The organism is Paenibacillus sp. FSL H3-0286 (assembly GCF_045040705.1).
GTDB lineage: Bacteria > Bacillota > Bacilli > Paenibacillales > Paenibacillaceae > Paenibacillus_AQ > Paenibacillus_AQ odorifer.
The window spans coordinates 6,448,728-6,564,070 of sequence record NZ_CP150285.1 but is presented as its reverse complement, the minus strand read 5'-3'; the positions used below and the strand labels follow the sequence as shown (position 1 = coordinate 6,564,070).

The following is a 115,343-nucleotide window of genomic DNA, read 5'->3' as shown; positions in this document are numbered from 1 at the left end:
GCGGGAAAAATGAGCGCGCCAGCATCGGCAACTCCTCACTAATGAAGGTCCAATAACGGCCTCCCATCGCCATATCTGTGTAGAAACTGCGGTGCACATTCGGCATTACCACAGCTATCCCCATCTCCGCTACATACCTTTCTATAGAAGTCCGGCGCAGCCAGATCGAATCATCGTCAGACAAGCCATGCAGTAAATACAAAGTAGGGTGAAGATCACCTCTTGTTACATTACTCATCCCGATTTGTGTAGTTGTTTTTTGCGGCAAAATTACAGTCATTGAGGTATTCAAACCTAGTACTTCAGAATAAAATTTGCACTCTATTAAAGCCATTTCATTCATCTCCTCTCTTTCCAAATCATAGCATAGACCTAAAGTGAGAGATATTGTAGAAATATCTGAATTATAAGGGTTTTGAGGATTGCTGTAGCTGGATATGAGAGAATATAATGGAAGTAGAAAATTTAGGAAAAACGTGCAAATACGAAAAGTATTTTCATAGGCGAGAGGCGGAAAGTAGGATGAAACCGGGCCTAAAGCAGGAAAAAGGATTTACGTTAATCGAAGTGCTGGCAGCTATTGTAATTTTATCGATAGTTTCACTGGTGCTTACGTCTTACTTTACTAACGCCATGAGTTACTCTAAATCGAACCAGAACAAAACGATTATGGTCAATCTGGCGCGAAACGCGCTGTTTTATGTGGAGAAGCAGGATTTTGAGGCGATGAAGGAATTTTTTATAAAGCAGAATCATGATGCGATAGAGGCGGCGAAATGCCAAAAGGATACGGATGATTCTCTGAAATGTGAGGATTACAAGGGGCTTGTTCAGGATACAGAAATCTTAAACCAGGTTTTGAATCCTGCAATAAATGGTGTGAACTATCAAATAGATATTAAATATCAGCGTGATCTACATAACCAAAGCTTGGAATCTAGTGATCCGGAGAAACAAAATATGGCAGTATATTTGTTACCTGTGTTGGTCAAAGTCAGCAGAGCGAATTCTTCTGGCGGACCTGAAAGTGAACCTGTTGTGGAGGGATATATTACCGATGAGAAAATTCGTTAATCTTCTTCGCAGAGAAGGCGGCTTTACCTTAGTGGAGCTAATTGTGGCACTATCGTTGTTTACAGTTGCAGCGGGAATTATTTCGGGGATAACAATGCTGGGCTTACGAAGCTATCATAAAATATCGATTGAAAACTCATTACGAGACGAAGGTGATTTGTTAATGTCGGCGATTATAACGGAGTTGTATACATTTGCTCCTGAGAAGGTCACTCCAACTATTCTCAAAAATGATGCAGGGACTATTATTGATAGCTACATTACGTTAGAACGTCAGGATGGAACTAAGTCTCAGATTCGTATTGTTAATGGTGCTCTTACAATAGCAAATCCTGATGTAGTCGATCCACCAGTAGATGCAAGAACTGAGACGATATCTAAATTAGAACAGGGTTCTGCTATAACTTTAGAGTGTCAGAATAGCATCCCTTGTGATAGCGGCTTGATATCTATAGATTTATCGCTAGTTCAGAGCTACGACGGAAGGGATTACCCATTGGAGTTGAAAAGTAAATTCGGATTCTAGGAGGAGCAGGAGGGATGAAGAATAATGAAAGAGGCTCAGCTCTAGTATTAGTTATGTTTGTTGCTCTTCTACTTACTATACTCGGAGTAGCTGTACTCGGGGCAACGATGGGTGGCGCACAACGAACGGAGACAAGGGAAAACGACGTGCAGAGCCTGCATCTGGCTCAAAAGGGGCTCGATGAAGCAGCGGCATACATACAGACGAAGTTGGACGGGCGTACGGATATTGACCCTGATCATATGGAAGATGAGATTAAAAGTATTGTTAGTGAGGTGACCACCAAAGTTGTCGGCGTTAACAATGGCGTAAGTACGGGATTATCTGGAGCTGGCGGTACGATCAAAAGTATCACTTATGAGAAGCAGGATAAGCAAAAATATTATGTAGATATTGAAGCACAAGCCACAGTTAATGGCGTCATCAGACAGCTGAGACAAAAGATTGTCATTGATACCTATCCTGATTTTCTTAAATATGCTTTTGGATCGGAAAAAGTATTAACATTAAACGGAGCACCTGGTCTCCATGGCAATATATATGCGGGTGAAGAACTAAACATCAGCGATACGGCTGTTTATACGTATAAGAAAGTGAAAGATCTTAAAGAAAAGACTCAATATCCTAAAGTAGAATTACTAAAAGACTCTGCCAGTCCAGCATCTACGGAACCTCTTCCTGAGGTGCATGTGCAATCACTTGAAAGTATTAAATATTCCGGAAATGGAATTATTAACGCAGCAGTAAATAAAAACAATGCCTCAATTATTCTTCCTAACATACTGGGAGTTAATAAAGAGCAGGTGTTTATCAAACCGCAAAAAAAGTTCGTGCAGATTAATGTGCTGGAATCGTTTCTTGATAAAGTGGAGGAAGCGACAGGGTTGACCGGGAAAAGGTCTGAACTTGAGCAAGCTATTGTGGAAGGAAGATTGGGTAATTACTTAAGTGCAACAGCATTGGATAGATTACCCGATGAGAATCCACCCTACACTGAGCCAGTACTTGAAGATAATCCGACAAAAGAAGAAAAGGATAAGTACGAACTAGAGTACAGCCAATACTTAGAACAATTGAGCATATATCAGAATTCCTTGTTGGATAAGGATTTGAATAATTCTACTGTTTATAACAGTAATCTGCTTATCGATGGAATTGATTACAAACAGTTAAAGTTTAGTGATGAAGCCAAAACAGGTAATCCTTCTAATAAGCCCAAATGGTTTATTGTTAATGGTGATCTGGAGGTAAATAACTATAGTCCAGATATAACTAAATTTTTGGAGATTCAAGCTAATATTCTAGTTACAGGTAATGTTACTATTAAAGGACAGGTGAAATTCAACTCTACTATGTTTGTTTTAGGAGAAACGAAAGTCGAGGACGCCGTGATCCAAGGTTTAAGTAGTAAGGAGTTAGTCCTCATATCTCAAGGAGATGTGCTCATTAACCGAATTGATACTTTTACTAATCCACCTAAGAAAAAAGTTGAGCAGGATTCATTTTATATGAAAGCTTTTTTTTACACGGATAGTGACGCTGATTTGTACGGAGTGGGGTCAATCTTTTGGTTAAATGGTGGCTTCTTTGCCAAAGGGAATCTTACAGTAAACGCAGTACTAGGAGGAGTAACTGAGCCCTTAGATCCGGCTCTCGGCTTTAATTTTGAAAATCAGGATGCGGATCGATATAATTTGGGTCACCGTTTTCAGATTCAATATAATCAGGATGTTTTTACTCATCAGCAGTCTAGCCTCCCGCGTGTGCAGCAGGTGAATGTAACTGTAGGCCCTCTGGAGCTTGTGAGTCATTGAGACCAATTGAAAAAGGGTATCCTTAAGCGAGTGCTTAGGGATACCCTTTTTTTCGTTGGAAGTTTCTTATTTTTAAATGTAAAGATTAGTAACGATCGTCATTCTGAGGTGCTACAACCTTAACTGTAATATCTGCTTCTGCTGTTGTGCCTGTGCTTCCGGTATAAGTAACTGTAATGGTGGTTGATCCCTTTTTGACACCTGTAACAATTCCTCTGCTATCAATATTGGTTCCATTATCGACACTGGCGATTCCAGAATTGTCGCTTACCCAACTCAAGTTACCTTTGATTTGCTCGATCGAGATGGAGGTAGGGAATGCCCATAAAATATTGGTTAACGGGAAAGTATGGCCCACTTCAATAGTAATGGACTGTTCTTTAAATCTTAACCCTTTCAAAGCATCAACGATGTTAACCTCGTGTGTTGAAGTCATATCTTTGAATGAAACCTCAATCAGCAGTCCTTCTTTAGCGGTATCACCAGCCGTCAATTTAGCGGTTGAGCCATCACTAGAAGGCGTAAGAGTAGCAATATGATCATTCGTAATAGTGTCATCCGTAATATTTTTATCCGTTGATTTCACGAATCTCCATCTTAGCGTTGCTGGATCAGCATCCGTAGGATTTCTACTTGCGCTTAGGTCGATTTGTCCTCCTATCAATACCGTTGTTGGACCTGTAATCGACAATGAGGTTAGTGGGTTAGTAACTGTTATGGTTTTCTCTTGGGTAATTGGAACCGGGTTACTTGAATTTACAGTAAGACTTACTAGGTAAGTTCCTGACTGCGTCGCACTGAAAATCTTTTCGGTATCATCACCGGGATACTCTGGATTGGTATTAATTACAGCAGTGCTTGCCCCAGAGGTAATGTTTTTAACGGACCAGATATAGGTTATGTTGGTCTCAGGTTCTTTACTGTCTTGGACGTACGAGGCACTTAACGTAATGGATTCATAGATTCTCGCTGTTTCATATCCTTTAATTGATAGAGAACGAGAATTACGTTCTTCTACAGTTATGAATGCAGTACCAGTAACTTCGCTACCATCAAGAGCCTTAACAGTGACTTGTGCTGTTCCTTTGGCCAACCCGATAATATCGCCACTGCTGGAGTCTATTTGTACAACTGAAGCATTACTAGTTGTCCAGAGGAATGCAGAATTACTTAAATCAGAAGGCGTAACTATTGGAATTAGTCGAATCTTATCTCCTACATAAATAGCTTTGTCATCCAATTGCAGGGTTTTAATTTTATATTCGGCTGTAAAAGTTAAAGTCTCAAACGAAACCGTAGTCCGCGCTAAATTAGTCGATGAAGGATCTGTTGGGATTGGAACAGGTAGCGGATAGATTTCCGCTGGTAGGCTACCGGTAAAAGGGAAATGGTATAAAGTGGCACTACTCATATTCATTGAAGCTCCAATGATTGTTCCATACACCTGTCCTCCATCAAAGTTTATAGTAGATCGTGGTGCCAGAATGGTTCCGTATACGTTGGCTTGGGAAATTAGCAAAGGCTTGGCGTTAGGGAAGTTGTATAGCACACGGCTACCGTCGCTCCCCAGTGGGAAATGTAAGAATGGTTCACTGTTACTGTCTTGTTGTACATTAACAATTACCGTTGATCCTTGCGGAACCTTAAGCTCGGAACTGTTAAGCGTATTTAACGCTGAACTAGAAATATTAACAATATTGATATCTGAGTTACCTGTGACCGTAAGTTTTCCGTATTCATGAGTCGCCGTGGCATTGGAAGGCAACTTGGCAATAGCATCAGAGAGTCCAAGGAGATAACTCTCTTGCTTGTTGAAATCGAGAAGTTCTCCGTAATTGATGGTACCATTTTGGATAGAACCAGGACGTTGGTCTTTAACGGTGCCTTTAACCATTAGGTTTCCGTAAACTGTTCCTTCAGGAAGGGAAACATCTCCGCCCGTGACAATACCATATGGCACTTGGTCTTTAAATTGTTCATTTACTGTAATACCCGCGTTGTTGAAGTTGACTGTTCCCCCAGAAGCCAGTGGTCCCTTGATAGTGCCTCCACGAAGTGAAGTGGTATGAAGGATAAATGCGTTGTATTTACCTAAGATTCCTAGAGGTGGCAATGTGGCATGAATATCGACATAACTAAGTTTGGAATCATTTAAAATATAGGTTTGGGTCTCGGTCGGTTTAACTGTGATTTGGAACGTTATAGGCTGTTCAGAGTCTGGTTTATAGATTTGGGCGCCGTTCACCGTTTTCAGTGAATAGGTTATGTTATTTAGATTGCGTGTCAATCTAAACCCACTGGTTGCATTTCCAGTGACTATCGTACCGGCTGGTAATTCTCCTAAAATCTCCAGGTTAGGTGGGAGATTCTCGGTAAATACAATATCCGATATTAATTGTGTGTTAGAGGTCTGGTTGACCGTGCCGACTTTATCAAACGGTACAGATTTTGGGGTGATGGAATAACTAAGAGTGACCGGTTCTCCCTTTTCTATTTTGCCGTTCACAACATTCTGAGAGAGAGATCGTGTTACACTCAAATTGGTGTTCGACGGCAGGACATTTACTCTGAGCGTTTTAATTGAGAGCGCCCCATTTTGATCCCAAGCTTTAATTTCGATGTCGAGTAGACCTCCGTTAGGAAGCGGATTGTCAACTGTTCTATATATATTTTGACCGGACTTGATGTCCATCTTGCTTATTTCATTCATAGGAAAGTATGTGTTCCCTGATTTGAAACGGACTTCAGTTGTTAGATCACGATCGTTAAAGTCCAGATCAGTTACTGTATAGTCGACAAGGAGTGTTTTTTGATAAGACGGAATCGATGAATCATTAGCCGGCGTATGCACGGTAATCTCTGGAGCATGATTGGCACCAATAAAAGCACGATACATAGTATTAACGAACAATTGTTGTTCCCAGACAGGGAATTTCTTTAGATTGGCTGGAATATCACTTACTCCAAAAAAGTGACCTGTACCTGAGTAGGTAATATTTCCTTTGGAATATGTGTAATATTGATTCCAGCTATCCTCGGTATCACGTTGGTATTGATTATATTCTCCATTTGGTTTTATCCTCGTACCTGATGCTTCACTTTGAATGTTATACCAAGATACTACTTCGGGATCTTCCAGATTAAGTGTGAAGTACTGGTTATGTGTTGGTGCAATTTGTGGTGTGGAAATATCGATTTGCTGGTTGCTGTCGTCCCTCTTGCTTAGATAAAAAGGATATTCCATCAAAAGCCCGTCATTCACCGGCTTAACCTTGGTGGAAAGATTGATGGCATTATGGCCTAAGTTGGTCTCAGGATTCACCTGACCAGTAATCCCCATGAAATTATTGATCCAGTTCTTTTTATTTGCATCTAAATTAATGATGGTATCGTGAGTGAACAAGGCGCTTTGCTTGAAAGTACCAGTAAATTGTGTAATAGCGTTAATCGCATTAGTGTTTAAATTAGATTTTTTGTAGTATTCGTCTACAAATCCAAAGATGAGCATGTCATAGGTGCCATTTAATCCGTAACTATGTGTTGCAGCATAGCTGTCATCAACATATTTTTTAAATTCAGTCATCGTTTTGATTTTTATATCGAGCTTATAGTCAGATGTATCGAGAAAATTTGGATTCATATTACTAGTGTCTAGGAGGCTGCTTTCCGTTAGAGTGTCAGGCATAATCTGAAGAATATTTACTATGGTTTTCTCGCCACGGTAACGAATTACACCGCTGTCGAAGTCTTTTAATTGTCTACTGTGATAATCATTAACTTCTAGCTTCCAGTAGAGCAACCCAGAGTATGTTTTTGGCAGAGTGTATTCAATAGTTCCGCTGGACGTACTAATCTCAGTTTCAGCAACGACCTGTTCTTCTCCCATTTTGATGGATTTATCAAGACCAACGTACAGTTTGACTGAGAGTGGAGCACTATTTTGTGTAGAGGGTGTGGTGACATTGAAATTAAAAGAAAGCTTCTCCCCAGGAACATAGATTTTGCTGTTAGTTGCATTAGGGTCATAGTTGGGAATTCTATTCGTAATTTGTAGACGAGGGCGTTTCTTCAAGTCGCTTATGTATTTGGAGTCTTGTTTTTTTAAATCGGCAAAAATATCCGCCAGTTCACTGTCATCTACAAACTTAACATTTGGGTTGGAGGTGGAAAGACGATAACTGTTAAAAGAGCTGTACAGTATACCTTGCTCAGTTTGAGGTTTTGCATCTTTGTCTTTAAAGGGCTGGCTATGAAAAAAAACATATAATCCCTTGTTGATAAATTCCTTCGTAATTTGATCAGCCTTCAGATGAGTAATGTCATTCTTCATACTTTTGGTATTAAGGGCCTTAGCTCTATTTTCCTCCGAGGCGGGTTGTTGATTACTTACCTGTGCAGGATTGTAAGTCCCCTTCCCGATATATACCGCATCATATCTCCCGTCCAGATCATCCCGCAGCGCCACAAAGCGCTTCATACTCATCGTGTCGATGGTAAGGTTAGATATTCCCGTTTTTAGAGACGCAAGCTCACTAACCCCACTCTCTGTAACCTCCAGCATACGAATTTGGTATTCATTAGAACTGGCATCGACATTCATAAAGTGATTTTTGATTGGCAGAACAAGCAGAAGGAGAAGTAGGGTAGTTACTGTAAAAATAAAAACTTTTTTGTTACTGGCAAGTTTCATTGTCATCTCTCCCTGATTGTTAACTATTGGCAGATATGGTCGTATTCCGTCTCGTATATGCTAGATTCCGACAGCCTTTTTCATTCCGTGTCGTTGTAAAATTATCCAATCTATGTTATATACATTCTAGGACATTCAGCATTGATAGACAACATAAATCTATTGAAATATACCTATTAAATTATAACTAAAGTCCTAGTTAGATTGAAAAATACTCAAAATTGACAAATTTATGGAAGGTATATTTATGGTAATTATATCTTTCGTTTTTGAGTGAATTTTGCTGGGAGTTTGATTTCTATTTCTATAAAAAATATCCATTATTTCAGCCGGCATAAATAACGGCATACGGAGATGAATAGATTTGGCTATCGCGAAAAAGAGACTGGGAGACTTGCTGGTAGAAAATAATATTATTTCGCAGGACCAGTTGCTTGAGGCTCTCGCGGAACAGCGTAAGAGTAAACGTAAGCTCGGCGATCTGCTAATCTCTCAAGGCTATATCACGGAGCAGCAGCTGATTGAAGTGCTTGAATTTCAACTCGGCATCCCGCATGTCAGTTTATTTAAATACCAGATAGATCCCGCAATCACGCAGATTATCCCTGAAAGTATGGCTAAGCGATATCAGGTGCTTCCATTCTTAAAAGAGGGCGGCAAGCTGATGGTTGCGATGGCGGACCCGCTGGATTATTTTGCGATAGAAGATTTACGAATGAGTACTGGTTTTCGGATCGAACCCGCTATTTCTACGAGAGATGAGCTGCAGCGGGCGATTGCGCGTCACTATGGCATGCGCGATTCTATGAATCAGATGCTGGTAGAACTTCCGACACAGGAAGAAATAGAGGAGACCGAGATTACAGATGAGGACTCTCCAATCGTACGTTTGGTCAACCAGATGATTCAGCAGGCAGTTGCCCTGCGGGCGTCTGATATACATATGGATCCAGGTGAAAATAATTTAACCATCCGCTACCGCATTGACGGAACCTTACGGACAGAGCGGATTATTCCTAAGCAGATGCAGGGCTTTATCACCGCCCGTCTGAAAATAATGGCCCGCCTGAATATCGCAGAACGGCGTTTGCCGCAGGACGGGCGGATCAAAATGCAGTTCGATTACAAAATGGTAGATATTCGTGTGTCTTCATTACCAACGATGCACGGAGAGAAGATTGTGCTGCGGCTGCTAGATTTAAGCACAGGGGTCAAATCCGTAGATGCTTTGGGATTCAGTGAGGGGAATGCAGAAGTTTTTAAGGAGATGATAGCTCGTCCTTATGGGATTTTGCTGATCACGGGACCTACAGGCAGCGGAAAAACAACAACTTTATATTCAGCGTTAAATCAACTTAATGTAGAAAGCGCAAATATTATCACAGTCGAAGATCCAGTGGAATACCAGCTTGAAGGAGTAAATCAAGTACACGTAAACTCGGCTATTGGACTAACCTTTGCAGCTGGGCTGCGTTCGATTCTTCGACAAGATCCGAATATCGTAATGGTCGGTGAGATACGGGATGCGGAAACTGCTGAAATTGCTGTTCGCGCCTCATTAACGGGTCATCTAGTGTTGTCTACTTTACATACAAACGATGCGATTAGCTCCGTCTCCCGATTGCGGGATATGGGGGTAGAACCTTATTTGATCGCTTCTTCGCTGATTGGTGTGGTAGCACAGCGGCTGGTGCGCAAAATCTGCACTGACTGCAAAGAAACCTACAAACCATCTGAACAGGAAGCAATTATGCTACGTAGCTTAGGACTACCTGCGGAAGCATTACAGCGTGGACGCGGCTGTGGTAGCTGTAACAATTCTGGCTACCGTGGACGAATAGCGATTCATGAAGTACTCAGTATTGATGATCACTTACGGCAGCTCATTACAAATACTGCCTCAGTAGAAGAACTGCGTGCAGCAGGTAAAGCGCGAGGGCTTGTTCAACTGATGGATGACGGACTACTCAAGGTCAGTCAAGGAATTACAACGCTTCAAGAAGTCATGCGCGAGACGGTCTCACATTAGAGGTTAACAGGGATTTAGCATTCTAACTTAGGGGGAGCGGCTAATGCCAACGTATACGCGGGATATTAGACAACTATTACAAACGGCTTACTCCTCCAAAGCTTCTGACTTACATATTTCTGTAGGATCACCGCCGGTTATTCGGATGGATGGAAAGCTGCACTCGCTTGAGGGTGAATCCGTGGTTGCTGAAGAAGCGGCAGATATGGCCAAAACGCTACTTGGTAATGAACGAATTGAAGCATTTCGGAATGCGGGCGAGTTGGATTTTTCATATCCGCTTGATGGTGGGGTAAGATTCCGGGTGAACGTTTATCGTCAGCGGGGCGAGGTTAGTATCGCCGCCCGGGCCATTCCTGCAGAGATTCCGAGTCTGGAACAGCTGTCGATGCCTTCGATTTTAACTACTTTGTCGCTTAAGCCACAAGGTCTAATTTTGGTTACAGGACCCACAGGCAGCGGCAAATCTTCTACGCTTGCAGCTATGCTGAATTATATTAACCAGACGGAGAGCAAGCATATAGTGACGTTGGAAGATCCGATAGAATTTCTACATAACCATGGAACCTGTCTAGTAGATCAACGTGAAGTGGGAAGTGATACGGCTAGTTTTGCTAATGGATTGCGTGCTGCCTTACGTCAGGATCCGGATGTCATTCTCGTTGGTGAGATGCGGGATTTGGAGACCATTTCAGCAGCGGTTACGGCCGCAGAGACAGGTCATCTTGTGATGGCAACTTTACACACAACAGACGCACCACAGACGATTGACCGAATTATCGACGCTTTTCCGGGCCATCAGCAGGGACAGATTCGTTCACAACTAGCATCAGTGCTGCTGGCAGTAGTCAGTCAGCGGTTGTTCCCAAGGGCTGGAGGTCGGGGGCGTTTATGCGCTACGGAAATTTTGATCAATACACCAGCCGTAGCCAATCTTATTCGTACCGAAAAAACACATCAGATCAAAAATGTGATGCAAACGGGACGCTCACAAGGCATGCACACCTTGGACATGAGCATCCGTGACTATTTATCGCAGGGGCTTATTGATCCAACAGCAGCTAAGGCGTTTATGGCGGAGGTGAGCAGCTGATGCCTCTTTTTGAATATCAGGTGAAGACATCCGCAGGCAAATCTATCAAAGGGAAACTAACGGCAACCGATAAACCTACGGCGATGGAGGAGCTACGCAAGCGGGGACTTACGGTATTTTCACTGATTGAACGCAAAACCACAATTTTATCGATGGACATTTATATTGGTAATCCCGTTAAGCCGCTTCATTTCATCATTTATTGCAGGCAGTTTGCCACGCTTATGCGGGCGGGGGTATCGATTGTGGATGCAACGCGTATTTTGGCAGAGCAGACCGAGAGTAAGCCACTGCGCAAAGCGTTAGTAGATGTTAATTCCAGCCTGATGCGCGGGATATCGTTCTCACAAGCCGTTCAGGATCATAAAAAAATCTTCCCGCAGCTATTTGTCAGTATGATCCGTGCCGGTGAGGAATCCGGTGATATTGAGGGGACGTTGGACAGGTTGGCTATGTTTTTTGAGAAACAGCACACCACGACAGAGAAGATAAAATCAGCGCTTACGTACCCCATTACCGTAGGGGTTATGGCGATTGCCGCGGTTATCTATCTACTTTGGGCGATTGTGCCGCAGTTTGTAACGATGTTTGAATCGATGGATGCCGAGCTTCCGGCAATTACACAGATGGTCTTGGCACTTAGCAAAAGCATTCAAGGTCAATGGTATTTCTGGATACTCGGAGTACTTCTCCTAGTGATAGCTTTTCAGATTACAAAACGTACGGAAAAGGGTGCTTACGCTCTGGATTATGCCAAGCTTAAGATACCTGTGTTCGGTAAGCTGAATCAAAAAGGCTCGATTGCTCAGTTTACGCGCACATTTTCTTCTCTTTATGCCAGCTCTGTACCGATTCTACAGTCCTTGGTGATTGTTGAGGAGGTAGCAGGAAATAAGGTCATCGGGAAATTCATCCGTAGTGCAGGCGATTCGCTAAGACAAGGAAATCCACTATCTGAGCCGCTAAAAAAAGCTTGGGTCTTTCCGCCACTAGTTACTCAGATGATAGCGATTGGCGAAGAGACAGGGGCGCTCGACACGATGTTGTCTAAGGTAGCTGATTTTTATGAGATGGACGTGGAGAATACCGTCGACCGTTTGAAGTCGCTGCTTGAACCATTATTGATTGCTTTTCTAGCCGCTGTTGTAGGTGTTATTGTGGCCGCCATTATGCTGCCAATGTTTAGTCTGTACGGTAATATGTGAACCTCTTGGTTCCTTATATATATTGAGAGGGGTGACGCCGGGGAGGCGGGGCAAGATCCACGAACTTACGCTGGCGATTAGACGACGATGGACGAGCTGTTTCCGTAAGCACAAGAAAGCTGATGGTGGATTCACTGAAATGAAGGATATAGGCTTTATCACTCACACACCACTTAGAGGGGGAAATTAAATGTTAGCACAAGCGATTAAGAAAAGATTGAGCAAAGAGGAAAATCAAAAGGGGTTTACGCTGATTGAGTTGCTGGCGGTTATTGTTATTTTGGGGATTATTGCGGTTATTGCAATACCGATGATTGGTGGAATTATTAATAAATCAAAAACAGATGCAGATTTAGCAACTGCTCGACAGCTTTATGATGCTTCCAGGATGTACATTATGGGTGAAAAAAATGGAGAATTTAAAAATGCATCAGTGACACTTCAAGAACTTAAGTTAAAAAATTACATTGATAAGACACTAGTTTTACCTAGTACCAAGAAAACGATTGTTGAAGCTTCTACAATAATTAATTACGGCGCTGATGGAGCACTTCAAAAAGTAACAATAGATCCTGCTCCTGAGGGAAGTGTTAGTGGTGAATATTCAGCTGATAAGGTGCTTAGTGCAGAGCCAGCAGCGTCACCAACGCCAACACCAGTGCCTGGTGGCTAACAGGAGTATCTAATTAATCTCTATAAATTCAAACTTACAATCTATCCTAAGGAATCGGACTTCCCGATTCCTTTTTTAAAATCCAGAAGCTAACAGAGGACAGCCATGACGATATTTATCGCAAGTTACATCACATTACTGGGCCTGGTTCTAGGCTCCTTCTATAACGTAGTAGCGCTGCGGGTGCCGGCCAAGGAATCCTTGCTTAATCCGCCGTCACATTGTCCGAACTGCAATACGCGGCTGAAAGTGCGGGATTTGTTTCCGGTGGTAAGCTACCTGCTGTCAGGAGGCAAGTGCCGATACTGCGGCACAAGGGTATCGCCATTATACCCGCTTGGAGAAGCGGCAACGGGTTTGCTTTTTTTATGGGTGTATTTGCAATTTGGTCTGACGGGTAAGGGAATCATCGGGTTCATTCTTGTGAGTTTAGCGGTTATCGTGACGGTTGCGGATTTGAAGTACATGCTGATTCCCAACAAGGTATTGTTGTTTTTTTTACCGCTGCTGCTGATTTTTGTACTGCTATTTCCAGAAGGACCGATATGGCATCATCTGCTAGGAGCTGTGCTTGGGGGAGGGGGCCTTATCCCTTTTGTTCTATTAGGTGGCATGGGGGCTGGAGATGTGAAGTTATTTGCGCTGCTGGGCTTGGTGATTGGCTTTCCGAATGTGATTTTGGCCTTTTTTGTGGCTTGTCTGCTTGGGAGCGTGGTGGGCGGACTGCTGATGCTGCTCGGTGTAATCAAACGTAAACAGCCGGTACCCTTCGGCCCATGGTTAGCTATAGGAGCTTTAATTAGTTTTGGATATGGTTCACACATCATCGGCGCGTATCTCTCGCTCATCGGATAGGAGGACATCGATCACATGCTTGGATTAGGCCCCAAAGTGGCCGGACTTTCAATTGAGGCTGCCGGAATCCGTTACATTAGTTTTAAGAATAAACAGTCATGGGAAGTCCGTAAAAAACGGTTTCTCCCGCTCTTTCCAGGCATGATCATTGAGAATCAGGTGGCGGATAGCGAGGCGCTTTATGATCGGGTAAGGCAGTGGGTGAAGAAGGAAGGGTTAAGGGGAAGTAATGTTTCTTTGTCCATTCCACCTTCGCAGATCATTATCCGTAAAATGAGTATTCCTAGTACCAATGACAAACAGGTAGAACAACTCGTGAAGCTGGAAGTGGAGACGGGATTGCATTTACCTTTTGAAAATCCTGTCTACGACTATGTAACGCTCGAAGTGGATGAGGAGCAAAGTCACCTGCTCGTATTTGCTGCTCCGCGAAAATCGATTCAGGATTACGTAGAAATTCTGGAGCGGGCGGGTCTTCGGATAAGTAGTGTCGAAATTTCGGCAACCGCCTTAGCGCGTGCTATAACCACTGGGCACGGGGAGAGCTTTGCGGAGACGATGCTGATTAATATGGAGCCATCGGTAATGGACATTTATATGTTCAGAAACGGGAATCCGGTCTTCATTCGTACGATAAACTTACTTGATCTACATAAAGGAAGAAATTTAGCGGGAATGGATCTTTTGACAGACAGTGAAACCTTGGCAGAAACAGCTGTCGCTGTGGAAGAACATTTATCACCCGAGCAAATGGTGGAAATCACTGCGGAAATCTCCCGTATGCTCAGCTTTTATCAATACAGCTTGCATGACGGTTCCACTCGTATCAACAATTTAGTGATTACGGGCACTTCCTCGATTCGTAAACAACTGGACCTAGAACTCCAGCAGTCCCTAGCTGAACTTGAAATAACACCAATAAGTCTGGAACAGATGGCTAGTGCTGCTGTTTCTGACCCTGAACTAAATGATTACCGTGTAGCTGCCGGGACCGCTCTAAAAAATAGCATCAACACGGATACGATTGATCTATTGCCGAGAGAAGATCGGGAGACATTGCTATTTCCTTATGTCACGATGGGGCTTGTAGCGATTTGGCTGCTGGGGATGATCGGAACGGGGATTTATTTTTCTGCCAATAAGGGTCAAATCTCTAACGGTAAAGAACAGCTGCAAGGCCTGCAGGATCGCAGTTTAATGCTCCAAGTGGAGCTCGCGAAGCTTAAGAACAGCGGACCTGGACAACTGGATCGGAAAGCAGCCATCACAGTGCTTCAGGACAATAAGGTGATTGCTGTCCCTATCTTGGACGAATTAGTGGAAGGATTGCCTAAGGGGGCACTAATCCGTGATATTAACTATACCTACCGGACATCTATAGATCTGACTGTAAATGTATCCACTATGGAGGATGCGTCCAACTATTTAAGACAACTTCGCCAAATGTCTTTTACGGCCGATGCCTCTGTTCAAAAGCTTACTGAAGGAGCCGCCGATGCCATTTCATACAATACGTATACGGCTATTTATAACGTGAACTTAGCAGCGGCTAAGCAGCAAAACAGTGAAACGGATGCCAGCCAAGGGGAGGTGAGCAGCGATGGAACAGATCAATAAATATCGCTCTCCCATCGTACTAGGGGTGTTAATTCTATTCCTGATATTGTTTGCATTCTATATGCTGGGTGTTCAGCCGACTAATAAGGAAATTTCCGCACAGAGCAGCGAGATCAGTCAGTTGGAAAAGGAAGCAGAAGTCCTCCAAACCAAAATCAATGAGCTGAAGGGCAGCGGCAATGAGGGAGATCTAGAACAGAAGGAATTACTGGGGGAACTCCCAAAGGGCGATGACAGCGAAGGTCTGATTGTTGATTTGCGGGAGGTTAGCACGTCCTCACAAGCGCGGCTAAAGGATCTTAGTTTTGTTTTGGATGAGGCTAATCCGATTCAGCAAATGACAGGTTCAGCTGAGGTGTCATTCCCGACGGTCAAACAGATCAAAATGACTGCAGTGGTGGAGGGCACATATTCGGGGATACGGCAATGGATGGATGAAATACAAGCCTTACCTCGTATTGTGAATGTGGACTCTTTCAATTTTCAGCAGTCCTACGAGGATCGTACTAAGAACAATACGGAGAGTATTTTGACTGCTAACGTAGCTTTTACAGCGTATTTTGAGGCCACCGCAGCAGCATCCAATTAGGGTTCTTGTGCTACTTTATTTAACTATATTACTCCGCTTTTCCTGTGAATCAGGAGGGTGGAGTTTTTTTATATTTTCAAAAGAGTTGTAATACGTTTTCATTCCTCTGTTTATTGGGTATTTTAGCTTGCGGGGTGCATAAGCTGAAACAGTGGCGATCGCCTGTATTTTTTAGATGAAAGAGGAGGAACTTCAGATGAACAAAAAATGGATGCTTGGTTCGTTGGCCCTTTCCTTAGGCCTTTTATCAGCAGGTAGCGGAGTTATGGCAGCTTCATCATCAGTGGGAAGCTCGGCAATAAAAAATGTGGCTGTGATTGGAACAGGAAAAGAAGGTCCAGCTACCATAAACAATTTGACGGTAAAAAGTGTTGTACCGCTTGTTGTACATGCCAGAGCAATCTATTTCTATACTAGCCGCGGGGGCAACTTTTTCCCGATGGAAACCTTCATGTATAAAGCGCAAGAGTACCGTTACCTTTCCAATGATATTGGGACAAAGGCGAAGCTGATGAATTACATAAAAAAAGCCTACACGCATAATGCAGCAGCTTATTATGTGCAGACTCAATTTTTGGAGCATGAAGGTAGAATGTCACAGGTGAATGCGGATCTTGGAAACTCATTAATGTTTGAAAAAGCCACCGCCCGAATGCTCTCCAAAACTGCAACAACCGCTGAATTTGACTTAACAGTTCCTTATTCGAGCGGGCAGGAAGGCAGTGAGTCGGTGTATGTGAAGCTGAAAAAGGTGAATGGATACTGGAGAATTGATACGTCACCGGATATTCTTTTTTGAGGAAGGTTTAGGGTAGAAGAGGAAAGGTAATGAGGTTCTACGCTTGGGCGCGGATAAGGTCAGAGGTATATGCAACACCAGCGAATTTACCTTTGCGAGTGATAATGACACAATCATTTTTCATAGGATCTGGGCGGTTCATAGCGAGGCTCAATACCATATCGAGTGGAGTGGAAATGTCAAGAATGAGCGGGGTTTTGTTCATAAGCTTCATGGCAGGTTCTCTGTAGAACAGGTCTACTCCCGATCTTCCTGTAGCTTTCAAAAAGAAACGTTCGCTCATCAACAATCCGAGGGGTTCATTCATAGCATTGCAGACGACGATACATTTGGATTCTGGATGCTGAAACATGACGCGAAGGGCTTCTCTGCAAGTGCGTGAGGCAAAAATAGCAGGAGCACTGCGGACAATACCAGTAAGATCATTTACAAGAGCTGTTGTCATAGGATGTTCATCCTTTCTGATTATGGGTCTACTTCTAATGTACCCCTGAATCGTAAATTTCAAAGCCGGGTAACGTAAGCTACAGGTAAAATAGATGGCTGGAAAAAATAACCGATCAGACCTTAGGGGCTCTGACCGGTTATTTGTTGTTAGCTATTCACTGCGGACGCCGTCCTCCACCAGCTGCTTTCGGGGGACATCCGGGATTATGGATTTGCTCACGCCTCCACGATTAATGGCGATTAATCGTTTTTGTGCGTAATATACGTCGCGGGACAGTTTATTCACCTCAGTGGATTTACCGTCAACATACTTTGTAATGTAGGTTTCAACAATATATCCGGTTTTCCCATTTTGAATAACGCGTGAGCTGCCACGAGGCAGTGAAGAATCGTTTACGTATTTATCGACTGGTGGGAGTACCTCTACTGTTTTTGAATGAACTTTGTAAGTGACATTTTGCGGAAACGTGCCGAACAGCTTTATGGTCAGTGATTTACCCTGCACAGCTGCTTTAATTATGAGATATTTGCCAGTCGTATTGCGAAAACGAAAGTTGATATAACCTTCAGCGAATGTTGCGTCCTGACCTTTGGGCAAGTAGTTGACGGGCAAGGAATGATTACGGCGTTCCACAATTTCTAGCCCTATACGCAGTGCGGCATTGTAAAGAGTGCTCGACACTTGGCAGATCCCTCCACCAACACCTGCTTGCAGTTTGCCGTTCACAATCACCGGCGCTTCACGGAAGCCGTAATTCACCTTTGCTTTTTCTATAGCTTTTCCATAATCAAAGACGGCTCCAGGCGGGAGAATGGTTCCATCCACAGCTTTGGCAGCAGCTTCCACGTTGTAGCTTCGTCCAGGTCCACTTGCACCTAGAGAGGTGCTGAACTGCATTACTTTTCGCTCGATACCTTGTTCCTTTAATTTCTTTAAAGTTATGTCAGGCTGCAGGATTAACAAAGGGACCTCCATCGTGATTCCCTTCTCCAGCAGGGCATTCAGATGATTAAAGTTGGTGGGGGCAGCTGCTCCTAAGGAAGTCTCCAGAGCTGTCCAATCAACCTCCAGGGAAGTTTGCTCAGAAGTATATACGATTCGGTCATCGCCTGTAATTCGTCGTGTAGCGTCCACTGGTTCACCAAAGGACTCCTTCTCCCAAGTGGGACTTAGAATCTTTTGAAATTGTGCGATTTCAAGATGGGTTTCAAGCCTCCACAGCTGAGGAAAGTTATAGCGTGCCTTTACCCGCTCCCAAAGCGTTCCTTCGGCAAGCTCTTTTAAGCCCTGCTGAAAAGCAGAGGCTTCATAGCTCAATCCAGTCTTACTAAGAGTTAGGGGTAAATCTGCATTGCCTTCCACTTTTAGTACTAGAGGGACGGATTCGAGGGCATGCAGCCGTTTATCCAGCTGGGAGCGGACCTCGGTGAGGGTCATGCCTCCGACCTGCCAGCCGGCAAGGGTTGTACCCTTTGGAAGCGTGGTTTTGCTGCCATATAGATGAAGCCCTCCGTAAATACAGGAGCCGATAAGGACGAGTGCGATGACCACTATGAGGGCAGCATGGATTTTTTTCATGATTAATCTCCTTTTGGGGATTTGGATTGCGCTAAGCAGGCGCGGCCCTGTAACAGAACTTAAAGAACACTTCGTGGGATACCGATAATAAATTAGTAAGAAATAAGTAGTCTCTAATAAAGGGAGTTACGACATCTGATAACAGGCACCGCTAGGTGCTTTTTTATATGTATATGTCCAGTCACTACAAAACTTTCGAATAGTCGTGCAGTTACGGGGTACTCAATCAGTTACAGATTTGTTACAATAGATACATTGCGGAAATATTGAAGTTTATGGAAACTTGAGGTGGACAATGTCGATTCGCACAAGTGGAAAATGTCATAATTGGGAAGTGAGAAAATGATTGAAATGCAAGATGTATGGAAAACGTACCCTAACGGAACTCACGCACTGCAAGGAGTTTCAGTGAAAATCGACCGCAATGAATTCGTGTACGTTGTCGGCCCTTCCGGCGCGGGTAAATCTACTTTTATGAAATTGATTTATAGAGAAGAAGTGCCTACCAAAGGACAGATTTCGGTGGGAGGTTTCAATATAGGAAAGCTAAAACCACGCAAAATTCCTTATGTCCGCCGTAATATCGGCGTTGTATTTCAAGATTTTCGGCTTTTGCCCAGAATGACGGCATACGAGAATGTAGCTTTTGCTATGGAAGTTATTGAAGCGCCGAAAAAAGTCATCAAGAAACGTGTGAATGAGGTTCTTGATTTGGTTGGGCTGAGAAGTAAAGCGAATCGTGAGCCCTCACAGCTTTCTGGTGGTGAGCAGCAACGGATCGCTATTGCACGGGCTATCGTCAACAATCCTTCTGTTATTATTGCGGACGAGCCTACAGGTAACTTAGACCCCGAGACTTCATGGGGCATTATGCAGCTGCTTGACGAGATTAATTTTCGTGGAACAACGATTGTAATGGCTACCCATAACAGAGATATTGTGAACAAAATGCGCAAACGGGTGCTTGCGATTGAGAATGGAAACATTGTCAGAGACCAAGCGAGAGGGGAATATGGTTATGAGTTTTAAAACCTTCTTGCGACATGTGCGGGAAGGCTTCAAAAGCGTATTCCGTAATGGCTGGATGTCGATCGCCTCAATCACTTCGATTGTTGTTTCTCTTTTTGTTCTAGGTGTATTTATTCTTCTTGTTCTTAACGTAAATTCTGTAGCTGATGAGGCAGACAGTCAGGTACAGATCAAAGTGCATCTAGCTTTGAATACAGATCAGAAGATGCGTGAGACCCTGCAGACTGAAATTGGCAATATGCCGGAGATCAGCAAGATTACGTTCATCTCCAAGGAACAGGGACTTAAAGATCTCCGCGCAGATATGGGCGAGGAGGCAGCAGAGCTTCTGGAAGGGTTCGATGAAGACAATAACCCGCTTCCAGATACCCTTCAGGTAGAAGTTATTGAACCTACTACCGTTGCTTTTGTGGCTGAGAAGATTCAAGCCCTTAACAAGACACATACCGAACAGCCTATCTACAAAGTGAAATATGGCAAAGGCTCGATAGAAACATTGTTTAAAATCACGCGTGCCGTACGCAACATTGGCTTTATTTTTGTAGCGGGGCTGGCACTTATGTCTATGTTCCTCATCTCCAATACTATTCGGGTAACGATTCTTGCCCGGCGTAAAGAGATTGGGATTATGAAGCTGGTAGGCGCGACAAATTATTTTATTCGTTGGCCTTTCTTTATAGAAGGGGCATTAATTGGACTCATTGGATCATTGATTACTTCGGGTGTTTTATATGCCGGCTACAAGGGTTTGGAATCTTCGATACAGGGAGATCCAATGCTCGGATTGCAGCTGATCCCTTTCAGTGATATTTGGCTGCTGCTCGTAGGTCTGTTAGTTGGACTAGGTGTGTTGATCGGCGTCTGGGGAAGTACGGTTTCTATTCGTAAGTTTTTGAAAGTTTAATTTAAGAGTGAAGGATGGGGAGTGCGAGTTGAAGAAGATTGCCGCCGGACTAGCCGTAATGTTACTAGCTGTCACTATATTCCAACCCTCTGATGGATATGCCAAAAAAACAAGTGTTGCCGAAATCGATAAGCAATTAAAGCAGCTGCAACAAGAGGTGCAGGAAGCTAAGGCGCAGCAAGAGAAAGCGGAGTCCCAAACGCAGGAAGCGCAGCACTATAAGAATAAGACAAATATCAATTTACAATATGTATTGCAGCAAGTGGATCAAGTTAAAGGCAAAATGACCGAAATCTCTAACAAAATTTCCGACACAGAAGAATCTCTTAATGTTACAGCAACGGAATTGGATGAAGCAGAGGCACGAGTGGCCTCAAGAGAAGAACTCTTAGGATCCCGTGTCCGGTTGATGTACACCGATGGAGCGGTATCTTACCTAGATGTTTTGCTCTCATCGACAAGCTTCTCTGATTTTCTGGGCCGCACCGATTCGCTTAAGATGATTGTGGATCAGGATCAGGAGCTGTTAGTCCAACACAAGCTGGACAAGCAGACAGTTGTAGAGAAAAAGCAGGAGCTTGAGGGGCAATATGCTCAAGCCAAGCAGTTATACACCTCCTTGGAAAATCAGAGAAGCCTGCTGAAAGAGAAGGAAGCGGAGAAGCAGGAGCTTATCGCATTTTATGATAAGCAGATTCAAGAAAGCGATGATCTAAGTGAAGAGCAGAACGAGAAGCTGGTTAAGCTGGCAAGCGAACGTTCTGCTTTGGAAACCCAAAAGGATAAGATTAAAGCTGAGGAAGCAGCGCGCAAAGCAGCAGCCGCCAAAGCAGAAGCGGCACGCCGGGCAGCAGCAGCTGCCAAGAAAGCCGCAGCCAGCAAGGCAAGCAGCAGTTCAAGCTCCAGCTCCTCAACCGCGTATGCTGGTGGAGATGGACCCTTCCTGCTCCCTGTAGGCTCGGCAAGAATCTCCTCCTCCTACGGACCACGGACACACCCTATTACGGGGGAGAAGGGGAAAGTACACACCGGGGTAGACTTTGCAGTTCCACAAGGAACCAATATTCATGCGGCTGATTCGGGAACGGTAATCGTAGCTGAATGGTATAGCGGCTATGGATATTGTGTAATTATTGATCATGGCGGCGGAGTTTGGACCCTCTACGGACATATCCGTAAAGGTGGTATCAAGGTTAGTCCTGGGGATAGAGTCAATCGTGGGGATGTGATTGCTGAATCCGGTTCTACAGGTAATTCGACGGGCCCCCATCTCCATTTTGAAGTTCGGATCGACGGCAAGACAGTAAATCCGATGCCTTATCTCTAATTTTTAAGAACTTATAACTCATATTATTTGAGCGTACGGCATATACTGGAAGAGATACCGTACCTTTCAGGACGGACTTATGGAGTTGTTTGCGAGATGGACAAGAAGGGACGGTGGGAACATCATGTTAAAAAAAAGCACAGCGGCGTTTATGATTATCGCCGCCCTGCTATGCGGTAGTCTGGTGACCTTGGGCGTGACGGGTTATAGTCATGTTATCGGACAAGCTGCAGGAGAAGGACTGGCCTCAGCATTGCAGGTTACTGGCCTTCAGCAGAAGGAATCCCAGAAGCTTGGAACTGCTCTCAGTCTGATTGAGAGCAATTACTACGAGACAGTAGATCGGGAGAAGCTGATAGACGGTGCTGTCAACGGTATGATGGAAGCGCTGGGCGATCCTTATTCCAACTATATGGGCAAAGAAACAGCTGAGAAATTCGAAGAAAGCATTGAGGGTTCCTTTTCAGGTATCGGTGCGGAGGTCTCTTCGGATAATGGCAAGGTAGTCGTGGTCTCTCCGATCAAGGGCTCACCTGCTGAGAAAGCTGGGATTCAGGCCAAAGATGTTATTCTGTCCGTTAACGGTGAATCGCTGGAAGGCATGGAGCTGAATGCAGCTGTTGCCAAGATTCGCGGTCCTAAGGGCAGTGAGGCCACTTTGAAAATACAACGTTCCGGCTCTGTAGAGCCACTCGAATTTGTTCTTACCCGGGATGATGTGAAGCTCGAAACAGTCTACGCTACCATGGAAAAAGACAATGTGGGTGTAATCGAGGTTACGCAGTTCTCCCTGAATACCGCAGAACGATTCAAGGAAGAGCTGGAGAAGCTGGAGAAGCAAGGCATGAAGGGACTTGTTATTGACGTCCGTAATGATCCAGGTGGTGTTCTTCCGATTGTTATTGAAATGGCAGAGCAATTCGTTCCAGCTGGAAAATCTATAGTGCAAATAGAATATAAAGACAAAAAACGCGAAGTTAGTACCTCAAAAGGATCGAGTAAAGCTTATCCAGTGGTCGTGCTGATGAATAAAGGTAGCGCAAGTGCTTCGGAAATATTGGCGGGTGCTTTGCAGCAGTCGGCAGGAGCTAAGCTAATCGGTGACAATTCTTTCGGTAAAGGTACCGTGCAGACGAGCTTTGACAAACAGCTTGGAGACGGCAGCTTGCTGAAAGTTACCATTGCCAAATGGCTTACGCCAGACGGCACATGGATCCACGGTAAGGGCATTAAACCTGATATCGCGGTAGCGCAGCCGGATTACTTCTCGGTGGCTCCGATTAACAAGAGCGTGGCGCTGCAATATAATATGAACAACGCTGATGTGAAGAGTGCACAGACGATGCTGGACGGTTTGGGTTACAAGCCTGGACGTAAAGATGGCTATTTCGATGCTGGCACTAAGGACGCAGTGAAGAAGTTCCAAAGTACAGCAAAGCTCCAAGTCACAGGCATAATTGACGCCAAGACAGCCGAGGCGCTGGAAGCAGCGCTGATCAAGGTCATTCAAGACCCTGCTCACGACAACCAACGGAATAAAGGGATTGCTGAGATTCAGAAGGAAATTAAGGCGGCAGCGTCGAAAAAGTAAGAAGGCTGAATTCAGCCTTCTTTTTTTCTTTTAGATATGAAAATGCCAACCGACGTAGAGGAATTAGAATATATACAAATCAGTCATCGGACGAAAAGGAGTGTGACGAACAGTTTGAATGTGATTCAGGAACTGTTAGGAAGCTTGGGCACTGCGTTCTTACACTTATTGATCCAGCCGTATTACTACATTGCTATTATATTTATTGCGTTATATTACCGTAGGCAGGTGGCATTAGAACGAAAGCTGATACATGTGAAATTACATAGCTGGGGTCAGGAAACGTGGCGGACGGTATGGAGTGGTCTAGTCATGGGTTTGGTCGTCTCTATAGCAGCCGTTCTGCTAGGAATATCATTATCAGGTACGGCTGTAGCCTGCATTTGGGTAGTTAGTCTCGTGTTGTCGCTATTGCGTGTACGGTATTTGTGCTTCGCGTATTCTATAGGCTTGTTAGGTATCATTCAATTTGTAATTTCTTTCTTTCCAGATGCTTTAGATAGTGGAACGGTAGGGAATATTAACATCGCCATACGGGAGATGGATATTCCTGCTTTGCTAGTGTTAGCTGCGCTGCTGCACATGGCGGAGGCACTGCTGGCCCGCAGACAAGGGGCCAAGCTTGCGACGCCGCTCTTCCTGAAGGGGAAGCGCGGCATGGTCGTCGGCGGCTATCAGCTGCAGGCCTTCTGGCCGCTGCCGCTGTTCCTGCTGCTCCCATCGGGAGCAGGAACGGATTTGCCATGGCACTCGCTGCTCGGCGGCAGCCTTGGCATCGTCTCTTTGCCCGTCATCATCGGCTTCAGCGAGATGACACAGGGCATGCTGCCCGGGCGCAAGGCGGCCCGCACTGCAGGACGGCTGCTGATCTACAGCATCGTCCTGCTCGGCTTAAGCCTGCTTGCCGCTTGGTGGAGCCCGCTGACTCTGGTCGCGGCGCTCGCAGCTATTGTGCTGCACGAAGGGTTAAGCTGGTACAGCGCTCTGGAAGAGCGCAGCATCAGCCCCATCTTCGTGCATCCACCGCGCGGCCGCAAAGTGCTGGCCGTGCTGCCGGGCAGTCCCGGTCAGGAGCTGGGCATCCTGCCCGGCGAGATCTTACTGAAGGTCAACGGGGTCCTGTTGACCGATGCGGCGCAGCTACATGAGGCGCTGCGCATGAATCCAGCGTTCTGCAAGCTGGAGGTGCTGAACCGTGAAGGGGAGAGCAAATACCTTCAAAGCCCGATCTATGATGGGGATCACCATCAGCTCGGTATTATTTTGGTGCCGGAGACAGATGGGATGATTACCGCTGAGGCGAAGCCTTCCAGCATCTACAGCATCATCGGGATGAAGACAGGCATACGCAGTCGGAACCTTCCGGACGGCCAACTTAAACGAAAAAAAACCACTGAAGCCAAGCAGGAATCAGCGGAAGGATAACTAGAAGATGCCCCATAAGCCATGAAATGGTGAATGGGGCATCTTTGTTTTTGATTAGATGGTAATTTCGCGTGCGAGAAGTTGCTATCGGACCCAGTTGCCCCTAATCACAGCATTTTCGCTTTTTTAGAATGGTAACGGACCCAAAAGGCGCTATTGGCATCAAAAACACCCCAAATGAGCCTCTTTCTGAGGAATAACGTCGCTGGGGTCCGAAACTCTGCTCAAACGCCGATAAAATTGTAAATAGCGTCGCTGGAGTCCGAACCCGCGTCCAAGGAGTAATGTCACTGGAGTCCGAACCGGCGCCCAAGGAGTAACGTCACTGGAGTCCGAACCCGAGCCCGTGCCCAAGGAGTAACGGTACTGGAGTCCGAACTCGCGCCCAAGGAGCAGCGTCGCTGGAGTCCGAACCCGCGTCCAAGGAGCAGCGCGTCACTGGAGTCCGTAAGAAAAACTAACTTTGGCAGTGGACTATTCATATGCTATATGTTACTAGTTCAACCTTGCCTATTCTTCAAATAAAAAATTGCAATTTGCGTACGATCGCGGAGCTCTAATTTGCTTAATATATCCGTTATGTAATTTTTGACGGTGCCCTCGCTTAAAAAAAGCTGTCCGGCGATTTCTTTGTTGCTATGCCCCTCAGCGATAGAAGCCACTACAGCCAGCTCTGTTTTGGTCAATCCGAAGGATTCCAGTGGCTGTAACTGTGGCAATTCTTGCCGTGCCGTAGGCTGCAGAAAGGTTGCCAGCTTGCGGGCGATATCAGGGTGGATAAGCATGTTCCCTTCAAAAACCGTTTTAATGCCTTGGATGATCCGGTCTGGCGGTATGTTTTTGAGCAAATATCCACTAGCTCCGTTACGTAGTGCCTCAATGATATATTCATCGTCGTCGAAGGTGGTCAGCATCAATATCGCAATTTGCGGAAAAGCCTGCTTAATCTTCTCCGTTCCTTCAACGCCACCGCAGCCGGGCATGCGGATATCCATCAGAGCCAAATCGGCCATTAATCCTTCTTGAAGTAATTCCAAGGCTTCGTTACCTTCACAAGCTGCTCCAACAACTTCAATATCTGGGTCCATCCCTAGCAATACTTGCAGACTTTGGCGAATAAAGGGGTCGTCATCAACAATTAACACTTTAATCATTAGCATGGCTCCTTTCGTTATACAATCTCATCTTGCTTATAAATGGGCAGCCGCGTAATGACTGTAAAATGTGGCTCCTGCCTTAGTTCGAGTGTTCCACCGATCAGATGAGTGCGCTCGTACATGCCTTTCATCCCGTCCCCACCACTCCCCAATAATTTGCGGAGCTTCTCTTCTTCTGGAAGTGATCCATTGTTGCTAACCTCCATAGTGATTCCTGCTTGCGCGTAGTCAATTTTGATCCGGATGGACGTTGCTTTTCCATGCCGCAAGGCGTTGGTTATAGCCTCACGGGCGTTTTTGTACAGGATCACTTGGATACTAGGATAGAGCGGATAAGGTATGCCCTGAACTTGGTATGAGGTCTCGATCCCCGTCTCACGCCCAATCTCTTCGAGCAGCCGGTCTAACGCATAAGCTCCCTCAAGCTTCGGGGTGTAGTTGATACGTTTAACTGCGGACCGCATATCGTCCATGCTGGCCGACAGCTGGTCACGAATCAGTTCCATCATTTGCATTCCACTCTCGGGAGAGGTGGGCAAGGTCTGGAGGGCGGCCTCCATCATCATTTTAATCCGGATTAGCCGGTGGCCGATATCGTCATGGAGCTGGCGTGAGATTCGGACGCGCTCTTTGGACTGGGCAGACTCTTCTACTTGCGCGCTGAACTCCAGCAGGCGGTTGCGAGCTTCATCAAGCTCGAAATGCTTTTTGCGCAACTCATCATATAGAAGAAGAGTGTCTTCGCGCCGCTGGCCAGCTTTCAATAATAGCTTATTTAGGTAGGCAGTGAGCAGAAATGAAAGGTTAATGTAAGTCACTACGAGCGATGGAGAATTCTGGAGTGCAACGTTCAAAGCTATCAGATGTACACCTGTGAACACGTAAGGCACTGCTTTAGGCTGGAGTCTGGAATAATAAAGCAGTGCTGATATAGCGGGGAAAATCATCATGCTGCCATATTGATAACATAACCAGGCCGTGAACAAGATTTCAATGATACTAATCAAAGCATGAATGGATCGAGGGAGCTTTGGCACCATGACCACAAGGAATAGAAGCATCAGGATATGCAGCGTGAAGATTCCATAATCGTTATATTGATAGACATAAATGGTAATAAACGCAGGGATTAAGATGAGTCCGTAACGCAATAAGTTTAGCTCTCTGGGCACGCCTTAGTCATCCTTTATGTTTTTTAATAATCTTAGCATATTATCCCACTACTTCAGGAGATGACTTTAGTCACCTTCAAAAAATGACCTTTCGTACATCCGCAAAAATTCAACCTAGAATAAAATTGAAAATATAGAAGCACACACGACAGGGGAGATAAGAGATGGCAATCGCGGTGTTGACCGATGTGGTGAAACGGTATGAGAACAAATTAACGGTAGATCATGTGAATGTTACGATTCAAGCAGGAGAGATCTTTGGCCTGCTAGGCCCGAACGGGGCAGGTAAAAGTACAACTATAAGTATGATTTGCGGCCTGCTAAAGATTGATAGTGGAGACATTGTTATTGATGGGTTATCAGTCTCTTCGAATGCACTGGAGGTTAAGAAAAAGATCGGCTTAGTTCCGCAGGATTTGGCTTTGTACAATACAATGACAGCAGCTGAAAATGTAACTTTTTTCGGAAGATTGTATGGCTTGCGGGGAAAATTGCTGAAAGAGCGGGTGGCGGAAGCTCTTGCTTTCACAGGACTTAGTGACCGGGCCAAAGAAAAACCAGCCACCTTCTCCGGAGGGATGAAAAGACGTTTGAATATCGCTTGTGCCATCATGCATCATCCAAAGCTGATTATTATGGATGAGCCGACCGTAGGGATTGATCCGCAGTCTCGTAATCATATCCTTGAGTCGGTCAAAGAGCTGAATCGGCTTGGCTCAACCGTCATCTACACTAGTCATTATATGGAAGAGGTTGCAGCCATTTGTGATCGGGTAGCGATTATGGATAAGGGGCATATCATTGCTTGTGGCACGGAAAAGGAGCTGCGGGAACGGGTTTCTCAGGAAGAAAAAATAGTGGTCAAAGCAACGAACATCACCCCGGAGCTAATCAATGAGCTTAGTCTACACCCGCGGATCACGAGAGTGGAAAGTAAAGAGGGAACGGTAGAAATGTATCTCCCCTCCTCACAGGATGAGCTGCAGGATATCTTATTTATTTTTGCTAAACATGAAGGCATTATTGGTTCTTTAAATATTGAGGAGCCGGATCTGGAGACATTATTCCTTAGTTTGACAGGACGGACATTGCGCGATTAAAGGAGGGCGAGAACGTTTTGAGAAATATTTGGACAATTATGATTTATGAGCTTCGCAGGCTGTTTATTTCACGCTCAATCATCATTAATATGTTTCTGCTACCGCTGCTTTTGATCTTTCTGCTGGGTGCTTCCCTCTCCAGTGTAATCGGTGATAAGGCAGCGTCTAAGATTGACCCTGTACGTGTTGGTGTAGTTAATCTTTCTGGAGAAGGGTATGAAAGCTCGGCGATGATAGACAGCTTTTTGAAGACGCGGGAGCTTAAGGATATCATTATTCCGGTCAAAGTAGGGAGCCGAGAGACAGCGGAAAGTGGCCTGCGCGCCGGGAAATATGGTTATGCGGTTATTGTTCCCCTAGGCTTCGATAAGAAAGTACAAAGCGGCGAAACTGCACAGTTAGAGTTTGTTCTGGGCAAAGATCGGACAGATAACATGGTTGCGGGGACGGTATTCGATAACTTTTTGAACAATATTAACTATAAGCAATCCGTAGCTATGACGTTGGGTCCAGAAGCTTTGACTGCTACTGCATCAAGTTTGGGAGAGCAGCCTTCTGTTAAGGTTGGGGCGCTCAGTGAAGGTGGCCGATCCTATACAGCCTCCCAATTCTATGCGGTATCCATGATGCTGATGTTTCTGCTATATAGCGGTTTGACCGTCAGCAGCTCTCTTTTTAATGAAAAAGAAAATCACACCCTCTTCCGAATAACCTCAATGCCGGTAAAAGGTTCTGAGCTGTTTATTGGTAAAATGCTAGGCGTAGGGGTTGTAAGTGTAGTGCAGTGCGCAGCGATTATTATCCTGACTCATTTGTTGTTTGGCGTAAATTGGGGCAATCGTCCGGGCTTGCTGCTGCTCTTCTGTCTTTTAATGATCATAGCTTCCATGACATTATCGATTGTTATTTCAATGTTTAGCAAAACTAAAGCAAGTGCAGGAAGTATTGTTAATGTTATCACTGTGGTCATGACCTTCATTAGTGGAGGGATGGCTCCACTTCCGGAATCATGGGTGAACTCGGTCGGGGCATTTACCCTGAATCACTGGGTACTACAAGCTGTTCTAAAAATGATGCTGCATGCAGAGGTCTCAGAGATTTTGCCGAATCTGCTGGTCTTGTCGATCATCTGTCTGGTTCTATTCAGTGCAGCGGTTATCTCGTACCGGAAGGTAGGTTACCATGGATAAGATCTTAACGATTGCTTGGAATATGGTGAAAAGAACGATTGGTTCTCGGAATGGGCTGCTTTCGTATATTCTTCTGCCATGTCTTGTCGTGGCCGGGGTAGTAGCAATTAGTGGAAGTATGGGTGAGAGACCGGCTACTATTTTATATTCGAATATGGACGATGGTGCAGCGGGCAAACATTTGCTTACCGAGCTGGAGAATACCGGTGATTATAAGCTGGTAGAGAAGACAGATGAGGCTGATTTGAGGGAGAGTATTATCGATCAGAACGGAGAAGCCGGTATTTTGATACCGCAAAACTTCACCTCCGCACTGCTTGCTGGAGAAGAGCCGCAAATTAGTGTGTATGAGCTTAAGGCTACCGAAACATCCATTATGGTAAAAATGAAAATCAGTGTAATTGCTGATGAAATGCGAAACACTGCTGGACTAATTGGAGCAGCTCGGGCTGAGGCTACGGACTCGGACTCACAGTTTGCTGCCGTAATGCAGAGAGCAGAGCAACATAGTGTAGGCAGTATAAGAACAGATTATGATTTATATCCAAAAGAGGGCTTAAGCATCGTCACAGGATTTACTTTGATGTTTTTAATGGGGCTGGTTACAAGTTCAGTGTCGCTTATTATGGATGATCGAAGAGAAAGAACGATGAAACGTATGTTCAGTGCCCCGGTTCGTTCGTATGAGATTGCCCTCGGTAATTTTCTGGGAAGCTTCATTGTTGGGTTAATTCAAATTGTTGTAGTACTTGCTTTGGGCCGTTATGTACTGCAGTTTGACTTTGGATTACCGCTCTACTTGTATTTTTTGGTTCTTGCAGCATTTATGCTCGTTTCCATGGGCTTAGCCAGTACGGTAGCAGGTCTGATTCGCAATCCCAATAATACTGGCATGCTTAATTCGCTGATCCTGACCCCGACCTGTATGCTTGGAGGCTGTTTCTGGCCGTTATCCATTATGCCGGATTATATGCAGAAGGCAGCTAATTTTGTACCGCAAAAATGGGCGATCCAAGCGATCGATATCGCTGCTACAGGTGGAGGCTGGAATGAATTATGGCTGCCTTTTGCCATCTTGGGTCTTATGGCCGCGGTGCTGCTGGCGATTGGTTCTGCTATTCTACGTCCGAGTGAAGCCGGAATTAACGCTTAAAAAATTTACAGATCATATAGATATGCATAGCTTGGACTACTCTATTCAGGTACAATAATAGGTATCAAATGTCCCTAGTTCTTAATATGTGTAAAAGAGGGGATTTCTAGGAGGATGAGCAGATGAGCAGCAATAAATTGGCTTGGACATGGCGGGTGAAGGAAGAATGTTTAGAGGAGTATGTAGCTATGCATTTAAATCCTTGGCCAGAAATTTTGGAGGAGCACAGTAAGGCTGGTATTTCTAACTATTCCATCTTTCAGAATGGCAATCAATTTTTTTACTGTTATGAGTGTGAGGATAGTAAGGCGGCTTTTGATTACATTGCCAAAAGTGATGCTTGCAACCGCTGGAATGCGATTACCTCTAAGATGGTTGAAGGTTCATTTGATTTCAATGATGAGGTGCCTATGCAGCCCTTACGTGAAGTGTTCTATCTGAAATAAGCAATTCAATTCTAGAACAAATCAAATGTGCATAATTTATATTATCGGCGCATCTGGTTTACAGTTATTTTAAATATAGGTATAATATAATTTATAAAGTTAAATTGAATAATTATTTGTTTTTTGGAGGAGCCTGTCAACAAGGGCTCCTCTTTGTCTTTTTTTGGCTTGGAGAAGCTCCTGGTTGGCAGTTCTTATATACAACAAGGGAGTGGATTGAAAGATGGAGTTTATTTTATATCTTATGCTGATCATATTGTTCACCAAAGTAGCTGGTGATCTATCTGTGCGGCTTGGGCAACCAGCTGTGCTAGGTAAGCTTATTGTGGGAATCATACTGGGGCCTGCGGTACTGGGCTGGGTTCAGGATGGAGAGTTTATTCATTATATCTCTGAGATCGGTGTTCTACTGTTAATGTTCATAGCGGGGCTTGAGACGGATCTGGATCAATTGCGCAAGAACTGGAAATCAGCTTTTGCAGTAGCCGTCGGTGGAATTATATTACCCTTTTTGGGTGGGTTCGCCTTAGGAGAAATGTTTGGTTTTGCTTATCATAATGCTTTGTTTATGGGCGTTATTCTTAGTGCAACATCGGTCAGCATATCGGTGCAGGTGTTAAAAGATATGAATAAGCTGAACACACGTGAAGGCTCTACAATTCTGGGGGCTGCCGTAGTAGATGATATTCTAGTTGTTATTTTGCTCGCTGTTCTGATGAGCTTTTTCGGTACAGGGGCAGACGTTTCTATTGGTCTTTTAATTGGGAAAAAGGTGTTGTTCTTTGCCGTAGCGATTATTGCCGGCTGGTTCATTGTTCCTCGGGTCATGAAATGGATGGCTCCGTTGAAGGTGACAGAGGCGATTATTTCAGCAGCGTTAATGATTTGTTTCGCATTCGCCTATTTTGCTGAAATCATGGGGATGGCAGGAATCATTGGTGCCTTTGCGGCTGGGATTGCTATCTCGCAAACTTCCTTTAAGCACACGGTAGAATCCAAGCTCGAGCCGATTGCTTATTCGATTTTTGTGCCGGTCTTTTTTGTAAGTATCGGACTTAGTGTTTCCTTTGAAGGAGTAGGCAGTCAAATAGGCTTCGTGATCTTGCTTACGGTTGTTGCCATTCTGACCAAGCTGTTTGGTGGCGGTCTGGGTGCGCGTCTTACAGGCTTTGATAACCGCTCGTCTGCCATTATTGGGTCTGGGATGATTTCACGGGGGGAAGTTGCGTTGATCATTGCCGCCACAGGGCTGCAAAGCGGCTTGTTACAGCAACAGTATTTTACTTCGGTCATTATTGTTGTCATTGTAACTACACTTGTAACGCCGCCACTATTGAAATTTATGTTCCGTGATCCAGTACGTGCGGAAGGGAAATAAACCATAACAAAAGGGAGTCCTGTTGGTCATTTATATGGCTAACGGGGCTCTTTTTTTATGCTCACGTTCCAGTTGCCATCATGAAGAAAAAGGACGGGGATCTGTCTACAGAAGGGGAAAGTTCCCCGTCTTAAGACTGAGTACGAAACCAGCCGTAGGGCTGTTTTGAGTTCAGCCAAAAATGACTAAACTAAATCTCGGGATGGAAATTAATACATAATCAAACAGACATAAGGGGAGTGCCAGAAATCATGTGGAGTGGAAGGGGAAAAAGAAAATGAAATGGTTAACAAAATGGTCGTTCGGTAACAAGGCTGCGGTGGGGCTTTTAGTAGTCATGGCTCTTGTGGTGGGAGGGATGAGCTACACTTCGCTACCGATGGAATTTATGCCAGAGGCGGATAATCCTCAAGTGACTGTAACTGTGCTGGGTCCTGGCCAGGATACACATGCTATGGAGACTAATGTAACGAAGCCGATAGAAGCTGGAGCAGCTTTTGTGAAAGGGAAGAAGGAAATACTGTCCACTTCCGGAGACGGATATGCGCAGGTAAATATTTTTTATGATTCGAAAACGAATATGAAGGATGCTGCGCAGGAGGTTCAGAAGGTCGTCGATTCATTGAAGTTCCCGGAAGGGGTAATGGCTCCTTTTGTACTTCAGTTGAATACCTCCATGATTCCTGTATCACAGGTTACTCTTGCTTTTGACGACGGCCTGACTAAAGAGAATCTTAAGCTTGCGGAAGAAACTATCATTCCAGAGATGCAAAAAGCTGAAGGGGTGGCGAACGTTGCTTTATATGGTAAGGTAACTCCGCAGGTCAGCGTTAAGCTGGACCCGAAATTAATGGCTGAGAAGGGAGTCACGACTCCACAAGTATTAGGTTTACTTCAAGGACGTAATGTATCGGCATCCCTTGGGGAGCAAACGATTGGTGGGCAGACCGGCAATGTTAACGTAGTTTCTACGATAGATAGTATGGATACTTTGAAAAAGCTTCCTGTATCTGCGGGCGTTAAGCTACAGGATATCGCTGCTGTCGAATTGAAGCAGGATCAGGAAAGTGTCAGCCGTTCGAACGGGAAAGACGTTCTATTCGCCATAGTGACCAAAGAGGCTAATGCGAATGCAGTCAGTGTCGGAGATAACATTCAGGCTGCCGTAAATCATATTAATACAACCATTCCTAATGCAGAAGCAGCAGTGGTATTCAGTACATCGGATATGGTAGTTAGCTCGGTGAACAGTATGATGCGTGAGGTATTGCTAGGTGCATTATTTGCGACGATTGTGATTCTGTTGTTCCTGCGTAACCTGCGGGCTACTCTGATTACGGCAGTATCCATCCCACTTTCGTTAGCAGTCACCTTATATCTGCTGAATATTTCCGGCATAAGCTTGAATATCATTACACTCGGGGGAGTCGCGGTTGCGGTAGGCCGTTTGGTCGATGATAGTATCGTGGTGATTGAGAACATTTACCGTAGGCTGCAAAAAGAACCCTTTTCCCGAGAAATGATTATTAGTGCAACTGGGGAAGTGGCTAGAGCGATTACCTCATCAACCATTGCTACCGTAGCAGTATTTTTGCCGATGGGTCTCTTGCGTGGTAGTTTGCAAGCTTTCCTACTGCCGTTTGCTTTAACAGTGACCTATTCATTGCTTACTTCACTCGTAGTAGCTTTGACGGTTGTTCCTCTTTTAAGCTCATGGCTGCTGAGAAGAACATCAATGAAAGAACACGAACCTTCTAAATGGTTTATCCGCTTTCTGGACTGGAATCTTCGCCGTAAATGGGTTAGCTTATCGTTGGGTCTCCTGCTTCTGATTGGCTCCATTGCTGCTTATGTGACTATGCCCAAAGGGGCGCTCGATGCTTCGGATGCCAGCTATGTTTCTGTTCAGATGAATTATCCGAAGGATGTTCCTGTCAAAGATATTTTGGAAAAGGGAAAGCAGTTAGAACAAGATTTGATGAAGCAGCCACAAGCAGAAACGGTAATCATGCAATCAGGGAATAGTGCGGACGCCGCTAAGTGGGGGAGTGTTACCTCTGAAACCTTAGTGGACTATACCGTTGTTATGAAAAAAGGTGCAGATGCTCAGGCTTTTATTGATCATGTTCGTGAGGTAAAAGATTCATACACTGGAGCAACACTTGTTGCTAACCAAATGAGTATGATGGGATCCAGCTCTACCAGTGAATATATTGATATTGTCGGAGATAATCTTACAGATATTACTACTGTAGCAACAGAAGTCACCGCTAAGCTGAAGACCGTAGAGGGAATTCAAAAAGTCAGCAGCAATATGGAGGACACGAAACCTGTATTTTCCTTTAAGGTAGATCCGGCGCAAAGTAATGCGCAAGAGATTTCAATGCAGCTGTCAGCGATGCTTAATCCGATTCCAATGGGGCAAATTGAGCTCGATGGTGACGCAGCAGGTGTAGTGTTAGATCCTATGGTTCAGCCGCAAACGGAGCAGGATTTAAAAGCGCTGACGCTCATGACGGCTGAGGGGCCGAAGCCACTGTCTCAGCTCGCAACTTACGAGGTTCGGAATGAACCGGCAATGTTGTTCCATAAAGATGGGAAGCCGTATGTACGAATTACAGCAGAGGTTGATCCGAAGAAGGTATCTGAGATCGGTGCGAATATTAAAAAAGAAACCGATAGTCTTACACTTCCGAAAGGCGTGACCTTATTTGCAGGCGGAGCGTCAGTTGATCAGTCAGAGGATTTCAACGACTTGGGCATGACGGCATTGATCTCCATCGGGTTGGTCTATCTGATTATGGTACTCACCTTTAAAACCCTTCGGGCTCCACTGGCGATTATGTTCTCCTTACCGCTCGCGGCGATTGGTGCGATTGTTGGACTTATCGTGTCCGGTGTAACGCCTGACTTCACAGCTCTGTTCGGGGCGTTGATGTTAATAGGTATTGTTGTTACGAATGCCATTGTGCTCATTGACCGGATTAAGCAAAATGAAGCCAATATGAGTATCCACGAGGCTATTCTAGAAGCTGCCGGAACACGGATGCGTCCGATTCTCATGACGGCGATCGCCACCATCTGCGCCATGACACCGCTGCTGTTCGGCCATGCCGAGATGGGCAGCATCGTCTCGCAAAGCTTGGCGATTGTAGTCATTGGCGGTTTAACCGCAGCAACACTGCTTACGCTGATTGTAGTGCCGGCGATTTACGAGTTGTTCTACTTCCGTAAATCGGCAAAAGAGCGTAAAGGAGCAGAAAAAACTAATGCTCCGGCGCTTTAAATAAGCAAACGGCAAGCCTCCGGGTTAATGGGGCTTGCCGTTTTTTTGTTTTGTTACAAATCCTTATAATTATGGAATCAGCTTGTCTAAACTAATAGCCAAAACTTTGTTTAGGAAAGGCTGAAAGGCGCTTTGCCAGATTGCAATATCCCCCCCTGAAATAAATATTTATTTTTTAATTTTAAATATTGCTATTTTCACAACAATGTACAGAGCATTTAACATAATTATTAAGAAAGATATTATTGGAAATATTCTATTTACCGCAGAAAATGCCAATATAAATAATGAAAACAAAAGTAAAAATGGAATAGACTTTGTATACTTTCTACTGAAAATCCCTACTAAACTCTTGATGGAATTCATTCCTTTCAGGGTAGCAGATATAAATATGTTGAGCATGATTTCTCGCTAGTCTAAGATTCCATTGTGAAATTTTTTTCTAATCAACGAATATCCTTATTTTCATAGAAAAAATGGATTTCGTATATATTCTAGGTAGGATATAGACAAGTGGTAATTGTTATGCTCTATTCTTTTTTTACGAAATTCCAAGAATACAGGACAGGTGAAAAGTTCTTATCAAATAATCGGCCATAGAAAAATAACCCAAACAATGTTATTTCAATTCTTACTAATCTCCCATAACCCTAACTAATTATGTCATTGTTTTCCTTTGGATGGAGTGCTATGCTCTGTTTAATAAATACCATTAGTTAGGAGAATCGACTGTTTGAATATTCTTGAATGCGAACGAGCTTGGTTTACAGTAGATGATGTAGATAAAAAATCTAATAATTCCTTGTGTGAATTTTACCAACCCTGGAGTAACCTCAAAACAGAAAAATCCTTTTCTATAGAAGAGCTGGTTCCCTACGAGATTTTAGTTGAAGTATTACATTCAGAATTGGCGAAAGTAATGGAATTTCTCTTATTGCCCTTTGTCTTTTTCTTAACAGATCAAGCCGGCAATATTATTAATATTGTCAGTCCATTCGAAACGTTTCAGGAGAAAGTAGATCATTATGGAATTAGGAGTGGAACTAATCTTTCGAAGCAAATCTCTGGAGTGAATGCAGTTTCTTTAGCGATGGAGGTTGAGTCAATTGCAGTAGTGCGTGGAGAAGAGCATAGTATGCCAATGTTTAAAGAGTGGAATTGTGTATGCGCTCCTATAATGATAAATGATTGTATATGTGGATATATAGACATCTCATTTGAAGCCGAGAGGCAACTTGGTTTTTCGATTCTCTTTATTAAACAATTATCCGAAAAGATTGTGTTGAAGTTGAAGGAACGAAGCCCGAAGTTAATTGAGTACATATTTCAGGAGAAGTGTGATTTGTATCGATTATCCCCTAGAGAGAGAGAGGTAGCGTATCACTGGGCACTAAGAAAAGGGGCGCTGCAAATTTCCAACGACCTTAATGTGAAAGAGGGAACTGTGCGGAATATCGTTAAGAGTATTTACAGTAAGATGAATATCAGCGAGAGATGGGAATTGATTGAAAGATTGGCCATTGTGGTCCCAACTATTTAGGAACTGTTCTATATCCGTATCAGCCAGAGAACGTAGGGGAAGCGGGTAAGATTGAGCTCCGGCGCTTTAGATAAGCAAACGGCAAGCCTCCGGGTTAATGGGGCTTGCCGTTTTTTTGTTTTGTTACAAATCCTTATAATTATGGAGTTAACTTGTCTACACTAATCGGATAGGTCTGATCCAGCATCCATTTGCCTGCTTTGGATTTCTTCAGCGTTGTGACAGAGGTGGAGCGGTTATCCTGAAACTCAGGACCCTTAAGCTTGATGCTCGTCTGAACCATATATACGGCTGCGGTATCCTGGGTATAATGAATGATTTTGGCAGATTCCAGAGTGAACTTTAGATCATAGACTGTGAAAATTTGGCTGAAGAGCTGTTTGGTTTGTTCGAGAGCAGGGGACTCAGGATCAATAGTAGATAGCACACCTTGAATATTCTCTGCATTGGTATAGTCCAAGTTGCTCTTAAGCACAGCTAATATATCCGTTTCATCCGACTTCGTCACAGCTGGCTTAGCGTTCAGCAGTTTATCTGGGAGTATATATTGTACGCCTTTAATCTGCAGGTTGTTGATTTTCCAGTCTTCAGTGCTGGCAGTACGCGTTAAGCTATAAATATATTCAGAGGTATTGTCTAAGGTGAATGGACCGCTGAGGTGTGTAGTCGTTTCAACGGTGTGAACCGTAGCCTCTGTGGGTTGAAGGCTGATAACCTCTAATTGATCAAGTGAAGTGGTCAGATCGTATTGTTCCATTTGGCTCTTAATCTGTGGCCCGATGACCACAAGAGGAGACTTGCTATCGATTAGGCTCATGAACCCTTCATAATTCTCATTGTTGGTATAGGTTACGTATTTTTCAAAAAAAGCATTGATTTCCTGCGGGTTTATCTGGTTAGTCTTGCCTGTAATGGTTACTGTCTTCGAGTGTGCATTCCAGGAGACTTCATTACCTGTAGCCTCCCCAACGAAGCGCAGCGGAATGTAAGTGGAATTATTGATGAGCTTAGGGGCAACAGAAAGTTGGGTTATTACACCATTGACGCTGGCCTGCTTGCTGCCTAGTTGCAGTGTAATCGTAAGCCCTTCCTTAGTACCCGTTATGGTACCTGTGGTTTGATTCCAATCGATTGAAAGTCCTAGTTTTTCAAAAACCGGGCGAAAAGGAACGACAATTGTACCATTATCATTGAAGGGAGCCTGTCCCTTCAGTGCGAGCTGTTGCTGATTGATCTGAATGGAGATTGGCTTCTCTGCGGCATGGACAGGCCAGGCGATAGCGGTAGAAAGAAGAGTTGCTGCGATTAGGCTAGATATGGTTTTCATCTTGTGATATCTCCTTTGGGTTATGAATGATAAATTAATGGTTATTAGAGGATAACTCCACTAAGAGCCAAAGTAACTTTTGCTTGGAATAAACCGTACTTTACTTTTTGCTTATCGAATTGCCGATTTAAGTTTAGTAAATCCAGCTTGTCCTGATCTGCCTGAGCCGCTGAGATTAACCCGCTATTTAGGAGAGTATCATTATCCTGGGAGACGCGTACGAGTTCCAATTGCTGCTCTTTTAGTTCTGAATATTCAAAATCAATTTCATTTGCTTCCGGCTTATAACTAGCCAGTTTTTCTTCGAGTTGTTGTTGTACTATATTTTTGTGTGCAATCTGGCTAGACCATAGGACTGAATAATAAGTGATGAGTTCAGCATCGGAAGCTTTAGCTGCATCAAGATTATCTTTGGCGAGTGTGATACGTGCATCTTCTTCGCGTAAATCATAATTACTAGAGAGGCTAATTACTGTATTACAATTCACAGGCTCTGGTGTACTGGAAATGACATCATCTAGAAGGACTTCTGAATAGGATGATAATCCTAACTCAAGCTTAAATTGTTCTAACTGAGCTTCATAACTTCGAAGGTTACGTTCAAAAATAGATTTTCGTACTATGTTTTTACGATTAAAATCGTCCAAACTTCTCTTAGACAGAAGACCATGCTCATAGGACCGCAAGGTATCCTCAGACTGTTGAAACCAATATTGGCTTTCTTGTTTGTCATATTCAATCGTTTTTTTTAGAGAAGAGAGTTGATAATATTTCTGCACAGCATAGTAGCGGATGAGGGCTTCTGTTTTTTGAAGTCGTAACTGATTAATTACTTTATCTGTTTCTAATGTGCGTAACTGGTCACGAAATTCCTTAAGCTGCGCTGTTTTAGTCTCTTGATTGTAACTGTTTTGGCTTTCATTCTGAGCGCTAACCCATTGATTCAGAGATGTGTTAATCATAATTTGAATGAGAATGGATTGATTGACCCCTGCCTGTTCTTCTTCACTTAAATCAGCGTAACCAGGAATACTATTGATAAAAATATCAGGATTTACTGGCAGCAGCCCGCTGGTTGTGACTACATTTTTTTGCTCCAACTTTTTCTCTTCAGATGATACATATGAAAATTTGGAATCCGTTTCTGCAATATTCCATTGTGAGAGCTTGATATCTACATAGTTAGTTAATGCTAGCTGGATTGCTTCTTCCATGGAAAGCGATTTTATTGCGCTAGATACCTGCGTATCAGCATAAACTGTAATGGAATGCGGCAATAGGAGTAATAAGAAGGCGAGTATCAAGAGAGCTGATTTCTTTAACATTTAGCTAGCAACCTCACTATTCCTTTAAGTTGATTTTTTCAAGAACAAAATCAATGATCTTCTTGGAGTCGGTAATAACAGAGGCTTGCGCTATCATCCCTACACGAAGCTCTCCACGTTCACCTCTGCGATTAACAAGGGGGTCATTGGATATCGTTGCCTCCACCAGATAGTAGCTTAGACCGTCTTGCTGAATAATTGAATCTGTGCTGATAGATGTAATCGTACCTTTTTGGGAACCAAAATTTTGTTTAGGAAAGGCTGAAAAGCTGAAATCAACTTTATTGCCAATCGCTATTTTTCCTGCTTCAGCATTAGGTACAGCGATGCTCATTTTATATTTTGACTCGTTGCTAGGTATAATGGAGATCAAGGCTTCGCCGGATTGTACCATGTCCCCGATGCTGGTTTCTTTTAAAATATTAATGGTCCCGGAAATTGGTGCTATGAGCAGTCTTTTGTCTCGTTCAAGCTCAAGTCCCTTAACAGCCTCTTGCAGCGTAATTAAGGTTCTTTTATTTTCTTCTATTGCTGAATGAATCTGTACAATACGGTCAAGTTTCAGTTTTTTCAATGAGGTTGCTTCAGATGAACGGTTAAGTTTCTCTTGATTCAGTAGATCATTTTGCTGCTCAGCCAGCTGTTTCTTTTGCATTTCTAAAGTTTTTCGTTCTGAAACTGATGGATCGTGCCCATTTTTTAGCAAATCGAGGCTGACCTCTATCTCAACCAATTGCTGATTGTAATTGGTGATATTGCTTTCTGAGCTGAGCACGGCTTCGGTTTGGAATTGGTTGATTTGCAAATATGAACTTTCATATTGATGCTGTTCATCTGTAATCTGGGATTGAGGCACAAGGCGGTCCCCCAAGCTGAGCGAACGATTATAGATTTCTTTTTTCTCAGCAGATTGTTTAGACAGTTGGACATATTTAATTTGGTATGTATTATATTGTTCCGTCCGTTTGGTATCTTCAATTGGAAGAAGATTTTGATTCTCTTTGATGGATTGCACAAGCAATTTCTCGTTTGCAATTTCAACATTTAGCAGTTTCTTTTTTCGTTCCAATTCAATTTTATTCTGAAGAGATTTATCCGAACTAGATTCGGCACTAAAGGTAGCAGAATCTTGCAAGCCTATATTCTCGTGAATGGCAGCTGTAAGCTGATCCTGGGTTCCTTGAAAGGTCTGCTGCTGCTGGCTGTATTCAAGGAGAAATTGTTCTACCATGTCATAATAGTAACCCTCATCTGCACGTTCAGAAGAAAACTGATTATCTAAATTGCTAATGCTTTGTTTATACAGCCCGAGATAGTGCAGTTTCTTAGTGAGCTTATTGATTTCTGAATTACGATTTGATAATTCTATATCAAGTTCTTTATGCTCAAAGGAAATTAACTGCTCGCCCTGCTTAATTTGCATCCCTTCATGGACATATACCTGTTCCACTTTTCCCATAGATGAAGTCTGAATGGTACTGACTTTTTCATTGGGTCTAACTACAGCAGAGGCTTTGGCAACTTCATCGATCTGGCCAAAATAGGACCAGACTAACGCAGCCCCCAATAGAATGAATAAGATAAGTATGAAAATGGAAATCACAGGACTGGTCTTGGATTCCATGATTTCTCTGCTATCTGTCATTTCTGATAAGTTATGTATTTGTGCGCTCATACAAGAGACACCTCGCCTACTCCTGCGGCATATTGATGGTTATGTTCTTGTTTTTGTTCAACTCCAGGGAGTTGATCTTTCCACAATTCATAGTACTTTTCACGGTAATCCAGAAGCTCCTGATGAGTTCCATGCTCAATAATCCGTCCTTGATCCATGACATAAATCCGATCACAACGCATGATTGTACTCAACCGGTGAGCGATAATAATCGTAGTCATGTCTTCAAAAGCATTAATCGTCTCCGATACAGCCTTCTCCGTTGTAGAATCCAGATTACTAGTGGCTTCATCCATTATAAGAATATCGGGCTGTTTAAGAACTGCCCTGGCGATAGCTAGTCGCTGCTTCTGTCCCCCGGAAAGGTTAGTAGCATTTTCTTCTAACAAAGTGTTGTAGCGGAGTGGAAGCTGATTAATGAATTCGTGTGCCTGTGCGGTCTGGCAGGCCGAAACAATTTGTTCCAGATCCGTATCCTGATTGACACCCAGACATAAATTTTCCCGGATTGTTCCGCTAAAAAAGAAAGTATCCTGTGATATATATGCGATTCGCTGTCTCAAGCTATCTAAATGAATATCTTTAATATTGTAGTTGTTAATTAAGATATCGCCTTTTTCATGTTGGTAAAATTGCATGATCAATTTGATCAGGGTGGTTTTACCCGAGCCGCTCTCACCGACAAAGGCGACTTTCTCGCCCTGTCTAAGTCTCAAATCAATATCATGAAGTACAAGGGAACGTGTACCATATCTGAAGCTGACACGATCAAATCTAATATCACCTTTTAATGAAGCGGGTTGAATCTTCTTGTCCTCATCCTCAAGCTTCTCCGCTTCTAAGTCGAGTATTTCCCCCAATCGGTCCGCCGCTACAACAGCTGTTTGCAGGGTAGGCTGGAGATTGATGAGATTTTGAATAGGTTCAAGGAAGTAAGCAAGTAATGAGTTATAAGTGATAAGTTGACCCATGGTCATATTTCCTTTTATTACTTGATTACCACCTACCCAGAGGATGGCTACACCTCCAAGCAACTGAACCACACCTTTTAGCGAGCCTTGTATATTATTGAAAATACCAAAGCTGAACACGGATTTCAGAAACGTGATGAATTTCTGTTCCGTCTCAAAGCCAACTTTAGACTCCGCATGGTAGGCTTTGACCGTCTCGATACCGTCTATGGATTCAACGATGTAGGAGGTAAGTTGGGCGTTTTTCTCCATTTGTTCACGGTTTAACCGGTCGAATGGCTTGTGGAATCCCCACACTAATGCTAGATATAAAGGAACCAGCAGCACAGTTACACCAAATAAAAGGGCACTTTGCGAATAAAGAATGATCCCCCCAGCAATAACCATGATAATATCGATCATGATGGTTAGGGTTGCGCTGGAGATGGCATCCCGTACCTTAGAGGCATCCATAAGTCTTGAGATGATTTCCCCCGTCTTGCGAGTACCAAAAAAGTTCATGGGTAGCTTTAACACATGATGGTAATAGCCGAGAATTAGCGAAATATCAAGCTTTTGGCTCAATGTTAGTAGAATGTGACTACGAAAAGCGTTCAATAAAACTTTGAATAGATATAGAATGATTACTCCAATGGATACTATATTCAGAGTCTTCTTTAAGCCAAAAGGAAGAATCTCATCTAGCAGAAATTGAAAATAAAAGGCTGATAATATACCTAATATTGTATAGAGCATGGATGTCAAAAAAATTCCTAGTAGCATTCTTCTCTGAGGAATAAGTAAACCAAAAAAACGAGTGAATAAACCCTTGGACTCACCGCCCTTTTTGAACTGAGGGGTAGGAACCATTAATATGAGAACACCGGTCCAGATTTTAAAGAAGTCTTCTGGTGTATATTTAACAATGCCCTTCGCAGGATCCGAAACGACAACTGTTTTTTTTGTGATTTTATGAATAACAACGTAATGCAATAAAGTTTGGTCTATGACCACATGAGCAATAGCCGGAAGGGGGAAATCTTCGAAGAATGCCTCGTGAGTCCCTTTTACAGCCTTGGCAGTGAATCCTAATTTTTCAGCAGCTTTAACAAGGCCATAGGCGCTGGTACCCATTTTATCGGTTCCCGACATCTCGCGAATTTTAGTTATAGGATAGTTGAGACCATAGTTTTTACTTATAGTGGCGAGACAGGCAGCCCCGCAGTCTTTAATATCTTGTTGTTTGACACATTGGTATTTAGTGAATGCCATATAATCCTCCGAAAAGCAATTATTAAATGATGATTTTATATTGTGACCTGTGCTATACAACGAATCATTTATCTTTGTTGCTCATGTAAAATGCAATGAAAAATCCGATCAGGCCTAACGCCACTAATCCTACGCTTAATAAAATATCTCCAGATCTATTGTCACTTCGAATAATACCTTTTGAAGTTAACATATCTAATATGACTAAAGAAAAATAGATGAAAGCATAAATAAAAACTGCTATAAATGTCTTGTTTTTATTTTTCTTATATATATATATACCTGTTAGAAAAATTAAGAAATTCATTATAAACCATTGGGATGGGAGGATTATATTAGGTCTTACAATTAATAAGAATGATATTACTAGCCCTAAAGTAATGTCTATTCTAATTAGATACGATATTAATTTATCTATTTTCAAAAAAATCACTCGCAATCTATTTATGATTATTCTCTTCTTTTATAGAAGAAAAGATGGAGACATATCCATCTGAAGATGAATGTCTCCATCAAAATTTAGAATGAAGTACCCACTAAATATCCGGCAGCCACTGTACCACTTATGTAGACAACTGCGGCTGTGGCTGTTACTGGTGCGGCAGCAACAGCAGACATGATTGTAACCATACCTAACACTCCTGCACCTACCTTGGCCCAATCAACGCCACCATCAATATTGATACTATCTTCAAGTGTAAGTTCTGAAAAACTAGGGGCATATGAAAGCATTTAATTCCTCACTCCTTATAACAGATATTTAATGTTTTAGTCCGCTACCAGTAAGATATCCAGATACTATTGATCCACCCACTGCCATAATCGCAGTAGGAATCGTTACTGGTGCTGTGGTAACAGCGGCTACCACGGTTACCATTCCCAAGACTCCATAAGCAACATTATCCCAATTTATACCTCCGGAAATCTCCATCGTTTCAATGTTGGACAATGTTGAAAATTGACTGTTAAGACTCAGTTCCATTCTATTCACCTCCTTTCGAGATAGACGAGTTTTGACTAGTTAAAGAAGACTAGGATTGATGCCAATACAAATATCTATTTTTATATTTTCACTAGTACCTTCAGATAAGTTTATATTATATGCGGATGTTATTTGATGTAGATTGTTTTGAGAGATATATTTGACTAAAAATTCATAAGCAGAATTGATGCCATTCATTTTACCTTCATACATCAAGCAAATTGCATTTATTAACTTGAATTCTTGCTTATATATAAAAGGGGGATTTTTTTTAATTTCTCCTTTTACTGGTACCATAATCTCAAAATCCACCATCTCTATGCCATTATTTCGGGATACAGAATGAGTAGAAGTGATTAAAGGACCATTCTTTTGGAGGTTATAGTTGTTTAGTGAAAGGATAAATTCGTTTAGTTTATGATGTAAACAACTGGAAGGAATAGTGTTGCGATATGAGACTAAATTAAAATACTGGAATGTTTGTTTTTCATTAATTTTATACAATTCCACTGTGTTATCTCCTTAGAGGTTTCTTTTTTCTATGACTTAAGGCACATTGAATAGAAGAGAGTGTAAGGATAATTATTAATAATAAATGGGGCATCTAGCGGTTATTTAAGTTCTACAAATGTAATTATGGTCTTTATAACAAAGTTTGAAAATATCCCCCATTGGATATTTACTAATATGAATAAATATGTTAATAGTTGGTTGAATCTTCAATATTTAAATATATAATGGTATCATTTTACATTATAAATGATGGAAATCAGGAGGAGTTGGAATTGACAGTAACATACGATCAGACAAAACTTTGGTGTTCAGCTGAAGATCTAAAAAAGGAACAAATGGATTCTATCTCTTCATTGGGTAAAGTCAAAAGTTCAAAGGCCCCACAAAGAACGAGTGCGCACTCGTTTGAGGAGATTGGCCAGGAATCTATTTATCACGAGGCAATGATTCTTTCCCTACATAACGAGATGATTAAAATTAGTAAGTTTATATCGGTAGATTTTGCGGCTTTTCTAACAGATGATATGGGGGGAATTCTCGATCTGTATTTCTCTTCAGTACATATAAAAGAAGAATTTGATAAGGCAGGAATAAGAGTTGGGAAGAGTTTTGCCAAACAGGATTTCGGGCTAAATGGTGTTTCACTTTCTATGGAAATGAATTCTATTGGAGTAGTTAAAGGGAGCGAACATACGAATTCTATATTTTCTAATTGGAACTGTGTATGTTCTCCTCTCTACTCAGATGGTGTTATAAGAGGCTATGTAGATATTTCTTTCTACAAAGGACTGCAAATCGAATTTGCTATTCCATTTATGCAACAGATAGCTGAAAACGTTACCGAGAAATGGATGTGGAGTAACCCTGAGATGCAGTTACTTAGACTAGAGTTTAGTTTTGAACAATTCAACTTGACTGCCCGAGAAAAAGAGGTGGCTCAAATGTGGTTATGTGAAAAAAGTGCATTGTGTATTTCTAACGAGTTGGGAATTAGTGAAGGTACAGTTAGAAATGTAGTGAAGAGCATATATAACAAAATGAATGTAACTGACCGTTGGCAGTTCACTAAGAAACTTTCATTTAATCCCGTACATAATCCAGAACTTCTGTATGTAAAATAGCATTTTTTAATATGAGAAAAGGAGACCACGTGTTAAGTGGTCTCCTTTATTTAGTGCGCCCAGCCGATAGTTATGGATTTCGTCCGAAAAGACAAGGGCATGATGCGGTAAGGAAAGCCAGAGCATTCATGAAAGAGGGATATCGATTCGTAGTCGATCTAGACTTGGAGAAATTCTTTGATCGCGTCAACCATGACCGACTGATGATGAAGATTTCGGCTAAAGTGAAGGACAAGAAAGTTCTCCTGCTGATTCGTAAATATCCTCAGTCAGGTGTGATGGAGAACGGGCTAGTAAATACGACAACAGAAGGGACACCGCAAGGTGGTCCACTCAGTCCGTTGTTATCTAACATCGTTTTGGACGAGCTCGACAAGGAACTCGAGAAAAGTGGACACCGCTTCGTCCGTTATGCGGACGACTGTAACATCTATGTGAAAACACTAAGAGCAGGAGAGCGAGTGAAGGCATCCGTCACCAGATTCATTGAGACAAGACTAAAACTAAAGGTGAACCAAGCGAAGAGTGCGGTGGACCGCCCATGGAGACGGAAATTTCTTGGGTTTTGCTTTAGTAGCGATAAAGAGCCCAAGGTGAGGATAGCAAAACAGTCCTTGCAGAAAGCGAAGGCTCGAATTCGGGAGATAACGTCCCGGAAGAAAGCGATGCGAACGGAAGAGCGAATCCAGGAGCTCAATCGATACTTGATGGGATGGCACGGATATTTCTCGCTGGCGGATACGCCAAGTGCCTTTAAAGCGATGGATATGTGGATTCGAAGGAGATTGCGAATGTGTCTCTGGAAGCAATGGAAGAGCCCGAGAACCAAAGTCAAAAGGCTTATATCCTTAGGCGTGCCTAAGGATATAAGCCTTTTGAGTGGGGAAATACTCGGAAAGGGTATTGGCGAATTGCAGGGAGTCCAATTCTGCAACGTGCATTGAATAACCAATATTGGGAATCCAATGGATTAAAGAGTGTATTGGACAGATACAACTCCTTACGGAAAACCGCCGTATACCGAACGGTACGTACGGTGGTGTGAGAGGCCGGGGGCTCGCCGCCCCCTCCTACTCGATTTATTATTGAAATATTAACCGCAAGAACAATTCAAAACCGGCTTACGCGCAGCCTGTGTCTCATCCAAACGGCTAATCTCTGTGGTATGCGGTGCGTTGATTACGATTTCGGGTGTCTCCTGCGCTTCTTTAACGATCTGAATCATCGTATCGATGAAGCCGTCTAGCGTTTCTTTACTTTCGGTTTCCGTCGGCTCGATCATCATGCATTCCTCAACGGTCAGAGGGAAGTACACGGTTGGCGGGTGGTAGCCGAAGTCGAGTAATCGTTTAGCAACGTCTAAGGTGCGCACACCATACTGCTTGAGGTTTTTGCCGGACATTACGAATTCATGCTTACATACACCCGGATATGGGATTTCAAAATACGGCGCCAGACGGTGCATCATATAGTTCGCATTCAGCACGGCATTTTCGGATACCTCACGTAGTCCGTCTGGACCATAGGTGCGAATGTAGGCATAGGCACGAACCAGAATACCAAAGTTTCCGTAAAAAGCTTTCACGCGTCCAATGGATTCGTGTCCGCCGAAGTCGAGTGAGAAGCTGCTATCTTCATTCTTCACCACAGTAGGTTGAGGCAAGAATGGAATGAGGATAGATTTTACGCCGACTGGTCCGGCCCCAGGGCCGCCACCGCCATGTGGGGTACTCATCGTTTTGTGCAAGTTCAGATGCACAACGTCAAAGCCCATGTCGCCAGGTCGGGTAATGCCCATAATGGCATTGGAGTTGGCTCCATCGTAATAGAGTAGGCCGCCTGCTTCATGCACGATCTCAGCAATCTCGACGATTTGGGTTTCGAACAAGCCGAGTGTGCTTGGGTTAGTTAGCATTAGTGCGGCTGTGTCACTACCGACGGCTGCTTTCAGTGCTTCAAGATCGACCATTCCTTTATCTGTGGAAGGGATCGTGATCGTTTCAAGTCCTGCTGCTGAGGCACTAGCAGGATTGGTTCCGTGCGAGGAATCCGGCACGATAACCTTAGTACGCGTCTCGCCGCGACTTTCATGGTAGGCGCGGATCATCATGAGGCCGGTCCATTCACCATGAGCACCTGCGGCAGGCTGTAAGGATACAGCATCCATGCCCGTCAGCGCGGACAGATCATTTTGCAGGGTATACATTAATTCCAGTGCGCCTTGAATACTTTCTTCCGGTTGGTAGGGATGAATTTTGGCGAAGCCGGAGAAGCGGGCAACATCTTCGTTAATCTTCGGATTGTATTTCATCGTGCATGAACCGAGTGGATAGAAGCCATTGTCTACACCAAAGTTACGACGTGAAAGAGAAGTGTAGTGGCGAATGACATCCACTTCCGATACTTCTGGAAGTACGACGGGTTCGCTACGGAGTAAACCTGATGGAATCAGGGACTCCAAGGTTTCTTCCTGTGGTACATCGCATAGTGGCAAGGAGTAGGCCGAGCGGCCCGGACGGCTTAATTCAAAAATTAGACTTTGCTCCGGTTTCATAAACAGCCCTCCAGTGCGCTAGCGAATTGGTCGATTTCGGTTTTGCTTCTTTTTTCCGTTACGGCAACCAGCATATGTCCAGCAAGTTCAGGATAATCACGACCCAGATCATAACCGCCGAGATAACCGTCCTTCAGCAGCTTAGAATTAATAGCGGTCACGCTGCTGCCTTCAGGAAGCTTCACAACAAATTCGTTAAAGAATGGGGAGGAGAAGGCAAGTTCAGCACCTGTTAGTCCGCTAAGTTTATTAGCAGCGTAATGGCTTTTGCGAATATTTAGTTCGCCTACTTCACGCATGCCTTCTTTGCCCATAACGGACAAGTAGACGGATGCGCAGAGAGCCAGCAGTGCCTGATTGGAGCAGATATTCGATGTCGCTTTTTCACGACGAATATGCTGTTCACGCGCTTGAAGTGTAAGAACGAAGCCACGTTTACCATTACGGTCTACCGTTTGGCCAACGATCCGGCCTGGCATGCGGCGCATCAGGTGATCAGCTACGGCAAAGAATCCGCAAGTTGGACCCCCGAGAGAAGCTGGAATACCGAGTGGCTGAGCATCACCGACTACGATGTCGGCTCCAAGTTTGCCCGGAGCTTCAAGTACACCAAGAGCTATTGGGTTCGCGCTGACTACAAGAAGACCTTTAACCGCATGGATCAGCAGCTCAACCGAGCGAAGATCCTCAATGCTACCGAAGAAGTTAGGCGATTGCATCAGTACTGCGGCAGTATCACCATCGATAGCTTCAGCAAGCTTAGCTTGATCGGTAACACCGTCTTTATAGTCAATCTCCACCACCTCCAGACCCCAAGCATTAGCCGAAGTACGTAGCACTTGGCGAGCCTCAGGATGAACGGTACGGGAGACGATTAATTTTTTGCGTTTGGTAGCACCAGCCGCGAGAACCGCTGCTTCGGATAAAGCTGTAGCGCCATCATACATACTGGCATTGGCAACTTTCATACCGGTTAGTTCGCAAATGTAGGATTGGAATTCGAAGATCGCTTGCAGCTCACCTTGGCTGATCTCCGGTTGGTAAGGAGTGTAGGCAGTGTAGAATTCAGAACGGGAAATGACATGATTTATGACCACAGGGATGTGATGATCGTATAATCCGGCACCGAGGAAGCTGGCGTGAGAATCAAAGTCGGCATTTTGGTCAGCCAAACCTTTCATGTGGCGCAGCAGGGCGTATTCATCGAGTGGTTCAGACATCGGCATAGTGCCTTGGTAACGTACCGCTTCAGGAATATCGGAGAACAGCTCATCTATAGACTCAATCCCGACGGCCTCCATCATCTCTACGCGGTCCTGTTCTGTCATGGGCAGATAACGGTGCTTCATTAAGGTTTCACTCCTTGGCTTTTTTAAAATATAAGAAAGTACAATTTTCACGCTATACTTTATTCTTCTATTTCTCGCTTAAAAGCTCACCGTCCTTATATGGACGCTAAAGGCGTTTATACTTGTAAAAAGGGGCCTTAATCACTACAGCCTTAAGCTGCTTACCGCGTATCTCTACGTAAACCTCTGTGCCTATTTCACTGTAAGCAGCATCAATCAAAGCCAACCCCAGGTTACGTTTCAGCGTAGGGGACTGTGTTCCGGTTGTGACCTCACCAATCTTAACCCCATCTGCCCAAACAGGATAATGGGAGCGTGGAATGCCTCGATCAATCATTTCTAGGCCGACAAGGCGACGGGGAATCCCAGTTTCTTTTTGCTGTATTAGTGCATCGCGTCCGATAAAGTCTATTTTGTCCAGCTTCACGAAGAACTGTACTCCTGCTTCAAGCGGGGTGATGTCAGCGGATAGCTCCTGACCGTACAGTGGTAATTTTGCCTCAAAACGCAGGGTATCCCGTGCACCCAGTCCAGCAGGTGTTAATCCGTGGGGCGCGCCTGCTGCAAGCAGTCCGTTCCATAACGTTTCTGCACCTTCCAGCGGAGCGTAGATCTCGAAGCCATCTTCACCGGTATAACCCGTACGGGAGATAAGTACCTCTACACCGCAAACGGTAGCGCGTTCGATGAAATGGAAAGGCTTGAGTGCTGAAATAGGAGCATCAGTAACTTCCGCGAGAATGGTCTCTGCCAGAGGACCCTGCAAGGCGAGCAAAAGCGTCTCGTCAGAGACATTAGTGAGCGTGACTTCATCGAATTCAGAGGTCAAATGCTCTTGCAGCCACTGCAAGTCCTTGTCGATGTTGGAGGCATTAACGACGAGCATATAACGCCCTTCGCTTAGGCGATACACGAGTAGGTCGTCGACAACTCCGCCATTTGGATAACAGAGCAGTGTATATTGTGCCGCACCATCCGTGAGGCGGCTGACATCATTGGTTGTCATTTTTTGCAAAAAGGCTTCTGCACCGTTTCCAATCACCATGAATTCACCCATATGCGAGACATCGAACAGCCCAGCCTGCTGGCGAACGGCTTCGTGCTCTTTCACGATACCTGTAAACTGTACTGGCAGCTCCCAGCCACCGAAGTCAATGCACCTGGACTCCGCATAAGCGGAATAGAGATCATAAAAAGGTGTTCTTCTCAAAGCATCCATGTCGTCACTCCCCTTGATCTGATTACATACGAAAAAAGGACAGGCAGAAGCAATCATGCATAAATGCACAAATCGCTTTCTGCTCTGTCCTTTGTACCTGAGAGTTACCCTGCCGTAACTAGCTTGCAGGTTTCCCCGTTGGTGATCTGACGCATCTAGCCTTGCGTCTGATGCTCTCCAGAGATACGTCCGACAAAGGTCCTTTTGCCTGAGAGATTCACCCCTGTTAGGGCTTACTCCTTCGGCGCCGTCTTCAAGTGAGACAGTCTCTCCCTATGCCATCATCCGCAATTATATTTCTTCGAGAAACGGTTATTGTCTATAAAAAGACGACAACGTCATTTCTTCTTGTATGTCTCCATTAAACGGGTATAGTCGGGCGCTGTCAACAAGAAAACGTCGAAAAAATGACAAATTTAAATTTCCTGTTAGTAATATTGACATTGTGAGCCGGGATAACTTAGGCTATAACTAAATTTAGAACTCCAAATTGGAAATGAGGCGGCTTGAAATGAGTGAAGTATTAGACAACCTTCTTTACAGCGAAGAGCATGAATGGGCACAGCAAGTAGAAGGGCGAGTAGTACGTGTTGGGATTACGGACCATGCTCAGCATTTATTAGGCGACATCGTATTTGTTGAGTTTCCTGAGGTAGGATCGACCATTTCAGCCGGTGACAGCGTAGGCAGTATCGAATCCGTTAAGACGGTATCGGAGTTGTATTCGCCCGTCTCTGGGACGGTTACCAAGGTGAATGATGGATTAGAAGCTAGTCCGGAGCTTATCAATGATCAGCCGTATGGCGGGGGTTGGATTTTTGAGATTGAAGTTGATGGAGAGTATGCTGATGCTGTAAAAGGTCTGTTAGATGCAGCTGGTTATAGCGCGTTAGTTGCTGAATAATTGGAAATCGGGGACGGAAAATAGTCTGATCAAGTGTGATATTTTTAGCAGCAAGTTTCTGTGATTCGGGGACTTGCTGTTTGTGTTTCTTATGTGGATTGTGCGAGTATTCGTAAACCCAATCGAGTGGTTTGAGGGTCTAGTGGAGTATGGAATTAGGGAAAACCTCCCTCATTTTAGACGATTATAGCGTGAGAGTTAGGGTTTTAGGAAATTCCTCCCTAATCATCTCGGTAAAACCACTATTTCAGACTAAAAAGAGTAATAATCAGGGAGAAATTCCCTCATTCCGCGATTGGATACGATAATAGGTGAATAATCAGGGAGGTTTTCCCTAATTAAATTGGATGAAGCCCCTTGTAAGCTCAATGTGGTAATTGCAAAGGCCCCTGCCGCCGAACTTAGCTCTGAGCGCAAGCAACTATATTTTATTCCACCTCTTGAAGCTGTCGAAGTACAATGATCTCTACGCGTCGATTTTTCTGTTTGCCTGCTACCGTAGTATTATCTGCTGTTGGTCGGGTATCGGCATAACCTGCATATTGAAAAGTGTCCGGGTTCAGTCCTTCATTATCTAAGAAAAAGCGCAGCACAGAAAGCGCACGAGCACCCGATAGCTCCCAATTGTCGTTATAACGTGAAGCTGATGACACTGGTGTATTATCCGTATGTCCTTCAATGCTGATCGTTGCTCCGATATCTTTGAATAAGCCAGACAACTGCTGAAGAGCAGGAAGGGCTGGTGACTTCACATCTGCTTTACCCACATCAAAAAGAAAACGGTCGCTGAGCGTGATTTCTATGCCCTGCGGTTTGTCGGCTACAAATATTTGTTCACCGAGATTATTCTCCTCCACATAGTGGGTGATCACACCCATTAACTCAGCAAGCTTCGCCTCTTGTTCTCGAAAAGCCAACTCCCGTGCTGAAGGTGTTTCATTCTCCGTTTGTTCATCAGAACCGTCATTTGGTTTTGCAGTTGCGTTCGCATTCCCATCTGTACTCTCTGGTTTGTTGTCAGGGGTCTTTCCAGCATCTAAAATACCATCCCCGCCTTCAAGAACAGTGCTGTTCGACTTGAAAGTCTGGGATAAAGAGCCGGTCACGATATTATATTTGTCAGTGTCCAGGCTGCTCATCGCATACAATATAACGAAAAATATAAGTAAAAGTGTAATTAGATCAGCGTAAGTAATCATCCAACGATCACGGCTTTCTCGATTCTCTTCCCGCCGTTTGCGCCGGTCTCTTTGTCTCATATAAAACCTCTTGCTTCTGCACGGTCATCTGTGGTGGTGTCTGAAATGAAGGAGTTCAGTTTTTTACGCACCAGCAGCGGATGATCCCCGTTCTGTAGAGAAAGAATGCCTACTAGAAGCATCTCCATGCTATGCAGCTCACTTTGGCTGCGGGATTTGATTTTGGAAGCAATGGGTAAAAATATTAGATTAGCGATGGCTACTCCGTACAGTGTTGCAGTGAACGCTACTGCGATAGAGGTACCTAGATTTGATGGGTCCGTAAGGTTGCCCAGTACCCTAATGAGTCCCATAACTGTACCGATGATCCCCATCGTTGGAGCATATCCGCCAGCGGCTTCAAAAATCTTGGCGTAGCTTTCATGCTTCAATTCTTTCGCATCCATTTCCAATTCCAAAATCTGTCTTACCTGCTCAGGGTCAGTGCCATCGACGATAAGCAACAGTCCTTCGCGTGTAAAAGGATCAGGATGCAGTTCCGCTTGTTTTTCGAGCATTAAAACGCCGCCGCGGCGGGCCACTGTGGCCATTGCGATAAGCTCTTCTGCTTTCTCTTCATCACGTTCAGGATTGCGGCCAAAAGCCATGCGCAGAGCGGCGGGAATGGAGCGTAGCTTAGCTGCCGGGAAGCTGATCATTACGGCAGCAATCGTACCTCCAAATACAATCAAAGCTGCATTAAGCTGCAGCAGTCCGGAAAGGCTTCCGCCTTCCCAGAGGTAGCCGCCGATTAGCGCAGCCAGTCCGGCCACTAGGCCGATTATTGCGGTAATATCCATGCTTCAAGCTCCTAACATTTCTGTGTATTATGGTTTGCATCGATCTAAGCAACACTGTATAATGAACGGGAACACATATTCTTATCTTCCATATTTTTTACTGTCGTATGGAGAGAGAAGATTCAGACAACAATTATAATATATTAATCTAGTTTAGACGATAGAGGGGAGACGGGCAAATGAGTGATATTGTCGTCAGTACGAAGACTTTTGAATTGGAGTCCGAGTATACACCCCAGGGCGATCAGCCTCATGCCATAGATGAATTACTACAAGGCATCCGGCAGGGTAAGAAGCACCAGACGCTGCTGGGAGCGACAGGTACAGGGAAGACCTTTACTGTCGCGCAAGTTATTTCCAAATTAAATCGCCCCACGCTGGTTATTGCGCATAACAAGACACTGGCTGCCCAGCTGGCAAGTGAGTTTAAGGAGTTTTTCCCGAATAATTCGGTAGACTATTTCGTCAGCTACTACGACTATTACCAACCAGAGGCGTATATTCCCTCCTCCGATACTTATATTGAGAAAGATTCCAGTATTAACGAAGAGATTGATAAACTTCGCCACTCCGCGACAAGCTCCTTGTTCGAACGGCGTGACGTTATTATTGTAGCGAGTGTGTCTTGTATTTACGGTCTCGGTTCACCAATGGAATACGGAAGCTTGCTGTTGTCCTTGCGGGTTGGGATGGAGAAACCGCGCAATGAGATTCTGAGCAGACTGGTGGATATTCAATACCAGCGCAATGATATCAATTTTGTACGCGGAACATTCCGTGTACGTGGTGATGTGGTTGAGATCTTCCCGGCCTCTCAGGGTGAACATGCGATTCGTGTTGAATTGTTTGGGGATGAGATTGAGCGGATCACTGAAATAGATGTTTTAACGGGCGAATTGATCGGTGAACGCGATCATGTCGCCATTTTTCCGGCTTCTCACTTTGTTACCAAGGAAGAAACGATGCGTGTAGCAATAGTCAATATTGAACGGGAGCTAGAAGAGCGGCTGACCGTGCTTCGTGACGCAGGCAAGCTTCTGGAAGCGCAACGTTTGGAACAACGGACACGTTACGACATTGAAATGATGAAGGAAGTGGGTTTCTGTTCGGGGATCGAGAACTATTCCGGGCCACTAACCTTCAGGGAACCGGGAGCAACTCCATATACGTTAATGGATTATTTTCCTGATGATATGTTAATCGTCGTAGATGAATCCCATGTTACCCTTCCGCAAATTCGGGCGATGTATAACGGTGACCGGGCGCGTAAAACAGTGTTGGTAGAGCATGGTTTCCGTCTGCCTTCTGCACTGGATAACCGTCCGCTTCAGTTCGAAGAGTTCGAAGATAAAGTAAACCAGATCATTTACGTTTCCGCGACACCTGGACCTTATGAAATGGAACACTGCGAAACTATGGTGCAGCAGATTATCCGTCCGACTGGTCTATTGGATCCAATCATCGAGGTCCGTCCTACAGAAGGTCAGATTGATGATCTGATTAGCGAAATCCGTGACCGGGTTGAACGCGATGAACGTGTACTCGTTACCACTTTGACGAAGAAGATGTCGGAGGATCTGACAGACTACTTTAAGGAAATCGGGATTAAGGTTCGTTACATGCACTCTGACATCAAGACACTGGAACGGATGGCGATCTTGCGGGATCTTCGTCTCGGTACGTTCCATGTACTGGTAGGGATTAACCTCCTGAGAGAAGGTCTCGACTTACCGGAGGTATCTTTAGTTGCAATTCTCGATGCCGATAAAGAAGGGTTCCTTCGTTCCGAACGTTCACTAATTCAGACGATTGGCCGTGCGGCTCGTAACTCTGAGGGTCGTGTAATCATGTATGGTGATCGGATCACTGATTCGATGGAGAAGGCGATGAGCGAAACATCGCGCCGTCGCGCCATTCAGATTGCCCATAATGAGAAACATGGCATCACCCCAACCACTATTAATAAAAAAGTGCGTGACATCATCGAGGCAACGAAGGTTGCTGAGTCTAAAGCTGATTATCTCACAGGTGTTGGTGGCAAGATGAATAAGAAAGAAAAACAAAGTCTGATCCAGCGTCTGGAAGCTGAAATGAAGGACGCTGCCAAGAACCTGCAATTCGAACGCGCGGCAGAGCTACGCGACGCATTGCTGGAGCTTCGGGCTGAGTAATAAACTATTAATGCATCACCGATATTTAAAATAGGTATTGAACGGTGCTGTCCTAGACCGTTCTTTTTGAATCAATAGAGGGTCGCGTATCCCGCGATGTTTATGACACTTATGCGTATCCGCAGGGACAGCGCCCGAAATGCACTTGGCACTTATGCGTATCCCACAGGGACAGCACCATGCAATGAACTTGGACTTTTGCGTATCCCGCAGGGACAGCACCATGCAATGAACTTGGACTTTTGCGTATCCCGCAGGGACAGCACCATGCAACGTCTATGACAGTTGCTTGTACCTGCTTTTAGGTAGTGCGAGAATGTCCAAGCGGTCCCGCAGGGATAAGCGCTCCGAGCGTCGTAGTCACTAAGTTACCTCCCACCATACTCCTTCTCCAGAAAATGCGGGTGTCCAGAGGGTGCAACCCTTGGGGCCCTCCCTTGGAAGGGAGGGTTTGGGAGGGATCGAAAGGCTTTGAAAGGGCTTTGAAAAGGCTTTGAGAATATTTTGAAATAAAGTTGAAATAGTTTTTTTAAAAGGAGAGGTTCCGTTGGCGAACGAAAATATTGTAATTAAAGGCGCGAGGGCGCACAATCTCAAAAACATCGATGTGACGATTCCACGTGACCGTTTCGTCGTGCTGACGGGACTTAGCGGCTCAGGTAAATCATCGCTTGCATTTGATACGATTTATGCTGAAGGACAACGGCGTTATGTTGAATCTTTGTCGGCTTATGCACGTCAGTTTTTGGGACAAATGGAGAAACCAGATGTGGATTCGATTGATGGTTTGTCCCCGGCGATATCTATAGATCAGAAGACAACAAGCCGGAACCCACGCTCCACGGTAGGTACAGTTACGGAGATTTATGACTATTTGCGGCTGCTCTTTGCACGTATTGGTCATCCCCATTGCCCAGAGCATGGCATTGAGATTACCTCCCAGACCGTTGAACAGATGGTAGACCGGATTATGCAGTATCCAGAGAAAACTCGGTTACAGATCCTGGCGCCAATCATTTCAGGACGTAAAGGTGAGCATAAAGGGCTTTTCACAGATATCTCTAAGCAAGGCTTCGTACGTGTGCGTGTGGACGGGGAGCTAAGAGATCTGTCAGAGGATATTGAACTAGAAAAGAATAAAAAACATACAATAGAAGTTGTGGTAGACCGGATCGTTGTTAAAGACGATGTGGAGACCCGGCTGACGGATTCACTGGAGACGGCGCTTAAGCTTTCGGGCGGTAAAATCCTTGTTGATATCATCGGCCAGGAAGAGCTGCTTTTCAGCTCTAACTTTGCTTGTCCAATTTGTGGTTTTAGTATTGAAGAGTTGGCACCACGGATGTTCTCTTTCAACAGTCCGTTTGGAGCTTGTACAGAGTGCGATGGACTTGGCATGAAGATGGTGGTCGATCCAGACCTGCTTATTCCTGATGCTGAGAAATCCATTGAAGAAGGTGCTTTTTTAGCTTGGACTGGAAGTACTTCTAATTACTATCCGCAATTTCTGAAGTCGGTTTGTGAACACTTTAAAATTCCTCAGAACGTTCCGGTAAGCAGTCTGACACCTGATCATATGAATAAATTACTGAATGGTACAGGCAGTGAGAAGGTTCGCTTCCGTTATGAAAATGATTTCGGTCAAAAGAAAGATGCGATGGTTGCTTTTGAAGGGATTATACCTAACCTCGAGCGGCGTTACCGTGAAACTGCTTCGGATGGTATTCGTGAATTTATCGAAGGATTTATGAGTGCTAAGCCATGTCATGTATGTAAAGGTAAACGTCTGAAAAAAGAAATATTAGCTGTGACTATCAATGATCATAATATTTCTGATGTTACGGACCTTTCAATAGGAGACTGTCAGCATTGGTTTGAAGAGATAAAATTGAGCGAAAAAGAAACAGCCATCGCCAATCTCATTTTAAAAGAGATCTGCAATCGGCTTGGATTCCTTGTGAATGTAGGCTTGGATTATTTGACGCTTAGCCGTGCAGCGGGTTCGCTTTCCGGTGGTGAGGCGCAGCGTATTCGCTTGGCTACTCAGATCGGTTCAAGTCTCATGGGCGTATTGTACATTCTGGATGAGCCAAGTATTGGCTTGCATCAACGGGACAATGATCGCCTGATCTCTACGCTTGCGCATATGCGTGATTTAGGCAACACGCTGATTGTTGTAGAGCATGACGAAGATACGATGATGGCAGCGGATTATATTATTGATATTGGTCCGGGCGCAGGTATTCATGGTGGACAAGTTATGGCTCAAGGGACGCCAGAAGAGATTATGAAAGATCCGAATTCATTAACGGGTGAATATTTAAGCGGACGTAAATTTATTCCGGTTACCGCTAAACGCCGTCCTACCGATGATCGCTGGGTAGAAATACGTGGTGCTAAAGAGAATAACCTGAAAAATGTGAATGTGAAGATTCCATTAGGTGTATTTACAGCGGTGACAGGTGTATCGGGTTCTGGTAAATCCTCGCTTATCAACGAGATTCTTTACAAGAGTCTGGCACGGCAGTTGAATAAGGCTGTGAAGGTGCGTCCTGGTCAGCATAAAGAAATTCGTGGACTAGAAAATCTCGATAAAGTTATTGAAATCGATCAGTCGCCAATCGGGCGGACGCCGCGTTCCAACCCAGCAACCTATACAGGTGTATTCGATGACATCCGGGACCTGTTCTCCAAGACAAATGAGGCTAAGGTACGTGGTTTCCAAAAGGGGCGCTTCAGCTTTAACGTAAAAGGCGGACGTTGTGAAGCTTGCCGTGGAGACGGGATCATTAAGATTGAGATGCACTTCTTGCCGGATGTGTATGTCCCTTGCGAAGTATGTAAGGGCAAACGGTATAATCGGGAAACACTAGAAGTGAAATATAAAGGCAAAAACATTTCAGATGTGTTAGAGATGACGGTAGAGGACGCAACAGAGTTTTTTGTAAATATCCCGCGTATCCATCGTAAAATGCAAACATTGATGGATGTAGGACTTGGGTATATTAAGATTGGTCAACCGGGAACCACTTTATCCGGTGGTGAAGCACAGCGGGTAAAGTTGGCTTCTGAGCTCTACCGTCGCAGCACGGGTAAAACACTTTATATTTTGGATGAGCCTACAACAGGCCTGCATGTAGATGACATTGGTCGTCTGCTTGAGGTATTGCATCGTTTGGTGGATTCCGGAGAATCGGTTCTTGTTATTGAACATAATCTGGATGTAATCAAGACAGCGGATTATATCATCGATATGGGACCGGAAGGTGGTAGCGGCGGGGGTACCGTCCTGGCAACAGGGACACCGGAGAAGATCATTACAGTCACAGAGTCTTACACAGGTAAGTATCTGAAACCGGTTCTGATTCGTGATACAGAGCGGACCGAAGCGCTTATGCTTGAGACGGCGGAAACCCTCTAAATAAACAGTAAGTAATATAACCTATGTATAATAAGGCCTCGGTATCTTGCCGGGGCTTTTATTGTAGGTTGTAAGCAATAATTTTCACAGGGAAAATATCTAACAAATAACAACGAACAGCTAATCTCGTCCTCTAGAATGGAGTCAAGGCCATTTAAGGCGTTGTAGTTTATCCGGTGATTATACGAAAGACGGCTCATAGATATATGATGTGATATTTCTAGCAAAAGTTATACGAATTCTATAGAAAAAATGGATTTAATAATAGGCAAGGTAGGCATATGTAGGACATGTTCGTAGTAAGATTCAATGAGGAGTATTCTGTTGATAGGGTTAACGGGTAAGTGATTAACATTAGGGTCAAAAGTTCCTTGAAAACCGAATAATTAATCCTTCATATCACTCTATCAAATAACTGTTTATTAGATTAGGGAAAACCTCCCTGAAAATCACAAAATGAGCTGATAATCGGTCAATTTTAGGGAATATTTCCCTAATTCATTAAAACCCTAAATTTCGAGCCCAGAGTTCTAAGTTCTAAGTTCTGAATTCCAATTCCAATTCACTGCTCAATTTATTTCATCTCTAAAGCAGTTAATGGACTTTCTATTGTAACCTTCACGACGAAAGAGTTGACTGGGCTCACAGCACTTTTCACTATGTTGCACTCAATTGTCAGTGATCAATCTCATCAATATTACGGATTTTGCAGGGATAAAATATATTTTTTGCGACAAATACATAATTTTTCTACAAAACCTATTGCATCGCCCAAATGGTAGCGATAACATAGAAGGTGATATGGGGATTACTGGATCTTGCTTGACAACATTTTTGAGGAGGTAAGGTTATGCTGCTTGCAGAAGTTGCCGCGCAAGGACCGTCTAAATTTCATACCTTTGATGTGTTTATGATTTTATTTACCATCTTGATTTTGGTCGGGGTTGTTCGACTATTGAAAGCTCCCCAGAAGAACAAATTTGCCATTGGTTTTGGAGCCGTTAGCTTGCTGGTTTTTGTGATCTCTGACTATGCCATGGTGATGCATTGGTTAAGTTAATGAAAGAACTAAATTGAACAGCTTTGCACCAAAAGACTCCTTTAACGCCATGGGCGCATTGAAGGCGTCTTTTTTCAAATTATATAATGTTAAATTTATCCATTGGCAAAGAGAGGGTTTGGTGAGGAATGAGGAGTATTGGGGAGAAGCTGGTGAAGAAAGGATTGGGTCTATTACTGTGCGGCGTAGTGCTGTCGGGAGTATGGAGTCAGTCGGTGTTTGCTTTTGATAGTACTAGTAAGGTAGTTAGTAAAGCAGCGGCAGAAGATCCGATACCTGGAATTATTAAAAGTATCACTCCTTCTGTTGTGGGCATTATCGGTAAAGACGAGAGTGGCGGTAATAGTGGCCCGGATGATCGGTACAATCTGACGCATGGCTCCGGCATCATTGTGAAATCGAACGGATGGATTGTAACCAATGCTCATGTAATCAAGGATCTGCAAAATGCCATAGTGGTCACTTCGGACTCCAAAACCTACACCGTTAAAGAAACCTATCTGGATGAAGTTAGTGATCTGGCGCTGATCAAAATCAATGCCACCCATTTAAAGCCCGCCAAGTTTATTCCAGCGAGTGGCAAAACAGTGGTTGGGGAGAAGGTTATTGCTATCGGAACACCGATTAGCTTTTCTCTACGAAACTCAGCGACAGTAGGCGTTATAAGTGGTCTTAACCGTGAGGTAGATGCGGCGTATCGTCTTATCCAGAGTGACACTGCGATTAATCCCGGAAACAGCGGAGGGCCGCTTGTAAATATGAAGGGTGAGGTGCTGGGAATCAACAGCCTGAAATACTCAGCGGTGGGTGTGGAAAATATGGGGTTTTCGATTCCAGCGAATACTGTGCAGTATATTATGAACCAGCTTTTAAAATATGGTGAGGTACAGCATCCGAGTCTAGGGCTAGAGCTGGAGGCGAGCTGGTCTACGATTGTGGGATTGCCAACGCTGGACCCGCTGTCCGTCACTAAGGTGGTGTCTTCAGAAGCGCTCAAGTCAGGGGTTGCTGAAGGGGACGTCTTGTATAGCATCGATGGGCATCGTGTGGTCTCACTAGTTGATATTAATGAATTGTTCAAAAGCTACCTGCCGGGAGCAACTGTGCGGCTGGTTATGCAAAGCGATGGGGATATCGTCGTCCGTAAACTCGTGCTCACTCAAGGTGATCCGTTGTTAAGCGGAGATGATTATGAAACGGATGGGGACGAGCACGCGGATGAGTGATCAGCAAACAGGAGAGGGGGACAATAAATGGGCTTAAGAATTTTAAAGCAAGGATTTTGTGCGATGCTGGCCTTATTACTGCTATTTTCTATATTACCCATACAAACAGTATTAGCTTCACAAGGAGATAAGCTACAGCTGAGTCTAAAAGTTGGCAGTACTTCAGCTACGGTGAATGGTAAGAAGTTGGCTATCGAGCGGCCTTATACGGAGAATGGAACGGTTATGGTCCCGCTTGGGGTTTTTAAAAAGACGTTTGGCAGCACTGTTTCCTTAGAGCAGAACAATGTTGTAAAAGTAACCTATGGTGCTCATTCAGGGGTGATGACGATTGGGAGTGATATCGCTTGGAAGGATGGGATCAAAGTTAAACTGGGCTCAGCGCCCCGGATGGTTTCAGATGTGCTGATGGTACCGCTACGTTTTGTAGCTGATGTGTTAGGTGCGACCCTCTCTCAAGGGAGTGGGGGTGAGCTAATGGTTACCCTAGTTCCTATAGACAACGAAGAAGATACGCCAGAGGATACTGGGATTGACAGCGATGTTGGTAAGACTCAAATTGGAAACAGTTATTATCATTGGACACTGAATTATCCCTCTGGGCTGATTGCTGGAAATAGCGGTGGAGATGAAAGTGTGGCTACCTTTTCAAGTGCGGACAATCTATATTATGTGGAGATTCATGTAAGTGACCAGGCGGTTGCGGTGGATGCGGATGGGCTGCTGGAACAGCTGGTTCGGGAGGTCGAGGCAGGTGGGGAGTTGATATTGGATCGGGAGTCGTTCCCCAAAGCCGCGGTACCTTATGCTAGATTGATCAGTAAAGATTCCAGTGGAGCGCTCTGGGAAAGCAGACTGTTATATGCTGAAGGTCGACTCTACGAGATTTATTTGACGGATAACAAAGCAGTTAATTATAAGGATTTTGCTAAATATACAGGATTACTTAACTCTTTCCAGCCTTCTTTTGATACTAAAAGTAAAAAAATCCGTGATCTTTCTACGGTGAAAAGTGGATTGCGTGACGCGTACAATGAGGACTATGGGATTTCACTACAGGTTCCCGCAGATTGGAGTAAGGACGACCAGCATCTCTATTACGAGAGTAAGCAGGGAAGTCATCTGAGTGTGGCAGTTACCTCGGCACCTGCTGGTTCTACACTAGAGAGCTGGGCTGAAGATCTGAAAATGAAAACTAAAGAAAATTTTGTAGCGGATGCTTATATTCTGAAAGACAGCAACAAGTCGGAGATCTCGGGCGTATCCGCACAAATTAATGAGCTACAGCTAAATTACGGCAACGGTGTTACTACAGAATATCAAGCTCTCATACTCAAAAATGGGTATCGTTATTATTTTGAATATGTAACAGCTGCTGGGCAAGATGACGATAAGGCAAAATTCAAAGCCATCATATCCTCTATTGATATTGATTTTGCTCTGCTGAAGGAGAACTTCGGGCGACTCGCTAGTGATGATTATAAGACGCTCAAAAATAAGACACTAACCAAAGTATCCAAAACCTACGGTTATGCCATTGATATTCCAAGTTTATGGACACCTTATCAGGATATTTTTGAGACGCAGTCGATTGAATATCGGTTCAGCGGAGGACGTCTACAGATCAACTCAAAACCCGAGGGTTCAGTGGATTATACAGTTAATGTGCTCAAAGATGCTTATCAAAATAAAAATAATGATCCCAAAGGCCCTCGTATAGAAAGTGTAGTGGAGTCTACCATTGCGGATGTCCCTGCTACGATCATAACTGCACATCAAATCAAAAATGGCATCCCTCTTCGCAGTAAGCAGGTTGTGTTTGGTAAAAATGATGTGGTCTACACGATTACCGTTACGCTGAATGATGCCAATGCCACTGCAGAACAGCAGGCTCTGTTAGACAAGACACTACAATCGTTTCGGTTTACAAACAGTAAGTAGTTAAAAAAGTACGAAAATCGTAGCTGACACACGAATAGAGGCGTATAATTTAATCAGACGAAGAACGTCCCAGTTGCCGATTTGGCTTGGGGCGTTCTTTTTTTGTATAAAGGGGGAAAAGGGATTCGACCTAAGGATGTTATGAACGATTATGGCGTTAACTTTCGTTTTGCTCGTAAATGGTTGCAGAGTTTAGTGGATAAGGGTTAGCTGCGGCCTATTATTAAAAATACATATATTTGTTACTATAAACCGATAGAAGGGTTGTCGGAAGGGTTGTTTTAGAGGTTCGGAGCCAATGTTATCCAAGTTGGGCATAATGTGAATAGCTAAAGGGTGGATTGATGTATTTGATACAACATTCTATCGTATGTCCCGTATGTCACGGAATTCCTAGTGAATTGTTGTAAATGTTGCAACTTTTTGTGCCGGTTGTCGCTACTAGAGTGTGAGAATGATGCTTTATGTACAACATTTAGTTGTCGAAGCGCTGGATTAGGCAATAAAGTTGCATGTTCTACAACATTCATGGAGTAAAGTGCAATAAGCAAGAAGTCAGCTTCCTGACAGCATTATGACTTTTATTCTATATAAATGTTGGTAAACGCATAGCGCTCAAGTGTGATATTTGATACAATTATCAAGTTAATCAACTAGAAATGACCCGTCAAATGGCGGTTTGGGAGGATATAAATGAAAGAGCAACAAATACGCAGAGAAGACGTGGAGCTATTGGCACCCGCAGGTGATTGGGACTGCATGCGTGCAGCGGTAGCAAACGGAGCGGATGCTATCTTTTTTGGCGTAGAGAAGTTTAATGCACGGGCCAGAGCGAACAACTTTCGCATGGACGAGCTGTCGGAAATTATGGCGTTTTTGCATAGCTATGGTGTGAAGGGATTTTTGACCTTTAATATACTGGTTTTTGAAAATGAATTGTCTGATGCAAAAGAACTGATTGATGCGTGCGTGGATGCTGGTGTGGACGCAGTAATTGTACAAGATTTAGGTTTGGTCAAAATGATCCGCGAAATCTCACCGGATTTCCCGATTCACGGATCGACACAGATGACCATTACTTCGCCGGAAGCGGTCGAGTTTACTAAACCTTTCAGTTTGGAACGTGTGGTATTAGGTCGTGAGAACAATCTGAAACAAATTCGTACGATCGGAGAGCAAGCCCGCTTACCGATGGAAGTATTCGTACACGGTGCTTTGTGTGTTTCCTACTCAGGTCAATGTCTGACTTCTGAAATGTGGGGCGGACGTTCTGCCAACCGCGGTGAATGTGCGCAGGCTTGCCGCCTGCCTTATGATCTGATGGTGGATGGTGAGGTAAAACCTATGGGAGACGTAACTTATTTGCTTTCTCCTAAGGACCTGGCAGCAATTGATCTAATGCCTGAGCTGATCGAGGCGGGTGTGACTTCTTTTAAAATCGAAGGTCGCCTCAAAAGCCCGGAATATGTAGCGAATGTAGTTAGTAAGTATCGTAAAGCGATTGATCGGTATTTTGAAGGCGATCTGTCCAAACCTTCGAAGGAGGAGGTGCGCGAGCTGCAACAAAGCTTCTCCCGTGGGTTTACACATGGTTTCCTGGATGGAACGAACAATAAGAAACTGGTAGACGGGACTTTCCCAAAAAGCCGTGGTGTATATTTGGGGACGGTTGAGCAAATTCTGCGTGACGGAGTGGTCTGCCGTATTCATGCACCGCTTAAGCGTGGGGACGGAATTGTTTTTGACGCTGGGGATCCAACGAAAAAAGAAGAAGGCGGTCGTGTCTACGACCTCCGTCGTAAAGGTGTGAAGCTGGAAGGCGAAGCCGGAGAAGGCTGGATCATCGACATCGTAGCCGGTCGTAATGATGTGGATCTTCGTCGTCTAAATGTCGGTGACCGCATTTGGAAGACAAATGACCCAGCGTTAGATAAGGCGCTGCGCCAGACTTATGAAACTGAAAAGCCGTACCGGGTATTTCCGGTACATGTTAGAGTGCAAGGCTGCGTCGGCGAGAAGCTGACGACTTGGTGGACGGACGTTCAGAAGAACGTTACCGTCCGTGTGGACTCGGAGCTCGCGCTGGAAGCCGCGCAAAAGCGTCCGATGGATACCGCGCTGCTGGAAGAACAATTCGGCCGCCTGGGCGGGACCGTGTTCCAGCTTGACGCGTTGGAGTCGCATCTGCAAGGCGACGTCATTGTCCCTATGCGCGAGCTGAACAGCATCCGCCGCCAAGCGGTGGAGCTGCTTGCGGGCGAGCGCCCGAAACCGCCCGTCTATGTGAAACGGGTGATCGAGGTTTACGGCGACGCCACCCACAAGGGCGTCGCTCCGCAGCGCGTTGGTGAAGCGGAGCTCACCGCGCTGTGCCGCAGCCTGCCGCAGGTGCAGGCTGCGCTCGAGGCCGGCGTGAGAAACATCTACGCCGACTTCGAGTTTATCAAGCAGTTCCCGGCAGCGGTAGATGCGGTACGGGCTGCAGGGGCCAGCATAGCGCTGGCCACGCCGCGCATTCATATGCCGGGCGAGAACGGCTACCACGCGAATATTCTTCGCTTGCAGCCGGATGCTGTGCTCGTGCGTAATACAGGCGCGTTATATTATTATCTGCGCCGCCGCCAGGAGCAGCCGGATGCTGTGCATCCACGCCTGATCGGTGATTTCTCACTGAATATCGCCAATCATAAAGCAGTGGATTTGTTCCTTGAGGCTGGCTGTGACATAGTAACGCCATCCTATGACTTGAACATTCAACAGATGGTTGATCTGCTTGAACACAGTGATACGTCCCGGATGGAGGTTGTTATTCATCAGCATTTGCCGATGTTCCATACTGAACACTGTGTGTACTGTACCTTTATGAGTGAAGGCACAGACTATACGAACTGTGGTCGTCCTTGTGAAGAGCACCGTGCTTCTTTGCAAGACCGTATTGGAATGTCACATCCAGTTCGTGTGGATGAAGGCTGCCGTAATACCGTCTATAACGCTGTTGAGCAGTCTGGTGCGGAGTATCTGAATAATTTCCGTGAACTAGGAGTATCTTCATACCGTGTGGAGTTCTTGGAAGAGACGCCAGAGCAAGTGGCTGAGGTAATCAGCCTCTACAGCCGCGCTCTGCGTGGTGAAATCTCTGGTACACAGGTATGGAAGAGCCTAAAGGCTACTAACCAACTTGGTGTAACGCGTGGGCAATTGGTGAACGCGAAGTAATAAGAGTTAAGAGTTAAGAGTTAAGAGTTAAAGATAAGGGCTAAGTAACTACCAGGTAGATGCTGGTATTGCTTAGCCCTTTTTTTAGAATTGATCTCGTCCTCATCCTAATTTGCATATACTAAATAGTAGTATATTATAGGGTCAGCAAAGTATTTAAAATAGCAATAATTGATTATAATTCCTGCCCTCTTATTTCATTGGAATAGATATACAAATATAACAAACACTCTGACATAAATGTGCTGTAACTGCTATAATTGAAAGAAATATGCCATTTTAGGGTACTTACAGATATGTAATTGAAAAGAGTATACGATAGAAGGAGTTAATGTGATGAAGATCCGTAAAGCGATTATTCCCGCCGCAGGTCTCGGCACTCGTTTTTTACCTGCAACTAAAGCAATGCCTAAAGAAATGCTACCGATTGTAGATAAACCAACGATCCAATATATTGTTGAAGAAGCAGTCGCTTCCGGGATCGAGGATATTATTATTGTAACGGGGAAAGGCAAACGTGCGATTGAGGACCACTTTGATAACTCATTTGAACTGGAATTTAACTTGGCTGAGAAGCAGAAGTGGGAGTTGCTTGAATCCGTTCGCAAATCTTCTGAAATGGCTGATATCCATTATATCCGCCAAAAAGAGCCAAGAGGTCTCGGACATGCGATTTGGTGTGCACGTAAATTCATAGGAAACGAACCGTTTGCTGTCCTACTCGGCGATGATATTGTTGAAGCGGACAAACCGTGCCTCAAACAGATGATTGACATATATGACGAGTATAAATCTTCTATCGTGGGTGTTCAGCCTGTTCCGTGGGAGGAAGTATCACGGTATGGTGTGGTAGATGGTTCGCCTTTGGCGGAACGTGTCTACAAGGCGAATCGTCTAGTAGAGAAGCCGAAGAGAGAAGAGGCTCCTTCGAACTTAGCTATACTGGGACGATATATTTTAACTCCGCGTATCTTCGATATGCTTGGAGAACAGCAGGTGGGTGTAGGTGGAGAGATCCAACTTACAGATGCGATAGCACGTCTTAGCGAGGTTGAACGAATTATTGCCTATGATTTTGAAGGTAAACGTCATGATGTGGGTGAGAAAATGGGCTTTATCCAGACCACCATTCATTACGCACTTCAACACGAGGAGCTCAAAGATGACTTGCTTCGTTATATGAAAGAGCTTGTTGAGAGTGAAGCGGCTAAGACCGGGCTATAATTAAATCTCGTATAATCGAAAAAAAAGGCGCGCCACGGTTATTACAGTGGCGCGCTTTTATGGTTTCATTCTTTTTTAAAATTGTGAATTTGTAATGGCCTCAACTTGTGCTGCTTCCGCAGGATCAGCTGCGATCAGCGAATCGTATAGTGCCTGATCCTCGCCACCAGTTTTCGCCAGTGCAGCAAGGTACCAACGAGCAATCTCACGATTGGTTGCATCAGCGAAATCTTGGCTTAAGGCTGTTTTTAAGATGGAGGCTGCAATTTGTATCTTTCCAGACATATATTGCATTTTCCCTACCTTCAGTGTCACATCCGGAGTAAATATCTTCGAAGGATCATTATCCGCAAGTACATGATCGTAGGCCAAAAGCCCAATAACAAAGCCAGCTTTCATGTTGTCTATTCTATCTGGATTATCTTGTTGTGCATAAGCTGCCTGCCCCAAATCAAATGAACGGCTGATGAGTGAACTGTACCAATTTATATCCCATGGAGTTTCACTGTTCATGATATCCGTGTAATTAGCATCTGAATTAAGCTTGAGAGTGGTGTTCGCTGCATCCTCTTGTCCGGATAAAAGTTGCATTTTGCCAACGTTCAAAGCGATAGTTGGCGTTACTGAGAAAGGGCGCCCTTGCAGTTGTTCTGGTGGAAGAGTCTTCAGATGTTCTATTCCAGCAAGAACGTGATTATATGCTTCTTGCGCTTCATTGAAATACTCTTGTTTCTTTGTCTCATCCTTTTGATTAAGTGCCTGCTGACCTAAGGCAAAGGAACGGCTGATTATTGCATCATACCAATCGATATCCCAGTTGAACTTATCTGCGTTGTCACGGTAAATACCCAAGGCGACGTCGCTTTGACCTTTCAGATCGTAGTAGCTCACTAATTGGAGCAGAAGATTTTTGTTGTATGGCTCATCTTTGAGTGCGCGAGTTAATACACTGTATGCCTCGTCAAGGAACTGTTCCTGTTGTGTTTGACTAAATACCTGCTGATCCAAGGCCGATAGATAAATTGTCGATTCTGGATGACTTGGACGTTTGTTCAAAGTCTCAATCAATGGGGCTCTAAGCTCTTCGTAGGAAGTGCTATAACTTCTCAATTGTTTAGCTTTCAAAGCAGAGTTACTGGAGCCAATATAGCTGATTGACAAGAACACTAGGAACAAGGTTCCTAAAGAAAGCACAGCGAGGTATCCGAAACGGATGCCCGCTTTATTCCAATTTTTCCGCAGTGGCTTGCTATCCATAACGGAGGCCATTCCGGCAAGGCCAATAAAAACTAGTATGCCCATAAAGGCATAACTCATGTTGAAATCAAGTAGACTGTGCACAAGAATAGATAGAGCAATAATTAGATAGAAGAAACCATTCTCAAATTCGTTTTTATCCCGTTTTACATATCCACGAATATATTTATAGAAGATATACAGAATGAAACTCATAAATATGAGAAATCCAACAATACCTACTTCAATGAGAAATTGTAAGAAGAAGTTATGCACCTGCCGGCTTGTATAAGGGTTGTTTTGATAATGCTCATACAGTGAGGCCCAGCCTCCTCCACCAGCACCGAGGACCGGATAATCCTTAACCACCTTCACGGCATCCTTATAAAAAGTAATCCGCTCGAGTACGCTATGTTGCTGGAAATTGATGTTCTCGAGGCGAGTCTCCATGTTGTCAGGTAAGATGCTTTTTGCACTCGTACCGATAAGCAAGAAAGCTACAATAGCAACTAGAGCGACAGATCCGAGCGGAATCCAAAGACCTGTCCGTTTACGTGACGACCAATTCTCTAGTTTTGCATACAACCATGGTGCGACAAAACGCTGAATGACCCAAGAAAGGCCAGCCACAACTATTGAGGCTCCTAATAGATACGCCCAACCTTTTAAAGCTGAAGAAGAAGTGAAATTAGCATTTAACTCTATTCCTAGGTTAGTAACGGGTGTCGTAATGAGCAAAGCTACAATACCAGCAATTCCTAGATGCAGAATCCAAAGGATTTGCTGTGCAGGTTTTAGGAATAGAAGTAGGAGTATGAATACTACAGGTAGCAGGACTAAGCCGCCACGAGATAAGGTTAACAAGATCGACACAATGATGGGAACTAACATAAAGCCATGCGTCAACGTTCCATACCATTTTTTAGAGCGAATAAGCGCGAATATTGCTACAAATAGAAAGGCCATCAAGAAGGCTGCGTACGTATTTGCGTACTGAAAGATCGAAGTCAGACGAAGTCCGTTAGAGTCAGTCATAACTGCATCTAAGTAGACATCATTTCGGACGGTGTTTGAGAACCAGCCCACAAGAGCTCCTGCTAATTTACTGCTGCCTAACCAATTTAAAAGTCCAAAACCCACTATAAAATATGCAATCGCTAATATAGCATTTTGAATGACAACATTTACTTGCTTTTGCTTCATGAGATAAAAGGCTATAATGAAAACTGCGGCATATGTACACTGAATAAATAGCATATTCATCGCCGTGTAATGCGAAACTGCGACAAACAGTGACAGAGCATAGGTCACAGGGAGCAATAATGCTGCCCAAGCTACTAAATCACTCTGCCCTTCAAGCTTGAACTTTTTGTAATACAAGCCAACACAGGCCAGCAGCATCAGTGCGCTTAATAGTGCTGATACATATATTGGCTTCTCGTAATCAACTAGTGATCCATTAAACAATCCCACTTGAAATGGGGTCCAACACAAAAATAAAATAAAACCAACAACTAATGCCCATATCGGACTTGCTATCTTTTCAACATTTCTCGACTGAGCGGCGTTTTTACCGTATACTGGTTTCGACACGTTATAATCTCCTTTTCCTGTAGGTACGACAATATTTTAGCATATTGCTAACTTCTATTACTACTACTATGAATTGCACAATAAAGACCAAGTAAACTAGTACCACTTATTGTATCATCTCTGGACCGTTCTACTAGCGATCTTGATTTAGTTAGACAGAATGGCGTGATTTTAAATATATATTTTTTTTGAAACAGAGGTTATTTCTAAATTTTCGTGATAATTGAAGGGGTATACGAATGAAATTTAAAAAATTGATACTTGCTGTAATGGGACTTATCTTAGTGGTCTTATTCTTTAATATGTTTGCTACATATCAAAAAAATGGAACCAAATTAACTTTTGAGGTTCAATTGAATTCTAACCAGTCCGATGATTACCAACTATTTTATATTATGAATAAGGATCAGGAATGGACAGAAGAACAATCACTTCATCAAAAATATGAGCAAAAGGGAGACTGGGTAAATCTAAAGTATGATTTACCTAAAAATGTATACTCCCTTAGATTAGATGTGGGGAATCAAAAGGCTATAGTTAAGATTAAAGATGTTAAGTTAAAAGGCAACTCAAGTGTAATCATTCCACTTGATGAAATAATAACTCAAGAGCATGAAGTGAAAATAACAAGTCAGAAAGATAAACAAATAGAACTTCAAGTATTAGATTCTGATCCGTATGTGATTTTAGATATTAAAGACCATCGTGATACGGCGATAGAAGGAACTAGCCTTCTGAATATTTCGATAATTTCATTAAGCAGTGTCGTTGCAACGTTAATTAGTCTTTACATTATAAACTCCATTAAAGAAGTTTATAGATTCTTGAGAGAGATATTTAAGGGTAGAAGGCTGATTTTTAGCCTAGCTAAAAATGATTTTAAAACTAAATATGCGTCTTCCTACTTGGGAATAGTCTGGGGGTTCATTCAACCACTACTAACCATTGTGACCTACTGGTTTGTATTTCAGGTAGGGTTACGAAGTGGTAGTGTATCGGATGTTCCATTTATTTTGTGGTTTATAGTTGCCATAATTCCATGGTTTTTCTTCTCAGAAGCTTTGTCTAGTGCTACAAATGTGTACTCAGAGTATAGTTATCTTGTCAAGAAGGTTGTATTTAAGATTGAACTTCTTCCTATAGTAAAGATTATTTCGGCTTTATTCGTACATTTGTTTTTCATTTTATTTATATTCGTGATGTATACTGGATATGGATATTACCCTGATTTATACAGTTTTCAGATGTTATATTATTTAATTTGTACAATCATGCTTGTTTTTTCGATGTCTCTAGTCACATCTGCAATTGTGTTGTTTTTTAAAGATTTAAATCAAATCATAATAATAATTTTGCAAATAGGGTTTTGGTTCACTCCTATTGGATGGTCATACACTATGTTACCGGATTTTTGGAGTAATGTTTTTAAATTAAATCCTATGTTCTATATTGTAGAAGGCTATAGAGATACTTTCATTTATAGCGTTTCATTTATCCAACATCCCTACTATACTCTTTATTTCTGGATGTTCTGCTTAACAGCACTTGTAGTTGGAATAAAGAGCTTGAAAAAGTTGAAGCCTCATTTTGCAGATGTAATATAAAGTTGTAAAGGTGGAGTAAAGTTTTGAATGAGATAATCGAAATTCAAGATGTTGTAAAATCTTATAAATTATACGATAAACCCATAGACCGCTTGAAAGAGGCTCTTTCCATATCTCATAGAACGTATCACAAAGAATTCAAAGCTCTTAACGGTATCTCATTTAAAGTTGAGAAGGGAGACGCTCTTGGGATTCTAGGTAAAAATGGATCGGGTAAATCAACGCTGTTGAAGTTGATAACAGGAGTCTTATCACCTTCAAGTGGGTCTATACAAGTAAAGGGTAAGATATCTGCAATTTTGGAGCTAGGAGCTGGATTTAATCCAGAGTACAGTGGCAAAGAGAATGTGTACTTAAATGGTCTGATGATGGGCTTTAGCCGTGAAGAAATTGACATCAAAATGAATGATATAATCGAATTTGCAGATATTGGAGAATTTATTGAGCAACCTGTAAAAATTTACTCTAGCGGTATGTTTGCGAGGTTGGCTTTTGCTGTTTCTATTAATGTAGAGCCAGATATACTTATTGTTGATGAAGCTCTTGCTGTTGGGGATGTACGTTTTCAAACGAAGTGTATTGATAAAATGAAAGAGTTGAAGAGTAAGGGAACAACAATATTGTTTGTATCCCATGCAACTGAGCAAGTGAAGAGGTTCTGCAATAAAGCAGTTTGGCTTAAGGATGGTATAGTGCAAGCATCAGGAGAATCATCTGAAATTGCTGATCTATATGAAGATTTCATGAAATACAATACTGAGCATATTATGGAAACTACGATTACCAATGATAATGAGCCAATTCCAGTCGTGCCACAAGATGATTTTATTAGACCGACGAATCCCGATGTATTAGCGTCAATTACAAAAGTGGAACTAAACAAGAATAACTTTAAAACTTTTGATGAGCTAGTAGTGGAAGTTGAATATGAAGTTTATGAAGATGTCATAGAAGATTTATTATTGGGTGTAGCGATTTATACTCCAGATCGAGAGTATATATTTGGCCCAAATACACACTTAGAGAAAATTGATATTCCGAATAAATTAGGAAGACATAGAGTGAAATATATTATATCTAGTTTGCCGTTACTTGGTGGGACTTTCTGTATAGATGTAGGGATATTCAATAATGAAGGAATAGTATGTCTACACTATAAAGAGAATATTGTGGACTTTATTATAACAAATAAATATATTTCTGAAGGGCTAATATATATGAACCATAGATGGGAAGTGTCAAAATGAAAAACACACTCTTTGATCAATATCAAAGATATAATAATATTCGGAAAATTATTAATGAAATGCGATGTGGTGATGAAAGCTTCCGTATTCTTGAAGTTGGGGCTAATGAACATCGTAATTTAGAAAATTTCTTGCCTTTAGACAAGATAACCTATTTAGATATTCAACTACCGGAAGAATTACAACATGATCCAAGTTATATTCTCGGCGATGCTACAAATATGGATTTCCCAGATGATGAGTATGATGTAATTGTTGCATTGGATGTATTTGAACATATTCCAGTGGAAAAGAGAAATCAATTTATTGATGAGTTATACCGCGTTAGTTCGCAAGTGTGTATTATAACTGCACCATTTCATTCACAACAATCGATAGATGCAGAATCTAGAGTGAACTCGGTCTATAAGAGTTTATTTAAAAAAAATTTCATATGGTTAGAAGAACATATGGACAATGGACTCCCTAATAAGGATTCTCTTAAAGAGTATCTCGAATTAAAAAATATAAGATATATGATGATTGGACATGGAAGAATAAATATTTGGGAAAAGTTAATGGGAATTCACTTTTTTGCCGCAAAGAATCCGGAATTGGCTGTCTATCGCCAAGAAATTGATAGATTTTATAATTCTTATATATTTGACCATGATTATACGGAAGATTCCTATAGGAAAATTGTTATTTTAGAAAAAGCAAGAAATCTAAACTTATCATTTGAAACATCTTCAGAAATTCCTGCAGAAACATTGAAAACGTTAGAAATGATGGAACGCACATTTTATAACCTATGCTCAATGACAGGTGAAAATGAGGAAGAAAATGCCTTTGTGGATAAAGTTCAGATCTTTATAGATTGTGGTGATGGGTTTACAGAGTCAAATAGTGAGTATTTTCAATTTAATGATGTAGAATTAATGAAATTTGTTAAAGTTGATCTTCGTGATTTTGATGTTATCAAAGGTATTAGAATTGATCCTTCAGATTACTGTGGCTTTTATAAAATCGATAATCTCAGACTTATTGGGGCTAATAATGATACTGAGATAAAATATCAAATGTCAGGTAGTTTTGATTTTAAAACTTCTAATGTTTATTTGTTTGAAAAGGATGATCCAAATATAATATTGAATTTTGAATCTGAAGTGGGCATAGCGCACATTGAATTCTATATATCGAAATTATCTACAACTGAGATTGTCAATCAATATGTGAGTATGTCAGTTAGTAAAGAAAATGAAATTATGTCTATAAATAATGAATATAAGCAGCAAATAGAGATGAAAGAAGCGCATATAAATAATTTAACTAATGACAAATATATCTTGGAAGAAGAAAATGAAAATCATTTAAAGACGAAGGAAATTTTTATAAGTAATTTATCAGATAATGGCAGGGTAATTGAAAATTTGAATGCTGAAATTGAGCACTTAAGAGCAGGGAATATTGTAAAAGAAACCGAAAAACAAGAGTTGATTCAACAATTAGTAGAAAAGGAGCAAATATTTAACCAACAATTAGTAGAAAAGGAGCAAGAGTTAAGTAGTATTTATAACTCTAAAGCATGGAAGTTAGTAGTTAAAACGAGAAGAATATTGGGGAAATAACTAACAAAAGAAGCGCACTTAGGAGGATTGTATTGAAGATTACAGACATAGTTATTCGAATTTTGACAGTGATAGCGGGTGTGTTTGGTTTTAGATCAACCTTGAACCCCCTTCCCGTATCTGATTTGAAAAAAGTGAATGGAACATGGATTTCATTGGGTACAGATCCAGCATTTATTTTGGAAGGGAAGTTTTATTACGGCTGGAACATCATATCTTGGAATTCAGTGAGCAGCGATAGTATTCCAGTTAAACTATATTGGGATGATGGTGCGGGGTTTTCGGAAGAAAAAAGTATGAATTTGGCCTCCATTTCAGCGGGTGAAAGTAAGTATAAAAGTATTTTTCACATCCCCATTGGCGTTAAAAAATTGAGACTAGATCCAGGTGATAGGGAATTTGAGTTTAAAATGGAAAAGGTATTGATTAAAAAAACAATTAAACACTATCTGATTTTAAAATCAATTCTGAATATTTTAAAACAACGTGGACTTAATATAAAAACAATTAAAATATTATTGCACAAAGCTTTAACTGTTTATAAAGCCCAAGGGTTAGCGGGTTTAAAACAAAAAATTAAGATTGTACAAGAAAATAAATTAGATACTAATAATAGTTATCAAGTCTGGCTTACTCGAAATGCTGTTACATCAAGTGCTTATCAAGAAGCTAATGAAAGCATGAAGAATTTTAATTATAATCCTTTAATATCAGTTATTCTTCCAGTCTATAATGTGGATGAAGTATGGCTAAGAAAATGTATTGACTCAGTAGTAGGTCAAATTTATACAAATTGGGAATTGTGTATTTCAGATGATGCCTCACCTAAAATGCATATTAAAAATGTGTTAAAAGAATATGAAGAGCAAGATGCAAGGATAAAAGTGGTGTTTAGGAAGACGAATGGTCATATCTCGGAAAACTCGAACTCAGCTCTTCAAATAGCATCAGGAGAATTTATCGCATTATTAGATCATGATGATGAATTAGCTTCAACGGCATTATTTGAGGTAGTGAAATTATTAAATACATATCCTGACGCTGATATGATTTATACAGATGAAGATAAAATAGGAGTTAATGGGGAGAGACATTCCCCATATTTTAAACCAGACTGGTCGCCTGACCTGATTCTTTCTCATATGTATACATGTCATTTAGGTATATATCGGAAAGAAATCGTAGATCAAATAGGTGGATTTAGAAAAGGTTATGAGGGCAGTCAAGATTACGACCTTGTATTAAGGTTTACTGAATTATCTGAGCGTATACATCACTTGCCGAAAATCCTCTATCATTGGAGATCGATTCCTGAATCTACAGCTTCTGGATCAGGTGCTAAGAATTATACACACTACGCAGGAGTAAGGGCTTTAGAAGATACAATTAAAAGAAGAGGTATAGATGGTAAAGTACAAGAAATTGATGGTTATCCTAATATGTATCGAATCCATTACAATATAAGCAAAGAACCTCTTGTTTCAATAATTATCCCTACAAAGGATGGAAGTGGAATACTAGATCTTTGTTTAGAGTCTATTGTTACTAAAACGAATTATAGCAACTATGAAATAATAATTGTAGATAATGGGAGTAAAGATGAAGAGACATTTTCTGTATTTGAAAAATGGGAACAACGTTTAAACGATAATCTTAAAATAATTCCTTTAGACATTCCGTTTAATTACTCAAAGATTAATAATGTCGCTGTTCAAGCATCTAATGGTTCTTTAATATTGCTGCTTAATAATGATATTGAAATTATAAGTCCGAATTGGTTAGAAGAAATGGTGGGGTACACCCTTCGACCTAATACTGGAGCAGTTGGAGCCAAGCTATATTACCCAGATCGAACTATACAGCATTCAGGTGTAATTATGGGGTTAGGTGGAGTCGCTGGGCACGCTTTTAGAACTTGTAATGAATTCGACCCTGGGTATTTTGGTATGTTATTAACAAATCGTAATAGTTCAGTGGTAACAGCGGCGTGTTTAATGGTAAGAAAAGAAGTGTTTAATGAAGTTGGTGGGCTTGAAGAGGATCTTTCTGTAGCATTTAACGATGTGGACTTTTGCCTCAAATTAATTGATAAAGGGTATTATAATGTTTGCCTAAATAATGTGAGTTTATATCATCATGAATCAAAAACTAGAGGCGCTGAAGATACGGAAGAGAAAAAGGCAAGATTTATGCAAGAAATTGAGTATATGTTAGAAAAATGGCCTGGATATATTAAGGCTGATCCCTACTATAATATAAATCTCTCATTAGAGAGTGATAAGGCTTATCTATTAAAAATTTAGAAACATATCATATTATAGTTATATAGTAGTTTAAAGGAGATTGAGCAATGGGCCCTTCCAAAAGACGTTTATTTGAATTAAATAATGAATTTCAATCTTTTTATTCTTATATAAAAAGTAATAAGCTGTTTTGTGTTGTCATTTTTTTTGTAGCTCTATTTGCCTACGGATTTCCATTAACACATTTTACACTTTCTATCGATGAAGAGAACGCTCTATTTCGTATTGGAGATGCTATAACTGTTTGGAGCATGCAGGGACGTTTTGGAATATCAATTTTAAAGACTCTGTTCTTTAGTGGGCAAACTAATTCTATTACGAGTACCTTTTTGTCTGTATCAGCACTCAGCTTAACAAGTCTAATATGGGCGTACGCCCTTAGTAGCTTGGATGCGGATAAAAATAAAATGAAGTTTGATTTTGGAGGATTGACTGTAGCTGTATTATTTTTAAGCTTTCCTGCTCATTCAGAAAATATAGGGTTCTCTATAATGAGTTTTGAGCTGGGAATTGGATGGGTATTTATATCGATAGCTACATTACTTGTTGCCAAATGGGCGATTTTAAGAAAAGATAACTGCTATATAGCAGTAGGTATTCTTCTATTAATATTGGCCATCTCTATATATCAAGCATATTTACCGGTTTTTATATGTGGTGTGATTTTACTTACATTGATAAATTTAATATCTCTAAGTAAGGTGAATACCAATGTTATTTTTAAGGAATACCTAATAGTAATATTAAAATATATACTTGTTACTGTGATTAGTCTAATTGTCTATAAGATTATTGATACAGTTATTTCATTATATATACCGAGATCCAATTATGTTGAAGGCTTTTTTGTTTGGGGTAAAGAAAATCCTAGTATTATAATCAGAGGCCTAATCAACAACTTTAAAGGCCTTATAATGGGGGATGTCATTTATGGTAGTAACATTATATTACCAAGTATGATTGTTTGTTTCTTACTTTTGTTTTTATTCATATATAAAGCTTTAATCCGTACTGAGGTAAGGAGAACTGCGTGGTTAATAGTAATCTTGTTTCTTAGTTTCGTAGTTTCTCCTTTTTTGATGTCTGTTTTGTTAGGATCTGCCATGCCAATTCGAGCGAATTTTGTTTTAGCATTATTTATCTCCGCAAGTTGGTATTTACTATATAAAATAATAGATATAAAAAAATTAAAAATTGTATTTATAGGTTGTACAATAATTGCGGTTTTTTATCAGTCCCAGTCAATGGCACAATTGTTTTATAGTGATTACAATAGATATGAAGAAGATGTGAAGATAGCTAACCAAATTAGTTATAGAATTATGGACCTTGATTTAGGTGAAACACCGCCATACCCTGTTGTTTATCTGGGTAAACATGAGCAAAAGAAAAGAGCTAATGTTATAAAGCAAGAGGTCTTAGGGTTTTCCTTTTTTGAATGGGATGGAGGGAACAATAATAGGATAGGTAAATTTATGAGTTCTTTAGGATACGAATATAAGATTCCTACTGAAATTGAAAGAGAGAAGGCAACTAAGTTGGCTGAATTAATGCCTGTGTGGCCATATAAAGGTTCTGTGGCATTAGTCGATGACTTAATAATCGTTAATCTATCAGATAATCCCGAAAAATACGGATTGAATTTAATAAATGATGAGAATAAATCTATGTCTCAATATAAGAAAACTGAAAGTGTAAAGCTAGATAAGGATAATATTGATTTTTTTTCTGACTTGGTTATAGAAAATGCAGAAAGTGATAGTTATATTTTGAAGGCTGGGGATATTGATCCTTATATATCAATATCACTTGCAGAAAAATTAGAAAAGGATTCTTTTGAACATATATCCTTTACTATAGAGTCTAATGTTGAAGGTGACATGCAATTATTTTTACTTCAAGAAAATGATTCCTATAGTGAAAAGTATAGTGGGGTTATTAAATTAAAAAAAGGGATGAACAAGATAATCTGTGAAAGACAACAGTTTATGAATAATCTTATATCTCTTCGAATAGATCCTCCTGCCTTATCAGTTATTAAAATTAAGGAAATATCTTTTTTTAAATGATTAGCATAATCAGTTAGTAGGATTTGGTTTTCTATATTATGAATTAAATCACGAGGAGATACGAGATGAAATTGGATGGAAATGAGAAGGAAAGTTCAATTAAAGAAAGTAGTGCACTTGGAGATGAAAGAGGTTATCTAACTGTTATAGAAGGGCAAAATTCTATTCCGTTTGACATTAAGAGAGTGTTTTATATTTATGGAACCTTACCCGATATACGTCGAGGATTCCACGCTCATTATAAAACTAGACAAGCTCTAATAAGTGTATCAGGGAGCTGTAAAGTTTATTTGGATAACACGAAAAGGAAGACGGACGTGGTTCTAGATTCACCAACTAAAATACTTATACTTGAACCAAATGATTGGCATGAAATGTATGATTTTTCTCCTGATTGCGTATTACTCGTTCTCGCTTCCCACTTATATGATTCGGCAGATTATATTCGTGATTATGACAAATTTATAGAGGTGTATGGGGGATGAAACATTACTTTACTCATCCGCAGGCTATTGTCGAATCGGAAAAAATTGGACATAACACCCGAGTTTGGGCGTTTGCACATATCTTACCGAATGCGGTGATTGGTTCAAACTGTAATATTAACGATCATACTTTCATCGAAAATGATGTAATCTTAGGGGATAATGTTACTGTTAAATCAGGAGTCTATATTTGGGATGGTGTTACAATAGAAGATAATGTTTTTATTGGTCCCAATGTTACTTTTACTAATGATTTGAGACCTCGTTCCAAACAGTACCCAACTGAATTTTTGAAGACTGTGCTTGAGGAATGGGTTTCAATAGGTGCAAACGCAACAATTATAGCAGGGAATACAATTGGTAGGTACGCTATGATTGGAGCAGGGTCTTTAGTGACTAAAAACATTCCAAACAATACGTTATGGTATGGTAATCCAGCCAAATTCAAAGGATATATTTGTAATTGTGGAGAAAAACTTAATAATGAATTGTTATGTTCTGCTTGTAGTAAACAATACTTACTGGAAGATGAAGTTATAGTTGAGCAACACTAAATTAATGAAATAGGTGAACAAAACATGATCCCTTTCCTCGATCTGAAGAAAATCAATCTGCGTCATGAAGAAGCTATATTAAATAGTGTTCGCAAAGTTCTACACTCTGGATGGTATATAATGGGTGAAGAAGTTAAATCTTTTGAATCGGAATTTGCTGATTATTGTGGCACCAAATATGCTCTGGGAGTAGCTAATGGATTAGATGCTCTTGAATTAATAATTAGAGCTTATGATATTGGTCCTGGAGACGAAATTATTGTTCCTTCGAATACCTATATTGCATCTATATTATCCATATCCGCTAATGGCGCAATACCTGTGTTAGTCGAACCTAACTTACTAACATATAACCTAGACCCTGACAAACTTGAAGATAGTATTACTCCTAATACAAAGGCAATTCTAGTTGTTCACCTCTATGGTCAAGCATGTAATATGACGCCAATTAAGAGTATTGCAGAAAAATACAACCTGAAGATAATTGAAGATTGTGCGCAGGCTCATGGTGCTGTTTATGCTGATAAAATGGTGGGCAACTTAGGAGATGCCGCAGCATTCAGTTTCTATCCTGGCAAAAATCTCGGAGCCTTAGGAGATGCAGGTGCCATCACTACCAATGATGAAGAACTATATACAAATCTTCAGGCTTTAAGAAATTATGGATCACATAAGAAATATGAAAATATTTTCAAAGGATATAATAGTAGATTAGATGAACTTCAAGCACCAATTTTGAGTGAAAAGTTAAAGTTTTTAGATGAAGATAACAACTACAGAAGAACTATCGCAACATATTACTTGAATAATATAAATAACGAAAATCTTGTATTGCCGTATGTTGAAGAAAAACCAGAATCACATGTCTGGCATGTGTTTGTTGTTAGAACGTCCTTGAGAACTGATTTTATTAACTTCATGAACCAAAAAGGTATTCAAACTATGATTCATTACCCTATTCCACCTCATAAACAGGAAGCATATAAAGAATGGAATGAATTATCCTTCCCTATTTCTGAGAAAATCCATTCAGAAATTCTTAGTCTTCCAATTAGTCCTGTGATGGATATGGAAGATGTGAAAAGAATTGTGGAGGTTGTAAATGAGTATAAACCGAATTAAATTATCGATTGTTGTACCTATATATTATAATGAGCTGAACATTCCACATACTATCCCACGATTACAGAACTTAGAGAAAATCATTCCGAATTGTGATTTTGAGTTTGTATTTGTAGATGATGGTTCAAAAGATAATTCATTTTCTTTACTAATGGATGCTAAAGAAAAAGATCCCCGTATTAAAGTCATTAAACTAAGTCGTAACTTTGGTTCGATGGCGGCTATACAAGCAGGCTTAAAATATACTACTGGTGATTGTGTTGGCATTATAGCTGCTGATTTACAAGACCCTCCAGAAATGTTTGAAGAGATGTTAGAACATTGGCGGACTGGAAAAAAGGTTGTACTTGGAACAAGAGCAGATAGAGAAGAGTCTCTTTCTCAGAAAATGTTCTCCAATACCTATTATTTTTTATTAGAGAAATTTGCATTAAAGGGTTACCCAAAAGGCGGATTTGATTTTTTGCTAATTGATAAACAGGTTGTACAAGAAGTGTTGGAGATACAAGAGAAAAATACGAATATCATGAGTCTCATTTATTGGCTCGGACATGATCAAGTACAAATACCTTATGTCAGACAAGAAAGAAAACTAGGGAAATCTAGGTGGACACTCTCGAAGAAAATAAAACTATTTGTTGATTCATTTGTAAGTTTCTCATACACACCTATTCGTTTTATGTCATTTATTGGTTTTGCTACAGCTCTTTTGAGTTTTCTATATGGTGTTTTTGTTATATTTAGCACTGTTTTTGGTATTATTGAGTTACAAGGATGGACTACAATTATAGCGCTAATTACTTTTTTATTAGGGATTATAATGATTATGTTAGGGATTATAGGTGAATATCTCTGGAGGATATTAGATGAAAGTAGAGAAAGACCATCCTACGTTGTTGACCAAACTTTTGAATAAACAATTTTTGAAATTTGTCATTAGTGGAGGAATAAATACATTATTTACATATTTGGTTTATTTGCTCCTTCTTCAAGCCCTGAGTTATTCCATGTCTTATACAATCTCATATATCTCGGGTATATTTCTTTCATATTACTTAAATACAATTTTTGTATTTAAAGAAAAAGTTACATTCAGGAAATTTCTTAAATTTCCGATCGTATATCTCGTGCAGTATTTAATAAATTTATTAATGTTGTTTGTTTTAGTAGAGTATTTAAATTTATCGAAACAAATCGTACCCTTAATAGTTATTGTAGTGACAATTCCAATTACCTACACACTTTCTAAGCTTATTATTAAAAGTAAATGAATGGAGGGAATATAATGAAAGGCATAATCCTAGCAGGTGGTACAGGCTCACGCTTATATCCATTAACAAAGGTAACAAATAAACATCTTCTTCCTGTAGGAAAATACCCTATGATTTTTCATTCTGTATATAAATTAAAGCAAGCGGATGTAACAGACATACTGATTGTTACGGGGAAAGAACATATGGGCGACGTAGTTAATCTATTAGGTAGTGGGCGTGAAATGGGCGTTTGCTTTACTTACAAAGTACAAGATGAAGCAGGTGGAATTGCGCAGGCGTTGGACTTGGCAGAGCAATTTGTCGGAGATGATCAAATGATTGTTATCCTTGGCGATAATGTTTTTGCTGATGATATTGCTCCGTATGTGCGCAATTTCCGTGAGCAAAAGACAGGTGCGAAGATTTTAATACAAGAAGTTTCTGATCCTAAGCGTTTTGGTGTACCTGAACTAAATGGAAATCAAATTGTTTCTATTGAAGAGAAACCAGCTATGCCTAAATCAACCTATGCAGTAACAGGAATTTATATGTTCGATAGTGAAGTGTTTAATATTATCAAAACGATTACTCCTTCTGCACGTGGAGAATTAGAGATTACAGACGTTAACAATGCATATATCAACCGTGGAGAATTGACATTTGATGTTCTACAGGGATGGTGGACGGATGCAGGTACACATGCCTCATTAGCTAAAGCACATAACTTGGCTCAAGACCTTCTCTTTGGTGAAGAATTCGGAAAACTGAAACTTTAGATGTGAAGGAGTTTTGCAATATGAAAGTTACACCTCTACAACTACAAGGCGCTAGTATACTAGAACCTGTGGTCCACGGCGACAACCGGGGTTTTTTTATGGAAAGCTACAATGAAGAGATAGTGCATAAACTCGGTATAACTTACAATTTCATTCAAGACAATCAATCCCTCTCCGCAGAGGTTGGGGTGTTGCGTGGCTTACATTACCAGTTAAACCCTAAAGCTCAAACTAAATTAATTCGCGTCTTATCCGGTGCTATTTATGATGTTATCGTCGATATACGTCGTAATTCCCCTACATTTGGTCAATGGGTCGGAGTAATTCTTAGCGAATATAATAAACGTCAGCTACTGGTGCCTAAAGGCTTCGCGCATGGTTTTTGTACGTTAGTGCCTAACACCCAAGTATTATATAAGGTGGACGAATATTATTCCCCTGAAAATGATCGTGGCATATTATGGAATGATCCAGCCTTAGATATTGATTGGCCGACTTCTAGTCCGATATTGTCGGATAAGGATCAACGTCATCCATTACTAAAAGATGCGGAAATAAACTTTGATTAACAGTGGTAAGCAAAAATTTAAATATAATCTCAAAGAACAAAAGGTGGGCTATAAATGAAACTGCTAGTTACCGGCGGGGCTGGGTTTATCGGCAGCAACTTTGTGCTGTACATGTTACAACAACACCCTGATTACGAAATTGTTAATGTAGATGCATTAACGTATGCAGGCAATCTAGAGAATCTGAAAGCAATTGAGAATAATCCTAATTACACTTTCGTGAAGGCCGACATTACAGATGTTACTGCGATGGATGAACTGATTAGCCAGGGTGTGGATGTCGTTGTCAATTTCGCGGCGGAGTCGCATGTGGATCGGAGTATTTTAGAGCCGGAAGTGTTTGTGAAGACGAATGTACTTGGAACACAAGTGCTTTTGGACGCGGCGAAAAAATACAGTATCACTAAGTTTGTTCAAGTATCTACGGATGAGGTATATGGATCACTGGGAGCGACAGGTTTATTCACCGAAGAAACTCCTCTGGCTCCTAACAGTCCATATTCAGCAAGTAAAGCAGGCGGAGACTTGCTAGTACGTTCGTATCACGAAACGTTTGGACTGCCAGTGAATATTACCCGCTGCTCAAACAATTATGGCCCGTACCAATTCCCGGAAAAGCTTATTCCGCTGATGATTTCCCGTGCACTTGCTGATCAAGCGTTGCCTGTTTATGGCGATGGAATGAATATCCGCGATTGGTTGTATGTTGAGGATCATTGCAGCGCGATTGATTTGGTTATTCATGAGGGTGTGAACGGCGAAGTCTACAACATTGGTGGCAATAATGAACGTACGAATGTGCATATTGTAAACACGGTATTGCAGGAACTAGGCAAGCCTGATTCTTTGATTACTTATGTTCAAGACCGTCCTGGTCATGATCGCCGTTATGGGATTGATCCAACTAAGATTATGAATGAACTGGGATGGAAGCCGAAACATACGTTTGAAACAGGTATTAAAGAAACTATCCAATGGTATCTCAATAACCGCGAGTGGTGGACCCGTATTCAATCTGGGGAATACCAAAAATATGCTGAACAGCAATATGGTGATCGTTTAGGTGACTCATTGTAATTTTGATACGGGGGTAAAATAGCTATGAAGGTACTTGTTACAGGTGCGGCCGGACAACTAGGTCAGGACGTAGTTTTACTGCTCCAGCATCAAGGTCACGAAGTGTTGGCTTGCGATCGTCAGGAGATGGATATTACTGATCTGGATCAGTGCATCCAAGTTATTGGCGGGTTTGGACCGGATGCGGTTATTCATTGTGCTGCTCATACGGCAGTAGATGCGGCAGAAAGTGATATTGATGCAGCTTATTTAATTAATGCTACTGGCAGCCGAAATGTAGCGCTTGCTTCTGAAAAAGCTGGAGCCAAGCTGGTGTATATTAGCACGGATTATGTATTTGATGGTATGGGTGCACAGCCTTACCATGAATATGATAATACAGACCCTAAGAGTATATACGGCAAATCGAAACGTGCGGGTGAGGTACTCGTTCAATCCCTCTCCTCTAAGTATTTCATCGTACGAACGTCATGGGTGTACGGCAAATACGGAAATAACTTTGTCAAAACAATGCTAAAGCTTGGTCAAGAAAAGCCAATGCTTCAAGTTGTCGATGACCAAAAAGGTTCGCCTACTTACACAGTCGATTTAGCTCGATTCTTGCTTGAGCTTGTTCAAACTGAGAAGTATGGTGTATACCATGCGTCAAATAGCGACTCTTGTACCTGGTTTGAATTTACACAGGCGATCTTTGTAGAGGCCGAGGATATTTTGGGTTTCAAATTCACTGCTACGCTTGAACCGTGTGCTACGGAACAGTTTCCGAGACCTGCACCACGTCCTCGGAATTCGGTGATGGAGCATCTGTCGATACGTACGAATGGTTTTGAGGACATTCGACCTTGGCGTGAAGGCTTGAGAGATTTCCTCTTAGAGCTAAAAGAATAGAATAACACCAATTGAAACTCCTAAATCGTTTATAACGATGCGGGAGTTTTTTGTGTTCTTTCGTTATAATAAGAAGGAAGCAGGTAGTTAATTAGAAATTACAAAGTCGAGGATACTCATGAATAACAAAACAGTTAGTGTACATATCGTCACCTACAACAGTGCGGATGACATTATAGATTGCTTAGAGGCAGTAATGGCACAGGATTATCCTATTGAGAAAATTGTTGTTGTGGACAATGCGTCTTCGGACGATTGTGCAGAGAAAGTGAACACTTTCTTTAACATGGTCGATACTATCAATTCACAAGCTAACAAGGAAGCGCCCACGAGCCTGCTACTCATCCAAAACCCAAAAAACACAGGCTTCGCCCCAGCTCATAACCAAGCTATAGCTACTACAGAAACAGATTATGTGCTCGTTCTCAATCCGGATTTGACGCTGGCACCAGACTATATCTCTAGACTAATCGCACTAATGGAAGCCAACCCGCAGATCGGCAGCGCCACAGGTAAGCTTTTGCTAAAGGCTGATCACGGATCAGTGGATAGCACTGGTCTTCAGATGAACAAGGCACGGCGTGCGTTTGACCGTGGTGCGGGGGATCCAGCAGAACTATGGACACAGTCGGGTACAGTATTTGGTGTATCTGGGGCGGCGGCGATGTATTCTCGACGGATGATTGAAGACGTTAGTGTTGATGGGGAGTTTTTTGATGCAGATTTTTTTGCATATAAGGAAGATGTGGATGTGGCTTGGAGAGCCCAGCTATTTGGCTGGCAGGGGTATTATGATGCTGAGGCAATTGGGTATCATGAACGTGGGTGGAAAACGTCTGGCCGTAGTACCAAACCAATGTTCATCCGGCGAATATCTTACATTAATCGCTACAAAATGATCTACAAGAATGAATCGGCTCGAACTATGCTGAAGACAATCTTGGTTTCTCTTCCCTATGAAATTGCCGCGCATGGTTATATGCTTCTGAGAGAGCCAAAGTTAATCGTAGCGTGGAAATCCTTTTTCACTCAGCTCCCAGCGTTAAAAAAGAAACGAAAATATATACAGACCATCGTAAAAGAGCGAAAGAACACGTAAATCAAACAGTATCTGGAAAAACCTCCCTGAAAGGTCACCTCCTCTCAGGGAGGTTTTATGTTATAATAATTGTCGGTAGATTACTATATTTGTCAGGAGCGTTACGCAGTGAATGTAGATGTAAGCATACTTATTGTCAATTACAACACGTGTCGCCTGACGATGGACTGTATCAGGTCGGTATATGACTCAGAAACGAACTATTCCTATGAGATTATTTTGATAGACAACAATTCCCATGATGATTCGGTAGAGATGATTGGTAGAGAGTTTCCAAGTGTCATGTTGATCGCAAATAACGACAATGTCGGTTTTGCCCGTGCAAATAATCAGGGGATGGAAGCTTCATCCGGACGGTATGTACTATTGCTCAATTCAGATACGGTGGTAAGCAGGGATACGCTGGAGACGATGATCTCCTTTATGGATGGTCGGCCCGATGTTGGGGCGTCAGGATGTAAGATTATTTTGCCAGATGGGTCGCTGGATAAAGCGTGTAAGCGAGGATTTCCTACACCGTCAGCTTCCTTCTATTATGCTTTTGGTTTCAGTAAGTTGTTTCCGGATCGACCGAAGTTTAACGGTTATCAGTTAGGTTATCTGGACCCTGATCTTGATTACCCGATAGATTGTCTGGTGGGTGCGTTTATGCTGCTGCGGCGGGAGACGATTGATCAGGTCGGCGGATTAGATGAAGAGTTTTTTATGTACGGTGAGGATTTAGACTGGTGCTATCGTATTAAAGAGGCTGGTTGGGAGATTTATTATTATCCGAAGACCTCCATCGTCCATCTCAAAGGCGGCAGTGCCAGACGTAGACCGTTCAAGATCGTCTATGAATTTCACAGGGCAATGATTTTATTTCATCGTAAGCATTATAGTAGGAAGTACAACAGTATTATAAATGGAACAGTATATGCTGGTGTTGGTATGAAGTTTGCTCTGTCCCTTTTGCGGAATGCCCTAATCTTTCCTAAAGCAGTTCCATCACCTGCACAGAGTCTTAGCTCTGCTACGGAAACAGGCGCTCGTAACGATAAGAATACTGAGGTGAGATTATGATTCGGCGGAATCAGAAATTTTTGACACAGCTCTATATGGTTGCTGACTTTCTTGTCATCCAACTGTCCTTTTTAGCGGCTTGGTGGATCAAGTTCAAGAGCGGATGGATGGAATCCTATAACACGCTGCCTGTAGAGTCTTACGCTTATTGGAGTATGATTTATGGCGTAGTAGCTGTCTTAATTGGTATCCTTTTATCGCTTTATTTGCCTAAGCGTAAGAAACGTTTTGTCGATGAATTTATTAAGATTTTCCAAGTGCATATCATGAGCATCTTCATCCTGCTCGGTCTAATGTTTTTCGTGAAAGAAATTGATATCTCCCGTACATATCTGGCTATTTATATGGGATTTAATGTTCTTTCCATTATGCTTTACCGTTATGTGTTGAAGAAGATGCTTAAATCTTTTCGAGAAAAGGGATTCAACCGCCAGTTCGTGCTTATTATCGGCGCTGGTACACTCGGCAAAAGATTCTACAACAATTTGGAGCAATATCCAGAGCTCGGATATGAAGCTATTGGTTTCTTAGACGACTATCATACTTGGGATGGAATTGAAGAACAGCGCTATAAACCGATTCTAGGTACGGTTGATCAGTTATCCGGAATGCTGGAGATGCTGCCTGTGGACGAGGTTATTCTTGCTTTGCCGCTCGATGCGCATTCTAAATATCCTTCGATTATTGCGGCCTGTGAAAAAGCAGGGGTACGCACATTGATTATTCCGGATTTCTTTGATTATTTACCGGCGCGTCCTTACTTTGATAACTTTGCAGGTATGCCAATGATTAATGTTCGTGATATTCCACTGGATATGACGGGAAATAAGATGGCAAAACGTTTGTTTGATATCGTGTTCTCTCTATTCGCTATTATTATGATATCTCCCGTGATGCTGATCGTAGCTCTCGGCGTACGTCTTACCTCACCGGGACCGATCATATTCCGGCAGGAACGGGTGGGACTTAATCGGCGTAATTTTATGATGTATAAGTTTCGTTCAATGAAGCTGCAGCAGGACGGGGAAGAGGATACAGGTTGGAGTACGCGGGAAGATCCGCGTAGAACTCGATTTGGAACCTTTATCCGTAAGACAAGTCTGGATGAGCTTCCGCAATTTTTTAATGTATTACTCGGTCATATGAGTGTAGTTGGCCCACGGCCAGAACGACCATTTTATGTAGAACAATTCCGTGATGAAATTCCGAAGTATATGGTGAAGCACCATGTGCGTCCAGGAATTACGGGCTGGGCACAGAGCAATGGGCTGCGCGGGGACACTTCAATTGAGGAACGGATTAAGCACGATATTTTCTATATCGAGAACTGGTCCTTACTGTTCGATATTCGAATTATTTTCAAAACGATTCGCAACGGCTTCGTTAACAAAAACGCATATTGAGACCTGCACTTATTTAGATTTGTGAAATTTAATAATACCCCGTTTTGCCACTGGCAGAGCGGGGTATTAATTTTCTAATCTAAACTTTGCAAAGGAAACTCACAACTATGAATAAGAAAAAGATTATTGCAACCGTAGTAATGATTGTCGCACTAATAATGATTCTTGTAATAACGTTGAACAAAGAGGAAGAGCAACCCACGAGCGGTTTTGAAGCGCACAGAATCGTTGCACATGCCATGGGGGGAATTAACGGATATACGTATACCAATGCTTGGGAGGCCTTTGTCGCTAACTATGAACGGGGAACTCGCGTATTTGAAGTTGATTTTTTGTTATCGAAGGATGATCAGTTGGTTGCGCGGCATGAATGGACAGGCAATATGAGCAAGCTTTTAGGTCAGTTGGAGGTTCTCCCTGCTAATAAACAGGGTGTGGCACTAGATTACGAGGAATTTATGGACAGCCCCATCCTGAATATATACTCTCCGCTTGATATTGAGAAGGTGCTTGATCTAATGCAGAATTATCCAGATGCTTATATCGTTACGGATACCAAAGAAATCCAACCGGAACTTATAGAGAAGCAATTTACATTGCTGACCGAAGCGGCGCAGCGTCGGGATCCAGCGTTGTTGGAGCGGATAGTTCCACAGATCTACAATCAGCCGATGCTTGATGAGATCAATAAGGTGTATTCTTTTCCAGAAGTGCTTTACACCCTGTACCAATCTAAGGATACGGATGAACAAGTTATTGAGTTTGTTAAAAAAACAGGTGTGGATATTACGATGCCAGTTAGCCGGGCCACCAAGAGTTTTGTCAAACAGTTAAAAAATATCGGAGCTCGTGTATACGTTCATACAGTGGATGAAGAGGATGAGATTAGAGCGTTATCTCGTATGGGTGTAGACGGATTTTATAGTGATTTTGTGCCTGAAAATGATTTGAATAACCTCAGAGGTATACGCTGAAATTTATCTCCACTCATTACAACTAATATATCCCTGCAAAGTGCTGCTTTCCTCAGATGTGTATTCAGGTACTTTGCGGGGACCTCAAATTTACATACGAAAAAATGTTCGTATTTTTGTTCGCTTTAAATTGACACACCTCCTGTGCTGGCATAGACTAGATCTATATCTTTTGCGGCGGCAGGAGTGTTTTGTCTTGCCCAAATGACAATTAAGGATGATTCCCATGAAATCAGTACAGCAAATGATCAAACCTTGGCGGCATGTGTTTAAGTTGGACCCAGATCGTATGATTTCAGATGAGGATTTGGAGGCCGTTTGCTTGTCCGGCACGGATGCCATATTGATAGGAGGCTCTACAGGAGTTACTTATGAGAATACAGTAGATCTCTTATCAAGAGTAAGACGTTTTGAGCTGCCCTGTGCACTCGAGGTATCCGAACTTGAAGCTGCTGTACCCGGATTTGATCTTTATATGATTCCTATGGTGCTAAATACACCTGATCCAGCTTGGATTGTAGGCCATCATCGTCGAGCTATAGAGCGTTATGGATTTATGATCCCATGGGATCAGCTGCTAACGGAAGGTTACGTCGTTTTGAACAGTGATTCTTCAGTTGCGCGGATTACAGGGGCCGAGACAACCATTAATGCTGAAGAGGCGGCTGCGTATGCCCAGGTTGCGGACAAGCTGATGTCCCTGCCAATAGTCTATCTTGAATATAGCGGTAGATTTGGGGATATGGAGACAGTACGTATAGTGCGTGAGATGGTGGAGCAAGCCCAACTATTTTATGGAGGCGGCATTACTTGTGAGGCAGAGGCCGAGCAGGCAGCAGCTCTATGTGATACAGTAGTTGTCGGCAATATTATTTATCGGGATGTAGAGCAGGCAATTCGTACGGTATTTGCTGTTAAAAAGACGGTGCAAGAGCAGTTCGACTAGCGGTTAGCTTATGGACTACTTATGATTTGTAATTTTATTTTTAGAAAGGAGCATGTTACACATGCAACTTATTAACATACAAGACGCGGTCAGCCGATTGAATCCTCCACAAAGGCAGGCTGTCGAAACTACTGAAGGACCCCTTTTGATTATGGCTGGTGCGGGCAGTGGGAAGACGAGAGTGCTGACTCACAGAATTGCCTGGCTGATTGCTAATCGAAAGGCGCCGCCTTGGGCGATTTTGGCGATTACATTTACGAATAAAGCTGCGAGGGAAATGCAGGAACGTGTATCTAAGCTCGTTGGACCTGAGGGAAGAGATATTTGGGTATCCACCTTTCACTCCATGTGTGTTCGGATCTTGCGGAAGGATATTGAGCGCATTGGATTTACTTCCAACTTCTCGATTCTGGACTCTACAGACCAGTTATCAGTCATTCGTAATTGCATGAAGGAACTGAATATTGATACGAAAAAATTCGAACCGAAAGCTGTACAAGCCATAATTAGCGCATCTAAGAATGAACTGATTACTCCGGCGCAGTATGAGCAAAAAGTCGGTGATTATTTCGAAGGTTTAGTTGCCAAGGTTTATAAAATGTACCAACGGCGTTTGAGAAGCAATAACTCGCTTGATTTTGATGATTTGATTATGAAGACTATCGAATTATTTAAGGAAGTTCCCGAGGTTTTGGATTTTTACCAAAAGAAGTTCAAATACATCCATGTGGATGAGTATCAGGATACGAACAGAGCACAATACATGTTGTGCCGCATGCTGGCAGACAGCCACCACCGCATTTGTGTGGTAGGGGATAGTGACCAGTCGATCTATCGCTGGCGTGGTGCGGATATTACGAATATTCTTAATTTTGAAGAGGATTATCCGGAAGCGAAGACGATTCTGCTAGAACAGAATTACCGTTCAACCGCTAATATCCTGAATGCAGCCAATGGGGTAATCGCGCTTAATAGTGGCCGTAAACCGAAAAAGCTGTGGACCGATTCCGAGGAAGGCGCCAAGATTAAGGTGTACCGGGCGGATTCCGAGCATGACGAAGGGTATTTTGTAACCGGAGAAATCAGCAAAAATGTGAAGCAAGGTCAAGCTTACCAGAATCACGCGATTCTGTATCGGACGAATGCTCAGTCACGGGTAATAGAAGAAATTTTGATCAAATCAGATATTCCATATCAAATCGTTGGCGGGATCAAGTTCTATGATCGTAAAGAAATCAAGGATCTGCTGGCGTATCTACGTTTACTGTCTAACCCTGATGATGATATCAGCCTGACGCGTATTATTAATGTTCCTAAGCGTGGATTAGGAGATACAACGGTTGGCAAGCTGGCAGCTGCTGCTGGTGAACGTGGTGTTTCTATTTTCCGAGTGCTGCAAACGGTCGATGATTTGGGCTTTGCCGGACGGACGCGGAATATGCTAGTAGAGTTCTACGATATGATTGAAGCTCTACACCGTATGGTGGAGTTCTTGTCTGTAACCGAATTGACGGAAAAAATACTGGAAATGTCGCAGTACCGTTTGGAGCTGCAAAATGAAAACACACTCGAATCACGCTCGCGGCTAGAGAATATCGATGAGTTCTTATCGGTGACGATGGAGTTTGAAAAGAACAACGAAGACAAGTCGCTGGTCTCCTTCCTCACGGATCTTGCACTTATCGCAGATATCGATAGTGTGAACGATGATGAAGAGGATCGTAGTGATGCGGTTGTGTTAATGACGATGCACAGCGCCAAAGGTCTGGAGTTCCCGACGGTATTTATCGTCGGAATGGAAGAAGGCGTGTTCCCACACAGCCGTGCCTTCCAGGACAACGACGAGCTGGAAGAGGAACGCCGGCTTGCGTATGTGGGGATCACCCGCGCGGAGAAACAACTGTTTCTCTCTTGTGCGCGGATGCGTACGCTCTTTGGCCGGACGACGGCGAACCAACCGTCCCGCTTCTTAGAGGAGATTCCGGAGGGACTGAAGGAAGATACCGTTAAGACTCAAGACCGCTTCCAGCGCGGAGGCGCGGAGGCAGGCGGTGCTTACGGCGGACGCGGCTTCGGCAGCGGTGGCCGTGGGAACTTTGGCGGCCGGGGTGGCGCCGCCGGAGCTACGCCGGCAGGCGGCGGAAGCACGGCGTCAGCGGCGGCAAGCAAGAGCAGCGTGACCGTGACCTCCGGAGGCGCACAGCGTGCTACCGGAGCAGGGGCTGCTGCAGCTGGCGATTACAAAGCGGGTGACAAGGTCTCCCACGGCAAATGGGGCACGGGCACCGTTGTATCTGTTAAAGGCAGCGGGAATGACACGGAGCTACAGATTGCTTTTCCGGCTCCCGTGGGTGTGAAACGCCTGCTTGCGGGGTTTGCGCCGATTACTAAAGTGGAATAATAGCAGACAACGATTAACGAACGGATATTTAGACCACGCTAACTTTAGGAAACTTATTGACGGAGGGATGTACCTGCATGGATGCTATGCATGTGATGGAAGAGCTTGTTGCGGAATTAAATAACTATAATTACCACTACTACACGCTGGATGCACCGCTAGTCAGCGATAAGGAATACGATGTTTTATACGACAAGCTTGTAGCACTGGAGGCTGAGAGTGGCTTCGTACTACCGGATTCGCCTACACAACGTGTAGGTGGAGAGCTGCTTAAGGGCTTCACGCCGCATCGGCATCTGGCACCGCTTTGGAGTCTGGATAAAGCACAGAATATTGAACAGCTGCGCAGCTGGAATACCCGGGTGCTCCGGTTAGTGAATGAATACAATCTTAAGAATCCAGATACCCCTCTTCCTGATCCTTGTTATGCAGTAGAACTGAAGTTCGATGGCTTAACGCTGAATTTAACCTATCGTAATGGTGTTCTCGAACAGGCATCAACGCGTGGCAATGGTGTAGTTGGCGAAGGAATACTTGCACAGGTGAAGACCATCAAATCCGTTCCATTGACGATTCCCTTCAAGGATGGGGTCATTGAGGTTCAGGGTGAAGGGATTATGAATCTGTCTGTGCTGGCTGATTATAATACAAGGGCTGCAGAGCCGCTGAAGAATGCGCGTAATGCAGCAGCAGGTGCACTGCGTAATCTTAATCCGAAGACTACTGCGGACCGCCGTTTGAACGCTTTTTTCTATAATGTAGGCTTTGCAGAAGGCGCGGAGTTCGCTGACCATCAGGAAATGATGGATTTTCTGCGGAATAACAAATTTAAAGTGAACCCATACCTGACCTACTGCAATGATTTTGATGATGTAACTGAGCAGCTCGCTGGAATCGAGGAGAGTCGTTCGAGTCTTGATTACCTCATTGATGGGGCTGTAATTAAGGTCACGGATTTCCGGATCCGTGAGGTGCTTGGCTACACTGACAAGTTCCCGCGTTGGGCAGTTGCTTATAAATTTGAAGCCGAAGAAACGACGACCGTGCTGGAGTCTGTTAGCTGGAATGTAGGTCGTACAGGTAAAGTGACTCCGCTGGCTCGGGTTGAGGCTGTAGAGCTTGCCGGAGTTACCGTTCAGAACTGCACCCTGAATAATGTGGGTGATATTGAGCGCAAAAACTTGAAATTCGCCTTAGGTTCGCGGGTCTTTATTCGCCGTTCCAATGATGTTATCCCAGAAATTCTTGGCAAGGTAACAGAGGAGAATGACGGTGGAGAGATTATTTTCCCTGAGGACTGTCCAGCTTGTGGATATCCGTTAGAAATGCGCGGAGCACATCTTTTCTGTAACAATAAACTGAATTGTAGGCCGCAGATTATCAGTCGGATCACCCACTTTGCTTCGCGTGATGCGATGGATATCGAGACGTTCAGTGAGAAGACGGCGGGTCAGCTCTATGATGAGCTTAATGTACATGACTCTGCGGATCTGTATGAACTGAACTTTGAGCAGCTTGTACAGCTGAACCGTTTTGGTGAGAAAAAAGCACAGAATTTGCTGCAAGCTTTAGAAGATAGCAAAGGTAGAGATCTTGCTTCATTTCTCTTTGCGTTAGGGATCCCTAACACAGGTAAAGCAACGACGAAGATGTTGGCTGATCATTTCCGCGATCTGGATGCTGTGATGCAGGCCAAAGCCGAGGAGCTCGCTGAGTTACCAGACATTGGTGGGATTGTCGCCGAGAGCATTGTCAGCTTCTTCGCAGACCCAGTTGTAGTAGCTAATGTTTCCCGCTTGCGGACGTTGGGTGTGGAAGCAAAGGCTCCTGAGGCGCCACGTCCTGTTAGTACCGATTCCTTCTTTAGTGGCAAAACGGTCGTATTGACCGGTTCCTTGCAAAAGCTTACCCGAGATGAAGCAGCTGAACGTCTGGAAGCACTCGGAGCAAAGGTGTCGGGAAGTGTGTCCAAGAAGACGGATTTAGTTATCGCTGGTGAAAAAGCTGGCAGTAAGCTGGCCAAAGCCCAGCAGTTAGGCATTCAAGTCATTGAGGATGAAGATGAGCTAATTCGCTTGTTGGATATGTAAGTAACAAACTATATTCGATTCCAAAAGGTTCCCGGTTCCATTTCGTTTAAGTACGAGAGGAGCAGGGGCCTTTTTTGCGTGGATTACAACTAAACGTTTCTTTTTTAGAAAAAAATTCGGTTGATCTGCTAATATATAGGCTATAGATATTTATTACTATATTTGAAAGGAAACCCTTCCTGTGAAGAGAGAAACGATATTGTTAGTAGACGATGAGAAGGAAATTGTAGAACTGTTAACGATTTATCTCTGTAATGAAGGCTATAGACTGCTAAAGGCTTATGATGGAATGGAAGCGCTGGAATGTCTGCAGAAAGAGGAAGTTGATCTAATTATTCTTGATGTCATGATGCCTAAAATGGACGGGCTAGCTGCATGTATGAAGATCCGTGAAGAGCGGAAAATGCCAATTATCATACTATCAGCCAAAAATACAGATATGGACAAGATCTCCGGCCTGAGCCTCGGGGCAGATGACTACGTGGGCAAGCCGTTTAATCCTTTGGAGATTGTGGCACGAGTAAAATCACAGTTGCGCCGTTATCACGGATTTAATAAGGATAGTAATACGTTAGGAAACGACAGCAAACTAAGCTTTGAGGATCTGACTATAGATACGTCTAAGCATGAGGTATATGTAGACCAGCAGAAGATTAAACTGACTCCGCGGGAATTCTCTATTCTAGAGCTTTTAGCGAGACACCAAGGTCAAGTGCTTAGCTTGGAGCAAATTTACAATAAGGTATGGAATGAACCCTTTTTAGATGGCGGTAACACAGTGATGGTACATATTCGTAATCTCCGAGACAAAATCGAAATCGATTCGAAACGCCCACGTTATATACAAACCGTCTGGGGAGTTGGCTATAAATTAGACGGACCTTCCTGAAAGGATTAGGTGAGGCTTCTTGAATTCTAAATATATAACGACGATTCGCTGGAAGTTTATGTTTGCTTTTTTGCTGAGTGTGCTTTCGGGCGCTTTGCTGCTCATGGCAGGGTACCAACTCGTCAACTTTATGATCTATCTAAATCCGGCTTCAGAGTCGGCTCCCTATTCACGCATACTGCGCTGGATTATTAATCATATTGGCTCTATGCCACTAATGACAGCAGCGGGTATTATCAGCTTTTTATTATTCTTTTTTATCTACACTCGTAAAGTTGTGCTGTATCTGGAAGAGATCACAAAAGGGATTCGAGAAATTACAAGCTCCGGGATGTCCCATAGAATTGAAGTCAGAACCACGGATGAGCTGGGTGTGCTGGCTGAGAATATTAATGAAATGGCTGAGCGTTTGCAGCACTCCATAGAGGAGGAACGTAAAGCTGTAAATGCGAAAAATGACTTGATCACAGGTGTTTCCCATGATTTACGCACCCCGCTTACCTCTGTCTTGGGCTTTCTGGAATACATCGAACAAGATCGATGTCAGGAAGAAGCGGAAATCCGGTATTACGTGGATATAGCCTACAACAAATCCCTGGTGCTGCGTAAACTGATCGATGATCTTTTTGAATACACACGTGTAAATAGTGGAGAGTACCCTTTGGTTATGCAGAGATTGGATTTGAAGGCCTTCATACGGCAGCTGGCGGAGGAGTCAGTTCCTGAACTAACAAAGGCGGATATGATCTATGAAATCGAGGACGTTGCTGATGAGTTATGGATAGAGGCTTCGCCTAAAGAATTAGTACGTGCTTATGAAAATTTGATTACTAACACGATCCGTTACGGCAGAAGCGGCGGGAAATTGGAGATAGGTTTCAGTAAAAAGGAAAATGATGCTGTGGTCCGTATTAGCAACTTCGGAGAGAGGATTGCGGAAAGTGATATCCCTTTTATTTTTGAACGATTCTATCGGGCAGAAAAGTCGCGTTCACAGCATACAGGCGGCTCAGGGCTTGGACTTGCGATTGCCAAAAGTATCATCGAACGCCACAATGGCGTTATTTATGTAGAAAGTACATCTCTTCGCACGGATTTTATTACCCGTTTCCCATTCTTCATAGAATCTTAAGAAAACTATGGCGGGTTCTTAAGATTTGGAAGTTATCCTTGTGGCACAAGGAGGGAACTACCATGCCAAAACTTCGGACGGTTCGTATCAGCTATTTATATATTTTTATGGGTTGTGCTCTTTTGAGTGTTGCCTTTCTTTTTGTTGTCCAGCGGGCTGTCGCTTTGCTGTATTCTCATTATTCGGGTCAACCAGGAGCCTTTTTTGTCCGGCTTATTCATTGGGTTATTAATCATATGGGTCAAACCCCTAGTGCCATCCTTCTATTTATTCTAGTCTTCGGTGGGCTGTATGTTCTTCGTTCACAGAAAATGGCTGATGATTTGCGCTCGCTAGTGGTGGGAACCTCGGAGCTGGCAGATAAAGGAGTCGCCCAGAACATCAAGGTTCTCTCTGGAGGAGAAATAGGTGAAATTGCTGCTAACCTCAATCGAATGCAAAGAATAGAAGTTCCAGATAGAGGTGCAAGCTCAAAGCGGATAGAGGACACACCAGCAGTAGCTTTATTAATAAGGACTAGGGCGATACTTCGCACTCTCCGTGAGGTTGAAGAGGATGGGGCGGAAGTACATACACTTCTTGCAGCAGCGAATGATGAAGTACGCAATATGGAGCGGTTCCTGGAGAACCTGATTATCGAATCATGAGCAGATGGAATGCACGCACCCGGATATTGCGAGTAGGGTACCTATTATTTGATGTGAGTGTTATTAGTACGGTATTGGTGCTTTTGATTTTGTTCTATGTATACCAGTATGGGGGGATTGTACTTAACCGGCATGAGGATAGGCTGCAATTGCCAGAATCAAGCCTCATCACAGCTTCAGATGGAACGGTTATACGAATGACTCCGCTACCGAGCTCGGGTTATAGGCTTACAGCAGAGCTTGAGGAGATGCCGGCTTTATTAATAGATACCTTTTTAACAGTAGAAGACCGCCGTTTTTATAGCCATCAAGGGGTCGATTATAAAGGGATATCACGCGCTTTCTTGAAAAATATCTTGGACATGAGTTTATCAGAAGGTGGCAGTAGTATTACTCAACAGCTTGCTCGCAATCTTTATTTGAACAGAGATAAGAATATGCTGCGCAAGTTAAATGAAACCTCTATTGCTTTTGCCTTGGAGCAGCGACTGACGAAACGTGAGATTTTGCAGCTGTACCTCAATCAGATTTATATGGGGCGGGGACAATATGGAGTAAAAGCAGCAGCGAAGCGTTACTTCGGCGTGTCTGATCTGAAAAAATTGGAGATCTGGCAAATAGCCACTCTGGCGGGAATCCCTAAAGGCCCTTCTATTTATAACCCAGTAGACAATAGTGCATTATCCAAAACGAGAAGAAATCTAGTGCTAAAGATGATGTTCAATCAGCGACTAATCACGTATGAGCAAATGCAGGAAGCTATGAATAAACAATATCAGCCTCCAGCTGCGGTCGAAAATGGGGTTGCCGGAGTGTATTATGTGGATGCAGCCCTTAAGGAAGCGGCTCAGATCACAGGGGAATCCGTAGAGGAGCTTCGTACAGGCGGCTACACTATAGTGACAGGTTTGAACATCAAAGCACAGCAGGCACTTGAGCAGGCCGTTCTCAAAGAGGCTTCATTTCCACCTGACGGAAAAGATCAGCAGGTAGAAGCAGCTATGACCATAATGGATCATCGTACAGGAGAAGTAGTGGCATTGATTGGTGGGCGAGATCAAAACGAGGGCAATTTGAACAGAGCTATTATTGATGCACGTCAGCCGGGTTCCAGCTTTAAGCCGATCATTGATTATGGACCTGCACTGGAGAGCGGGATATTCAACCCGAATAGTATGCTGTCCGACCGTAAAGTTGCTTATGGCAGCTATAAGCCTGAGAACTTGAACGGTATATACCTAGGTCAGGTCACAATGAACACAGCTTTGCAAAAATCCATCAATGCACCAGCCGTATGGGTATTGAAGCAGGTTGGAATCTCTTCTGCGCGGCAATTTGCCGCTAAATTAGGAATTGTACTGACGGAGGAGGACAATCATTTATCAATAGCTTTGGGGGGGCTTCATAATGGGGTTTCTCCACTAAAAATGGCCCAGGCCTACAGTGTCTTTGCTAGTGGAGGAAAATTTAATGCGGCTCATATGGTGCGCTCCATAACGGATTCAAAAGGGAAGGTCTTGTATACTCATCCCTCTGAATCACGTCAGGTAATCTCGCCGCGTACCGCAGAAGCGATGACGGCTATGTTACGCAATGTTGTTAATGAAGGAACAGGGAAAAAAGCGCAGATGAACAGACCAGTAGCGGGAAAGACCGGTACGACCCAATTGGACTTGGCTGGCGTGAGCAAGAAAGCTAATCGGGATCTTTGGTTTGTAGGCTATACTTCGGAGTGGACAGCTGCGGTATGGATGGGTTTTGATCGTACGAATCAGGATAATTACATGACTGAAGGCAGCGGGAAGGCTGCCGCTCTATTTTCTACAGTAATGAGTAAAGCCTTAAGTGATCATTGAGAAGTTATTGCGCCGCCCATTCTTCTAATTTCTCATCTCTAGGAAGCAGCAAGGCAAGAAACCCAAGCAGCGGGAGGAAGCCGCAAGCGATGAACACTTTAGCAATCCCGATACTATCAATGAGGTTGCCGAGGACTAATGAGCCGATCCCGCCGAGTCCAAAAGCAAGTCCCGTGATCAGACCTGAAACTGTGCCAATGTTGCCCGGATATAGCATTTGAGCATAAATGACGGTAACAGAGAAGCTGGACAGAAGGATGAAACCGCCAATCAGCAGCAATACAGCCGCCCATAATGGACCTACAAAGGGTAGAGCAAGTGCAAAGGGAACGGTTCCTACCATTGATAGTAAGATGAGATTACGCCGTCCAAAACGGTCAGCCAGCGGACCTCCAAAAAATGTGCCCACTGCGCCAGCAGCCAAATACATAAAAATATAGATTTGGGCTTTATCCAGCGTCATTTGATATTTGTCCATTAGATAGAAGGCGTAGTAACTGCCGATAGAAGCGCCATACCAAGACCTAACAAAGACTAGGAATACAAGAATAATCGTTGCTGTTCGTATACTTTTTCGGCGGGCGGGGTCGATTGCCCGTGCTGTTGATTTTTTATGAAAGGTATAACCGGCATCTAGCATTTCTCTATACCAGCGAGCTACATAGGTCTGAACAGCGATTCCGGCAGCCGCGACGATCGTGAAGCCTAGGGCACCAATCTGGCCAAAGGGGATGAACACCCATTTCGTAAGCATTGGACCCAGGGACTGTCCAGCATTGCCGCCCACTTGAAAAATAGATTGCGACAATCCCTTTCGCTGACCTGCCGCCATATGAGCAACACGCATACCCTCTGGGTGGAAGGTGGCTGAACCGAATCCGATCAGGATAACCGAGAATAAGACCAGAAAATAGCTATTGGCATAAGCCAATAGAAGTACACCTAAAAATGTGCTGCACATACCCAGTGGTAATAATATAGGACGGGGTTTACGGTCTGCAGCATATCCAATGACGGGTTGGATTACTGATGACGTCATATTTAAAGCGAATGAGATCCATCCAATCTGGGCGAAAGAGAGCAGTAGATTATCTTTGAGAATAGGGAAGATTGCTGGAATGACTGCCTGTATAGAATCATTAAATAAATGAACAAAACTGACAGCTAACAAAATTTTATAAATCGTTGCCTGCTGCAGATTACGCTGCTCATTGTCCTTGCTGTCTACCTTTGATGCAGCGTCTGTAGGTTTGGTCTCCATTTTGACTCCTCTCTGTACTGATAGTTAAAAGGTAAGATTGGCGAATACGATAAATTCTATTTAGCCACAAATAATGGATGAATGGTATCAATTTGTGTTGTATCGAAGTTATTTATACGAATGATTTTTTTATTTCAAAAAAAGCTTGCAAACTCAATGACAGCATGGTATATTATCTCTTGTGCTTACGACGCATCGCACATACGAAACACAAGCGATGAAGAAATAAGTTGACAAGATAGAAACAAACATGATATACTCTAATTCCTGTGCAAGAGACATTGAATGTCGAAATGCTAGGAGCAAGTTCTTTGAAAACTGAACAAATGGAACACGTTAATTTTTAAAAAGATTCAATTAATGAATCGTCAGTTTCAAAATGAGCATATCGCTCTTTTCAATACTAATTGGAGAGTTTGATCCTGGCTCAGGACGAACGCTGGCGGCGTGCCTAATACATGCAAGTCGAGCGGAGTTATTTTGAAAGCTTGCTTTCAAAATAACTTAGCGGCGGACGGGTGAGTAACACGTAGGCAACCTGCCCTTCAGACTGGGATAACTACCGGAAACGGTAGCTAATACCGGATAATTTCTTTTTTCTCCTGAGAGAAGAATGAAAGACGGAGCAATCTGTCACTGAGGGATGGGCCTGCGGCGCATTAGCTAGTTGGTGGGGTAACGGCCCACCAAGGCGACGATGCGTAGCCGACCTGAGAGGGTGAACGGCCACACTGGGACTGAGACACGGCCCAGACTCCTACGGGAGGCAGCAGTAGGGAATCTTCCGCAATGGGCGAAAGCCTGACGGAGCAACGCCGCGTGAGTGATGAAGGTTTTCGGATCGTAAAGCTCTGTTGCCAGGGAAGAACGTCCGGTAGAGTAACTGCTACCGGAGTGACGGTACCTGAGAAGAAAGCCCCGGCTAACTACGTGCCAGCAGCCGCGGTAATACGTAGGGGGCAAGCGTTGTCCGGAATTATTGGGCGTAAAGCGCGCGCAGGCGGCTATTTAAGTCTGGTGTTTAAACCTTGGGCTCAACCTGAGGTCGCACTGGAAACTGGGTGGCTTGAGTACAGAAGAGGAAAGTGGAATTCCACGTGTAGCGGTGAAATGCGTAGATATGTGGAGGAACACCAGTGGCGAAGGCGACTTTCTGGGCTGTAACTGACGCTGAGGCGCGAAAGCGTGGGGAGCAAACAGGATTAGATACCCTGGTAGTCCACGCCGTAAACGATGAGTGCTAGGTGTTAGGGGTTTCGATACCCTTGGTGCCGAAGTTAACACAGTAAGCACTCCGCCTGGGGAGTACGGTCGCAAGACTGAAACTCAAAGGAATTGACGGGGACCCGCACAAGCAGTGGAGTATGTGGTTTAATTCGAAGCAACGCGAAGAACCTTACCAGGTCTTGACATCCCTCTGAATCTGCTAGAGATAGTGGCGGCCTTCGGGACAGAGGAGACAGGTGGTGCATGGTTGTCGTCAGCTCGTGTCGTGAGATGTTGGGTTAAGTCCCGCAACGAGCGCAACCCTTAACTTTAGTTGCCAGCAAGTAATGTTGGGCACTCTAGAGTGACTGCCGGTGACAAACCGGAGGAAGGTGGGGATGACGTCAAATCATCATGCCCCTTATGACCTGGGCTACACACGTACTACAATGGCCGGTACAACGGGAAGCGAAGCCGCGAGGTGGAGCCAATCCCATCAAAGCCGGTCTCAGTTCGGATTGCAGGCTGCAACTCGCCTGCATGAAGTCGGAATTGCTAGTAATCGCGGATCAGCATGCCGCGGTGAATACGTTCCCGGGTCTTGTACACACCGCCCGTCACACCACGAGAGTTTACAACACCCGAAGTCGGTGGGGTAACCCGCAAGGGAGCCAGCCGCCGAAGGTGGGGTAGATGATTGGGGTGAAGTCGTAACAAGGTAGCCGTATCGGAAGGTGCGGCTGGATCACCTCCTTTCTATGGAGAATCGTTCTCTGCAATGAGAACATTCAAATCGGAAGCTTAGCTTCCACAACCAATTAACGTGTATCCATTTGTTCGGTTTTGATGGAATTTGCGGGGCCATAGCTCAGCTGGGAGAGCGCCTGCCTTGCAAGCAGGAGGTCAGCGGTTCGATCCCGCTTGGCTCCACCAACAAACTTCATCTATTTGTTATGTCTATACACTTGATCCTTGAAAACTGGATACCGAAACGAATTTGCGTTTTAGAACATCTTTTAGCAACTTGTGTAAACAAGTAAATGTTATTAGTGAGATTTTTCTTCGGAAAAATCAAGGTTAAGCTAATAAGAGCACACGGAGGATGCCTAGGCGCCAGGAGCCGACGAAGGACGTGGCGAACAACGAAACTGCCTCGGGGAGCTGTAAGCAAGCTTTGATCCGGGGGTGTCCGAATGGGGAAACCCAGCTGTGGTAATTCGCAGTTACTCATTTCTGAATACATAGGAAATGTAGAGGCAGACCAGGGGAACTGAAACATCTAAGTACCCTGAGGAAGAGAAAACAATAGTGATTCCGTCAGTAGCGGCGAGCGAACGCGGAACAGCCTAAACCTAAGAGCTTGCTCTTAGGGGTTGTGGGACGTCTCACATGGAGTTACAAAGGAATATGGTAGGTGAAGAGGTCTGGAAAGGCCCGCGATAGAGGTAAAAGCCCTGTAACCTAAACTGTGTTCTCTCCGAGACGGATCCCGAGTAGTGCGGGGCACGTGAAACCCCGTATGAATCCAGCAGGACCATCTGCTAAGGCTAAATACTACCTGGCGACCGATAGTGAAACAGTACCGTGAGGGAAAGGTGAAAAGCACCCCGGAAGGGGAGTGAAATAGAACCTGAAACCGTGTGCTTACAAAAAGTCAGAGCCCTATTAATGGGTGATGGCGTGCCTTTTGTAGAATGAACCGGCGAGTTACGTTTAACATGCAAGGTTAAGCCGAGAAGGTGGAGCCGCAGCGAAAGCGAGTCTGAATAGGGCGAATTAGTATGTGGACGTAGACCCGAAACCGTGTGATCTACCCCTGTCCAGGGTGAAGGTGCGGTAACACGCACTGGAGGCCCGAACCCACGTACGTTGAAAAGTGCGGGGATGAGGTGGGGGTAGCGGAGAAATTCCAATCGAACTCGGAGATAGCTGGTTCTCCCCGAAATAGCTTTAGGGCTAGCCTCGGTATAAGAGTAGTGGAGGTAGAGCACTGATTGGGTGCGGGGTCCGCAAGGATTACCAAGCTCAGTCAAACTCCGAATGCCATATACTTATTGCCGGGAGTCAGACAGTGAGTGCTAAGATCCATTGTCAAAAGGGAAACAGCCCAGACCATCAGCTAAGGTCCCCAAGTGTGTGTTAAGTGGGAAAGGATGTGGAGTTGCACAGACAACCAGGATGTTGGCTTAGAAGCAGCCACCATTGAAAGAGTGCGTAATAGCTCACTGGTCGAGTGACTCTGCGCCGAAAATGTAACGGGGCTAAACACACCACCGAAGCTATGGCTAGATACGTATGTATCTGGGGTAGGGGAGCGTTGTGTAGGGGTTGAAGGTGTACTGAAAAGAGCGCTGGACACTACACAAGTGAGAATGCCGGTATGAGTAACGAAAAGATCAGTGAGAATCTGATCCGCCGAAAGCCCAAGGTTTCCTGAGGAAGGCTCGTCCGCTCAGGGTAAGTCGGGACCTAAGGCGAGGCCGAAAGGCGTAGTCGAAGGACAACAGTTTGAAATTACTGTACCACCGTAATCCGCTATGAGCGATGGGGTGACGCAGGAGGGTAGTGACGCGGACTGATGGATGTCCGTCTAAGCAGTGAGGCTGATGTGTAGGCAAATCCGCACATCATTAAGGCTGGGCTGTGATGGGGAGCGAAAATTGTAGTAGCGAAGGTCATGATCTCACACTGCCAAGAAAAGCCTCTAGCCAGGAGAAGGTGCCCGTACCGCAAACCGACACAGGTAGGCGAGAAGAGAATTCTAAGGCGCGCGGAAGAACTCTCGTTAAGGAACTCGGCAAAATGACCCCGTAACTTCGGGAGAAGGGGTGCCCCGGTAGTGTGAATAGCACGAGGGGGCCGCAGTGAAAAGGCCCAAGCGACTGTTTAGCAAAAACACAGGTCTGTGCGAAGCCGCAAGGCGAAGTATACGGGCTGACGCCTGCCCGGTGCTGGAAGGTTAAGGGGAGTGGTTAGGGGTAACCCGAAGCTATGAACCGAAGCCCCAGTAAACGGCGGCCGTAACTATAACGGTCCTAAGGTAGCGAAATTCCTTGTCAGGTAAATTCTGACCCGCACGAATGGCGTAACGACTTGGGCGCTGTCTCAACGAGAGATCCGGTGAAATTTTAATACCTGTGAAGATGCAGGTTACCCGCGACAAGACGGAAAGACCCCATGGAGCTTTACTGCAGCTTGATATTGAATTTGGGTACGATCTGTACAGGATAGGTGGGAGCCGTAGAAATCGGAGCGCAAGCTTCGGTGGAGGCGCCGTTGGGATACCACCCTGATCGTATCTAGGTTCTAACCTAGTGCCCTTATCGGGTACGGGGACCGTGTCAGGCGGGCAGTTTGACTGGGGCGGTCGCCTCCTAAAGAGTAACGGAGGCGTTCCAAGGTTCCCTCAGAATGGTTGGAAATCATTCGCAGAGTGCAAAGGCATAAGGGAGCTTGACTGCGAGACCTACAAGTCGAGCAGGGACGAAAGTCGGACTTAGTGATCCGGTGGTACCGCATGGAAGGGCCATCGCTCAACGGATAAAAGCTACCCTGGGGATAACAGGCTTATCTCCCCCAAGAGTCCACATCGACGGGGAGGTTTGGCACCTCGATGTCGGCTCATCGCATCCTGGGGCTGAAGTAGGTCCCAAGGGTTGGGCTGTTCGCCCATTAAAGCGGTACGCGAGCTGGGTTCAGAACGTCGTGAGACAGTTCGGTCCCTATCTGTCGTGGGCGCAGGAAATTTGAGAGGAGCTGTCCTTAGTACGAGAGGACCGGGATGGACGTACCGCTGGTGCACCAGTTGTTCCGCCAGGAGCATGGCTGGGTAGCTACGTACGGACGGGATAAGCGCTGAAAGCATCTAAGCGTGAAGCCCCCCTCAAGATGAGATTTCCCAATTAGTAAGACCCCTTGAAGACGACGAGGTAGATAGGTTGGAGGTGGAAGTGCAGCAATGCATGGAGCTGACCAATACTAATCGGTCGAGGGCTTATCCTATACGTAGAATGCAGATTCGTTTCGGATTCAGTTTTCAGGCATCAAGCCTGAAATACGCTTAGAAATTCATTGTCACTTCTGGTGATGAACTGAATTTCACGCGGCAGCGTCTGTTTCACAGACGCATGTTTGGTGGCGATAGCGGAGGGGTTCCACGCGTACCCATCCCGAACACGACCGTTAAGCCCTCCAGCGCCGATGGTACTTGGACCGAAGGGTCCTGGGAGAGTAGGACGTTGCCAAGCACAAATAGACCACTGTTGATAACTCGACAGTGGCTTTTTTGCGTCTATTATAGATTGTGGAAAACTTGTGGATAATTCATTGGAATTTGCAGAAAACTTACGCACATGTGGATAGATGATTAAAAGGCAAAAAATCACCAAATGGTGTGGATTAAGTACATATTTATGTAGATCTGTCAACAGAAAACCTAAGTAATACACGGGTTGCTGTGGATATAGTCATATTTATGTGGATAGAGGGATTGATAAGTGGATAATTATTTTAACTTGAATAGAACAAGATTACAAGACTATTTTTAAAACTGCCTAAGGCTGTGGATAACTGAAAAAAGTTCGAAAAATATCCTTATAATTCGCACACAATACACTCTCTTGTTATACTAACCATAAAAGTAAATTCATAAATGATGAGGTGAGTTTTGTGGATATCAGACAGTTGCACTCAGAAGAGTTTGATCTAAGCATGGATTTATCTGAATATGCTTTTCAATACAAGCTGCCTAGTGAGAAAAGGGCGAATGCTAAGGAAAGATTTAAAGCAGAACGCGTATGGGGTGCTTTTGAAGAAGGTACTTTGGAAGCTAAACTTACTCTTCTTCCGTTCGAAGTGTACATACAAGGTAGATTAGTACCTATGGGAGGGCTCGCAGGGGTAGCGACATGGCCAGAGAATCGCAGACAGGGGCATGTGGCAAAGCTCCTGGCGCATACGCTGCAAACGATGAATGAGGCGGGGCAGACATTATCTTTTCTGCATCCGTTCTTGATCCCCTTTTATCGCAAATTTGGTTGGGAAGTTTATTGTGAATATAAGAAATACTCCATTCCTGTTGCCAAGTTTCCCAAGAAGGTTGAAGTTGAGGGCAAGGTAAGACGTGGTGTTATAGATATCGAAGTATTGGACAACTTATACAATCGTTTTGCAGTTAGATATAACGGAACACTTAAGCGTGATTTGGACTGGTGGGAGAGCTCTGTTCTGGATGATGAAGGTCAGACTGCGGTATTTTATTCACAGCTTGGGGAACCTGAAGGATACGTACTATATAAGATAGAAAATAGAGAACTGGTCATTGATGAATTTGTGTTTTTGAACGAACAGGCCCGGCAGGGGCTGTGGACATTTCTTGCGAATCACGATTCGATGTTGACCGGTGCATCGCTAAAACTGGTGCCATCCGATGATATGTTACCTTTTTTGCTGCCTGATCCGCGTATAGAGCAGGAGAATTATCCTTATTTTATGGCGCGTATTGTTAATGCTAAAGCATTCGTGGAGAGTTATTCTTTTAAGCGTCACAACAGTCAGAAGAAACAGGTTATCTATATTGAAGATAAATATGCCCCATGGAATGACGGGTTGTGGGAATGGACTGTCTCCGAAAAGGGAGCAGCAGCTTTCTTGCGTATAGAGGGTGAACGGGATGCAGCTGACTTAAGCTGTGATATTGGTACGCTGACGATTCTAATGTTTGGATATAAACGCCCGGCAGAGCTGGCTCGTTATGGACGTGTGACTGGTAATCCGAGGGCTCTGGAATGGCTCGAAGAAATCATACCGCAAGCTGAAACTGCACTTTTTGATCATTTTTAGAAAATAATTAGGCTCTCCCCTTCGAAAGATGCTGGGAGAGTTCTTTATTTCCGAATACATTCGCTGAAAAAAGTGAAAAATAAGAGAATCCTCTTGGAATTAGCACAGAATATGTTATAATATTAAAAAGTCAAAGAAAGTCAAAGTCAACGCACCTGATGACATACAGTGCGATCCTCTGAATTTGTGAAGTTTTCTTCAGACTTATATGAATGAAGTTCACTAATGAATGTCATTAAGGATGCGGGCGCAAGCGATATTATGAAGCTTTAAAGAGCACTGGAGGATGAGTGATGCGCAATATCTCTGATATTATTGAACAATATCTGAAGAATATTTTGCATGAAAGTCCCGAAGGTACGGTGGAAATCCAGCGAAATGACCTGGCGGACCAGTTCTCATGCGTACCGTCACAGATCAATTATGTTATTAGTACACGCTTTACACTGGAAAAAGGCTATGTGGTGGAAAGTAAGCGTGGTGGCGGGGGATATATTCGTATTCAACGTTTTGAATTGCCGCCAAACGTGGCACTGCATGCCCATTTAAACCATACTATAGGTGGCGGGATAGATCAGAACGCTGCCGAAGGGTTGATTTATCAACTGGAGGAAGCTGGTTTTCTAAGCAAGCGTGAGGCGTGTCTTATGCGCGCTGCTGTTTCTCGGGATTGCCTAACGGTTAAGATTCCATATCGGGATGAGATTCGGGCCAAGATTATGAAGGCGATGTTAATCTCTTTGTTAGGCAAATAATTGTCAATCATAAGGGAGGGGCTTTCGCTTATGCAATGTCAGGAATGTGGCGTCAAGCCAGCAACACTCCATTTCACCAAGATCGTGAATGGAGAGAAGACAGAATTTCATATCTGCGAGAGCTGTGCGCGGGAGAAGGGTGAACTGATCCCGGGAACTGCTGGAGGATTCTCCATTCACAGCTTGCTGTCTGGTCTGCTTGATCTTGAAGGGGCCGGTAAGGAAAAGACGGCTGCTACGAAGACTACGCAGAGTCTGCAATGTGAGAATTGTGGAATGACGTACTCGCAGTTTAGCAAATTGGGTCGTTTTGGCTGCAGCTCCTGTTATAAATATTTTAACAGTGCACTGGACCCGCTCTTTAAACGGGTGCATGGCAGCACTTCGCATGTAGGCAAGATTCCTAAACGTGCTGGAGCACAAATTGTGTTCAAGCGGCAAATTGATGAATTGAAGCTGGAATTACAGCAAAGTATCGCACAGGAGGAATTCGAAACTGCGGCAGAGCTGCGGGATCAAATTCGCCAACTTGAAAAAGAAATGGCACAAGAGTAAAGTCTTTGATATATAGGGGGGATATGACATGTCAAGTCTCCGATTTACTGAACAAGCGCTTAGTGATTGGATGCGCTCGGGAGGCAGTCACTCCGAGATTGTAATTAGCAGCCGTATGCGTATTGCACGTAATTTAGAGCATCTTCCATTCCCTATGCTTGCTTCCTTAGAGCAATCGGAAGAAGTATTAGAGCTGCTGGCCCCTGTGTTTCATGGGGAAACTGCTGCCGTATTCGGATCTTTTCAACTGATAAAGCTTGCTGAAGTGAATGAACTGGATAAAAAGGTATTGGTCGAGAAACATCTCATCAGTCCTAATCTGGCTAATGATTCACGTGGCGCAGCTGTGATATTAAATGAAGATGAGTCGGTCAGCATCATGATTAACGAAGAAGACCATCTGCGGATCCAATGTCTGTTCCCGGGTCTTCAGGTAAGAGAAGCATGGGAACGTGCGACAGCCATCGATGATATCTTCGAATCGGCTGTGAATTACGCTTTTGATGATAAAAGAGGATACTTGACCAGTTGTCCCACCAATGTGGGTACAGGGCTGCGTGCCTCAGTAATGCTGCATTTGCCAGCACTAGTAATGACCCAACAGATCAATCGCATATTGTCAGCAGTGAACCAAGTGGGATTGACTGTAAGAGGAATTTATGGTGAGGGCAGCGAAGCAGTAGGGAACATCTTTCAAATTTCCAATCAGATTACTCTCGGTCAAACAGAAAGTGAAATCATCGAGAACCTTCACAGTGTAGTCACCCAGATTATAGAGCATGAACGAAATGCCCGTGAAAGGCTGCTTGTAGATTCCGCTTTAAGAATTACAGACCGAGTGAAAAGATCTTATGGGATTTTGTGTTACGCTGCTCTAATGGAGCTTAAAGAATCCGCACAACGGCTGTCTGATGTGAGACTTGGGGTTGACCTTGGTATACTGGAAGGCCCTTCGATTTCCGTGCTTAATGAGCTTAACGTTAAGACACAGCCAGGATTTCTGCAAAAAATGTTCGGTGACGAGATGAACGCCACTGAACGGGATATGTATCGGGCGAAACTGCTCCGAGAAACACTGGGAACACAACATTAATATAGATATTTATTATTCATGGAGGTGCAGGAGATATGATGTTTGGAAGATTTACGGAACGCGCACAAAAAGTGCTAGCGCTAGCGCAGGAAGAAGCTGTTCGTTTAGGACACAACAATATTGGCACAGAACATATTTTGCTAGGACTTATTCGTGAAGGAGACGGCATTGCTGCTAAAGCATTAATCGCTTTGGGTCTGGGTCTTGAGAAAATCCAGGACGAAGTGGAGACACTGATTGGCAGAGGCCAAGAACAACCTACGAACATTGCTTATACTCCTCGCGCCAAAAAAGTAATCGAGTTGTCGATGGACGAAGCCCGCAAGCTGGGACATACGTATGTCGGCACTGAGCATATTCTGCTAGGACTTATTCGTGAAGGAGAAGGTGTCGCGGCTCGTGTGCTTAATAACCTAGGCATCAGCTTGAACAAAGCTCGTCAGCAAGTGCTTCAGCTTCTGGGAAGCAGCGAGGCTGCATCCAGTCATAGCGGAACACCTGCTAATGTCAGCACACCTACTCTAGACGGCCTAGCACGCGATTTGACGGCTTATGCCAAGGATGGCAACCTGGATCCAGTTATCGGTCGCAGCAAGGAAATTGAACGTGTTATTCAGGTACTGAGCCGCCGGACGAAGAACAACCCGGTGTTGATAGGTGAACCTGGGGTTGGTAAAACAGCTATTGCTGAAGGCTTGGCCCAAAAAATCATTAATAATGAAATTCCAGAAACACTGCGCGACAAACGCGTAATGACGCTCGATATGGGCTCTGTAGTGGCTGGTACTAAATATCGCGGTGAGTTTGAAGACCGCCTCAAGAAAATCATGGATGAGATTCGCCAAGCGGGGAATATCGTACTCTTTATCGATGAGCTTCATACGCTGATTGGTGCTGGTGGCGCAGAAGGTGCTATTGATGCTTCCAACATTCTTAAGCCGGCTTTAGCCCGCGGAGAACTTCAGTGCATCGGTGCGACTACGCTGGATGAATATCGTAAATATATTGAAAAAGATGCAGCTTTGGAGCGCCGTTTCCAACCGATTACGGTGGATCAGCCATCTCCAGAAGAAGCGGTACAAATTTTATTTGGACTTCGCGATCGTTATGAAGCACATCACCGTGTGAAAATTACGGATGAAGCTATCGTGGAAGCTGTAAAGCTGTCTGATCGTTACATTCCGGATCGTTTCCTGCCGGATAAAGCCATTGACCTTATCGATGAAGCAGGGTCTAAAGTAAGGCTTCACTCTTACACTATCCCGCCAAATCTGAAGGAACTAGAAATGCGCTTGGATGATATCCGCAAGGAGAAGGATTCTGCTGTTCAGAGCCAAGAGTTTGAGAAAGCGGCTGCCCTGCGTGATACGGAGCAAAAAATCCGTGAAGAGCTTGATACGACTAAGAACCAGTGGAAAGAAAAACAAGGACGCACCGATTCTGAAGTTACACCTGAAGATATCGCACAGGTTGTTGCAAGCTGGACGGGAATCCCTGTAAGCAAGCTGAAGGAAGAAGAGACCGACCGTCTGCTTAACATGGAAGCTCTGCTGCATGAACGAGTGATTGGTCAGGACGAAGCTGTTAAGGCTGTCAGCCGGGCATTGCGCCGGGCGCGTGCGGGTCTTAAAGATCCGAAACGTCCAATGGGCTCCTTTATCTTCCTCGGTCCTACGGGTGTAGGTAAAACTGAGTTGGCACGTGCGCTTGCTGAAGCCATGTTCGGCGATGAGAATGCGGTCATCCGTATTGATATGTCGGAATACATGGAGAAGCACTCCACGTCCCGTTTAGTTGGTGCCCCTCCTGGATATGTCGGCTATGAAGAAGGCGGCCAATTAACAGAGAAGGTACGTCGTAAACCATACTCTGTAGTACTGCTTGATGAAATTGAAAAAGCACATCCGGAAGTATTCAACATTTTACTGCAAGTGCTTGAAGATGGTCGCCTTACCGACTCCAAAGGCCGGGTAGTTGACTTCCGCAATACACTTATCATTCTGACCTCTAACGTAGGCGCACAGGCAATCAAGAAGAATTCAACGCTTGGATTCACGGCTGTGCAAGATGCAGGAGCAGAATACGGCAATATGAAGGGCAAGGTTATGGAAGAGCTCAAGAAGAGCTTCCGTCCAGAGTTCTTGAACCGGATCGACGAAATCATCGTCTTCCACTCACTCGATGAGAAACATATCGCTGAGATCGTTACGTTGATGTCTGATGAGCTGCGCAAGCGCCTGCGTGAATATGATGTTGATTTCGTACTCACGGATGCAGCGAAGGCCTTCTTGGCTAAAGAAGGTTATGACCCAGCCTTTGGTGCACGTCCATTGCGCCGGGCAATTCAGAAGCATATTGAGGACCGTCTTTCTGAGGAATTGTTGAGAGGAAATATCCAAAAGGGTGATTCCCTCAATATTGATGAGGTCGGCGGAGAACTTGTGGTGACTAAAGTGGACGCTCCAGTAGCGCCAGCGCTTGAAAAAGAAGTAGAATCCGAATAAAATAAACAAGGCTTTCGCTCCTTATTTATAGAGGAGCGGAAGCTTTTTTTATTGGAAATAGATCAATTTA

The 115,343-nt window shown here is 43.4% G+C and carries 82 protein-coding genes, 1 tRNA gene, 3 rRNA genes, 1 pseudogene and 1 riboswitch (1 of these 88 only partly in view); of the genes and pseudogenes, 67 read left to right on the top strand and 20 right to left on the bottom strand.

The window, feature by feature from the left end; genetic code table 11:
* Window positions 1-334: the start of an alpha/beta hydrolase family protein gene (locus MHB37_RS29335; RefSeq protein ID WP_076123851.1), read on the bottom strand. Its footprint begins 455 nt before the window's first position; 334 of the gene's 789 nt are visible here — the first part of the coding sequence; the start codon lies at window positions 332-334; its stop codon lies off the left edge, out of view.
* Between the two features lie 188 nt (window positions 335-522).
* On the opposite strand from MHB37_RS29335, the gene MHB37_RS29330 reads away from it, so the two are divergent.
* From MHB37_RS29330 to MHB37_RS29320, 3 genes are read left to right on the top strand one after another with little or no spacing between them, the layout of a single operon-like run.
* The gene (locus tag MHB37_RS29330) at window positions 523-1,074 is read left to right on the top strand and encodes a prepilin-type N-terminal cleavage/methylation domain-containing protein (RefSeq protein ID WP_076192425.1); all 552 of its coding nucleotides are present in this window, start codon (window positions 523-525) and stop codon (window positions 1,072-1,074) included.
* On the top strand, window positions 1,058-1,600 hold the full coding sequence (locus tag MHB37_RS29325; RefSeq protein WP_038573563.1) for a type II secretion system protein: 543 nt from the start codon (window positions 1,058-1,060) through the stop codon (window positions 1,598-1,600). The genes MHB37_RS29330 and MHB37_RS29325 overlap by 17 nt, the downstream gene beginning before the upstream one ends.
* 14 nt (window positions 1,601-1,614) lie before the next feature.
* On the top strand, window positions 1,615-3,414 hold the full coding sequence (locus MHB37_RS29320) for a hypothetical protein (RefSeq protein WP_076140747.1): 1,800 nt from the start codon (window positions 1,615-1,617) through the stop codon (window positions 3,412-3,414).
* A gap of 85 nt (window positions 3,415-3,499) precedes the next feature.
* Here the strand turns inward: MHB37_RS29320 and MHB37_RS29315 are convergent, their stop codons facing one another.
* Window positions 3,500-8,104 (bottom strand): DUF5057 domain-containing protein, encoded by a 4,605-nt coding sequence (locus tag MHB37_RS29315; protein ID WP_076192428.1) that lies wholly within the window; start codon window positions 8,102-8,104, stop codon window positions 3,500-3,502.
* 364 nt (window positions 8,105-8,468) lie between these two features.
* Here MHB37_RS29315 and MHB37_RS29310 point away from each other — a divergent pair, with 364 nt between their 5' ends.
* From MHB37_RS29310 to MHB37_RS29275, 8 genes are all read left to right on the top strand, one after another.
* Window positions 8,469-10,133 (top strand): ATPase, T2SS/T4P/T4SS family, encoded by a 1,665-nt coding sequence (locus MHB37_RS29310; protein WP_340392977.1) that lies wholly within the window; start codon window positions 8,469-8,471, stop codon window positions 10,131-10,133.
* Between the two features lie 43 nt (window positions 10,134-10,176).
* Window positions 10,177-11,226, top strand: a complete 1,050-nt coding sequence (locus MHB37_RS29305; RefSeq protein WP_076303610.1) for a type IV pilus twitching motility protein PilT — start codon at window positions 10,177-10,179, stop codon at window positions 11,224-11,226.
* A complete protein-coding gene (locus MHB37_RS29300) occupies window positions 11,226-12,431 on the top strand; it encodes a type II secretion system F family protein (RefSeq protein ID WP_036678542.1) in 1,206 nt (401 codons plus the stop codon). The genes MHB37_RS29305 and MHB37_RS29300 overlap by 1 nt, the downstream gene beginning before the upstream one ends.
* A 190-nt stretch (window positions 12,432-12,621) precedes the next feature.
* Entirely contained in the window at window positions 12,622-13,104 is a 483-nt protein-coding gene (locus MHB37_RS29295) for a type II secretion system protein (protein WP_340392975.1), read from the top strand.
* Between the two features lie 105 nt (window positions 13,105-13,209).
* Complete coding sequence (locus MHB37_RS29290) at window positions 13,210-13,959, top strand: prepilin peptidase (protein ID WP_405168777.1); 750 nt, start codon at window positions 13,210-13,212, stop codon at window positions 13,957-13,959.
* A 15-nt stretch (window positions 13,960-13,974) separates the two neighbouring features.
* A complete protein-coding gene (gene pilM, locus MHB37_RS29285; RefSeq protein ID WP_405168776.1) occupies window positions 13,975-15,576 on the top strand; it encodes a pilus assembly protein PilM in 1,602 nt (533 codons plus the stop codon).
* Complete coding sequence (locus MHB37_RS29280) at window positions 15,560-16,165, top strand: type 4a pilus biogenesis protein PilO (RefSeq protein ID WP_076182144.1); 606 nt, start codon at window positions 15,560-15,562, stop codon at window positions 16,163-16,165. Before pilM ends, MHB37_RS29280 begins: the two co-directional genes overlap by 17 nt.
* A 196-nt stretch (window positions 16,166-16,361) precedes the next feature.
* Window positions 16,362-16,964, top strand: coding sequence for a DL-endopeptidase inhibitor IseA family protein (locus tag MHB37_RS29275; RefSeq protein ID WP_051491029.1), 603 nt, complete (start codon window positions 16,362-16,364; stop codon window positions 16,962-16,964).
* Window positions 16,965-17,001: 37 nt separating this feature from the next.
* Here MHB37_RS29275 and MHB37_RS29270 read toward each other — a convergent pair whose 3' ends face one another.
* Together MHB37_RS29270 and MHB37_RS29265 are read right to left on the bottom strand one after the other, a co-directional pair.
* Window positions 17,002-17,409: a CBS domain-containing protein gene (locus tag MHB37_RS29270; protein ID WP_076123832.1), complete on the bottom strand. Its 408-nt coding sequence runs from the start codon at window positions 17,407-17,409 to the stop codon at window positions 17,002-17,004.
* A gap of 153 nt (window positions 17,410-17,562) precedes the next feature.
* Window positions 17,563-18,990, bottom strand: coding sequence for a VanW family protein (locus MHB37_RS29265; protein WP_405168775.1), 1,428 nt, complete (start codon window positions 18,988-18,990; stop codon window positions 17,563-17,565).
* 342 nt (window positions 18,991-19,332) lie between these two features.
* On the opposite strand from MHB37_RS29265, the gene ftsE reads away from it, so the two are divergent.
* From ftsE to MHB37_RS29240, 5 genes are all read left to right on the top strand, one after another.
* Entirely contained in the window at window positions 19,333-20,019 is a 687-nt protein-coding gene (gene ftsE / locus MHB37_RS29260; protein WP_036678556.1) for a cell division ATP-binding protein FtsE, read from the top strand.
* Window positions 20,009-20,923 (top strand): permease-like cell division protein FtsX, encoded by a 915-nt coding sequence (gene ftsX, locus MHB37_RS29255; RefSeq protein WP_076123828.1) that lies wholly within the window; start codon window positions 20,009-20,011, stop codon window positions 20,921-20,923. The genes ftsE and ftsX overlap by 11 nt, the downstream gene beginning before the upstream one ends.
* A 28-nt stretch (window positions 20,924-20,951) precedes the next feature.
* The gene (locus MHB37_RS29250) at window positions 20,952-22,250 is read left to right on the top strand and encodes a murein hydrolase activator EnvC (RefSeq protein ID WP_076123826.1); all 1,299 of its coding nucleotides are present in this window, start codon (window positions 20,952-20,954) and stop codon (window positions 22,248-22,250) included.
* Between the two features lie 124 nt (window positions 22,251-22,374).
* The gene (locus tag MHB37_RS29245) at window positions 22,375-23,841 is read left to right on the top strand and encodes a S41 family peptidase (protein WP_280753171.1); all 1,467 of its coding nucleotides are present in this window, start codon (window positions 22,375-22,377) and stop codon (window positions 23,839-23,841) included.
* Between the two features lie 114 nt (window positions 23,842-23,955).
* Window positions 23,956-25,266, top strand: coding sequence for a PDZ domain-containing protein (locus MHB37_RS29240; RefSeq protein ID WP_280753170.1), 1,311 nt, complete (start codon window positions 23,956-23,958; stop codon window positions 25,264-25,266).
* A gap of 500 nt (window positions 25,267-25,766) precedes the next feature.
* Here MHB37_RS29240 and MHB37_RS29235 read toward each other — a convergent pair whose 3' ends face one another.
* Window positions 25,767-26,420 carry a response regulator gene (locus MHB37_RS29235; RefSeq protein ID WP_405168774.1) on the bottom strand — a complete coding sequence of 218 codons (654 nt, stop codon included), beginning with the start codon at window positions 26,418-26,420 and terminating at the stop codon, window positions 25,767-25,769.
* A gap of 17 nt (window positions 26,421-26,437) precedes the next feature.
* Window positions 26,438-27,595, bottom strand: a complete 1,158-nt coding sequence (locus MHB37_RS29230; RefSeq protein WP_076279161.1) for a sensor histidine kinase — start codon at window positions 27,593-27,595, stop codon at window positions 26,438-26,440.
* A 164-nt stretch (window positions 27,596-27,759) separates the two neighbouring features.
* Between MHB37_RS29230 and MHB37_RS29225 the strand changes: the two genes are divergently transcribed.
* From MHB37_RS29225 to MHB37_RS29195, 7 genes are all read left to right on the top strand, one after another.
* Complete coding sequence (locus MHB37_RS29225) at window positions 27,760-28,695, top strand: ABC transporter ATP-binding protein (RefSeq protein ID WP_339188693.1); 936 nt, start codon at window positions 27,760-27,762, stop codon at window positions 28,693-28,695.
* Window positions 28,696-28,712: 17 nt separating this feature from the next.
* Window positions 28,713-29,885 (top strand): ABC transporter permease, encoded by a 1,173-nt coding sequence (locus MHB37_RS29220; protein WP_405168773.1) that lies wholly within the window; start codon window positions 28,713-28,715, stop codon window positions 29,883-29,885.
* Complete coding sequence (locus MHB37_RS29215; RefSeq protein WP_405168772.1) at window positions 29,878-31,038, top strand: ABC transporter permease; 1,161 nt, start codon at window positions 29,878-29,880, stop codon at window positions 31,036-31,038. The genes MHB37_RS29220 and MHB37_RS29215 overlap by 8 nt, the downstream gene beginning before the upstream one ends.
* Window positions 31,039-31,160: 122 nt before the next feature.
* A complete protein-coding gene (locus MHB37_RS29210; protein ID WP_038573529.1) occupies window positions 31,161-31,484 on the top strand; it encodes an L-rhamnose mutarotase in 324 nt (107 codons plus the stop codon).
* Window positions 31,485-31,707: 223 nt separating this feature from the next.
* The gene (locus MHB37_RS29205) at window positions 31,708-32,862 is read left to right on the top strand and encodes a cation:proton antiporter (RefSeq protein ID WP_405168771.1); all 1,155 of its coding nucleotides are present in this window, start codon (window positions 31,708-31,710) and stop codon (window positions 32,860-32,862) included.
* A 277-nt stretch (window positions 32,863-33,139) separates the two neighbouring features.
* Window positions 33,140-36,148 (top strand): efflux RND transporter permease subunit, encoded by a 3,009-nt coding sequence (locus MHB37_RS29200; protein WP_405168770.1) that lies wholly within the window; start codon window positions 33,140-33,142, stop codon window positions 36,146-36,148.
* A gap of 733 nt (window positions 36,149-36,881) precedes the next feature.
* Window positions 36,882-37,688, top strand: a complete 807-nt coding sequence (locus MHB37_RS29195) for a helix-turn-helix transcriptional regulator (protein ID WP_076192459.1) — start codon at window positions 36,882-36,884, stop codon at window positions 37,686-37,688.
* Between the two features lie 139 nt (window positions 37,689-37,827).
* On the opposite strand, the gene MHB37_RS29190 is transcribed toward MHB37_RS29195, so the two are convergent.
* The 7 genes from MHB37_RS29190 to MHB37_RS29160 form a co-directional block, all read right to left on the bottom strand.
* Entirely contained in the window at window positions 37,828-39,015 is a 1,188-nt protein-coding gene (locus MHB37_RS29190) for a copper amine oxidase N-terminal domain-containing protein (RefSeq protein ID WP_076179815.1), read from the bottom strand.
* A gap of 44 nt (window positions 39,016-39,059) precedes the next feature.
* The gene (locus tag MHB37_RS29185; protein WP_341164421.1) at window positions 39,060-40,340 is read right to left on the bottom strand and encodes a hypothetical protein; all 1,281 of its coding nucleotides are present in this window, start codon (window positions 40,338-40,340) and stop codon (window positions 39,060-39,062) included.
* A gap of 16 nt (window positions 40,341-40,356) precedes the next feature.
* Entirely contained in the window at window positions 40,357-42,015 is a 1,659-nt protein-coding gene (locus MHB37_RS29180) for an HlyD family efflux transporter periplasmic adaptor subunit (RefSeq protein ID WP_076220104.1), read from the bottom strand.
* Window positions 42,012-44,237, bottom strand: a complete 2,226-nt coding sequence (locus tag MHB37_RS29175) for a peptidase domain-containing ABC transporter (protein ID WP_076123804.1) — start codon at window positions 44,235-44,237, stop codon at window positions 42,012-42,014. Before MHB37_RS29175 ends, MHB37_RS29180 begins: the two co-directional genes overlap by 4 nt.
* Before the next feature lie 519 nt (window positions 44,238-44,756).
* Window positions 44,757-44,969 carry a hypothetical protein gene (locus MHB37_RS29170; RefSeq protein WP_076123801.1) on the bottom strand — a complete coding sequence of 71 codons (213 nt, stop codon included), beginning with the start codon at window positions 44,967-44,969 and terminating at the stop codon, window positions 44,757-44,759.
* 28 nt (window positions 44,970-44,997) lie between these two features.
* Complete coding sequence (locus MHB37_RS29165; protein WP_076123799.1) at window positions 44,998-45,219, bottom strand: hypothetical protein; 222 nt, start codon at window positions 45,217-45,219, stop codon at window positions 44,998-45,000.
* 39 nt (window positions 45,220-45,258) lie between these two features.
* On the bottom strand, window positions 45,259-45,729 hold the full coding sequence (locus tag MHB37_RS29160) for a hypothetical protein (protein WP_076123797.1): 471 nt from the start codon (window positions 45,727-45,729) through the stop codon (window positions 45,259-45,261).
* 275 nt (window positions 45,730-46,004) lie between these two features.
* Here MHB37_RS29160 and MHB37_RS29155 point away from each other — a divergent pair, with 275 nt between their 5' ends.
* Both MHB37_RS29155 and MHB37_RS29150 read left to right on the top strand, forming a co-directional pair.
* Window positions 46,005-46,853, top strand: coding sequence for a helix-turn-helix transcriptional regulator (locus MHB37_RS29155; RefSeq protein WP_076192469.1), 849 nt, complete (start codon window positions 46,005-46,007; stop codon window positions 46,851-46,853).
* Window positions 46,854-46,921: 68 nt separating this feature from the next.
* Window positions 46,922-47,898: pseudogene (locus MHB37_RS29150) on the top strand (reverse transcriptase domain-containing protein); the annotation flags it as partial.
* 48 nt (window positions 47,899-47,946) lie between these two features.
* Here MHB37_RS29150 and gcvPB read toward each other — a convergent pair.
* From gcvPB to gcvT, 3 genes are all read right to left on the bottom strand, one after another.
* A complete protein-coding gene (gene gcvPB / locus MHB37_RS29145) occupies window positions 47,947-49,407 on the bottom strand; it encodes an aminomethyl-transferring glycine dehydrogenase subunit GcvPB (protein WP_076192472.1) in 1,461 nt (486 codons plus the stop codon).
* Window positions 49,404-50,756: an aminomethyl-transferring glycine dehydrogenase subunit GcvPA gene (gcvPA, locus tag MHB37_RS29140; RefSeq protein WP_076192474.1), complete on the bottom strand. Its 1,353-nt coding sequence runs from the start codon at window positions 50,754-50,756 to the stop codon at window positions 49,404-49,406. The genes gcvPB and gcvPA overlap by 4 nt, the downstream gene beginning before the upstream one ends.
* Window positions 50,757-50,862: 106 nt before the next feature.
* Entirely contained in the window at window positions 50,863-51,975 is a 1,113-nt protein-coding gene (gene gcvT / locus MHB37_RS29135) for a glycine cleavage system aminomethyltransferase GcvT (protein WP_076192476.1), read from the bottom strand.
* Window positions 51,976-52,161: 186 nt separating this feature from the next.
* A riboswitch (glycine riboswitch) is annotated at window positions 52,162-52,260 on the bottom strand.
* Window positions 52,261-52,486: 226 nt separating this feature from the next.
* On the opposite strand from gcvT, the gene gcvH reads away from it, so the two are divergent.
* Window positions 52,487-52,879 (top strand): glycine cleavage system protein GcvH, encoded by a 393-nt coding sequence (gcvH, locus tag MHB37_RS29130; protein WP_036678614.1) that lies wholly within the window; start codon window positions 52,487-52,489, stop codon window positions 52,877-52,879.
* A 428-nt stretch (window positions 52,880-53,307) separates the two neighbouring features.
* Here gcvH and MHB37_RS29125 read toward each other — a convergent pair whose 3' ends face one another.
* Together MHB37_RS29125 and MHB37_RS29120 are read right to left on the bottom strand one after the other, a co-directional pair.
* A complete protein-coding gene (locus MHB37_RS29125) occupies window positions 53,308-54,138 on the bottom strand; it encodes a flagellar motor protein MotB (RefSeq protein ID WP_076192478.1) in 831 nt (276 codons plus the stop codon).
* Window positions 54,135-54,917, bottom strand: coding sequence for a flagellar motor protein (locus MHB37_RS29120; RefSeq protein ID WP_076123782.1), 783 nt, complete (start codon window positions 54,915-54,917; stop codon window positions 54,135-54,137). Before MHB37_RS29120 ends, MHB37_RS29125 begins: the two co-directional genes overlap by 4 nt.
* Before the next feature lie 179 nt (window positions 54,918-55,096).
* Here MHB37_RS29120 and uvrB point away from each other — a divergent pair, with 179 nt between their 5' ends.
* The 7 genes from uvrB (at window position 55,097) to galU (ending at window position 69,176) form a co-directional block, all read left to right on the top strand.
* Window positions 55,097-57,088, top strand: coding sequence for an excinuclease ABC subunit UvrB (uvrB, locus tag MHB37_RS29115; RefSeq protein WP_036678623.1), 1,992 nt, complete (start codon window positions 55,097-55,099; stop codon window positions 57,086-57,088).
* Between the two features lie 547 nt (window positions 57,089-57,635).
* Window positions 57,636-60,509 carry an excinuclease ABC subunit UvrA gene (uvrA, locus tag MHB37_RS29110; RefSeq protein ID WP_076137311.1) on the top strand — a complete coding sequence of 958 codons (2,874 nt, stop codon included), beginning with the start codon at window positions 57,636-57,638 and terminating at the stop codon, window positions 60,507-60,509.
* An 850-nt stretch (window positions 60,510-61,359) separates the two neighbouring features.
* Complete coding sequence (locus MHB37_RS29105) at window positions 61,360-61,569, top strand: DUF2759 family protein (protein WP_036678627.1); 210 nt, start codon at window positions 61,360-61,362, stop codon at window positions 61,567-61,569.
* 128 nt (window positions 61,570-61,697) lie between these two features.
* Window positions 61,698-62,795: a S1C family serine protease gene (locus MHB37_RS29100; RefSeq protein ID WP_076192481.1), complete on the top strand. Its 1,098-nt coding sequence runs from the start codon at window positions 61,698-61,700 to the stop codon at window positions 62,793-62,795.
* A gap of 27 nt (window positions 62,796-62,822) precedes the next feature.
* The gene (locus tag MHB37_RS29095; protein WP_076192483.1) at window positions 62,823-64,736 is read left to right on the top strand and encodes a stalk domain-containing protein; all 1,914 of its coding nucleotides are present in this window, start codon (window positions 62,823-62,825) and stop codon (window positions 64,734-64,736) included.
* A 693-nt stretch (window positions 64,737-65,429) separates the two neighbouring features.
* Window positions 65,430-67,952, top strand: coding sequence for a U32 family peptidase (locus MHB37_RS29090; protein ID WP_076192485.1), 2,523 nt, complete (start codon window positions 65,430-65,432; stop codon window positions 67,950-67,952).
* Window positions 67,953-68,288: 336 nt separating this feature from the next.
* On the top strand, window positions 68,289-69,176 hold the full coding sequence (gene galU / locus MHB37_RS29085) for a UTP--glucose-1-phosphate uridylyltransferase GalU (RefSeq protein WP_076192487.1): 888 nt from the start codon (window positions 68,289-68,291) through the stop codon (window positions 69,174-69,176).
* A 75-nt stretch (window positions 69,177-69,251) separates the two neighbouring features.
* On the opposite strand, the gene MHB37_RS29080 is transcribed toward galU, so the two are convergent.
* Entirely contained in the window at window positions 69,252-72,005 is a 2,754-nt protein-coding gene (locus MHB37_RS29080) for an O-antigen ligase family protein (RefSeq protein ID WP_076192490.1), read from the bottom strand.
* 239 nt (window positions 72,006-72,244) lie between these two features.
* On the opposite strand from MHB37_RS29080, the gene MHB37_RS29075 reads away from it, so the two are divergent.
* The 25 genes from MHB37_RS29075 to MHB37_RS28955 all read left to right on the top strand — a co-directional run bounded on the left by MHB37_RS29075 (window position 72,245) and on the right by MHB37_RS28955 (window position 102,058).
* Window positions 72,245-73,609, top strand: coding sequence for an ABC transporter permease (locus MHB37_RS29075; protein ID WP_076099648.1), 1,365 nt, complete (start codon window positions 72,245-72,247; stop codon window positions 73,607-73,609).
* Window positions 73,610-73,632: 23 nt separating this feature from the next.
* Window positions 73,633-74,856: an ABC transporter ATP-binding protein gene (locus MHB37_RS29070; protein ID WP_076192492.1), complete on the top strand. Its 1,224-nt coding sequence runs from the start codon at window positions 73,633-73,635 to the stop codon at window positions 74,854-74,856.
* Window positions 74,853-76,463 (top strand): class I SAM-dependent methyltransferase, encoded by a 1,611-nt coding sequence (locus MHB37_RS29065; RefSeq protein ID WP_076192494.1) that lies wholly within the window; start codon window positions 74,853-74,855, stop codon window positions 76,461-76,463. Before MHB37_RS29070 ends, MHB37_RS29065 begins: the two co-directional genes overlap by 4 nt.
* Window positions 76,464-76,495: 32 nt before the next feature.
* On the top strand, window positions 76,496-78,766 hold the full coding sequence (locus tag MHB37_RS29060) for a glycosyltransferase (protein WP_405168769.1): 2,271 nt from the start codon (window positions 76,496-76,498) through the stop codon (window positions 78,764-78,766).
* A gap of 47 nt (window positions 78,767-78,813) precedes the next feature.
* Entirely contained in the window at window positions 78,814-80,835 is a 2,022-nt protein-coding gene (locus MHB37_RS29055; protein ID WP_076123767.1) for a glucosyltransferase domain-containing protein, read from the top strand.
* Window positions 80,836-80,900: 65 nt separating this feature from the next.
* Entirely contained in the window at window positions 80,901-81,320 is a 420-nt protein-coding gene (locus tag MHB37_RS29050; protein ID WP_076123766.1) for an FdtA/QdtA family cupin domain-containing protein, read from the top strand.
* A complete protein-coding gene (locus MHB37_RS29045) occupies window positions 81,317-81,874 on the top strand; it encodes an acyltransferase (RefSeq protein ID WP_076099643.1) in 558 nt (185 codons plus the stop codon). The genes MHB37_RS29050 and MHB37_RS29045 overlap by 4 nt, the downstream gene beginning before the upstream one ends.
* A gap of 24 nt (window positions 81,875-81,898) precedes the next feature.
* The gene (locus MHB37_RS29040; RefSeq protein ID WP_405168768.1) at window positions 81,899-82,996 is read left to right on the top strand and encodes a DegT/DnrJ/EryC1/StrS family aminotransferase; all 1,098 of its coding nucleotides are present in this window, start codon (window positions 81,899-81,901) and stop codon (window positions 82,994-82,996) included.
* Window positions 82,977-83,912 carry a glycosyltransferase family 2 protein gene (locus MHB37_RS29035; RefSeq protein ID WP_076099641.1) on the top strand — a complete coding sequence of 312 codons (936 nt, stop codon included), beginning with the start codon at window positions 82,977-82,979 and terminating at the stop codon, window positions 83,910-83,912. The genes MHB37_RS29040 and MHB37_RS29035 overlap by 20 nt, the downstream gene beginning before the upstream one ends.
* Complete coding sequence (locus MHB37_RS29030; protein ID WP_405168767.1) at window positions 83,863-84,267, top strand: GtrA family protein; 405 nt, start codon at window positions 83,863-83,865, stop codon at window positions 84,265-84,267. The genes MHB37_RS29035 and MHB37_RS29030 overlap by 50 nt, the downstream gene beginning before the upstream one ends.
* Before the next feature lie 14 nt (window positions 84,268-84,281).
* On the top strand, window positions 84,282-85,025 hold the full coding sequence (locus tag MHB37_RS29025) for a sugar phosphate nucleotidyltransferase (protein ID WP_076099639.1): 744 nt from the start codon (window positions 84,282-84,284) through the stop codon (window positions 85,023-85,025).
* 20 nt (window positions 85,026-85,045) lie between these two features.
* On the top strand, window positions 85,046-85,594 hold the full coding sequence (rfbC, locus tag MHB37_RS29020; protein ID WP_076123760.1) for a dTDP-4-dehydrorhamnose 3,5-epimerase: 549 nt from the start codon (window positions 85,046-85,048) through the stop codon (window positions 85,592-85,594).
* A 54-nt stretch (window positions 85,595-85,648) separates the two neighbouring features.
* Entirely contained in the window at window positions 85,649-86,671 is a 1,023-nt protein-coding gene (rfbB, locus tag MHB37_RS29015; RefSeq protein ID WP_076140802.1) for a dTDP-glucose 4,6-dehydratase, read from the top strand.
* Between the two features lie 24 nt (window positions 86,672-86,695).
* Entirely contained in the window at window positions 86,696-87,559 is an 864-nt protein-coding gene (gene rfbD / locus MHB37_RS29010; RefSeq protein ID WP_038573485.1) for a dTDP-4-dehydrorhamnose reductase, read from the top strand.
* Between the two features lie 118 nt (window positions 87,560-87,677).
* Window positions 87,678-88,658, top strand: coding sequence for a glycosyltransferase family 2 protein (locus tag MHB37_RS29005; protein WP_405168766.1), 981 nt, complete (start codon window positions 87,678-87,680; stop codon window positions 88,656-88,658).
* A 162-nt stretch (window positions 88,659-88,820) separates the two neighbouring features.
* Window positions 88,821-89,720, top strand: coding sequence for a glycosyltransferase family 2 protein (locus MHB37_RS29000; RefSeq protein WP_254848903.1), 900 nt, complete (start codon window positions 88,821-88,823; stop codon window positions 89,718-89,720).
* Window positions 89,717-91,123, top strand: a complete 1,407-nt coding sequence (locus MHB37_RS28995; RefSeq protein ID WP_076276867.1) for an undecaprenyl-phosphate glucose phosphotransferase — start codon at window positions 89,717-89,719, stop codon at window positions 91,121-91,123. The genes MHB37_RS29000 and MHB37_RS28995 overlap by 4 nt, the downstream gene beginning before the upstream one ends.
* Before the next feature lie 107 nt (window positions 91,124-91,230).
* Complete coding sequence (locus tag MHB37_RS28990) at window positions 91,231-92,097, top strand: phosphatidylinositol-specific phospholipase C/glycerophosphodiester phosphodiesterase family protein (protein WP_076303630.1); 867 nt, start codon at window positions 91,231-91,233, stop codon at window positions 92,095-92,097.
* 226 nt (window positions 92,098-92,323) lie between these two features.
* A complete protein-coding gene (locus MHB37_RS28985) occupies window positions 92,324-93,043 on the top strand; it encodes a heptaprenylglyceryl phosphate synthase (protein WP_139330100.1) in 720 nt (239 codons plus the stop codon).
* Between the two features lie 61 nt (window positions 93,044-93,104).
* Window positions 93,105-95,444 carry a DNA helicase PcrA gene (pcrA, locus tag MHB37_RS28980; RefSeq protein ID WP_405168765.1) on the top strand — a complete coding sequence of 780 codons (2,340 nt, stop codon included), beginning with the start codon at window positions 93,105-93,107 and terminating at the stop codon, window positions 95,442-95,444.
* A 77-nt stretch (window positions 95,445-95,521) separates the two neighbouring features.
* Complete coding sequence (gene ligA, locus MHB37_RS28975) at window positions 95,522-97,534, top strand: NAD-dependent DNA ligase LigA (protein WP_076099629.1); 2,013 nt, start codon at window positions 95,522-95,524, stop codon at window positions 97,532-97,534.
* A gap of 181 nt (window positions 97,535-97,715) precedes the next feature.
* Entirely contained in the window at window positions 97,716-98,423 is a 708-nt protein-coding gene (locus MHB37_RS28970; RefSeq protein WP_036678667.1) for a response regulator transcription factor, read from the top strand.
* A gap of 19 nt (window positions 98,424-98,442) precedes the next feature.
* Window positions 98,443-99,555 carry a sensor histidine kinase gene (locus MHB37_RS28965; protein WP_405168764.1) on the top strand — a complete coding sequence of 371 codons (1,113 nt, stop codon included), beginning with the start codon at window positions 98,443-98,445 and terminating at the stop codon, window positions 99,553-99,555.
* Window positions 99,556-99,617: 62 nt separating this feature from the next.
* On the top strand, window positions 99,618-100,202 hold the full coding sequence (locus MHB37_RS28960; RefSeq protein WP_405168763.1) for a hypothetical protein: 585 nt from the start codon (window positions 99,618-99,620) through the stop codon (window positions 100,200-100,202).
* A 53-nt stretch (window positions 100,203-100,255) separates the two neighbouring features.
* Window positions 100,256-102,058 (top strand): transglycosylase domain-containing protein, encoded by a 1,803-nt coding sequence (locus MHB37_RS28955; RefSeq protein ID WP_405168762.1) that lies wholly within the window; start codon window positions 100,256-100,258, stop codon window positions 102,056-102,058.
* A 4-nt stretch (window positions 102,059-102,062) separates the two neighbouring features.
* Here MHB37_RS28955 and MHB37_RS28950 read toward each other — a convergent pair whose 3' ends face one another.
* On the bottom strand, window positions 102,063-103,319 hold the full coding sequence (locus MHB37_RS28950; RefSeq protein ID WP_405168761.1) for an MFS transporter: 1,257 nt from the start codon (window positions 103,317-103,319) through the stop codon (window positions 102,063-102,065).
* A 404-nt stretch (window positions 103,320-103,723) separates the two neighbouring features.
* Here MHB37_RS28950 and MHB37_RS28945 point away from each other — a divergent pair.
* The 9 genes from MHB37_RS28945 (at window position 103,724) to clpC (ending at window position 115,273) form a co-directional block, all read left to right on the top strand.
* A 16S ribosomal RNA gene (locus tag MHB37_RS28945) occupies window positions 103,724-105,281 on the top strand.
* A 101-nt stretch (window positions 105,282-105,382) separates the two neighbouring features.
* Window positions 105,383-105,458, top strand: a tRNA-Ala gene (locus MHB37_RS28940).
* 142 nt (window positions 105,459-105,600) lie between these two features.
* Window positions 105,601-108,527: ribosomal RNA gene (locus MHB37_RS28935) — 23S ribosomal RNA — on the top strand.
* A gap of 128 nt (window positions 108,528-108,655) precedes the next feature.
* Window positions 108,656-108,772 (top strand): 5S ribosomal RNA (gene rrf / locus MHB37_RS28930).
* The 16S, 23S and 5S rRNA genes sit together here with 1 tRNA gene alongside, the layout of an rRNA operon.
* Window positions 108,773-109,193: 421 nt before the next feature.
* Window positions 109,194-110,366 (top strand): enhanced intracellular survival protein Eis, encoded by a 1,173-nt coding sequence (gene eis, locus MHB37_RS28925; protein WP_405168760.1) that lies wholly within the window; start codon window positions 109,194-109,196, stop codon window positions 110,364-110,366.
* Window positions 110,367-110,659: 293 nt separating this feature from the next.
* The gene (locus tag MHB37_RS28920; RefSeq protein WP_036680465.1) at window positions 110,660-111,121 is read left to right on the top strand and encodes a CtsR family transcriptional regulator; all 462 of its coding nucleotides are present in this window, start codon (window positions 110,660-110,662) and stop codon (window positions 111,119-111,121) included.
* A gap of 30 nt (window positions 111,122-111,151) precedes the next feature.
* Window positions 111,152-111,676 (top strand): UvrB/UvrC motif-containing protein, encoded by a 525-nt coding sequence (locus MHB37_RS28915; RefSeq protein ID WP_036680467.1) that lies wholly within the window; start codon window positions 111,152-111,154, stop codon window positions 111,674-111,676.
* Between the two features lie 28 nt (window positions 111,677-111,704).
* Window positions 111,705-112,769 carry a protein arginine kinase gene (locus MHB37_RS28910; RefSeq protein WP_076218760.1) on the top strand — a complete coding sequence of 355 codons (1,065 nt, stop codon included), beginning with the start codon at window positions 111,705-111,707 and terminating at the stop codon, window positions 112,767-112,769.
* A 35-nt stretch (window positions 112,770-112,804) separates the two neighbouring features.
* Complete coding sequence (clpC, locus tag MHB37_RS28905; protein ID WP_036680471.1) at window positions 112,805-115,273, top strand: ATP-dependent protease ATP-binding subunit ClpC; 2,469 nt, start codon at window positions 112,805-112,807, stop codon at window positions 115,271-115,273.
* The last annotated feature ends 70 nt before the right edge of the window (window positions 115,274-115,343 follow it).

Bases quoted from the DNA above. Each gene is read 5' to 3' on its own strand.
- MHB37_RS29330 (WP_076192425.1), top strand. From the start codon at position 523: ATGAAACCGGGCCTAAAGCAGGAAAAAGGATTTACGTTAATCGAAGTG.
- MHB37_RS29325 (WP_038573563.1), top strand. From the start codon at position 1,058: ATGAGAAAATTCGTTAATCTTCTTCGCAGAGAAGGCGGCTTTACCTTA.
- MHB37_RS29320 (WP_076140747.1), top strand. From the start codon at position 1,615: ATGAAGAATAATGAAAGAGGCTCAGCTCTAGTATTAGTTATGTTTGTT.
- MHB37_RS29315 (WP_076192428.1), bottom strand. From the start codon at position 8,104: ATGAAACTTGCCAGTAACAAAAAAGTTTTTATTTTTACAGTAACTACC.
- MHB37_RS29305 (WP_076303610.1), top strand. From the start codon at position 10,177: ATGCCAACGTATACGCGGGATATTAGACAACTATTACAAACGGCTTAC.
- MHB37_RS29300 (WP_036678542.1), top strand. From the start codon at position 11,226: ATGCCTCTTTTTGAATATCAGGTGAAGACATCCGCAGGCAAATCTATC.
- MHB37_RS29295 (WP_340392975.1), top strand. From the start codon at position 12,622: ATGTTAGCACAAGCGATTAAGAAAAGATTGAGCAAAGAGGAAAATCAA.
- MHB37_RS29290 (WP_405168777.1), top strand. From the start codon at position 13,210: ATGACGATATTTATCGCAAGTTACATCACATTACTGGGCCTGGTTCTA.
- pilM (WP_405168776.1), top strand. From the start codon at position 13,975: ATGCTTGGATTAGGCCCCAAAGTGGCCGGACTTTCAATTGAGGCTGCC.
- MHB37_RS29280 (WP_076182144.1), top strand. From the start codon at position 15,560: ATGGAACAGATCAATAAATATCGCTCTCCCATCGTACTAGGGGTGTTA.
- MHB37_RS29275 (WP_051491029.1), top strand. From the start codon at position 16,362: ATGAACAAAAAATGGATGCTTGGTTCGTTGGCCCTTTCCTTAGGCCTT.
- MHB37_RS29270 (WP_076123832.1), bottom strand. From the start codon at position 17,409: ATGACAACAGCTCTTGTAAATGATCTTACTGGTATTGTCCGCAGTGCT.
- MHB37_RS29265 (WP_405168775.1), bottom strand. From the start codon at position 18,990: ATGAAAAAAATCCATGCTGCCCTCATAGTGGTCATCGCACTCGTCCTT.
- ftsE (WP_036678556.1), top strand. From the start codon at position 19,333: ATGATTGAAATGCAAGATGTATGGAAAACGTACCCTAACGGAACTCAC.
- ftsX (WP_076123828.1), top strand. From the start codon at position 20,009: ATGAGTTTTAAAACCTTCTTGCGACATGTGCGGGAAGGCTTCAAAAGC.
- MHB37_RS29245 (WP_280753171.1), top strand. From the start codon at position 22,375: ATGTTAAAAAAAAGCACAGCGGCGTTTATGATTATCGCCGCCCTGCTA.
- MHB37_RS29235 (WP_405168774.1), bottom strand. From the start codon at position 26,420: ATGATTAAAGTGTTAATTGTTGATGACGACCCCTTTATTCGCCAAAGT.
- MHB37_RS29225 (WP_339188693.1), top strand. From the start codon at position 27,760: ATGGCAATCGCGGTGTTGACCGATGTGGTGAAACGGTATGAGAACAAA.
- MHB37_RS29215 (WP_405168772.1), top strand. From the start codon at position 29,878: ATGGATAAGATCTTAACGATTGCTTGGAATATGGTGAAAAGAACGATT.
- MHB37_RS29210 (WP_038573529.1), top strand. From the start codon at position 31,161: ATGAGCAGCAATAAATTGGCTTGGACATGGCGGGTGAAGGAAGAATGT.
- MHB37_RS29205 (WP_405168771.1), top strand. From the start codon at position 31,708: ATGGAGTTTATTTTATATCTTATGCTGATCATATTGTTCACCAAAGTA.
- MHB37_RS29200 (WP_405168770.1), top strand. From the start codon at position 33,140: ATGAAATGGTTAACAAAATGGTCGTTCGGTAACAAGGCTGCGGTGGGG.
- MHB37_RS29190 (WP_076179815.1), bottom strand. From the start codon at position 39,015: ATGAAAACCATATCTAGCCTAATCGCAGCAACTCTTCTTTCTACCGCT.
- MHB37_RS29185 (WP_341164421.1), bottom strand. From the start codon at position 40,340: ATGTTAAAGAAATCAGCTCTCTTGATACTCGCCTTCTTATTACTCCTA.
- MHB37_RS29180 (WP_076220104.1), bottom strand. From the start codon at position 42,015: ATGAGCGCACAAATACATAACTTATCAGAAATGACAGATAGCAGAGAA.
- MHB37_RS29175 (WP_076123804.1), bottom strand. From the start codon at position 44,237: ATGGCATTCACTAAATACCAATGTGTCAAACAACAAGATATTAAAGAC.
- MHB37_RS29170 (WP_076123801.1), bottom strand. From the start codon at position 44,969: ATGCTTTCATATGCCCCTAGTTTTTCAGAACTTACACTTGAAGATAGT.
- MHB37_RS29165 (WP_076123799.1), bottom strand. From the start codon at position 45,219: ATGGAACTGAGTCTTAACAGTCAATTTTCAACATTGTCCAACATTGAA.
- gcvPB (WP_076192472.1), bottom strand. From the start codon at position 49,407: ATGAAACCGGAGCAAAGTCTAATTTTTGAATTAAGCCGTCCGGGCCGC.
- gcvPA (WP_076192474.1), bottom strand. From the start codon at position 50,756: ATGAAGCACCGTTATCTGCCCATGACAGAACAGGACCGCGTAGAGATG.
- gcvT (WP_076192476.1), bottom strand. From the start codon at position 51,975: ATGGATGCTTTGAGAAGAACACCTTTTTATGATCTCTATTCCGCTTAT.
- gcvH (WP_036678614.1), top strand. From the start codon at position 52,487: ATGAGTGAAGTATTAGACAACCTTCTTTACAGCGAAGAGCATGAATGG.
- MHB37_RS29125 (WP_076192478.1), bottom strand. From the start codon at position 54,138: ATGAGACAAAGAGACCGGCGCAAACGGCGGGAAGAGAATCGAGAAAGC.
- MHB37_RS29120 (WP_076123782.1), bottom strand. From the start codon at position 54,917: ATGGATATTACCGCAATAATCGGCCTAGTGGCCGGACTGGCTGCGCTA.
- uvrB (WP_036678623.1), top strand. From the start codon at position 55,097: ATGAGTGATATTGTCGTCAGTACGAAGACTTTTGAATTGGAGTCCGAG.
- MHB37_RS29105 (WP_036678627.1), top strand. From the start codon at position 61,360: ATGCTGCTTGCAGAAGTTGCCGCGCAAGGACCGTCTAAATTTCATACC.
- MHB37_RS29100 (WP_076192481.1), top strand. From the start codon at position 61,698: ATGAGGAGTATTGGGGAGAAGCTGGTGAAGAAAGGATTGGGTCTATTA.
- MHB37_RS29095 (WP_076192483.1), top strand. From the start codon at position 62,823: ATGGGCTTAAGAATTTTAAAGCAAGGATTTTGTGCGATGCTGGCCTTA.
- MHB37_RS29090 (WP_076192485.1), top strand. From the start codon at position 65,430: ATGAAAGAGCAACAAATACGCAGAGAAGACGTGGAGCTATTGGCACCC.
- galU (WP_076192487.1), top strand. From the start codon at position 68,289: ATGAAGATCCGTAAAGCGATTATTCCCGCCGCAGGTCTCGGCACTCGT.
- MHB37_RS29075 (WP_076099648.1), top strand. From the start codon at position 72,245: ATGAAATTTAAAAAATTGATACTTGCTGTAATGGGACTTATCTTAGTG.
- MHB37_RS29065 (WP_076192494.1), top strand. From the start codon at position 74,853: ATGAAAAACACACTCTTTGATCAATATCAAAGATATAATAATATTCGG.
- MHB37_RS29055 (WP_076123767.1), top strand. From the start codon at position 78,814: ATGGGCCCTTCCAAAAGACGTTTATTTGAATTAAATAATGAATTTCAA.
- MHB37_RS29050 (WP_076123766.1), top strand. From the start codon at position 80,901: ATGAAATTGGATGGAAATGAGAAGGAAAGTTCAATTAAAGAAAGTAGT.
- MHB37_RS29045 (WP_076099643.1), top strand. From the start codon at position 81,317: ATGAAACATTACTTTACTCATCCGCAGGCTATTGTCGAATCGGAAAAA.
- MHB37_RS29040 (WP_405168768.1), top strand. From the start codon at position 81,899: ATGATCCCTTTCCTCGATCTGAAGAAAATCAATCTGCGTCATGAAGAA.
- MHB37_RS29035 (WP_076099641.1), top strand. From the start codon at position 82,977: ATGAGTATAAACCGAATTAAATTATCGATTGTTGTACCTATATATTAT.
- MHB37_RS29030 (WP_405168767.1), top strand. From the start codon at position 83,863: ATGAAAGTAGAGAAAGACCATCCTACGTTGTTGACCAAACTTTTGAAT.
- MHB37_RS29025 (WP_076099639.1), top strand. From the start codon at position 84,282: ATGAAAGGCATAATCCTAGCAGGTGGTACAGGCTCACGCTTATATCCA.
- rfbC (WP_076123760.1), top strand. From the start codon at position 85,046: ATGAAAGTTACACCTCTACAACTACAAGGCGCTAGTATACTAGAACCT.
- rfbB (WP_076140802.1), top strand. From the start codon at position 85,649: ATGAAACTGCTAGTTACCGGCGGGGCTGGGTTTATCGGCAGCAACTTT.
- rfbD (WP_038573485.1), top strand. From the start codon at position 86,696: ATGAAGGTACTTGTTACAGGTGCGGCCGGACAACTAGGTCAGGACGTA.
- MHB37_RS29005 (WP_405168766.1), top strand. From the start codon at position 87,678: ATGAATAACAAAACAGTTAGTGTACATATCGTCACCTACAACAGTGCG.
- MHB37_RS29000 (WP_254848903.1), top strand. From the start codon at position 88,821: ATGGACTGTATCAGGTCGGTATATGACTCAGAAACGAACTATTCCTAT.
- MHB37_RS28995 (WP_076276867.1), top strand. From the start codon at position 89,717: ATGATTCGGCGGAATCAGAAATTTTTGACACAGCTCTATATGGTTGCT.
- MHB37_RS28990 (WP_076303630.1), top strand. From the start codon at position 91,231: ATGAATAAGAAAAAGATTATTGCAACCGTAGTAATGATTGTCGCACTA.
- MHB37_RS28985 (WP_139330100.1), top strand. From the start codon at position 92,324: ATGAAATCAGTACAGCAAATGATCAAACCTTGGCGGCATGTGTTTAAG.
- pcrA (WP_405168765.1), top strand. From the start codon at position 93,105: ATGCAACTTATTAACATACAAGACGCGGTCAGCCGATTGAATCCTCCA.
- ligA (WP_076099629.1), top strand. From the start codon at position 95,522: ATGGATGCTATGCATGTGATGGAAGAGCTTGTTGCGGAATTAAATAAC.
- MHB37_RS28960 (WP_405168763.1), top strand. From the start codon at position 99,618: ATGCCAAAACTTCGGACGGTTCGTATCAGCTATTTATATATTTTTATG.
- MHB37_RS28950 (WP_405168761.1), bottom strand. From the start codon at position 103,319: ATGGAGACCAAACCTACAGACGCTGCATCAAAGGTAGACAGCAAGGAC.
- MHB37_RS28920 (WP_036680465.1), top strand. From the start codon at position 110,660: ATGCGCAATATCTCTGATATTATTGAACAATATCTGAAGAATATTTTG.
- MHB37_RS28915 (WP_036680467.1), top strand. From the start codon at position 111,152: ATGCAATGTCAGGAATGTGGCGTCAAGCCAGCAACACTCCATTTCACC.
- MHB37_RS28910 (WP_076218760.1), top strand. From the start codon at position 111,705: ATGTCAAGTCTCCGATTTACTGAACAAGCGCTTAGTGATTGGATGCGC.
- clpC (WP_036680471.1), top strand. From the start codon at position 112,805: ATGATGTTTGGAAGATTTACGGAACGCGCACAAAAAGTGCTAGCGCTA.